This is a genomic window from Mesorhizobium bavaricum (genome assembly GCF_056781655.1).
Genome location: NZ_JBXAYV010000001.1, coordinates 57672 through 172459 on the forward strand (window position 1 = coordinate 57672; position 114788 = coordinate 172459).

The following is a 114788-nucleotide window of genomic DNA, read 5'->3' on the forward strand; positions in this document are numbered from 1 at the left end:
AAAGGAAACGGAGGAGGAACAAAACCCGCTCGCAGATCGGGCGGGCCGCTGACGCTGGCGCTCAACCGCGCCGCTCGCGATCCCGGCCGCGTCGTCCTGCGCAGGGCCCAAGAGCCCCGCTCGGCCAGCCGGGCAGGGATGCTCGGCCGCAATTGCACCGGCCCGTCCGCTCCGCGGGCCGGGGGATGTCTTCGGGAAGAAGACGAGGAAGGACACAGCGAACGAACGGCGGTGTCCGCAAACCCCTTGAAGGAGCATCTCCATGGAACTGAAGTTTGTCGATCCGCGTGCGCTGAAGGATAACCCTGACAAGGCGCGACGCTCGAAGTCCAGTCCGCAGGCCGACGCGCTGCTGCTGGCTACCATTCGCGCCGTCGGCATCGTGCAGCCGCCTGTCGTCGCGCTGGAGACGGAAGGCGGCAATGGCTACGTCATCGATGCCGGCCATCGCCGGGTGAAGCAGGCGATTGCGGCCGGTCTGGAAGAGATCGCCGTCCTGGTGATCGAGAGGGCCGAGGATGGTGGCGCAATGCGGTCGCTGGCCGACACGCTCGCACATGAGCAGCTCAGTCCCGTCGACCAATGGCGAGCGATTGAACGTTTGGTTGCACTGGGCTGGACCGAGGAAGCCATCGCCGTCGCGCTGGCGCTTCCCGTCCGCCAGATCAGGAAGCTGCGCCTGCTCGCCAACGTTCTGCCGGCTATGCTCGACCAGATGGCCAAGGGCGACATGCCCAACGAGCAGCAGCTGCGCACCATCGCGTCGGCTTCGCTTGATGAGCAGAAGGAGGTCTGGAAGAAGCACAAGCCGTCCAAGACCGATCCGCAGGTGTCGTGGTGGAGCGTGGCGCAGGGCTTGACGAAGCGCCGCATGTACGCGCGCGACGCCAGCTTCGGTGACGAACTCGCCCAGGCCTACGGCATTGCCTGGGTCGAGGACCTGTTTGCTCCGGCCGACCAGGACAGCCGCTATACGACGGATGTCGAGGCCTTCCTTGGCGCGCAGCAGGAGTGGATGGCAAACACTGTGCCCAAGCGTGGCGCGATCGTGGAAGCCGGTCAGTGGGGCGAGCCGAAGCTGCCGCCCAAGGCCGAGCGTGTGTACGGCAAGCCGTCCAAGTCCGATCACACTGCCATGTATCTCGACCGCGACGGCAAGGTGCAGTCGGTCGCGTACCGCATGCCGGTGGCCAAAAAGCCCAACGGCAAGAATGGCGCTGATGTCGAGGCCGATGGCGATGATATCGCCGTTCCGGCAAAGCCGCGTCCGGACGTGACGCGCAAAGGCACAGAGATGATCGGCGACCTGCGAACCGACGCGCTGCACGAGGCGCTGTCGCGCGCACCGATCGGGGACGACACGCTGATGGCGCTGCTCGTTCTCGCTTTCGCTGGCCAGAATGTGACGGTGGCATCTGGCGCCCGCGACGTCTCCTATTACGGGGCAGCAGGCCTCGGCGAACATGCCGCGCGCCTGTTCGACCAGGAGGGCAAGCTCGAGTTCGAAATCGACACGCTGCGCATTGCCGTGCGGTCCTTGCTGACAGACGTTTTGTCCTGCAGGGAGAATCGCTCGGACAGCGGCGTTGTCGCCCGTGTCGCTGGCGACGTCATCGCCGCCGACAACTTCCTGGCCAACATGGGGACGGAGGACTTCCTGTCATGCCTGTCGCGGCAGGCATTGGAAGCCGCCTGCGCGGATACATCCGTCCTGCCCCGTCAGAAGGTCAAGGACACCCGTGCGGCCCTGGTCGATCACTTCAAGGAAGGCCGCTTCGTCCACCCGTCGGCGCTGTTTGCGCCCACTCCGGAAAAACTGACCTCCTGGCTGAAGAAGAACGAGGCCAGGGAACAGCCCGACGATGACGGCACGCCGGAGGACCTCGATGAGCTCGGCGGCGATGATGCGATCGTCGATCCTACGCCTGACGTCGGCGAGGAACCCGCTACGCAGGACGAGGACCTCGCGGACGAACAGATCGAGCCTCACAAGGTGGCCGCCGAGTAGGCGGCTCCGCCCACCTTTCCCTCCGAACGATTATTCCGCCGCCGGCACATCACCGGCGGCGGTTCTGTTTCCACCATGAGCAACACGGAGACCATCATGTCGGCTCAATTGAACTATGACCTCGTTCCACTCGGTTCGATCGTGACTTATTCCGACGGAACGCCACGCCCGCCAGAGCGGCATCACAAGAAGCTCGCCGCCTGGGAGAACCGGAACAGCGGCGGCCGGCTGATCCGCAAGCAGGCCGAAGCCCGCGTCGGCAATACCACGCTGCCCGCCTCGATCACCCTGCACAAGGCTGACTATGGCAGTCAGGGAACCATTGTGCTGCGCGTGCACCAGACGTTTTCGGTGAACAGCGACCTGAAGTTTTCGATTAACGAGCGGCCCGCCATCGGCACGGTTCTCGTTCTCGACCGCGCCGGCGACGATGCGGAGCTTGTCCATCTTGCCGCCAATCGCATGGCTGCCGAGGAATGGCTTACTCGCCACGGCTATCCGAACGCCGTGTTGCAGCAAGTCACGGCCGACACCGTAGCTGTGGTTGCTGTAGAGGGGAGGACGGCGGCATGACTGCGCGAACTTCTGAAACCCATGACGTCGAAGCCCCCGGTTTCCCGGGAGTTTCTTTTGGCCGAAGCGCCGACGGGCTTTGCGTTGCCCTTGTCGGTGAGCACGCCTTCGCCATGGCTCCAGCCCGCGATGGCCGGCACTATCTCGTCACGGGCTGGCGTATCAGCCGGCCCATGGCCGAATGGACGCGCAGCGATTTCTACGGCCATGCCGGTGAGCTTGCCGACGAGGCGGCGTTTCGCGCGCATGTCGAGGACAAGGCCCTCCACCAGCAGCAGCGCGCAGCTCTCGGGCGTCGCGAGATCCATTCCCGTGCCCACACGCCATGGGGAACCTCGCAGGGAGCGACCGTCTATGCCGAGGGCGTCGTGGCTCACTCGACGGCAGGCCATGGCGGGTTCCATCTGTCGGCGGCGCGAAATCGCAAAGTCCATGACATGCTTCGTGCCTTTGGCGGCTGGTATGAAGAGGACTGCCATTGGGCGGCCGTCGCCCAAGCCTTCCCGCAGCTCTTCACGGACTTCGAGAAGGCTTGTGCGGCAAGGACCATCCGCGACTGGTACCCGGATGCCTGGGAGGCGATCCACGGGAGGGTGCTCGAACCCGGCCAATCCGCGAAAAAGGACGAGCGAGCATTTTTCGAGAAGCATGCCGATGACTGGGTCGTGGTGTCGGCGATACGTTGCGAGCACCAGGCCGGGTTCACCGAAATTATCGCGACCCCTGGCGGCAAGCGCGGACAGGGCACGGAGGAACGTCGCTTTCTCGTTGCGACCGACGAATATCATGTCGGCCGCTTTGGATTCGTAATCGATGTTGCACGCCACCGTGTCTATGGCGGGCCATCAAGCTTCATGGATTGGCAGCGGACGGACGCATAATGTCTGTCCCCGATCACCGCGCAGCTCTTTCGCATGGATCACCGTGACGTTTTTCACGGTCTGGCCGGCAGCCTTGACCTCGAGGTCCTTGGGCGAGGACGACGGAATCGCCGTCGGCCAGCATGGTGCCGGCGGCGTCGCGCACTTCGATGCTTCCGGCACAAGCTTTGATGGCAGCCATCTCCGAGGCTGGTGCCATTCCCCTGTCGTATCCATAGACGTGGTCGTCGTTGTGATCGGTCACCGCTGCCCTCGCCTCGGGATTGAATACGGTGCGCTGTTAGTCTCACGTGCCAGCAGGCCAAAGATCTGATCCGCAGCGGCGGACCGGCGCAGCTCATCTATACCAGCAGCCGGCGTTCAAACCGCGAACGCCCAGCGTCATTGGGCAGGCGGTGCGATGGCATGGCAGCGCGGGTCGACCGGGTGCTTATCCTTCCCGCATGCCGGTATCCGTGCCATCCCCTTGCCGGTCTTCCCGGCGGGTTTGCTGCGGTCTGAACCCGCGGCTGTCCGCTTCAAGGCCGCTATCGCGCCGCGGAGCGGCCGGAACCCGCCGATCTCGGCAAGTCTGGCCCGCGTCCCGCGCAAGGCCAGTGAAGAACTGGCCCCGCTTGTCCGCAAGCCAACCTCGCTCGCCTGGCAGGCTCCGGACCCTGAAGCGTCCAGCTTCCGCCGGTTCCTTTCGACCGCACCCGCAGGGAAAACCGGCAAGGGCCGGAACACCTGAAGGGCATCGCTAGAAAGGAAAGTTCAATGTCCAGTTCAACCCGCTCCACCAAGACCAAGGCCCGCGTCGTCCAGCTCCGCAAGGGCACAACCCTCGAAATGGTCCGGCTATGCTGCCCGGATGGCCACCAGGCCACCCTCATTTCCGAAAGCTTCGGCCTCTCCGTCCTCGACAGCGACGGCATTCGTGAATTCCATGAGCGCAGCCTGATCGAAAGCGCTGATACGCTGTCCGAGGGTCTTTCCGAAAAGGCCATGCAGATCCACCTGCAAAGGATCGTCGGCTCGCATGTCGGTTCGGCCTATGGAGCAGGCCAGTTCTACTCGAAGGCCGTCACCGAGGCGAAGGACGCCACTGCCAAGCTCGCCAATGACACGCGCGACGAAGACATTGACGGCCCGGTCGGATTCGACAGCAAGGCCCAGCGCAAGCGCGAATTCGCCGCCGAAATGGGCCTGCAGGCACATGCGTTGCGCATGGCGGCCGAGGGCGCCGTCGCCGCCTACGAGCACGTCGTTGGTGAAGCCTGGAAGCCTTACGAACGCTGGACCGAGAACCCCGGCCAGACCCTTAACCGGCAGGCAGCCGATCTCCAGATGGCGGCTCTTGGCTGACACTCTTCGGGGCGGAACTTCGGTTCCGCCCCATTCCATAGGCTGGCTCCCTACGGGGCGCCTGCCTGCCTGCGTGTGGCAATGTATTCGACCCCAGATCCTTGAAAGAGAAGGAAATTCCTTTGGTTTGGCCGCGCCGATCGCGGCCGTCACGAATGATGGTCCTGCTTGCGGTCCTCGGCCGCGAAACGGCTTCGCCGTCCTCCACTGCCGTTGCGGCCCGGCTGCGAGATTTCTCCTTCCTCCGATTGAATCCTCGACCGGGTTCGCGGACCTGCGGTCCTGCGCGGTCGGACCTCGTGACGGCCGCGATCGGCGCGGCCTCGAATGGAGGTTTGAAATGGACAAGAAGAGCAACCCGCCCCGCGTCGACATCTACGCGAAAATCACCGATCGCATCGTCGCGGACCTGGAAAAGGGTGTGCGCCCATGGGTGAGGCCGTGGAGCGTGGTCAATGCGAAGGGTCGCATCACGCGCCCGCTACGCCACAATGGCCTTCCGTATCAGGGCATCAATACCTTGCTTCTCTGGTCGGAGGCCGCTTCGAAAGGCTTCGTCTCTCCGACGTGGATAACCTTCAAGCAGAGCGTCGAACTGGGGGGTCATGTCCGCAAGGGGGAAACCGGCTCAACGGTGGTTTATGCCAGCCGCTTCACCAGGACCGAAACCGATGCTCATGGCGAAGAAGTCGAACGGGGCATTCCGTTCCTGAAAGCCTATACGGTATTCTGCGCCGACCAGATCGAGGGTCTGCCGGCCCACTACTACGCGGCGCCCGATCCTGTTACCGATCCTGGCGAGCGCATCGAGCATGCCGATCGCTTTTTCGACAATGCTGGAGCGGTCGTGCGGTATGGCGGAGACAAGGCCTATTATTCTCCCTCTTCCGATCATGTGCAGCTACCGTCCCCGGAATTTTTCCGGGACATGGCTTCGTTCGTCGCTACGCGCGCGCACGAAACCCTGCACTGGACGGCGGCTCCCCATCGACTGAACCGAGACCTCAGCCGTTACCACAAAGACCGCACGGACCGCGCGCGCGAAGAATTGCTCGTCGAGCTTGGCGCCGCCATGCTCTGCGCGGACCTCGATATCGTCCCCGAGCTCGAGCCGAGGCCCGATCATGCGGCCTACATTCAGGGGTGGGCCAGCTTGCTCGGCGGCGACAAGCGCGCGATCTTCCAGGCAGCCGCCCACGCGCAACGCGCGGTCAATTATCTCCACGAACTCCAGCCGCAGGCGAAAGAATTGGGGAAGGCGGCCTGACATTACGCGCTCCGCGTTGCAAGGGGAGGGCGCCGAGCCCTCCTCGATCCGCCTTCGCGTGCTCAGCCCCGGCGGGGGAGTGCATCGAGCGCGCTCGCCCTGATGGCGGCACATGGTGCTGAAGCCAACGCCACTTTGCAGGCTGGACGATCACGCACACCGACATGCATAGCAGGTTGAAGGCCCCGCCTTGCGGCTGGCCCTGTCCGAGCGGTAACCCGGGGGCCGGAGCCAATCAGCCGGCCCGTGCGGCGTCCAGTCGGAGAAGCGTATGTCCATGACCGTCAAGGGGCGGTTCGTGCTTGAAGCAGCAGATTGCTTGGCTGCTGGAGTTTGGCCTGTCGGCCCCGTCGTGGTTCAACCGATATGAGCAGGCTGGCGCGTTCTTTCCGGCTATGGGCCTTCGTTCTGCATGACGCTGACGTGGACGGCCGGGCTTGATGGCGCCCCACCGTGGCTGCGGTTGCGGTGATCATGCCGATAGGTTCCGCCTGTCGTCCGTGGCCGCGGTTTCATGGAGGGGCGCACCACCTGCGTCCTCGATGTGGCTGGTCTGACCGAAGGCCGTCTTCGCTTCGCTCCGCCTCGTTCTCAAGCCCGCAACAGCCGGTCGCGACTTTCTTCCCCTGCTGGCTTCGCCATCATTCCGCGCGAACAAGAAACTCGCGCCCTGGCTGCCCTTCACTGTCGTTCCGGCCCTAAGGACCACCCCATTGCGCACGCGCAACGGGGACCCCGGTGGGTGCAGGCCGATCGCCTCCGGTCTGTCGACCGCCATCGAGGTCGCGGTGGTCGCGGCCCGAGAAACTCAAGGAGACGACAAATGGCTACCATCGGCACTTTCACCTCAAACGGCAACTCCGGCTTTTCCGGAGCGATCAAGACCCTCAACCTCAACGTCAAGGCCAAGCTGATCCGCGTCGAGAACCCTTCCGACAAAGGCCCTCACTTCCGCGTCTACTCGGGTAGCGTCGATCTCGGAGCCGCCTGGCAGAAGGTCTCCAACGAGGGCCGCGACTACCTCTCGGTCAAGCTGGACGACCCGAGCTTCCCCGCTCCGATCTACGCCACCCTGATCGAGGTGGAAGGCGAGGAAGGCCTGCAGCTGATCTGGTCTCGCCCCAACCGGGACTGATCGCCTCGACGAGGGCTCCGCCGCAAGGCGGGGCCTTCGGCCGTTCCCAAACGAACGCCGGCAGACGGGCGGAGCAAGAAGCGTCGCCTTTCGGGCGTGACTCCGTCGGCATCGCAAAACCGTGGCGGGCCCCTATTGGAATCCGGTGTCCCCTCTGTTCCCACCTGAGCCTACGGCTTTTCGGCCCGCCGCAAGGGCCGGACGGCCTCACCAAAATGCTGACGCGTTTCGGCTCCTCCGTGCGCCTGCTGCGCCGGTCGCTGCACGAGCCTTGCCCACTCTCGTGCGCGCTCGCCATGGTGCCGCCCGGCTGAGCAAATCCAGAGCCGTGTCATGACAGATAGAGCGGCAATGTCCCTTCTACTTCACGACAGGTGAGCCGTTGAGCGGCTCCGATAAGATTCTGGACTTTGCCTATATTCAGGGCGCATTCTCCCCGCCGGGGAGAAGGGGCTTGGATAAATCCCGCTACGATGATCGGTCGAGCGCGTGGCACAAGCGCACTGGCGCAAGACGCTCGCTGGTACGACGCTGGGCCAACGTGCCGATGCGGCTGGTCTGGGTGACCGTAGCTGCGGCTTCCGCTTTGGTGTCTCAGTTTGTCATGCATACCAGCGGATTGCTGCCGGACATCAATCTGCAGAATTTAATCAGGCCGAGACCGGTGGCAATTGCTGGCGTCGCCTCTGTGATCGACGGCGACACGATCGAGATCCATGGCCAGCGCATTCGCTTCAATGGTATCGATGCACCGGAGTCAGCCGTGCGACGACGCCAACGGCTTCCAGTATCAATGTGGCGTCAAGTCTGCGGCGGCTCTCGAAGCCTTTCTCGCCGCCTCCCGACCGACCCAGTGCATGTTTGTGTCATGGGATCGCTACGGCCGCTATGTCGGCAATTGTAGCCGGGCCGATGGGGCCAGCGTCGCCGTCTGGATGGTCGAGAACGGGCAAGCTCTTGATTGGCCGAAATACAGCCAAGGTGCCTACGCCAGGCTACAGGAGAAGGCTAAGGCGGCAAAGGTTGGCATCTGGGCAGGAACGTTTGAAGCGCCTTGGGATTGGCGTGCCGAGCATCGCGCTGACAATGAACAGCCATCGGCGATCGCTCCCCTGCTCGCTGCGTCGCCCAGTGCCTGCAACATCAAGGGCAACATCAACGCTCACAGTGAGCACATCTATCACATGCCCGGCCAACAGTATTACGATCGCACCGTAATCACGACCAGCAAGGGAGAGCGGTGGTTCTGCAGCGAGGAAGAGGCGGTGGCCGCTGGTTGGCGGAAAGCAAAGCGTTAAGTCACAGGGGGCAGGTGTTGCCCTGTTTTTCACCTGCGCTGGCGCGAGCGGCGGGAGCGCTGACTGCAACATCGGCGACGGCCCCGAACTTGTCGATCTATGGCAGCGTCAAGATCGCTGACTTCCGGCTGGCGACATCTCGCCCGGCCGGTCGACGGCATGGTGGTCAAGGCGAAACCGCTACACGAGCAGGAGATCGAATGGCCGCGCATCAAGGTGGAACAGCCTCGCCCGAGACGTTGCAGAAGCGTCAAGGGCATGTCGGTCGGGGTGCGTGCGCGTATCCACTCCTTGAAGCGGACGGATAGAGCGGGCATCGAGCGGCTACAGCGCCGAAATCATCGTCGACGCCGTCGAATTCCTCGCTTGACCCAAGCCCGACAGCTCGTCCCAGCGGCTGCCCCGTCAACCAGACGAGATCGCTTCTGCGCGTCGGGTAGGCGGACCTCGGCTGATAGCCGCGCATCCGCTTGGCGCGCAGCAGCTCGAGGAAAAACCCGACGGCTTCGCCCTCGGTATCGAAGGAGTGCTGTACCGTGCGGCCGTTGGTTCCAATCCGACCCCAACGGCGGACCAGGCAGGTCTGCCCGAACAGGGTCTCCTCGATCGACAGCGCATAGAAGCGCGCCATGTTCCGATCCGCATCGCGGCGTTCGATATAGAGGCGATAGTGCTGCGCGATCATGGCGGACAGAATCGCGCAGCCGGACGCGCGCGTCCAATGATTGGTTTGAATCAGCGGACGCGGATCGATTCACGCGCGTGATGGATGGAACCGAACGTCAGTCGTGCAGCGGCATCTGGGATGGCCTTCCCCGGGGGGATGTAGCGAAGCCTCGTTGGGCCCCGAGTCATACGCGGTCGGTCGTGACGAAAATCGACGCTAATCAGCGCGTCTGGCTACTTTGGCTGCCGAACAAGGAATTCCGTTATCAGGTCCTGCACCACCTCCTGCATGGTTGTCCTATTGCGCGCGCAATGGACCTGCAGCTCGATCATCTGCGAGACCGGAATGCGTGTGTGCAGCCGGGCTGTCTCGCCGCCTGCCTTTGGCCTTTCGAGCTTCGCTTTCGCCGCTCTGGCAGACTGGGCTCTCGTCTGCTCCTCCAGGCTTTCCGTTTCGCTGATGCTGGATTCCACTATGGCAGCCATGTTGCGCGAGAACGGATCATCCGAACGTGGACGCGGTTTTAGGGCGGGCAGCGGCAGCTGGTTTGCGGTCCGATCGCTTTTCTCGTTCATGGCGTGGTGGCTCCGTTCAGTTTGCCGATGATCTCGGCAGTCAGGGCATTCGTCTGGTCGCGAGCGTCTTCGACGGCTTTGTTCACAGGCTGCACTTCGTAAAGCGTCCCGGCCGTTGCGATCGAGGCGAAGGTCGGCCGCTGCGACAGAAAGGTCTCAAGCACGCTGGCGTCGGCCTGCCGCAGCAGCTGGATGGCTGTGCGGAAGGCCATCGTGTTGTGCTCGATCCCCGAAACCATGTTGAGCATCACCGCGTAGGGAATTTCGCGGTGGCGTCCGCCAAGTGAGCGGATGTGCCGGATCAGACCGAGGCATTGCTTGACATCGAAGACATGCGCTTTCGTCGGAATCAACACGAAGTCGGCGTTGGCGACGGCCGGGCCGAGTGCGGCCACGGCCGTGCCCTGCACATCCACCAGCAGCAGGTCCTCGGCGTCGGATTGGGCCAGCCGATCGATCAGTTCGTCGGTCGAGCCGATGGGGATGACGTCGATGTTTGAAAGAGCGTAGCCGGCGCGGCGACTGTTTTTGCTCCACTCCACCGCGGACAGTTGCGGATCGGTGTCCAGCACCGTCACCCGATGACCGGCGGCGGCGAATTCGCCAGCGAGCAGGATGGTGGTCATGGTCTTGCCGACCCCGCCTTTAGGGGAGGCCACTGTGATTTGCACCGCGCGTTTTTCCGGCATCTTTTCTCCCAATATTCGCGTGTCACTTTGGCGCCAAATCGCCTCTGCGCTTTGGCGCCAAAGTGACTTTCTTGCATTATGCCTATGCGCCGATGCGACAAGGTGTGAAGGCACATAAGTGTCTATGTGATAATATGAATTTGCGCATCGGTGCAATGTTTCCAGAGGCATAGAAGGTGATGGATTACCGAGTCATTTAGTTATTATAATGTTGTTCAGTGAATTGACAAGATACGCAATTTGGGTCCAAATTGGCTGAGCAGGTCGTCGCTTCGCTTTGACCTGGACCGTCTTCGACGGGAGGCCCATCCGCCATGGTGAGGAATTTTGGACACTATCGCTGCCCAGAAAGACACTCGAAAGCGCTCCCGGATCGATCTCGGGCCGGAGGCGGGCGCGCTCCTGGACGAGGCCTGCAAGGTGTTCCAGCTTGACCGGGCGGAGACGTTGCGACGCATTATCCGGGCCAGTCTGAATGTCGGTCCCGCTCTGTCGGCTGAGAATTCACGCACTGTCGCGGCGTTGGCCTCGCAAGTCCGGATGGTCGGCCGAAACCTCAGCCAGCTTCTCCATGCCATTCATTCCGGCCACGCCGTCCCCATGGAGGCGGCGTTGCCGATATGGGAAGCACTGGATGAGAGGGTGAAAGCCGTCGACGCCGAATTGACGGCGATGACGATCGCCCACGGCCTGAAACTTCGGAAGGCGGCGCATCTGCTGGATGGTGAGCGCGCGTGAACCTCGACCAGTCGTCCATACAGGCCATAGAAGATCGGATTCGCGCGAGCGCAGCTTTTGAAGACGAGAACCGCAAGCGCCGGAAACGGGCCATGTTGTCCCTTGCTGGAAATGACGATGATTGGTTGCTCACGGTTCGCGGCCGGAAGGAGGAGGGCGGTTTCGGGGGAAGCCAGTCCCCGGAACCGGCGGTGCCGCGCTCGTCTCCCCGGGAGCTCGAGCCGCCGCGCGGTAAAGCCGGGCGACTAAACCTCCCCCTGCCAACGAATCGGCGGAAGCTCGCCGGCGGACTTGCGCCGAGGGCGGCTGCCGACAAGCTGGCGGCCGGGTATCAGCCGGCGGTTCTGAAGGTGATTTCCTACGGGCATGGCGTCGCAAGGGCAGCCGCCATCGGTCAGTATATCCAGAAGGAGGGCGTCGCGCTCGAAACGCATGATGCGCGCATCCTTGCAACGCAGGGGGCCGTTGCCGAGGAAATGAAACAGTGGGGCAAGGGCTTCGACAAGCGCCGGGAAAGCGAGGATGTGGCGACGTTCCGGCTTTCGCTGGCAGGGGAGGAGAGTGCCGAGCGCCTTTCATTGGCGGTTCAGGCTGGTTTTGCCGGCCACGGTTTCGCCTATCGCATCGACACATTGCAGGACGGATCGAGCGTCGCGCGTGTTGTCTCGACAATGGCCGGACACAGCGTCGTGGAGAGCGAGAACGGGGACAAGAAGGTGAAGCATCGCTTTCACCTTTCCGATCGACGCCAGCATGATCGCCAGTTCTCGGCACCAACCCGGGCCATGATCGCCTCGCGGATCTGCGAGGCGCTTGGTGTCAAGCGGGATGCCGTTTCGGTGAAGCCGATTGGGGAACCCAGCCACGGCAAAGCCGGTGTCGTGTTCCAGCTCTCGCGCCTTACCCATGACGGAGCCGCGATCGGCGCCGACGGCGCCACGATCGCGTCTGAGGAGGCGGTTCGGCAGACCGCGCAGTCCTGGGACAAGACGCTGAATTCCTACAAGCCTCGCGACACGATGCACATGATCCTGTCGGCCAAGGCGGGCGAGGACAGGGAAGCTCTGATAAGGGCCGCACGTGGGTTCCTGCATGAACAGTTCCCCAATCACAAATTCGCCTTTGGGATGCATGCCGATATGGCCGAGGAGGGCGGCCATATTCATGTCCATGCCATCGTCGCGGTGAAGGGTGAGGATGGTCAGCGATTGCGACCAGGTCCGGCCCAGCTTCGCGAATGGCGCGCTCTCTATGCCCAGCACGCACAAGCGCAGGGCATGAAAATCGTCGCGACCTCCGCGGCCTATCGAGCGTCATCACAAAGCTATGGTCCGCGCGACAAGGCGATCGTGGCCACGGCCGAAAAGCCGCGGCCAGGTAGGGAGGCGCGGGACCGCGCCTATGCCCGTGCAAACCCGCACGTCATCGAGAAAGCACGACAACGGATCGACTACGCGAGGGCCAACCCGATCAAGATACCGATTTCGGCGCGCCAGCTGCGGGCCACCCAGGCAAGCCTTCGGGACTGGCGCTCCGTCGCAGCTGCTCAGCCGGATAACACGATGGCGAGTCAATTAATTGATCGGATGACGCAAGCTGTCCGATCAGGTAGTGTTGTGGTCGCTATTCGAGATGGAAAGGGTGTTCGAATGGGTTCAGATGCCAGCGCGGACCAGATGCGGGAAAACCTGAAACAGATCAACGAGACCGTTAACAAGACAGCGGCCATGATGAACGGCCAGAACAAAGCGGAGTTCTTGCGGCGGGCAGCGCCCACCATGGAGCTATTGGCGATCCGGACGGATCTCAAATCACTGCAGGAACGCGGTGTGACGCACATTTCGCATGAAGAAGCGCATCAGATCGCCGGATCACGAAATGAAGCGCTTATCGCAAGAGCATGGGAGATGGAAGATGAACAGTATAGGATCAAAGATCCGTCGGAATGGACGGATGTTGATGTAGCGGCGTTCGCAAGATCCGTGCAACGCTCAGATGACGAATTCTATTCGAAAAGAAACGCGGAACAAGATGAGCCCTTTGCTGAACATGTTAAAGATTATGCTTGGGAAAAGGCGCGACAAGAATATGGTCCTGCTCAACATGAACCAGCGGCCGTGCAGCTCACAAATCGTGCACGTGAGATCGACGCTACGGAGCACCTAGAGGCACAGCGCGCGAACGAAATCCGCAATCGTGCCATCGAGCAACAACTTCGTGATGAACATGCCGGCTCAATCGATCCGACATCGCTTGAGCAGGTTGCACAAGACCGCGAAATGGTTCGAAATGCCGAAAGCATCGCGGCGAAGGAAGCTCGCGAGGCGCAGGCTGCAAGCGAGGCCGCTCGCGCATTGGCGCAGAATCCGTCCGAACGGCTCGATCCAAACACGGTCAAGGGCGAACGTCTCGAAGAGCTGCAGCGCCTGCAATCGAAAAGCATCAACACCTCACCCGTGGATGGCGAGGAACCGGATTCACATAAGCCGCAAAAGCAATAGTCACCTCGCCATGCAGCACCGCGTAGGCTCGTTGCTCCCTAAGCCGGGGCTCTGGCAGCGCTCCGTTCGGCCCACGCTCGCGTCCAAACGCGGATGTACTCCGAGGAAAGGCGAGGATTAGACACCTCGTGATTATGCAACCTCCTTCACCCGGATTTCTATATCCAAGTGAGCGGAGGCGGCGATGTTGACGAGCGCGTCAAGCGAGAACTTGGCGAGCTTACCGCGCAGCAGATCATTGATACGAGGGCGCGTCAGGCCGAGCCGCTTGGCGGCTTCCTCCTGGGGAATGCCCCAACGCTGGACTGCCTTACGGATTTCGTAGAGCAGCGCCGAGCGCGCTTTAAGGTTTGCTGCCTCCTGTTCGGTGTCCGCCAGGGCGTCCCAGACGTTCTCATAGATTTCTAGATTCATCGTTCTGTCTTCCATCGTTTTAGCCGTTGAGCCGCCAGATCGAGGTCTTTCTTGGATGTGGCCTGTGTCTTCTTCTGGAACGCATGAAGCACCAAAACGCGGTCCTCCAGGGTTGCCAGATACATGACGCGGAACGCTCCGGATGCCTCTCGGACTCTGATTTCCCTGACGCCGGCCCCCACGATCTGCATAGGCTTCCAATCGTCGGGATCGTCGCCGCGCTGGACAAGTTCGAGCTGCCAGCCGGCCTCTATCCGCGCATCGTCAGGAAACGCTCGAACATCCGCCCTACTGCTTCCAAGCCATTCAATCACCTTCATCGGGGTGCACTGTATCGGTTTTGATACAGGTTGGCTAGAGTGAAATCAATCGCATTTTACGGACGAGCAATCAGCTCACGTCCCCACCAAGAACCGGGAGGCGCTCGAACCGGTTCGATGCGCCCGCCATCGGATTAGGGACGTTTTGTCTGGTTCTCACACTCGACATAAGTACCGAACGCACAAATCGCTCATTTGAATTCAACTGAATTTCACGTCCTAGCGATCGCCGTGACGTCTAATTTGATCCTGCAGCGCCTCAAGAGCGGCTGACGGTACCCCGTCGACATCTCCGCTATCCACTGACGGTGACAGGGAACGAGCGCCGGCCTCCACTTCCTGATCGAGCGATGCGAGCAGCGCGGCGATCGACGTGGACTTGTTTCCCGGCCGGACTTGGAATTGCAAGATACTCGCCTTGCCTTCAGACGCACTCGGGTCAGACGCCTTTGATGCTGCCGGCGCCGATCGCCGGCCAAGGGTGGGAAGCGGCCTCGGCGCATCATCGGCTGTCTGAGCGGTCCGCTTCGGCTTCAACTCCGGAACTTCAGCGGCGACCTCGCTCTTTGCTTCAGCCTCACCGCCCGTTGGAAGGCCTGAGCTTGGCAGCGCCTGTGGTGCGTCCGCGCTGCCGCTCTTTACTTTCGGCTTTAACCCGACGGGACCAGCCCTTTCAGCCGCCGCACCATTCGCAGGCGGCACCGCCTCGGCATAGGCTGTATCGCCCGAAACCGGCGCTTCGACGGTGTCGGGTTCCCCCAACTCGAAAGGTGCCGCCGGCGCATTGCTAGCCGCCGCTTCGACCTCCGCCATGGAGCGCAGCGGAAGATCCTGCCATCGTGAGAGAGGCGGAACCTTCAAGCGCCGGTGCCGAAACCCCTTGTAGGTCGCCTTATAGGGAGCGTCCTTATAATGGGTGATCTTGCGCACCATGAAACCAGGTGCGCTCGGGACCAGAACTACGGCCTGCTTCGCCGGCATCTGTCGAAGCTCCGCCGCCGTCCGGAATGGCCTTTCCTGGTAACTTAAACTCTTGTCTCGACCTCCAAATATACCTTGACCGGCCCTGATGATCGGCGTGGGCACCTCGATCGTGGTCGGTCCCAGCATTACAGAGACATATTCCGAGGTCTCCACGTCGTTCATGCGGATGAAAAGCTTCACCTGGCACGCGGACACAGTGGTCTGCCGCGTCGCTTTACCATAGACCTCGTCGAGCTGGGCGAGGTCCTGCAGGACCAGGACCATGCGGAAGCCATAGCCCGCGTTGATCGCCAGCTTGGACACGATAGACTCCATTTTGCCGAGTTGGCGAAACTCGTCGATCATCACCAGGACCTGGTAGGGCTCGTCCGGGCCCGGCAAGGAGGCCATCAACACATCATGGATTTGCTGAACCAGGATTTTGATGATGGGCCGGAACACGTCGAGCTGCGCCACCGAGCAGCCGATGAAGAGGGCCGTCGGGTCCTTGCGAAGCTTCGAGATATCGAAATCGGTCGACGCCGTAGCGGCCGCAACGAGATCATTGGTCCAGGGGTTGAGAGCCGCCGTCAGGTTGAAGTAGGCCGAGTTTCGCGTTTCCTTTTCCAGCGCAATGAACTGGTTGAGCCCGTGCAGGACCCACGACGGCAGATATTTTTCCTCGTCATTACGGATATTCGTCAGCACCCTCAGAAAGTCCACGCCGGTCGAAAGAAGCATCGCGACGGCGCGCAAATGACGCTGCCCCTCATAACGCGGCGATGTCAGGACATAGCCGATCATGGCCGCAAGCAGCTGCCGGCCGGCGCGCGCCCAGATCTCGGAACTTCCTGTCGCCTCCGGGATGATGAAGGAGGAGACCACCGCGCAGTCCGTCGGCATGCGCGCATCGCGCCGGATGAAATCCAGCGGATTATAGCGATGCGAGTCCCGCTCGCCGGGGGAAAAGAAAAAGACCTTGTCGCCGAGAGCCTGCCGGTGCGCACCGAACGCCTCGAAGTTTTCCCGCTTAGGATCGAACCACACCGAGGATCCTCGCCACATATAACCGTTCGGTATGACAAAGCTGACGCCCTTGCCGGATCGGGTCGGCCCGACCACCAGGACGTGCGCGGGATCATCCGAGCGGATCGTCGCCCCACCCATCTTGCCGAGGATCAAGCCTTGCTTTGCCAGCAGGTTTTGCCTTTCGGCGTCCATGATCGTGCCGAACCGTGCATCGCCGTAGTGCTTTGGCTTGCGGTTGATCAGGCTTGCAAAGATCAGGCCGACGCCGATCGCCACGACAACCGCGACCGCGATCGCGCCCCGAATGATCGTCTCGCCCTGCGTGGGATGATAGGCTAGGCGCTGGCTGAAATGTTGCCAGGCAACGAACAGGCCGCTCAGGCTGCGTTGCGCGTTCTGGTACTTTAGAAGCCCCCAGCGCGAGGCGCCTTCGGAAGGGAGGGCGGGATTCCAACGCCATGTCGCCACCAGCTCGTAGGCCAGGCTCCAAAGGGCGAAGAAGGCGGCGAGGCCGATGAGGCCGAGGTAAAGCCTATAAGCCAATAAGCGAGACATTCTGGGGAACCTTTCTGGCGGCTCTCCATTCGGTCATGCGGTTGAACCAGATCGCCGAAGTTCCGCGCCAGCCGCCCCGACGCGTCTGTTGGATCACAATCGGCAGGACCGACCGCACGTAATCGATGATCTCCGCCTTGCTCAGCCCGAGCCCAGCCTGCATGACCATCAAGGCCAGCTGCTCGAACGCACCGGCCGGGCTGTCCGCATGGATCGTCGTGATCGATCCCGGATGACCCGTGTTGACGGCGCGCAAGAACGAATAGGCTTCCGCTCCCCGGATCTCGCCCAGGAAGATTCGATCCGGCCGCAAGCGCATGGCCGCCTGCAGCAGCGTTTCAACGGTCACGCGCGCCAGCCCCTGGTCGCCCTTTGACGCGACGAGGGGCAGATAATTGGGCTGGTGGGGTTTGACCTCGCGCGTATCCTCAATCGTGAGAATACGCTCATCCGAAGGCACCTCGTGCAAAATCGCGTTCAAAAATGTCGTTTTGCCCGACGATGTGCCTCCCGAAAGCAAGATCGAATAACGTTCGCGCACGGCCAAGCGGAGGAAATCCTCGATCTTGCCGGCGTCGAGATATTCGCAAAGGGCGCTGTCAGTCTCGCTCAAGTCGCCGGGATCCTGGACGGAGATCGTATCGAACGCCCCCCGCTTCCGATAATCCTCAAGGCGCATATCCTTCACCACCTGCTTGCGGATCGCGAAGGCGCCCCCTGTCGGGGTTGCCGGCGCAAGCACGCCTTGAAAACGTTCGCCGCCGGGGAGGGCGGCCGAAAGCAAGGGATTTTCCTCGCTGACCGACTGGGAGGATGATGCCGCTATACGTTCCATGAGGTATGTGATCGCGGCGCGGTCGAGCTCAGGCACGTCGAAGGGCTCCATATGGGCGGAGCCAACGATTTCGACCCATACAAGTCCAGGCCCGTTCGCACAGATTTCTACCACGCGCTCGTCATCGAGCCAGCGCCGCACGGGCCCCAGCGCCTTATTTAGAAAGACGGTTCTTTGCTGCCCGCTCACGTCGTATCTCCCTCAAAGCCTCGCGTACCGGGTCCGGATAGAACTCCGAAAAATCGAGGTCGCGGCGCACGAACACCATGATGCGCGACCCCTGATCGACGTGGATCGTGGGCGCGATATTGATCGAGTTGCGAAGCGCCTCTTCGGCAATGCGGTTGAGGCTTTGCGAAATCTGTTGCGCGCCGATCTGGCGGGCGCTCTGCATGTACTGGTTGGGTTGCGTCTGCGCTGTCACCGTCTGTCCGGTCTGCGGATCAGTATAGGTCTGATTGGTGTTCGACCCGTTCTGGTCATTGCCAAGGTTGGCGATGAACTGGGTCGCGCCGCCCACGACACTTAGAAGGATCGCCGAGCCGAACCGCTCGAAATAATGGTTGTCGACCTCGCCCGGCATGCCGCTGCGACCGAGCTCGTCGGTGCCGGTCGAACCGAGTTGCACCGACATGCCGTCCGATCGAAGCAGGCGTGTCCACACAATGAACACCCGCGTTTGGCCGGTTGCGAGGCCACTGCGATATTCACCGATAAGGCGGGAGCCACCGGGGATCAAAACCCTGCGACCGTCGAACGACCATACATCCTCCGACACGATAGCCCGAACCATACCGGCAAGATCGCTCTGGATCGCGGTCTCGAGCACGCCCTTGATCATCGTCCCCTGGGCGACCAGAGCGTCGGTGCGCGGGTTCATCGTGGCCTTCGATGTATCCGCTCCGCTCTGGCTCGCCCGTGCCAAAAAACGCCGATTGGGGTCCTCCTCGCCCTCGCCTGCGTTCCCGGCCGCCGCTGGATCCGTTCCATTGCCGCCCAGTGCTGATGCACTGCCAGGCGTATCGCCGCTATCGACGACGAGCTGCTTGGCGCGCAGGCGCTCCCATTTGCGGCGCTCCTCTTCTTCCTGCCTGCGCCGTTCTTCCTCAGCCAGACGCCGGGCCTCGGAATCGTCCTGAACCTGCTGTGGAGCCGCAGGCGGTTGCAATGCTGGCGGAGGGGGAGGGGGAGCCTCGATCGTGGACGGCGGCTGCGCTGGTGCCGCCGGCGGCTCCTCGGGAGCCGTCGAGATTTTCAGGGTGCCGTTATCAAGCTGGGGACGCGGCGTATCGAGCCCAGGTGCGGGAAACTGTGTGGTGTGAAACTCCTCGCCATCCGACGCCGTCAACAGCGGCTTGTCCGACGCACGCGTCGCCGCATAGATCATCCAGCCGGCGAAGACCACCGCACCCAGCGGCACGGCGATCTTGAACAATGTGCTTGCCCCGAATTTTGGCGCGGCGACCGCCGTGCCCTCCTCAGCGAGCATTCTGTACTCATTGGGAGATGGCATCGGGTCCCCTCACTTTCCGAACAGCCCCACCGCCGACACGCTGCGGCTCGTAAGGTTCAAGCCCGGTCGGTTCGTTTACATTGTTCAGTCTCAGATTGAAGACGCAGGTTGCTTCGTTGCCATTGCGCAGGGTCCATTGGTAATTGACCTTGTCGACGACGATGTACGCGCCCTCGCGGCGATAATTCACAAGGGTTTCATTGCGCTCGCTATCGACGACATAGATCGCCGGCACCTCTCTTGCCGGATCGAAGCGGAACCAGGTCTTCGCGCCGTCGTCGTAGATCACGAGGGGCTTATTTGCCGACGACCCCTTATAGGCATAGGACGAGTTGGCATTTTCCGCCCTGAAGCCTTGCCGGTTCGGCTGCGCTGCCCGGGCCCGGGCTTCGTCCATCAGCGCCGCGTCCGACGCCTCTTCGGGATAGCGGAACTTGATCGCATAGACTTGTTGCGCAACCGGCCGAAACTCGCCGTTGAGGAAGAACACGTAGCTGCGTTTGTTCGTCAGGACGTTGAGATTCCCGCCCGCATTCTTTTCGATCGGCTTCACAAACAGCACATTGCCCTTCTTGTTGGGCTCGATGCTCCAGGCCGGTACGTCGCCAGCGCCGAGGGTTTCGATTTTCTCGTCATCACCGAATTCGATCATGGTCGAGGCGCCATAGCTCGCCGGCACCGACACGACATCGTCCTTCTGATACCAGACGAAGCGAATGCGGCTGTCACGAGATCCCGCCCGAGGGGTCTGCTCGGCAAGGGCTGGCTGGACCGCGCAAACGGCGAGCCCGATTGCCGTCAGGATGCCGGCGACCTTCATTGCGGAGTCTCCGCGGTGGGTGCTGGCGCCGTCTCCTGATCGCGCCGATATTCGAGCACCTGAAAGCCGAGCGGATTTTGAAAGCGGATCTCGTTTTTGGCTGGCGCGCCGGTGTAGCGGAACCGGATCAACGACACCCAATGCCGCTGCACTGTGTTGGCCTGGCTCTTTTCCTCCGTCATGAACCGGACCAGGGCGGTCCTCTGGTTAGGAAATGTCACGGACTTCACGGTCACAGCCACGACGGTGTTTCGCCCGTAGAGCACGACGGGGTTGGTCACCTTGTTTGCCGGGCTGAAAAGCTCGACGAGCTCTCTCGAGGCATCGCCGGCGCTCAGCAATTGCGCGAGGTCGAAGTTGTCCTTCAGCGCCTTCGGATCGTAGGTCTCGCGAGCCTTCACATAACGGACGATATCGAACATCCCCATCGACTCGTCCTGCTGCAAAGGACCATCGGCCAGCGGCCGCTTCACCTCGACAAACCCGGTGGATTTGTCGACCACCACCATGTAGGGCTCATAGGTCTTGAGCGGCAGCGCCAGGATCAGTGCGCCCACGGCTGCCACGGCAATGACCGAGGCGACGCTTGCCACACACCATGCCAGAGATCGCGACCAGCGATTGCGCCGCGCGATATCTTTTTCCCAGATTGCCGCATCCACGTAGTACGGCAATGGAGACTTCGGTTTCCTTCGCCGGTCCCCCAGCGCTTTCCGTCACATCGCTCATTGGTGCCCCAAAACTATGCGGGATCCGTCAGCTTTCGCGAAAGCCGCGCATATTCCGCTGAATTCTCGTATCTTCTTTGTGCGAGGCTCACGCGCGCCCGCTCGCGACCCGCCAAACGTTCCTGCCGCGTGCTCCAGCCCATGCGTCCCATCAGCGTCCGCTGACCGGCTTGGCCCAGCGCTCCGAAAGCCCCGCCGTAAAACCGCCCAAACGAAGGCGTTCCAATACCAATTCCGCCTGCGAGTGAGGCGGCAACGTTGGTGATTTGCGACAGCAGCAGCACGCCGACGAGGCAGATCAGGATCAGCGGCGCGGCTTCGGTCAAGGTCGTTGTCGCGGCGCCGTTCGACCGGTTGACCGCGTCGAAATAGGTCTGGGTGATCGAGATGAAGAAGGCGCAGAAGGCGTAGACCAGAATCTGCACACACATGTACTGCACGATGGCGGTTATCCAGCCAGCGAAGAACCGGGTCGTGTAGCCGAACAGCATGAGAATGATGAACACTGGGGCGAGCGCCAGCAAAAGCCAAAGAAAGATCTTCGACAGGATGATGAGGAAGATCGCATAACCGATGAGCAGCGCGCCCACGACGAGGATGATTGCCGCCAGCACGTAGCCGCCGAAGTTCAACACCCCTAGGCTCTTGATAAAGGCAGCGGTGGAGTTGGCGAGCGAATCCCAGATATTTTGCAGGGCGGTCTGCACGGAGTTGACGGAGTTCAGCCCGGCCGATGTCCCGGTCACATTGGCCGACACGCTCGTGAGAAGGCTGTTCCCGATCGCGGAAGGTGTCTCATTCGCGAACGAATAGGCATATGTTTGAAAGTCCCCCCAACTCGTCGCCAGAGCGTAGATGACGAAGGCGCGGAACAGGCGCCAGACCATCTCTTTTCCCGATCCGGTCGAGGTTCCCTGCCAGACGCTGATGGCCCAAAATATCACGTACAGCGTCAGCATCAGGCCGGCGACACCCACCTGTCCGCCGCCGGTCAAGGCGGACGCGAGGTTTTGGTAGGCTTGCGATACGTAGTTATTGCCGAACCGGTCGACCTGTTGGAGAAGCGTCGTGATATTGAAGTTCATTTTTTCGCTATCCCACCTGGAAATAGAGATGGATCGCTATTGAGTGCCTTCATCGGACCGCACTCAAATGGCTTCGCCGCTTCTGTTTTTGGTTCGGGCGCCGCGAACCCCAGGGGCTGCATCGGTCCCTCGTCGCGCGAGCATGGAGCCTTGAGCGGCTTGTGGCCGCACCCGGAGGTCGCGACGGCGCCAATGATGGCGGCCGCTGATAGAAGCAAGCGCACCGTCATTGGCCGGATTTGTATTCGAGCCCCCGCGACGCCTGGGTGATCAGGTTCATACGATCGATGTTTTCCTGGTTGGCAGCCGCCGTTGCGGTGTTCACCGCGCCGATCAGCTCGTTCACGGTCAGACCGGTTTGCACCATGATCTGGCTGTTCTGATCGATCGAGCCCTTGATGTCCTGCGCCGTGCCGATCCGCTGAGCGCCCGACTGAAAAGCGTTGGAACGCGTCTTCACCCCGTTTTGCGAGGAGTCGACCAGTCCGGTGACCGTGGCCGCGACGTTCACCAGGGCGCTGTAGTTCTTATCCATCTGCGTCGTCTGGCCATTGATCAGACCCGAAATGGTTTTCACCAGCTGTAGGCCGTTGATCAGGTTCGAAACGATCCCCTGCGATCCGTTGCCGAGGCCGGCGAACGACAACGAGCCACCCGAGATCACGCTACCAAGCGAGGGCGCGTCCCCCATGGAGAAGCCGCCATTGCCCAAGGCCATTTGCGCCAGCTCGCCGGCCTGGCTCGACCGGTCGCCCGTGACGGCCTGGAGCGTCTTTTGCGTATAGTTCATGATGTTGCGGTCGGTGCTGAGGATCTCGCTCGTGGCCGATGCAATCTGCCGAGCCTGCTCCAGATTGGCCTCGTCGATCGTAGGCACCTGCGCAAAGGCGATCCCGCCAAAGCCAAGCAAGAGTGCCGCTGTTAACGCAATTCCACGCATAGCCCTGTCTCCTATTGAGCCTGATATTGCTTGACAGCCGACATCAGTTCGTCAGTCGTCATGGTGACGGGGGCGCTGTTCGCGTCCCTTTGGATTTGCGAAAGCATGGGCGATACGTTTTCAACCGTGTCGGTCGTGCGCGGCGCCGGGCATGCGCTGTCCGTCGACGAGCAGCATGGGTTGCCGGCTTTGCCGATGCCACTCGACCCCCCGGGGCAGCTCGTCGCGCCACTGGAGCCAGGCGGCGGGGACGCGGGAGTGGGCACCACCAGGCCGGAGGATCCGCGGCTCGTCAGTGTGGCAGTGCCGATGTTGCGCACGTTGAAAGCTTGGGCGAAGAACCCGGTTGCCTGGATCACCTCGTTGAAAGTCAGCCCGCCTTGGGCGCGGATTGCGCTGTTGCGGTCGAAGGCTTCCATGACCGTTTTGTCGGTCCCGATATCCTGCCCCATGGTCTCGAAAACCCGCCTATTGGGGACCACGGTCGACATGCTGCCGTTCATGCCGCCGAGAACCTGACCGGTGCTGTCGAGCAGGCTTCTTTCACCGGCATTGCCGCCGACAGCGCCCGACTCCGACACGGTTGAGGCGAACGCCGAAGAGCCCTTGATGTCGGGATTGGCCTGTTCCAAGGACGCCCTGCCACTCGCCGGATCGACCGAAGCCTTCGGGCTCTTCACGTTCTGCGCCTTTTTGGGCGTCGTCACCGAGCAATTGACGCCCTGCGTGGCGGACTTCGTGTCCTCCTGGATGAGCTTGATCTGAACCGTGTCGGCCTTGTCCTCGCTCCGCTGCGACAGAATAGGGCTGTCAGAAACCGGCACGGCCGCCATGGCCGTCGATAACTCGAAAATTGTGACAAGGGCGGCCGTCGCGCCCATGATGGTCTTCATTCCGGGTCCCTCCCAAGAAAGATTGGCAACCAGACCTGCGGATCGTCGCCGACGCGCGCGCGCAGCGCGTCGAGCTCCTGAACCGTCTCAATTCGACCGGAGAGGATCTTGATCGCGTCAGGCATCGCGCCGAGATTGAGGCGCGCGATGACGCTGTCCTGGTCATGCTTGATCAGGAATTTGCGGGCTTCGGGCGGGGTTTCGCGAATCCATTTGATCTCGCGCTCCGACAGCCCGAACGCCCTGTGCGATTCTTCATCGGCCTTCGGGTTGGGGAAAAAGATATTGGTCGGCGTCTGTTCGATCAGCGTGTTGGCGATCGACGACTTCACGATATCCGCCGCAGACTGCGTGCCGAAACCAATGATGCCATTCAACTTTCGAATGGTTTTCAGCTTGTCCTTGATGAAGTAGCTGAAAATATCATTGTCCAGGAGCTTCCAGCCTTCATCGAGGAAGATCATGACCGGTTGCCCGTCAAGCAGCTCCTCGATGCGATGGAAGATATAGAGCAAGGCCGCCGTGCTGGTCGTTGCGTCGCTCAACACGCTCGTCATGTCGAAGCCAAAAATGGACGACATCGAAAACGAATCTTCGGCGTTGTTGAACAACCAACCGCGCTGATCGGGTCTCATCCATGGCTGAAGGCGCGAATAGAGATCGTCATCGCCGGCGCGCATCGCACCACGCAACAGCTCGGCGAACTCTTCCATGGTTCGACCTTCGGGCGGTGCGCTTGCCACCTGGGCGATCGCGTTGCGAATGACTTGCTCCTCGCGCGTCGAGTGGGCGTGTCCGTCGGCGCGACGCAGCATGAAACTGAAAAGCTGGAAGAGAAATTCCCGGTTGTGCGGCGTATCGGGCAGGCGCAACGGATTGAAGCCGGAAGGCTCGCCGGCCTTGAGAACCTCATAGCGGCCGCCAAGCGACCGCACGAAGATATCCAGGCCGCGGTCCTTGTCGATCATGACCAACTTGGGGCGCGGCGTGATGCGCTGCGCCTGTGCCGCGAGAAAGCCGAGCAGCACCGTCTTGCCGGAGCCCGAGGGACCGTTCAGGGTAAAGTTGCCGAGATCTCGAACATGGAAGTTGAAGAAGTAGGCCGTTTGCGACGTCGTCTCGAGCACGCTTATCGGCGTTCCCCAATGCACCCCACCAGCCCGGCCGCTCGGATAGTTATGGAAGGCCGAGAAGCCCGCCATGTTCTTCGATGAGATCATCGACTTGCGCGCCACATAGGCGAAATTGCCGGGCAGGGTGGCCCAGAACGCTGGTTCACAATTGAGGTCCTCGCGAACCCACAGGGCGGACACCTCCGTCAGCGCGGTGCCGACGTCGGTCACGCAGCGCGCCACGTCGTCCATGGTTTTCCCAAGGCACAGCACCGTGAGATGATGCAAACCATAGAGCGCTTCCGAAGATAAAAGCTCATCGCGCGCTTCGCCGAGTTGATCGGCGACGATCGAGCCGGCCTCATCCGACATGTCGATCTTGCGCCCGACCCGCTCCATCTGGGTCAGCGCCTGGGGCTTATCGATGATGGCGAAGGATTGCGTCACGATGAATTCGTGCGGCACCCTCAGCATTGGGTTGAGCATCCCCGGTCCCGTAATGGAAGGGTACTCGCCTACCGAAATGATGGCGCCGTATCGCGTTTCGCCAGGAAACGCCCCGCGAATTTCCAGCGCATTCGGGCCGAAGAATAGCCGCTTGGTCGCCAGCGCCTCCGCAAGCTTCATGCGCGGCAGTGCCATCGGCCGCGGAAACCCGCCATTGACAAGCTGCACCAGGAATTCCAGCGGCTCGGAATGCCAAACGTCATTGCGCTTGACGACGCTCAGAACCCGCGCGCCATACGCCTGCAGGCTCTCTCGGACGGCTTTCAACACATCCGTGAGTTCGATCAGCGACCGCTCCTCGCTCGAAGAGCGACCGTCCGCCGCCCTGCGTCCCAAAAGCTTGCGGATCACAAGATCCGCTGTCCCGACGGTTCCCTGCAGTTCGCGCCGCACGATCGTCAGGTAGATGTCGTTCACAAACATGCGCTGGGTGCGCAGGGTCGCCGTATAGCGCTGATCCAGCTCTTGGCAGAACTTATTCTCGAAGCTTGACTCGATCGCCGGCTTCACCTCGCGGCGCAGGATATGCGAGTAGATCGCATAGCGGGAATTCGCCAACCCCCGAATGAGATCGTTGCGACCGAGCAGGCGCGAATTGATCTCGGCGATATCGATCGTCTCGAAGCATAGCCCGCTCATGTGAACGAAGGACATCAACATGCCGTCCTGCGTCTTGATCACCTCGTCGGACACATGCCGCGAGTAGGGTATATGGGCCGAAACCGGGTTCTCCCGACGAGATACGGCCCCGAAACTCAGTTCATCGCGAAGAGCCCGTGCGATCGCCACGTCACACCCGGTAACTTTGCGCGGCCCAGAAGCTGGCGCTCCGGGGCGGCATCTTTCGTGAACGGATGAAGATGATCTCGATGAACATGGGATCGCGCATGATCGCGATCCTGGCAACCGCATAGAGCGGCACGCAGATACAAAGCATGATTAGATTATGGGTTGCGAGGAACACGACAGCGGTCAACACGCCGATGAACCCCGCTAGCTCGTAGGGGATGCCGAGCACCGTCGGCGCTCGGGTCAAGCCCTTGACGAGAGGAGTGATCAACAATCTGGGCTCGCCAGGATCGATCCGGCCGTCTGCCATGCCGATCACCTGCCGACCGCGGATTGAAAGAATTCGACGATCTGAGCCGAGCCGAAGACCAGCACGATACCCAAGACCCAGCTTCCAGCCACAAACCATGACAGGCGTGCCGCCCAGGCCATGAAGCCCATGAAAATGCAGAACAGAACCGCCAAAGCCGTCGCGATCGGCCCGGTCAGGGTCTGCACCAACGTCTGCAGCGTGCTTTGCACCGGTTGGAGATTTCCGCCTCCGGCCAGCGCCTGCGTTGCCAAGAGCATGAGCGGCATCGCCACACCAGCGCTGCGTGTCGCAATCATCTTCCACATGGTCATCAAAGCTTCTCCTCAGTCAAAGTTTTGCACCATCCCGCCCTGCCAGACCGGCGCCGTCGCTTCGCGAGACGTCGTGGTGCCGCCATTGCGGGAGTTGGGGCGGGATGTCGGATCATTTTGTTGATCCGTCGCGCCGGCCGCAGCCGGTTGAGCGCCGGCCAGGTCAAGGGGCACCGCCCCTGCGGGCATCACTGCCTCAGACCCGACCGATGGCCATTGGTAGAAATCGTTGATGACGTTGGCGACGTAGCCAACCGTCTCGGAGTAGGGCGGCACGCCCTTGTATTTGAAAACCGCGACCTCGCCGGCATTGTAGGCGGCGAGCATGTATATCGGGTTCGGAAACCTGCGATGCAGATCCCGCAGAAAGCCGATCCCACCTTTTACATTATCCGCGGGATCGCAGATATCGACCCCGTAGCTTGCTGCCGTGGACGGCAGAAGTTGCATCAGGCCATAGGCACCTTTGGGCGATAGCGCACCGGAATTGAAGCGGCTTTCGGCCCGGGCAACCGCGAGGACGAGCGGTGGGGCAAAGCCTTGCTGGCGCGCAACCGTTTCGACGATACGCTGTCCCTCTTCCTTCGACAGGGCAGCGACGCCGGGGCAGGGGTTGTCAGCCTTGGTCGATGTCACTGTAGCGGCCGCGCTGTCAGCGCTTCCCGCCGCACCGATCCGCTGCACGTCATAGCTCTCAACCTCAAAGGCCGGCATCACCCGGCCCTTTGCGTCGACAGCCGCGATGACGATGCGACCGGTACGTGCGGTGACGTTGCCCTGGAACTTCCCGGAAGCTTCCTGCGCAGACGCTGCTTGGCACGTCACCAGGATCGCACCCACGGCCAGTACTGTTTTGCGGGATCGAATCATTAAAATAATCCTGCGCCGTTGCCGATTCTGAAATGCTGAATTAATACAATGAATCGATGAACCGCAATCGCGAAAATGAGGTTGGCGCAATGAAAATGAGCAGGGTTCTTTCCGTTGTGGCGTTTTTGCCGACCTTGTCGGCTCTGTCGGTGGCGCCGGCCCATGCTGATGATTTTGGCTGCAAGGTTTTGCTGTGCATCCTCAACCCGCAGGGTTGGGCGAGCGTCGGGGAATGTGTGCCTCCGGTCGAGCGGGCTTTCCGTATGGTCGCGCATGGGGAGCCCTGGCCTCAGTGCCCCGAGGCCGGCAGTTCCGGTCGTATCGGATATGAGAAATTCAAACCCTGCCCGGACGGCACGATCGCCGTCTCGCCCGAGACGGAATCGGGCGGAAGCGACAACAGCTCTCGCTCACAAACTGTCTACAAGCCCGACAGCAACGGCGCTTTCTGCGCGCCGCGGAATGCAACGAATGCCTCATGGGGCACTTACCCGAGAGGCTCGGGTTTTGATGCGCGTCCAACATCCGCCGTGACGCCGCGCGAGAAGAGGACGGAGCCAAACTATCTCGATCTCACGACCACAGACGGCAAACAGCGCTTCTGGTTCGATCTGAGCAGGTATCAATGATGAAGCGTGGCTTCTCGGCCGTTGGCCTTCTCGCGGCCGTCCTCGCCAATGTTCCGGCACGGGCCGAGGACAAACCCAATCCCTGGTTTCAAATCCCCGCCACAGCATCTTTCAGCACCGGCGACACCTGGACCTATGCCGGCGAGACCCACCGTCTCTACGGCGTTCAAGCCTGCCTGCGAGGCACTTATTTCACAAATGCGGCAGGGGGGCGTGTCGATTGCGGCGAGGCCAGCCTCGCCATGCTCGTCTCTCTTATCCGGGATCTCAAACCCCAGTGCTACACGGCCGCCTGGCAGGTCGCGACCAAAACGCGCTTCGTCGTCTGCCTTGCACAGCCTATCTCAGGATCCGCGGCCGGTTCTCGCATCGATCTCGGCACGGCGCTGATCTCAACAGGCTGGGCCTTTGCGGCCATCACTCCGAACGGCACTCCGGTTCACGCTCCCTATATTGTCGCGCAGGAGGTCGCTAAAAAGCAGCACCTTGGCCTGTGGCAGTTCGCCAACGTTCCCGATCCGAATGCCATCATCCTCCACAACATCCGCAACGCATCTAACGCGGCTGGTCAGTCTTCGAATCCACCTGCGAATCGATAATCGGTCCCCGGCGGGCTTGATCATGCCTGACATCCCGCTGAGGCCGCCGCCACATCACGAACGCCACGGCAAGCGCAATCGCCGAAATCAAGCCGAGAATAATACTCGCGATCAGCCCCGGCTCTCGCCAAAACGATAGACTGTCCCACTGATTTAGAAGCCGGGCGCCGGACAGCACCAAAATCAGGACTGTTGCGATCACGATGCCCGTTCCCGGATCCATCTCGAATTTTTTCAGCATGGCATTTTCCTTTTCGCCCCCCTGGTCACGGCCCTCGCACGGACTTTCGCTTTTCACGTGTTGGGTCGATATTCCAAGGCCGGTCTGCTGTCCGGCCCGGGAACCCGCTGCTGTTTGCCCGGCAGCGCCGGACGGGGACCGCTAGCGTCCCAGCACCAGGTCTCAAGCTCGCAGCTAGAAACCAGATGGTCGAATTCCGACCGTACGGCCTCCTTGGCATCATGCGGTACGACAAAAAGCGCCGTTCCCTGCTGGTCAACGTCGGTCAGAAGACCGAACGCCATCGGCACCGCTGGCAGGACGTTATAGCGCAACGTTTTCACAAACCGCCGATGCTCCCCGGTCAGGACCTCGATCAATTCCTTTTCGTCGTTGTGCTGAAACGGGATCCAATTCTGTGTCACGTTCATAAAGCCGATTTCGTCGATCGACAGGATGCCGGACGACTTCTGCGTGACCGTTGCGATGAGGATCAGGTGCGAATTTTCGTGCAGTCGCCACAGGTCGAATTCTGCTGCAAAGCGCTTCGGCACTGCCTTGAACATTTTCTCATCCATGAACAGCGGCGCGTCGGGCATATGCTTGATCGATAGCTTGCCGCCAAACCGGGCAGGATCGAGCGATTTCACAATGCCGATCACGATCTTCTTGTGCTCCGCCTTAGCTGCCGCCGCGAAAGCCCGCTCCCGATCCGCCGCCAGCCGATCCTTGTGCTCAGGGGAGTACATTGCCGGCATGAACAGCAGCTCGCGCAACTGGAACTTCTGGCTCGACTTCGCATCGGCCGCGCCCCAAAGAAATTTCCGGACCACTCCCCAATTTCTTTTTCCCACAAAGCCGGGTGCCATTAATGTCAGCTCCGCCTCTTCCCAGAGATAGTCGAGCAAGCCTCGCAGCGTGAGCTTCTTCGGATCGGCCTTCACTGTGTGGTGGGAAGTCCCCTCGCCGGATGGTCCCAGTCGCGCCTTGCCTTGTGTCAGTGCGAAGGCCAGCTTCAGCCGCGCCGCCTCCGATGCTGGATCCTCGACGATTGCTTGACCTAGGACCTCCGCCTTTCCCGACAGTGCGAGCGGCAGTTCATAGCGATCACAGTCTACCGCATGGTCCTTGCCGGTGTTCGGCATGCGCTTGATGATCAATTCCTCGCCGACGGCGGCCATGTACATCGGCACACCGGGATGCCGACACAAACACAAGACGCGAGCCTGCTGATCCCGCGCCTGACGCAAGAGCGTCTGAATTTCGGGGTGCTGAGGGCCAACCGTGCGACCCAGAATAGCAAAGTCACTCATAAGGTGCCATCCGACTTTAGATCGTTCGCCTTATGATTAAATCATTGAACCGATATTTCGTTCAACCCATTGGGTTCAGCGATGCTTCCCATGGATTGACAGTGGTTAACCCGGTAGGCGCGAATAGGCTGATGTTTCAGGTGGGCGACCATAGAACCGGAAGCAGCAGCTCTGGCGGCGATGTAGCCGTCAGCGGCGTGATCCGCCGGGATGGTGAGGCATGATGACAATACGATCCTCGACATAGACTGTTTCATCGATGGCGCGCATGAAGAGCACGCGGTCATGTCCTCGTGCCGGATGATCCGACGAAGCTACGCCACTATGGTGACCTCCTGCGGCCGGAACCGCGCGCTTGTGAGGTTCTGTACTGCGGCGCACGAATTTGTGCCGTTTTATATGTTTTTTGGAGGGGAGGTGTCGGTGGGACTGACGCAGCTGGCGGGCGCCAAAGGCTAACGCGTGACAGCAAGGATCGCAGGGGGACCGGATCGGTTGGTGGTGCCAAATTTGTGATCAAAGTTGATGGCAAGCTGGCTCGCCGAGAGGTCAGGTGTCTGCGTCGAGTGTTTCGCGCGCCAAAAGATCCAAGGGTAAGGTCTCGGGCGTCGGGTCGTCTTCCCACAGCTTCGCGAAATCCCGGTCGTCGGGCGGTCTGTGAATGAGGACCTGGCGCTCAGGGTTGGCTTCGCGAACGCGCTCGGCCGCGCTGAGGCCGGGCTTGTCCGGATCGGCGAAGACGACTATCCGCTGTACGCATTCGGGCAGCTGAAGAAATGGCAAACGTGGTGCTCCCAGTGAGCACCAGACGGGCAGGCCGTATCGCAGCATTACGGCATGGCCGGTCTCATAGCCTTCGGCAATACCAAGGACGGCGGCCGCTGGGGCGAGCCGCAAGGCAAAGCCCCGGCTCGGGCCGATGATGCGGCGCGGCTCGTCCAGCCCCGCCTTTTCTGGCCGTGTCGGGTGCAAGAGGGTGAGTTGCACCGAACAGATCGAACGGTCGGGGGCCTGCAGAGCAGCCACCAGCGCGGGAAAGCGGTTCTTTCCCAACCGATAATCCGGCAGATAGCGCAACGTTGGCAACGTCGCCGGCAGACGGCGAGAGGCAAGATAATCTTCGGCGTGCGTGCCGGCGAGCGCAGTCGCTCTCGACCAGAGCGCGAGCGCGTCCGCCGCCGTGGTTTTGGGCGCCGCCGGACGAACACGACGCAGAGGCTCGGCCGCGCGCTTCGACAAATCCAGGTCCGCAATGGCGGTCTCGATGTCGACGGGATCGCAGCCCGCAAAGCAGTAGAGCATAAGACGATAATCCCCGTCGCGAACAGAGAGGGAGGGATGGCGGTCGCCTTTCCCCTGCCCATGACTTGGTACTGGGCAACGGCACAAGTAGCTGCCGCGCGCCGGGAACCCTCCTAAAGCGCGATATACCTGTGCAGCGCTTGGCCACGACACCTTTGTCATGGATCTGATAATGCCGCCAAGTCGCCGCCGGATCAATAGAATGATTCAATAGCCCGATGAACATTGCCGGCGGAATAGCCGGGCGTTTCAAGGGCCAGGACTTTAGCCGTCGTGACGGCAGGATCACCTCGGGCAGGTAGCCCCAAGCCTGGATCGCTGAGAGCGCCATTCGCAAACACTCGAGATTAGCGATAAGGAGCCGTTGCATGAGGTAATTGCGAACCGCAGCATGGTGGTGTCTGCGCAGGAACGGCTTATGACTGCGCGCGGGCGCGCAACCCGAGCTTCAGACGATCGGCACATTTGTGGCGTTCCTGGCCGGCTCGGTGGGGGCCTTTTGGGAATTTGCGACGCGGTGTTGCGCAAGCCTCGAATCATTTGGGGCTGCCGTATCAGGAGATCGCAGACCTGACGGAACGGCAGGATCGTCTGTGTGCGTGATTGAGCAGATCCTGGCACGCAGAGCCTGTTAGAGTTTGAATCGGCCAAGGCGCTGATCGTTGACGCGGTACTGCCAGACCAGTTTCGAATCCTTGGGGTTGACGCCGGACGTTGACCAGGCGGAGCGCTCGACCTTTGCAGCGTCATGCAAAGGAAGATCGTCATCACAGCGCGGCGGTTGTAACGACGACCGAGGACGATAACGTACGAGACTGCGGGTTAGAAGTTCGATGACACAGACGGCAGCGAGGGACAGGATCAAGAAAGCAGTGGAAAAGTTGAGCATGCGAAGGCTGGCTTCCCGATCGGGCAGGGCGAAGAAAGCGAGCACGCCGCCGGCGAAAATTGCGAACGCGAACCTCACGAACATGACAGAGAGCCTCCTATTTCGATGCTGATCATTATAATATCACAGATTGATCGTCATTATAATGATCAATGGAGATAGGATGGCCCTCATGGATCAAGCGTTTTTCGACGGCTGAGGGCATGGTACCGTTTTTGGCAGGCTTCAGAGTATTGCCCGGCGCCGTTTCCATCTCGAACAGTGATGGCGATTGGGTCCGGGACCAAGCCTTGCGGCCTGAACCAGGTCATTCAAAGTGGTATCGGGCAGCGGTTGCCGCTCCGGATGAGGTGGCATCACGAGAAATGCATTTGGACGCAGGACATCCAAGCCGGATTCATTTAATTATTCATTTTTAACAGCGCAGCAGATCGTCACATGCTATCGTGCATCTGGAACGATTTGGCGGGTCAAAAGCTGTACGTCGTCACTTTGCCGGAGTATGGGGAGGATGCCGCGACACTTTAATAGGGCAATGCGTTATCAATAGGGCAATGCGTTATCGTTTCGGCTACACTCCCTGAGCACTAGACATTCTGCAAAAAATGGCCGTCATATTCCGACCGATAAGCAGGGGGGCAGCTGTGCCGATATTTAAAAACAAGACAGAAGACAGTGATGGTTGGCTTTCGATCCTGCTCGCGCTGCGACTTCGCCAAATCGAGAATGAGTACCCGGACTATGCGAGTTTTGCCGACGCTACGGGGCTGTCGCGCGGCACGCTCTACCAGTTGCGGACGGGGAAGGGGAACCCGACATTCGTCACCCTGGAGCGGCTGGCGCGGCACCTGAAGGTTCCGGTGTGGACGCTCATTGGTCGGACTGGTGACGACGACAGCGTGAAGCGGGACGTCGAGACGTTCGGCTTCAGCTTCACCGAGATTGCGCGGCATATTGAGGCCACGCGGGCTGTGAAGCGCTCGATGACGGAGTTCAGTGGTGTTCCTTCTTTGAAAGAGGCAGCTAGCCCCGCTGGGGCAACCTCCGAGAAGAAGCGACTGCCTCCGACCAAAAAGGGACGCAGGGCAAATCAGTAGATACAAGAAAAGTAGAAGCTGCTAAACAACCAGCGTAGAGTCATTTGCTACGATTGGCAGAAAATCTATTTCATATTTATTTGACTCGCACCAAGAAATCCGTCAGCGTCGATGCAATGGCATTATGTTGCTGAAGGGTTCACGATGCGAGCGAATATCTGGCAAGTCGCGGGGGACGATGCGCTTTATAAGGAAGCGGCCGCGTTCGTCGATCGCCACCCGAAACCATGGGTGGAAGAGGTTTCGGATTTTCTACGGCAGAAAGGCAAGCCCGAGACGATCACGTTGGTGATCGGACAGTTCATCGTGGCGGCTCTGTTCGAAGGACGACACGCGGATCTGCTGTACTGGTCGCTGGTTGCCGCCGAAGTGAACTGCGTTGGGATGGAGCAATGGCCTGATGACGTGCGCCAGGAGCTGGCAAGCCATCTGAAACGGGGATTTGGAAAGCTCTCGTCGCGAAATCTCTCCCATTGAAGGCCGCGGGCCGACGGCGTGGCCCTCAATAGGAAGGCGCGGTTACACCTGACCAGGGGCAACGTTGATGTCGCTGCCGGTGGGACCGGGAGCGGATGAAGCGAGTTTTGTGTCGCCGCCTGTATTGAAATCCCCCGGGCCCAGGCAAGCGGCTTTGTTATCTTCCTGGCAATTGGCATCGGCCATGGAGCGGGCGTTCTTCGCCATATCGCAGATCGTTGTCCCGTTGATGTCGGAGAATCCGCTACAGCGGCCCGACCGAACCATCTCTTGGCAATTGCCCGTCCCCAATTGAATGCAGGCGGCGATCAATGAGGCATCAACCTTCTGACCGTCGAAGGTACCCATTTGCATGAGCTGCTTGACGGGCGCGGAGTTATAGCCGTCGTTCGTAAGTTTGGCCCAGGTGTCGACTTGGAACTGGAGGGATTGGCAGCCAAACTCGGAACGCGACATGCCTGCGTAGTTTTTGATGTTGGTGTTGTTCAACTGGAAAATGCCGGTGCAGCAAGAGCCATTGTAGACGCCTTTGTTGCCGCCGGATTCGAAGCGGCCAAGGCCGCCGAGGCTGCACGACGTGTTTTTCAGCTCGTCGCGCAGGGATGAATTCCTCACGGCATCTGTGATGTCCTGTGCGGAGTAGTCGGTGCGTTCGCAATATTGTGCGCCGGCTGATGCCGCCGCCACCGAGTTGCAGACTAGAAAGCCGGCGGCAAGGACGCCGCTCAGTTTGGAATAGAGACGATACATAGGGATGTGCCTCACGGAAGCTTTAGGCTGGTTGTGCATCGAGACCACTCCTTGCCGCCGACGAACGAACGAAAACGAATCTCTTTGGCGTTCACTTTGACGTCGATTTCGGTTCGATCGTCCCGATTGGCCTGGGGTCGATCGTCATCGGACAGATCGACGTAGCAGGCTTGCGCGCGTGTAACGATTTTGCCGCTGTCTGCATCGATGATGCGCGCCTCGCAGAGGTCAGGCTCCAAGGAAGAGCCGGCGTTGTTTGCGCCAGTCTCGCATTTGCGGGTCGAGGCGATCGAGACGATCAAGGTGCGCGATCCGACCTTGATGGGCTTCGACAGGATATCGAGTGGCGGTATCTGCCCGGGCGGAATGCTTCTGTGCAGCTCGTCACGCCAATAGGCGGCATTCGAAGCGATGATATCGGACCATGCGCTCTCTATGGCTGGTTGCGCGCCTGCGGCCGTAAGCGACTGGTAGCCTAGAGGCTCCCATGCGTGTGCGGAGATGGATGAGATGGAGATAATCGCGAGAGCGCCAAGCGTGGACTTGGTTAACCTCCTGAGCTTCACACCGCCGTGGCCGCCGCCTTCAGCCGCGGTCAAGGCCGCGCATCGCGCGACGTCAGGGAAGCCTTGATCCGCTGGCGATTGCCGGTGGCACGCTGGTGTACTGAGTAAGGTTAGGTTTTCCATGTCGATCATGGTTGCGCTCCTTCCGAGTATCGAGGTTGCCGGAATCAAACCGGGCATCGCGGCTTCCCCTAGGGTTGGGGGATTGGGACCCGGAATTGGCATTCCGGGGCGATTTCACCTTGGAATACGATGCCGGCGCGAATGCTTTTGCCCTGAACATCGTATGCACCCATTGCACCATTCCGAGCGAGGTCGGGGCGGACGTAATTCGGTTGCGCGCCATATTCGATGAAACATCCGGATCCAGCGTCAGCGACCGTGGATCGGCCGTTCTGATAAATCGCCAAGCGCATGGGACACCGTTTCAGCGTGGCTTTGCCGACCGGATCGGTGCGAATGGGCGAGCAGCCGGTGAGCGTGTGCAGGACCGAGAGGACGACGGTTTTGGTTGGGCTGCGAACGACGATGTGACTCTCGGAAGCTGGCGCATTGGCGACCGCAAAGCGCATATCGCCTTTAGCCACATAGGCGTCGTTGTTTTTTTTCAGTCGGTCGGCCCATAGGGAGGCGTAGGGCACGGCTTCCGAATTCGGGAGCTCGAGATCGGCGTAGGCGACGGCGCGCCAGGCGTTCGGATCATGCGTGAGCGACTGAGCCGAAGCGTGGGGCGCCAATGTAAGGGCAGTCGCGACTGCGACAAATGTCAGACGTCCATGCATTCCTTGCCTCGCTTTTATGCCCTATGATTAAATCAATGTTGTAATGATTGTCGAGCATGATATTTGGATGGGACAAGAAGCCCGCCTCTCGGGGTTGGATGAATTGCGAGGCCTGGCGATCGGGCTGGTGGTGCTGTCGCATGTCGGGCCGGTCTTCGGAGAAGGCGGGCCGGTCGCTGCTCTGCTGTTTGCGCCGGCATGGAGCGTCGGGGTCGACCTGTTCTTTGTGATTTCCGGCCTGGTGGTGGAACGCTCATTGCGAAGCCTGCGCCTCGAGCGCGGAGCGCTCGAGGCGGCCTCCGCCTTCTATGTCAGGCGTGCCATGCGGATCGTGCCGCTGGCCTGGTGCGTTGGCGCCATTCTCTCGATCGGGTTGATCATCCCGGGAAGCCGCGTTGAGCCTGCAGACGCGAAGGCGGCATTCGCCTTCATCTCGAATGCGCATTGGGCGCCCTGTTTCGGGGGCGCCACAGGATGCGGTAACGCCTTTGCGTTTGGGCCATTCTGGTCGGTCGCCGCCGAGATGCAATTTTATCTGCTGGCTCCGCTCCTGGTGTTCTTGCTACCGCGGCGGGGGCTCGTCGCGCTGGCCGGGCTCGTTCTCGTGGCCGGGGCGTGCACGCCGCGGCCATGGGGCGGGACCCTCTGGGCGTTCCGAATCGATGCAATCGCGGTCGGGCTGGCGAGCGGCGCCATCATCGGGACGAGCGCATGGCCACGGCAAGCGGAACACCTTCGGGAGATCGGCAACATGGAAGCGGCGTTCTGGATGACGGTCGGGGCCTTTATGCTGGCGATCTTGCCGCCGGCCACACATGGCGTGGCGACTGCCGCACTGGCTCTGATGTGCGGATGGATCGTGACAAGGGCGACCTTGCGGAATCGTTCTGTGAACTGGCCAGCGCGCATTCTGCGCTACGTAGGACACATCTCCTATGCCCTCTATTTGATCCACGTGCCGGTGCTGGCGCTGTTCAACTGGTCCCTTGGCCAATTCTTGGGCGCTCCGACGACGGCAACCCTCTCGATCGCGATTGCGATCGGGCTGTCTCATGTGCTGACAGCGGCGATCGGAGATCCGCTCCGCCAGCTCGGCCGCCAATGGTCAAATCGAACAGTCGGGGAGGTGTCGCCGTGACGGAAAAAAATCGTCAGTGGTCGCTTGTTGGTGAAGATGTCGATCAAATTCCGCGAGGAGCGAGGGCGCTGGCGGAGCAGCTATTGACCGAGACCGACGGCGATGCCGTGGCAGCGCTCGTCGCGGCCTGCTGCGTCATTGGAGCCATGCGCTCGGCGGTATCGAGGGGTATGGTGCGCAATGGATCGCCGTCAGGGGTCGATATCGCGCAAGTGCTGGACGTTTTCGTACGAAGCGAGCCCCCAGCAGAAGAGCAGAACCTAACCGATAGGACCGTGAAGTAGCTAGGCTGGGCAGCCTGCCGCCCGATCCCCCGATATGCCGAATGCACGATACCCCGAGAGCGACCGTCAGCAACTCGGAGCACTGACACTGATTTCGCCCTGGAAAGGAATTGAACGAAAGCCTTGCGAAAATAATCGCTCGCCGGGATTGAACCTAAAAGAAAAAGTGCGGGAAGGGCGGCTTTTCGGCCGGAGGCCAGCGATGGGGCCTCCGTGGCGACGCCGGCGCCTTGCCGTGCTTTGGCCGTCGGCTTCTGTGCGCATCGGGCCAGCCGACACGCGCCAGTGTGACGGCCGCTGCTCAGTAGCGGTTGCCGAACCAGCCCTTGCTCTTGGGTGGCGAGGGTTCCTGATAAGCCCACGGGACGGACGTGTAGGACGGCCTCGGGTCTTGGACGCGCCAAGCTTTCTGCCAGTAGTAGAAATTCAGGGGTACTCGGGCGAGCACGCGACCATCGGCAGACAGGAGGTCGGAAGCACAGGCGACGACGGGGCCGTCGTAGTGTTGCACGCGGCCGGTATAGCCGTTGAGCGCTCCGGGCCGGCACGCAAATACACGAACGCCTGCGGCGATCGTGTCCGGGGCTTCCGCAGGGACGGAGATCGTCTTGATGCCTTCCTTGGTAACGAGCGTGCGCACAGGCACGGAACTCCAATGCGAGCGGCGCAAGGCGCCATTCGCCTGAGCTTCGGTCGGGTAGCCGGTTCGCTGGGTAATGACCGGTGGGAAGCGGCCCAAGTCGGGCGCATATTCTTGCCGGCTGCGACTGACCCGATCGGGCTTCCAATAGGAGTCCGTAACCGAAACGGGCCCGGCCGAATGTGAAGCATCCAGCACTCGCCCGGCGCAACCGGCGAGCAAGGCCGCCGATGCGACGAGGTGGAGGATGTGACGAAATGAACGCATATCGGGCTCGAGGGTCATGGGTTTGCAGGTGAGGATTTCCGATAGAGCGAGCCATGCCATGGTGACAACGCCATAAGGCCACGTCTGCTTTCCCCGCGTCGCGGTCTGGTCGCAGCCGTTGACGCCGCCGTAGGTGCACGAAGCAAAAGTTGATTACTGGTTCTCATGAATCACTCCTCTTCAGAGTCATTGAGTCAATAAACTATCTTGCAAATCGCTGTGCAAGTGTGTCTCTCACTCAGATGCAGCGAAGGAGGAGGGTGCTTGTATCCGCATCGGTGCCCGATGGGCCAGGTAAGTGCATCGGTGTCGAGTTGACGCTGGCGGTCTGACTTTCTGGATTTCGGCAAGGCTGGACCATGGGGCAATCGGTAGCCTGAATGCGCGCTATGCCGCAGCGGTCGCAGCGGCATCCGACTGGACGAACTTAGCGGCTTCGGGGGTAGCCTTGCCTGGTGTCGTTGCGAGCTTCTCGAAGCCGCTGTCCGAGCGCTAAATAGCGAGCCGTAATCGCATTCAGCTTTGTGAAGAACTGCTTGCTCTGCGCAGGGTTGCCCGGCACAGGTGGAGGGGACAAAGCGAAAAGAGCATCTCTATCAGCGTCTAATTGTTCCAGCTCCGAACAGAAACGGCAAACCTCGTGGTCGGTCGTTCCGGAACTCCGATGTGAGGTATGGCGCGAGGTACCCATATGCTTGGTCAGCCGATCCACATCGTTTGACGAAAGTCCGATCGTATCCAAGGCGTTTCCTCCACGCCGGGTTGTGGTAATGCAACCTGGAATAAAGTGGGTTGCAACCTAAGTATACTGGCGGTTTCGCCTGTCACTTTTGACAGGTCGCGAGACGCTGGGATCCAGCGAGGAGCAACTTGGTCAGATAGCCGTCCGAATGGCTTCGAGAGGCACGTTGATATCAAGGAGATAAGCTGGATATGGCGCAATTTGACTCAAATTTTCACGACATGACGGAAGGTATTAGAGCAGTTGCCTCTCTTGCGGACGCCGCGGACCGTCTGAACACAATTGTCGAAAGTTACGGCCTTGAGACGGCGGCCTTTCTTACCGTCAGGCCGGTTTACGAGGAACCGAGTAAGCCGTTCTATGTGACCACCTATTCGCCTGACTGGGTGAAACGCTACATCGAGAAGGATTTTTTCGACATCGATCCCGTGCTTCGCCATGGGCTGCGTGCTGTGACATTGGTTGATTGGAAGGAAATCGACCTATCGGAGAACGCCGTGCGCACGTTCTTTGGTGAAGCGAGGGAACATGGTGTCGGGAAGCATGGCATCACGTTCCCGATTAGGGGTGTCGACGGCGACCGCAGCATTCTGAGCGTGACGAGCAACGAGAACGCAGCGGCGTGGCAGGCGTTTCTCAAATCCGAGGTTCGCGACTTCCAGTATCTCGCCGGCGAATTTCACAATGCTATCGGTCGAATCCAAGGAAGGCCACGCCATCAGACGGTCTGCTCCGATAGAGAGATCGAATGCCTGAAATGGTACGCGAGGGGAGAGAAGGTCAAACGGACCGCAGAGATACTGTCGCTATCCCCTCGCACGGTGCAATTTCATCTCGATCTGGCACGGGCCAAGCTGGGTGCCAAAAGCTTGGCCCACGCGGTTGCGATCGCCGCCGAGCGCGGCCTTTTCTTTCAAAGACTTTTCTGATCGGTAGCCAGGGCCTTCGCGGGCGGCAGACACTTAGTGGGCGAGCTGCGGGGCAGGAAGACTTGTTTTCGGCCCGAAAGCGCGCACCATTCGATCGCCGGGGCGGCGTCGGTGCCGAGTAAGTCGCCCGCCGCCCTGGCAAACGCCTCCGGGGTACTGTGGGCCCAAAGGCCACCGTGTTCTTCAGATGCGGCGGGCGTGCTGCAGGGCATTGCGGCACCGGCTCTTGTGTTGCGCGCGGCGACACGCTGAACCGGCGTTGCCATCGATGGGCTTTTCATATCACACGATCTCCGCACTGGTACATCATCACCGACATGCAGACGTCCTCCCGGCGATTTCGCGGGTATGGCTCAGCGTGGTCGCTGCCTGGCATGAACGCGCCCGGCTGCAGTGCCTCGCCCATGCGCGTCAGATCGCTGAGCGCGGTACGCAGCTGAGGCCAGGGGAACTCGGTGCAGTCTTCGGCGCTTTCGCCCTCGCGCAGGACCGCATCCAGCTTGGCGGCCACGCCGGCGAGTGTCGTAGCAGGCGCTGCCATCAGGGACTCAACCAGCTCCTGCTCTTGGTCGGCGGCGGCAAGTTCCTCCCGCTTGGCGGCGGAATAGCCGATGCGCCGGTCCTCCGCATCCCAGCGCGCCTGGTGGGCTGCTAAATCCGCCTCCGCCCGAGCGCGCAGGTCCGGAAGGCCTGGATTGTCCCCCAATAGGTCTTCGATATCACCCGGCCAGGAGACGGTGACGGTGACATTCTCGTCGGGCAACTCGACTTCCGCTTTTGGGAAGCCGATGGCGTCGACCAGTCTACTCTCAAGATGCTGCTGCTTGCGGCAGAGCGCGACGGTGCGTGTGTATGCGGACTGCCATTCTTGCCACAGCGCCAGTGCTGGATCGAAGGCAGTGTTGCCGGAGAGCGCTCTGTCTGCGGACGCGCTTTGCTGAAATTGCACGGCCGCCGCGGCCGCTCCTGCACCAGTCAACAACATCCTGCGCGTGACGGTGGGACGAACTCGTGTATTGTCGGAATCACCCATGATCCGAGCTCCCTATAGCCTGGGTTCTGGTCAGGCTGGGCGATGTGAGTCACCACGTCGTCCGGCCGTTTTGCAGGTTGGCAGAGTACAGGTCGGGATGTGAGTCGGCAAGAAGAATCATCACACAGTGATGAAATTAGCGCGATCCAATGCAAGATGGCACGGGTAGCTCTTGGGTGGGGTGTGCGGGAACTGGCCGAAGTGGCGCAGGTCGCAACGCAAACGATCACTCGTCTCGAAAAAGGTGACCGCCTCAAGGCAAAAACAGTTGCGGCAATCCGCGCGGCGTTTGAGGCGGCAGGCATCGAGTTCATTGCGCAAAATGGCGGCGGCCCAGGGGTTCGGCTTGCGCAGCCCGATGTCGGCGCGCGACCATCGGCGCGCAATGGTTAACTTTGGTCACTGCGGAACCGCCAAGCGCGGTCATTAGACACCCCTTAAGATGGCTACGAAAGAAGTCGAACAGGATGTCCTTGCGCAGACAGCAGTTTAACCGCCTTGCGGTCGAAGGAGACGAATGTCTCCCCGCCCAGCCAGTCGCCGTCGAAGGCAATCACGCCGTCCGCAAAATCACCGCCGGCCTCAAGCACTGCAAGCCCTGCCTCGACAGCTGGCCGGTTGACGACGACATTCGCGGTGTTCGACAAGGCCCTGATTGCCGCCACTATATCGAAGCGTGCAGTTTGATATTGTCGGGCCAAGACCCATGCGAACTCGCACAAGGCCTGAAGGCTAACGGCGACGATGTCTGCCTTCGCAAGGAGATCGACGGCTGCTTCCGCTTGTCGTTCATCGTCGGCGACATAGGCGCGCAGCAGAACGTTGGTGTCGGCCGTGACTTTCATTCCTTGCTCGATCCAGCTGCAGTACCCGCTTCCGCAATCGCCTCGTTGATCTCTTCAATGCTCAACACGCGTCCATTCGTCTTGCCCTTGAGAAAACCGTAGAGCTCCCTGAATGATCCCTTCACCCGCGCCGCCTTCAATTCCGCCCGGCCGTCGGGGAGCAGATCAAGTTCGATCTTCTCGCCCGGCCTAATTCCCAGATGCTGCAGAACGTCCTTGCGGAAGGTCACCTGTCCCCGTGCCGTCACCGTCAATGTCGTCATCTTACAGCTCCAATTCATCGATACGATTAGATAATGCAAATTTGCATTATCATCAATAGCAGAGTCCCGCGTTGTCGAGCAGTTGCGCTCTGGCGGGTCAATAATCGGCGTCGGTCAGCCGTCCGCCAGTCATCCAATCGTTCCAACCGGTACGGCGATACCTGCCTTGCGGAAGCTGCCATGCTTCGCCGTGCCCAGGAGATAGCATAGGTGGCGGAGTTCGAAAGGGAGCACGCCTCGCCATGGGCGCACCTCAATTCGACCGGCTCGTGCAATGAGCACCGGCCGATGCTGACGCAGGACGAACGCATGCCGTTGAGGATGTTTTCAGCGAACTGCGGGGTAGAAAACCACGCTGCCGGACTCGGCCGATGAAAGTTTGCCTTACGACTGAAGCCAAGGCGGATTTGCGGCAGATCGGTGATTACATCGCGAAGCACAAACCGCCTCGCGCCTGGTCTTTCGGATTTCGTCGGATGAGGCGGGCGGACCGGGAAGCCTTGTCCTGTCTGGAGTATTGACGAACTTTATCCATACGGGCAATCCGTCAGCACCATGCCTGAGGCGGTGTTCCTGTGCCGGATCGCAACATCTATGGTCCGTCGCTCAACCTGATCCGGAAGGCGCCGCGTGGGTAGAATGCTGGCCGAACCAAGGGTCCTATTCGCAAACCACACGGTACCGCTTGCCGGGCTCGCTGATGTTCTTGCAGACAAGCGGCTTGCTCGGCTCGGAAGAGGAGAGCGGCGGGCTTGCGGCCGGCGATGCCCGTCTGTTGGATGTCTTGAGACTTGCCATACGGCGCGGTTCGAGCCGTTCCGGCTTCTGTGGCGCAACCGGAAACACGCTGGTTTCGATCTGTGGCTGCTGCAGGCGTGGCGGCTCTTTGTCAAAGAATCGCCTGGTATCAAGCGCTCTCGGAATAATCACCGTACCATCATCGCTGCGTGCGCAGCCGCTACCCAACAGTAAAGCCAGCCCCAGGAGAAAAGGCAGTATCCGTCCAAACATAAGCTTAACCCTTATCGGGCCTATATCCGGCTTGCGGGTCGCCGACAACCGGCGCAATGGACACGAAGAAAGGGCGGCTTTGCTTGCCGCCCTTTCGAAATTATCGAGATGCGTGGACCTTTAAAAGCCCATCCCACCCCCCATGCCGCCCATGCCGCCGCCGGGCATGCCACCAGGCATGCCGCCGCCAGCCGACTCCTTCTTCGGAGCCTCCGCGATCATGGCTTCGGTGGTGACGAGCAGGCCGGCGACCGAAGCCGCGTCCTGGAGAGCCGTGCGCACGACCTTGACCGGGTCGACGATGCCCATGGCGATCATGTCGCCATATTCGCCGGTCTGGGCGTTGTAGCCGAAGGTCGCACCCTTGTTCTCAAGGATCTTGCCAGCAACGATCGAAGCTTCAGCACCGGCGTTCGCGGCGATCTGACGGGCCGGAGCCTGCAGTGCACGACGAACGATGTTGATGCCAGCAGCCTGGTCGGCATTGGCGCCGGTGGCCTTGATGTTGGCCGAAGCGCGCAGCAGCGCAACGCCACCACCAGCCACGATGCCTTCTTCCACGGCCGCGCGGGTCGCGTTGAGGGCGTCGTCGACGCGGTCCTTCTTTTCCTTGACTTCCACTTCGGTCGCACCGCCGACGCGGATCACCGCAACGCCGCCCGCGAGCTTCGCGAGACGTTCCTGCAGCTTCTCCTTGTCGTAGTCCGAAGTGGTCTCTTCGATCTGCTGCTTGATCTGGGCAACGCGGCCCTGGATCTCTTCCTTCTTGCCGGCGCCGTCGACGATGGTGGTGTTCTCCTTGGAGATCGATACCTTCTTGGCGCGGCCGAGCATGTTGAGGCCGACGTTCTCGAGCTTGATGCCGAGGTCTTCCGAGATGACCTGGCCACCGGTCAGGATGGCGATGTCTTCCAGCATGGCCTTGCGGCGATCACCGAAGCCCGGCGCCTTGACGGCGGCGATCTTCAGGCCGCCACGCAGCTTGTTGACGACCAGCGTGGCCAGAGCCTCGCCTTCGACGTCTTCCGAGATGATGAGCAGCGGCTTGGAGGTCTGCACGACGGCTTCGAGAACCGGCAGCATGGCCTGGAGGTTGGAGAGCTTCTTCTCGTGGAGCAGGATGTAGACGTCCTCGAGCTCGGCAACCATCTTGTCGGCGTTGGTGACGAAGTAGGGCGAGAGGTAGCCGCGGTCGAACTGCATGCCTTCGACGACTTCCAGCTCGGTTTCGGCGGTCTTGGCTTCCTCAACCGTGATGACGCCTTCGTTGCCGACCTTCTGCATCGCTTCGGCGATCATCTTGCCGACCGACTCGTCGCCATTGCCGGCGATCGTGCCGACCTGGGCAACCTCTTCCGAGGTCTTGATCTTTTTGGCGTTCTTGATCAGCGTCGCGACGACGTCGGTCACGGCAAGATCGATGCCGCGCTTCAGGTCCATCGGGTTCATGCCGGCGGCAACGGCCTTGTGGCCTTCCTGGACGATCGACTGCGCCAGAACGGTCGCGGTCGTGGTGCCGTCGCCGGCGATGTCGTTGGTCTTCGAAGCGACTTCGCGGACCATCTGCGCGCCCATGTTCTCGAACTTGTCTTCAAGCTCGATTTCCTTGGCGACGGTGACGCCGTCCTTGGTGATGCGCGGGGCGCCGAACGACTTGTCGATGACGACGTTGCGGCCCTTGGGGCCGAGCGTTACCTTCACCGCGTCGGCGAGGATGTTGACGCCGCGCAGCATGCGCTCGCGGGCATCACGGGAGAATTTTACGTCTTTGGCAGCCATTTTTAGCTCCTGGGCATTTCGCCCGAAATTCAGATTGGATGGTACGGATGAAAGGCAGCGGCGTGTTAGCCGATGATGCCCATGATGTCGGCTTCCTTCATGATCAGAAGGTCTTCGCCATTGAGCTTGACTTCGGTGCCCGACCACTTGCCGAACAGGATACGGTCGCCAGCCTTGACGTCCAGGGGCACGAGCTTGCCAGCTTCGTCGCGGGCGCCCGAGCCGACGGCGATGATCTCGCCTTCCTGCGGCTTTTCCTTTGCCGTGTCGGGGATGATGATCCCGCCGGCGGTCTTGGATTCGGATTCGACCCGGCGAACGACCACGCGGTCATGAAGCGGGCGGAACTTCGACTTTGCCATTTTTTGGATTTTCCCTGGTGCGGAGATTGAGAGGTCGGTTGCCGGACCGTTGTTAGCACTCAGAGGTGTCGAGTGCTAACGCGGCTGTGAAATAGGCTACCGGCTCATCCTAGTCAAGAAGGAAGAGGGTCACGGGCGAAGAGCAAAAATCGCGCTGCCATGCGACCGCAAGAGGCCCTCGCTGTTCGTGACTGCCAGTACCGGGCTCTAACCGCAAGCAAGTCGTAACGGGCTTGCAAATATCGCAGAGCTTGGCCACAACGCGCTTTGCCAGATGACCTAGGGTGAGGGCGCAAGCAAGGAGTGGATATGGTTTTCCGACTGAAGGAGCTGCTCGGCAAGAGGTTTGATGAAGAAGTGCAATTCTTCAAAGCCTGGCAGAAGGACAAGAAGGGCGTAGGAGCCCTCATCCCCACTTCGATATATGCGGCGCACCGGATGGCAAGCGTCATCAACCCGCGGTCCGGAATGCCGATCCTAGAGCTTGGCGCGGGAACCGGCGTCATCACCAAGGCAATCCTGGAGAGGGGCATCAAACCGCATCAGTTGGTGTCGCAGCTCTTCCATCCCAATCAAAAGCGTCGAATGGGGCTGTCAGGTCCTCCTATGTCTTTCCGGCGACTGGCAAGGCACCCCCTCGTGCCGCCAATTTACAAGTTGATTGCGGCGATGGAAGCCCCGGGTTTTAATTGGCCGACCTGTCCGCAAGCCGACTCAAGCGCGGCGAGATTTGGGAAGTATGAGGATTGTCCGTCTGGCTGGCAAGCAGTTGGCAGCTCCGAATCCGATCGGCCGGGCTTAGGTCAAGAACGAAACATCTGCCGCATCGCGGCCGATAGGCTCTCATTACCCGTCGTTTTCAAAAACAAAGGACTCGGCGGGTATCATGGAGACGGATCACGTCCGGTCCAAATCGAAATCGACGGTAAGGTGGTTGCGGCAACAACCCAGACCGCGGGAAACGATCGAGGGCATTCCCTTGGTAATGGCCCCACCTACTTACACCATCCCTCGACCGATGCGCGGAAAGCCCTGGTTCATCGAGTATGATGACGCGAACGGCGTGCGCCAGAAAAGCTGGTTCACTCTCAACATCCCATGAGCCAGGCGATCACGCAGGACGAGGTGCTACGACGGTGACAATTTCAGGGAGGTTTGAAGTGTTCAAGGTGCTTCTCCTGTCCACTGTGATTTTGAACACAGGCGCAGTGTTGGCAGCGGCTGGTCAGAGCGACAAGCCGCGATCAAACGTGGACAATCCTATGTGGCCCGCTTCACTAAGATGGGACTGCAACACAGCTGCCAAAATCGTGTGCGAGCGTGATGGCGGTTGCTCAGTGGCTGGGGACCACACTGGATTTGTGCTGAACTACGGCAGCAACGAAGCTGAGTTTCCGGCCAGCAATGTCAGGATCAAACGCCACTATCAACAGACCGTGCAGGGGAGCCCTTTGCAGCAGGAAGTTAAAGTTGAACTGGCCGACAATCGCGTTCTTTGGCTGACGGCCGTGGATGCCAGCCGCACTTATTCGCAAGCGTGGGTCGGCGCATTGAGCGAGTTGAAGGGTGGCGCGGTACTCATGGGATCCGAGGGAGTCTATTGCATGCCGCACAAGTGAGTGCGCCGAGAGGGGAGGCGAGCGAAGGCCGATATGGTCCGACCCCGGCGTTTCAGAAAAGGTCGGGGGCTTCCCGTCCAATTTCATCAGACGATGAGGAGTTTTAGTAGCATCGATGTGTCGAACCGAGACGTCGAGTAAGCATGGCGCAATCCGTGGGTGTTGCGGAGCCCTGCCTTGAGTGGCAGGGCTATTCATCATCCAACAAAGTATCTGCGATGGAATGGCAAGGGGCGCTTGAGGCGGCTCGTTCATTCATCTCTGTCAATGCAACCCAAACTCGCGCAGCAATTCTTCGCGATAGCGCACGAAGCGGGTTTCGCTGCGCTCGCGCGGGCGTGGCAGGTCGATGTCGATCAGCCTTGCCGCGCCACCTTTCTCCTTGGGCAGGATCAGCACCCGGTCGGCCAGATAGATCGCCTCTTCCAGATCGTGGGTGACCATCACCATGGTGACGTTCTCCTCACTCCAGATGCGCGCCAGTTCTTCCTGCATGCCGATCTTGGTCATAGCGTCCAGCGCCCCCAGCGGCTCGTCGAGCAGAAGGATCTCTGGCTGGATGGTGAGCGCCCGGGCGATGCCGACGCGCTGCGCCATGCCGCCGGAAAGCTGGCTCGGAAAAGCATCGGCGAATTCGGCAAGGCCGACCAACGCGACGTAGAAACGGGCGCGTTCCTCGGCTTGGCTCTTGGGCACGCCGCGCACTTCGAGGCCGAAGGCGACGTTGCCGAGCACACTGAGCCACGGCAGCAGGCGCGGTTCCTGGAAGATCACGGCGCGCTCGGCGCCGACGCCATGCACCGGCTGGCCGTCGATCGCGACGGCGCCGCTGTCGGCAGCCTCCAGTCCCGCAAGAATACGCAGCAGCGTGGTCTTGCCGGAGCCGCTGGCGCCGACGATGACCAGGCATTCCCCCGAACGGATGTCGAGGTTGAGCGTCCGCAGCACGGCAAGCCGGCGCCCGCCGAGGCTGAAGGATTTGGAGAGGTCGCGGATCGAGACCTCTCCGCTGCGATTGGAACCGGTCATCTCATCTCTCAGCTATTTCAGGGCTCAGTTGATCTTAGTTTCGCCGAGCCGGTACAGGATGTCGACAGCTTTCAGCTTGCCCTTGGCCAGGCGGCCGTCGCGCTCCAGCACGGCGACCCAGAAATCGATGTCGCGGTCGGTCGCCTGCGCACCTTCGCGAAGTCCGAAACCGGTCCAGTATTTGGCGAGATCGCCGTTTTCGCCACGCTTGTTGAGGATATTGGCCAGCACCTTGCGGGCTTCGTCCGGGTTCTGACGCGACCAGTCCGACGCGCGCGCCGACTGTTGGACGAAGTTGCGCGCCGCATCCGGATTGGCGGCGATGAAGTCGCGCCTGAGCACGACGAAGCCGCCGGCGAGTTCGCCGAGCACCTGGGTATCGTCGAACACGCCGCGCACGCCGCCATTGGCGACCAGCGCGCCGGCAAACGTTGCCTGCCAGTAGCCGAGCCCGGCTATATCGACCTGGCGCGAGCGCAAGGTCTGCTCCAGCTGCGGCCCGGGCACGACAATGAGGTTGGCGGCAGTCGGCGGCAGGCCGACGCTGTGCAGGGCTTCGCGCACCGTATAGTCGAGATGGGCGCCGAGCGTGTTGACCGAGATGGTCTTGCCGGCGATGTCGGCGATCGATTTGATCGGGCTGTCTTCGAGCACGTAGAAGACGCTTTTGACGTCCTTATTGATGCCGTTGCTCGGATACGCCGCGACGAAGTCGTTGCCGCCCGAGATCGAGTTGATCACCGCCGCGGTGGCGGCCGAGCCGATGTCGACGCTGCCGGAGGACAGCGCAAACAGCGATTCCGGTCCGCCCGAGGCATAGCCGACATTCTCTAGTTCGACGCCGAGCCCCTTGAAGTAGCCGAGTTCGTCGGCCAGTTCATGCGGCGAGATGCTGCCCCGGCTGGCGAGATAGCGGAATTTGACGGGTGCGGTTTCGGCAAAGGCGAGGCGCGGCAGGCCGGCGGCGATGAGGCCGGCGGCAAGCGGTGCGCCGGCAAGCAGGGAACGGCGGGTGATTTTCATGGTCCGGTCTTTCCTGGGTTTTGGGGGAGGCCTAGGTTGAGTGTGGGCTGCTCAGTTGGCTGGATTGCTCCAGCGGCAGAGTCGCCGCTGCAGCGTGACCAGTACCTGGTTGGCGATCAGGCCGAGGCCGGCGAGGATGACGATTGCCGCAAACATCAGCGGGATCTGAAAATTGTACTGCGCGTTCATCACCTGGAAGCCGATGCCCTTGTTGGCGCCGATCATCTCGGACGCGATCAGGAGCAGCAGCGCCGTGGTGGCGCTCAGCCGCAGGCCGACGAAGATCGACGGCACGGCGCCCGGCAGCACGACGCGGCGAAACACGGTCAGCCGGCTCGCGCCGTAGACGCGCGCCATTTCGAGCAGCTTTGGATCCACTTCCTTGACGCCGCTGGTGGTGTTGAGCAGCAGCGGAAACAGCGTCGCCCAGAAGATGACGAAGATCTTCGAAGTTTCGCCGAGCCCCAGGAGCAGGATGAACACCGGATAGAGCGCCAGCGCCGACGTCTGCCGGAACACCTGCAGGATCGGATCGAGCGCGGTTTCGACCGGGCGCACCTGGCCCATGAACAGGCCGAGCGGGATGGCGACCGCTACGGCCGCCGCAAAGGCAATGCCGGCGCGTTGCAGGCTGATGGCGATGTCGCCGAGCAGGCTGCCGCCGGCAAGCCCCTTCCAGAGCGCAGCTATGATCATGTCGATCGGCGGCAGCACCGCCGCGTTGACCCATCCGACGCTGCTCGCCACCTGCCAGAGCGCCAGGAAGCCAACAAGCACGCCGTAGCGAGACAGAAACCGAACAGCCGTCCGGCCGCCGAGGTGCAAGAAGTCGGCGCCGAAACCAGTTTCGCCGCCACTGCGGCGAACCGCTATCTGCCGATCGATGTGCTGCAATGTCATCGTTTTACCCTTCAGCTACGAGGATCATTCGGCGGCAAGGACGGTCGACCGAGCGACGGTCCATGGATTTTCCGGCCGCCTGAGGCCGAGATTCTCGCGCAGTGTCCGGCCTTCGTAAGCCGTGCGGAACAGGCCGCGCCGCTGCAGTTCGGGAATGACCAGATCGACGAAATCGTCGAGCGCGCCGGGCAGCCAGGGCGGCAGGATGTTGAACCCGTCGGCCGCCTCGCTGGTAAACCATTCCTCCAGCTGATCGGCGACCTGCGTGGCGCTGCCGACAATGGTGTAGTGGCCGCGCGCCGTCGCCACCCATTGATAGAGCTGGCGGATGGTGAAGTTGTGCTCGTCGGCGATCTGCCGGATCAGCGCCTGGCGGCTCTTCATGCCTTCGGTTTCCTTGCTCGGCGGCAACGGGCCGTCGAGCGGATACCCCCTGATGTCGAGCGTCTGGCCGGCAAGTCCGTTGAGGAGCGCAACACCGTCCTCGGGCAGGATGAGGTCGTTGAGCTGCTTGTATTTGGCGCGGGCTTCTTCCTCGGTGCGACCGACGAAAGGGGCAACGCCCGGCATGATCAGCACCTGGTCGGGATCGCGGCCGGCTTCAGCCACGCGCGCCTTGATGTCGCGGTAGAATTCCTGCGCCGTCTCCAGCTTCTGATGGGCGGTGAAGATCACCTCGGCCGAGTGCGCGGCAAGCCCGCGTCCGTCTTCGGACTGCCCGGCTTGTACGACAACCGGATGTCCCTGCACCGGGCGCGGCACGTTGAGCGGGCCTTTGACGCTGAAATGCTCGCCCTTGTGGTCGATGTCGTGCAGTTTGTCCTTGTCGTAGAAGCGGCCCGACTGCTTGTCGCGGATGAAGGCGTCATCCTCCCAGCTGTCCCACAGCGCTTTGACCGTCTCGACATGCTCATGCGCCCTGGCATAGCGCTCGGCATGGTTGGGCTGGACGTCGCGGTTGAAATTGCGCGCCGTCTCGTCGCCGGCCGAGGTCACCACGTTCCAGCCGGCGCGGCCGTTCGACAACAGGTCGAGCGAGGCGAATTTGCGCGCCAGCGTGTAGGGCTCTTCATAGGTGGTGGACGCCGTGGCGATGAAGCCGAGATGCGTGGTCAGCGGCGCCAGCGCCGCAAACAGCGTCACCGGCTCGAAGCCGGCGATCTTGGCATTGCCGCCTTCGCGGGCGCCGAGGCCAACGGTCAGGTTGTCGGCGAGGAAATAGGCGTCGAACAGGCCGCGCTCGGCGGTCAGCGCCAGCTGCTTGTGGAACTCGAAATTGGTGGCGCCGTCGGCGGGCGCATCGGGATGGCGCCAGGCGGCGATATGCTGGCCGCCGCCGGGCAGGAAGGCGCCGAGCTTGATCTGTCTGGGCATTGTCAAATTCCCTCTTGTCGCATCAGTTGAAGACATGCCCCCTGGTGTTCAGGCGGCCTTCGCTGGCTTGGCGGCCTTCGTCCGCGAGACGCTGCGACGTCCGTCGACCGCGACTGGCACGTCGCCGTCGACCGTGGCGCGGTGGACAACACGGCGCTGATCGCCGTAGTCGTTGACGGCGTAATGCTGCGTGGCGCGGTTGTCCCAGATCGCCACATCTCCCCGCTGCCAACGCCAGCGAATGGTATTCTCCGGTGCGGTAACGTAGGATTGGAACAACTCGTAGACTCGGTGGAAGTCGCTTCTGGACAGGCCGACGAACCGCTGCACGAAGTTGCCGAGAAGGAGGGTGCGCTCACCGGTCTCGGGATGAACCCGCACAACCGGATGTTCCGTTTCGTAAATCGTTGAAGTAAACACCTCATCGAAGTGTTTTGCTTCCGCCTCTGTCGCCCGCGGTCGCACCGCCGCGTAGTCGTAGGCGTTGCTGTGGACCGCCCAAAGATCGTCGGCGAGGCGCTTGAGCGTTGGCGGCAAACTCTCATAGGCGGCGGCGGTATTCGACCAGATCGTGTCGCCACCGGCCGAAGGAATGACCACGCCGCGCAAGACTGAGAATTTTGGATAGGCGTCGACGAACGTGACGTCGGTGTGCCACTGATCGGCACGCCCGCCTCCGCGGCTTGAATCGAGTTCGAGGATTGAGGCCGTGCCGACGATTGACCCCTGGGTTGGATGCGGCACCAAATCGCCGAGCCGCTGGGCGAAACGCTCCTGCTCGGCATCGTCCAGGTGCTCCTGGCCGCGGAAGAACACGACCTTGTGGCGGAGCAGAAGCTTATTGATTGCCACCACAACCGTGTGGGGTAGATCCCCGGATAGACGAACGTTGCTGATCTCTGCGCCGACGTGTGCCGTAAGGGGAGCAACATCGCCTTCCGGAATGGTTGCGTCAATGAAAGCAGGCTTAGTCATGGCTAATCTCCTGGCGAATGAGCTTTTGGTTGCGGCTGACGATTCCTCGAAGATTCAGACAGGGCTGGAGGAGGCGCGTCAGCCCAGATTTGCGCTAGAAACTCGGCTCGAGAAGCGCCACTGGCCGCGGGTGATAGCAATGTCCGCCCGAGGCGCGTCGGAATCCGAAACCAACTCGTCTCGAGTTCGCGATGCCAGATAGGGCGCGAATTGCCCGATCGCACGATCGAGCCGATCGGCCAATGTAGGCGAGACGGAGGTTTGGTCGACGAAGTCGCGTTCTGAAGCGTAGATCCCTGTCGCCAGCGTTCGCGCCTCGAAGAACCCGAAGAGCGGCCGCAGCTGATGCTCGACGATCAACGCGTATCGGTCTCCGCCGCCGGTCGCGGCGAGCAGTACCGGCTTGCCTATGAAAGCGGTGGGCTCCAGCAAATCGATCAAATGCTTGAAGAGGCCAGCGTAACTGCCTTTGTAGACCGGGCTTGCGACGACCAGTGCTTCGGCTTGCAGGAGATGGTCAATAAGTCTCCTTGCCTTCGTGTCCAGATCGGAGAGGCGTTGCGCGGCGCCCAGCGAAGGCAGGAACTGGCCAATATCGATGACCTCGAAGCTCCTATGATATTGTTGCGCCATTCGCCTCACGATCTCTTGGACCAAAGCGCGGGTGCGGGAGGGAGAACTGAAGCTGCCGGAAAATCCGACGATTGCAGGTCTGGTCATTCGGTCCTGTCCCTCTCGGTGAATGCGGGCCGCAGTCGCGACATGGGGACAGAATAGTTATTTCTACAAAATCTATAGAGAAAGGGAATTGCGTATTTGCGTCTACTTGTGAAATTCCTTTCCCCCGCTTGGCGTTTCGAAGCTCGCCTTTCGATGAACGACGTAATTGTGATGTGTAGCGCCTCGCGCGGCGCGGAACGGGTTCTTGCGACCACGACAGACTGGGCGCTTCTAGGGACAAGCTGCACGACGTCGACCAAAGCCGGCCCGCAATTAAGCGTCAAGGGCCGCCTCAACGTGCCGCGTTCCGTGCAGGGGCGTCCGGGGGTAGTCCAGACTGGGCAGTCCGAAGATGGACGCAGGCTTGCCGCGCACTCGGGGCGCAGGAGTTCTACGCGATATCGAGGCGCGAGTGGCGGCTGTCGGCCGCGATGTCGATTAGGCCGCACTTATTCGGAAGCGTGGGTCGGCGCACTGAGCGAGTCGAAAGGTGGCGCGGTACTTATGAAATCCTGGGGAGAGTCTATCGCATGCCGCACAAGTGAGTGCGTCGAGAGGGAGGCGAGCGAAGGCCGATATGGCCTGGCTAGGGACCCTGGCCCCAGACAGAAGAAGTCAGAGTCTCCCGACCATGTTTTGAATCAGACGGTGAGGTGGTGTTAATTAACGTCGATCTGTCAAACTGAGGCTTAGAGTAAGACTTACTTTCGTAGTACTGATCGAATGTCTCTCGATTGCTATTCATAAGACTTTCAGCAAGCGTAATGCATACTTGGAAATATTAAAATATATTAGCTTTTACTGATAAAAGTCGCATAACATATATTATGGAACTTAGAGGCAGGTCCAAATCTGTTGCAGTTTGGCGTCTGTCTGGTCGACGCATTCGCTGCCTTTTTTCCGGAAGGAAACTGCTTGCACAATGCCATTGATAACGTTGAATTAGGTGTTTGTGGGCCGCGAAGCGGAGCTCCTCAATAGAGGAGCGTAGCGGCCCGTAAACACTGCTTGGTTGGGGAAATTTGCAACGTCCGTGTGTCTTTCGTCGCAGTTTTAAGTTACCTTCGAGGCATGCCGTGTTTGAAGCTCCGCAATCCATCGCTGCCTCCATCGTTGGCTGCCTGGGTCCTGACAGACCAGCACGCCGGCCGCGCTATTGGCCGACGATCTGGGTGGAAATGGCTCACGCTCGCGCTTCCAGTCGAACCCAGCAGGTGCATCTTGGCGCTCTCAACCGCCTCTATGCGTCGGCTGGGGCGCAGCCTGGTCGCAGCGTCGCGTGCTTCCGCAATCTCTGGAGAATCATTTGGAGTCGCCGATATTTTCCTGATCGTATATCCTAGCAGCGCGACCGGCGAAGTTCGGCCAAGCGATCGGCCAAATCGACCTACCGATCGCAAATTTGTACATGCTATCAATGCGCTAAGCATAGCGAATATCGGCCATCATCGGCATCGGCATTGGCGTCGTCGATCAACCGTCTCGGTGAAGCTGAGGTAGCGCTAAACATCGGCCAAATGATCGGCCAGTTATGGGCGCTCAGTTAAAATTTCTGTTGACATATACGTACTTAGCGCGATCTAACATCGGCCAATCATGGAAGAGACCGTACAGCGCATCGAGCCGGCGCGCCTGGAAGACGTTGCGGAGCCTATCTCCGACGCGCTGGCTGAGCTGTCAGCAAGCTCGGCGGTTCTCGGCGCCAAGCTGCATCCGCGCACGGCCGCGAACCTGGCGGATCTCGTGCGCATCATGAACACCTATTACAGCAACCTGATCGAGGGCCACAACACGCGCCCCCGCGACATCGAACGCGCCCTCGCCGGCGAATTCGACAAAGACCAGGAACGACGCAACCTGCAGGTGGAAGCCGCGGCCCATGTTCGACTGCAGGGGGAAATCGATCGCCTGGCCGCAGAGGGTCAGCTCCCAGAACCGGCTTCGCTTGATTTTTTGCGCTGGCTGCATGCGGAATTCTACCGTGACGCCGATGAGGCGATGTTGCGCATTCGCGGCGCAGACAGAGAATTCTTGATGGTTCCGGGTCGGTGGCGATCACAGCCCGAACATGATGTCACTGTCGGCCGCCACCAGCCGCCGTCAAGCGATCGCGTCGAAGCGTTCATGGAGCATTTCGCTAGCCGGTACCGCTTCCAACGTACGGGCAAAGCGGCTAGGATATTGGCGATTCCGGCCGCGCATCATCGGTTCAATTACATTCATCCCTTCCCAGACGGCAATGGACGCGTCAGCCGCTTGATGAGTCACGCCATGGCCCATGAGGCAGGAATCGCCGCGCACGGGCTGTGGTCGATTTCCCGAGGCCTGGCGCGGGGTCTGGAAAGCCGCGGCGACTATAAACGCATGATGGATCACGCCGACATGCCACGCCAAGGCGATCGCGACGGCCGCGGTAATCTTTCTATGCGGGCGCTGGCGGATTTTACCTTATGGTTTCTACGCGTATGCATCGATCAGGTCAGTTTCATGTCCAGCCTGTTCGATTTGAACCAACTTGCCCGGCGTCTGCAGCGGTTCGTTCAACGCTACGACCTGAAGCCAGAAGCTTTCCGGCTGCTCGAGGAGGCGCTTCTGCGCGGCGAGTTCGATCGCGGTGAGGCCTCACGTATCGCTGGCTTGCCGGAACGTACGGCCCGCCGCGTGTTTACCGAGGTGCTCGAGCTTGGCCTGCTTGCGTCCGATACCCCGAAAGGACCGGTATCGCTACGCTTCCCGGTTGACACGTTGGACGAACTGTTTCCTAAGCTATTTCCGGAAACTTAGCGTTGCATAACTGCGCCTATAGTGTTGCCGATGCCCTTGTCACTCCAGCGAGTCCAGCCGCGGCTCGGGCGCTCGGTGAGTTCGTGGTCCGCAAGCTTAAACCTCCGTTCGATTGGGCGCAGGATGGATAGATATTGGGAACCGAAACAATCCGCAGAAATATTTTGGTACCTATGTTGGTTAGCGCTGCCGCTGCGCAAATCACAACTATTTGGAAACAAAGCGAAATCTTCTCGGATCGGATTCCGCCTCTGAGTGCCGCCGAGGGCAACAAGCGCGCCTGACGCAACGCCGCCAGATCAGCCGAGCCGGTGCAGAAGCAGGCGACGGCCAACTGGCGGATGACGATCTCGAAATGCGCGACAACCGCCTCGGTGGACACCGTCGCCGCGCGCGGCACGCCGGCCGCCTGCCCGGCGATGTCCGCGCCCAGGCGGATGGCCTTGGCCACATCGACGCCGTCGCGGATTCCGCCCGACGCGATCAGCTTCACAGTTGGCAGTGCCCGACGTAACCGTCTGCACGCGGCTTGAATCAGCGTTCCGGCCACTCGTTCCGGTCAATGAGGATACGCTCGGCCGCTCCGTCGAGATCCTCGTATTGACCAGACCTCAAGGCCCACAGGAAGCCAGACAGTCCAAGCCCGCCCGCCAACAGAGCAACAGGTATGAGATAAACCAGGATTGTCATGAGGGTTGCGCCAATGTGCCAGTGTGGGGGCGCCTGTCTGGCGGAGCAGTTCTCCTTGGCTCGTCTGGCACAAAACTTTGCAGCCTCGATGCATTACCAATGACAAGCAGTGATGAGGCCGACATCGCGATCGCGGCGATCAACGGCGTGACATGCCCCAGAATGGCGATCGGCACGGCAACAGCGTTGTAGATGATCGCGATGGCTATGTTCTGGCGGATCAGCCGCCCTGCCTTCCGCGAGACGTCCAGCGCAAGGGGTACTGCCGAAAGGCTTTCACGCAGGAACACGAAATCGGCGGCGTTGCGGCCGATATCGGCGGCGGTGGCTGGAGCGATCGAGACGTGCGCCGCGCCCAGCGCTGGCGTGTCGTTGAGCCCGTCGCCCACCATCAGGACCTTGTGGCCGGCCTTGGTCAGCACTTCGATCCGCTCAGCCTTATCGGACGGCAGCAGCGCCGAAACAAAACGGTCGATGCCCAATATTCTTGCGACATCGCCACAAGCGTCCGGGGTATCGCCCGACAGCATTTCGACCGACACGCCGGCATCCTTCAATTGTCCGACCGCCGCCTTGGCGTCGGCGCGCGTAGCGTCCTCGAACGTGAAGGAGGCGACGATCCTCCCATTCTTCGAAAGCACCGTCCCGCCATAGCCGCCATACTTGCCTTCGCCACCGGTCCGGGCTTTCCATCCGGCCCAGCCGCGACGGCCAAGACGCCAGGTGCTGTCCGCGGTCGTGGCTTCGATGCCGAGACCCGGGTGCTCGCTGACGGCTTCCAGCTTCGGCTGGCCGGCAAAACCCGCGAATGCGGCGATGGCCTTCGAGAACGGGTGACGGGAGTGCGCCGCCATGTCGGCTGCGATCGCCAGCATCACCGGATCGATGGTCGACGCGTTGACCAGCCTGGGCTGTCCGAGCGTCAGTGTGCCGGTCTTGTCGAACACCGCCGTATCAATCGCGGCCAGGCGTTCCATGGCCGAACCGTCCTTGACCATGATGCCGTTTTCGAACAGGCGCCGCGCCGCCACCACCTGCACGATCGGCACGGCGAGGCCGAGCGCGCACGGGCATGTGATGATGAGAACGGCGATCGCGATCGTCACTGCCCGGTGCCAGTCGCCGGTCACCGCCATCCAGCCAAGGAACGTCACGAAGGCGGTGAGATGGACCACCGGCGCATAGAGCGCCGAGACACGGTCGGCGATCCGCCGATAGTGCGCACGACCACCTTCGGCGGCTTCCATCAGCCGGACCATTTCCGCCAGGAAGGAGTCCTTTGCCGCAGCGGTCGCTTCGATGGTCAGGGGGCCGGTAAGGTTGAGCGTGCCGGCCTGAACCTGTTGCCCGGACGTCACGGTTTTTGGTGTGCTCTCGCCAGAAACCAGCGAGCAGTCGAGATCCGACGCGCCCCGAATGATCCGGCCGTCGACAGGGACCCTTTCGCCTGCGGCGACCAGAAGGTGCATGCCCGGTTCGATCTCGCCAACCGGCAGGTAGTCGCGCGCGCCATCGCCGCGCAGCACCATGGCGCCACGTGCGGCCAACTGGGACAGGCCTTTCACGGCGGTCCGTGCCCGTTCGCGCATGACGTGATCCAGGGTGCGGCCGATCAACAGGAAAAACAGCAACGAAACCGAGGCGTCGAAATAGGCGTGATCGCCATGATTGATCGTCTCGTAGAGGCTCATGGCATAAGCGAGCGACACCCCAACCGCGATCGGCACGTCCATGTTCATGCGGCCGTGGCGCAGTGCATTCCAGGCCGAGCGGAAGAAGATGCCGCCGGCAAAGGTGAGCGCCGGGATGGCGATCAATGCAGAGACCCAGTGAAACAGGTCGCGGGTAGCACCTTCGGCGCCGGACCAGACCGAGACCGAAAGCAGCATGATGTTGCCGGCGGCGAAGCCGGCGACCGCGACCGCGCGGATCAGCTCGGCAAGCGTCTTGTCTTTTTCATCGATCTCGGCGGCGAACAGATGCGCCTCGTAGCCCAGTCGTCTCAGCGCAGCGACGAAGGGCGGCACCTCGTCGCCTCGCCACCGGATCGCGACGCGCTTGGTCGACAAGTTGACACGCGCGTCTTCGACATTGTCGAGCTTTGCCAGCGCCGTCTCGATCGCCTGGATGCAGGCTGCGCAATGAACCGTCGGTACTGAAAGGTCGGTCTGGCGAAGACCATCGCCAACCAAGCGGCTCGCCAACCTGATCTCCTGGCCAGATGGCAGGACCGATGTGGTACCGGTCAGATCCATTGCCTGTTCCGCGCCGGGTGCACAGCAGCTCATTGCAGCACTCCTTGCGAAATCATGATCCTGCGGACGTCGCGATAGGGTTGCGCCAGGCCGGCATCGGCGTCGACTTCGACGATCCAGACGCCGTCCTTCGGCATGTGCCGCGCCGCGAATTCCTCGCCGAAGGCGAGGGCGAGCGTAACGGACTTGTCCTCTTTCTCGTATGCGGGATGGCGAAACAGCACCTTGACGCCATGCAAGGGGACCGGCTTGCCGGTGGTATCGCTCAAGCTGTAGCGGACCTCACCCCGAGCGATCGTCAGTTTGCCGGTCCAGCCGAGTGCCGCCTGCGCGCGCCCTTCCTCGGCCTTTCGGTTGAATTGCTGGCTGGCCACATAGGTGTTCTCGACGACAAGGCCGGTCCAGGTCGTGCTGGCGAGTGTCGCCATCGTGAGATTGACCGCGATGATCACGCCGAAAAAGCCGAGAATGGTGAGCAGCATGTGCCTGCCGGTGAACTCACGCGTCTTTTGCGTATTGGTGCTCATCTGGCGATCTCCGGGGCGTTGAAGGTGGCGGTGTATTCGTCCGATTCGAAGCTCGCTCTGTCCTCGACGCGGAACTTGAAGGTTTGTGCAGCGTGCCGAACCTCATCCGCTGGCTGGCGCACGAAGACCTTCAGCATGTTCAGCCGGTCGGGTTCGACCGCGATGGCGAAGAAGCGAGCTGCCGGCAGATCACTGCCGACGACGCTCATTTCGGCTCCCTGCAAGCCCTGCATCGTGACGACGATCGTCCTTGGCTCGGGGATCATGTTAAGCAGCTTGACGGTGTAACCGTTGCGGATCGAGGCGTCGGACAGGGTCACGAATTGCGGATTGCGGTCGTGCAGGACGTTGATCTCGAGTCGGTCGCGCGTCAGCAGCGAATAGATCAAGGCAAGCCCGACCGCCGTCCACGCGCCCATGTAGAAGGAGGTCCTCGGCCGGAAGATCTTGCGAATATGGAAATGCGCCAACCTGACGGAGAATGTGCTGTCGGCCGTTCTGACGAGTGAAGGGTTCACGGGACCGGAGCCGCCTGCGGTCGCCACCGCCATGTTGGCGTTGTAGTCGGACAGCGTCGCATAGGAGATCAGCCCGCGCTCCTTGCCGAGCTTGTTCATGACGCCGTCGCAGGCATCAAGGCACAGCGCGCAAGTGATGCATTCGAGTTGCTGGCCGTCGCGAATGTCGATCCCCATCGGGCAGACTGCGACACAGGCATTGCAGTCCACGCAGTCACCGACCGGCTGCCCCGCAGCCTGGACCTTCTTGGCGTGCCGCGAACGAGGTTCGCCACGCCAGTCATTGTAGGTCACAGTGAGCGAATTCTCGTCGAGCATGGCAGCCTGGATGCGCGGCCACGGGCACATGTAGGTGCAGACTTGCTCGCGCATCAGCCCGCCGAACGTGTAGGTGGTCGCCGTCAGCACCGCGATGGTGACGTAGGCGACCGCAGCGGCGGTGCCGTTGAATACGTCGCCGATCAGCGTCGGCGCATCGGCGAAATAGAGGATCCAGGCGCCGCCGGTAGCTGCCGCTATGACCAGCCAGATGGCGTGTTTCGACACACGCAGCACCAGTTTGCGCGCGGTCCAGCGGCCGGCGTCGAGCTTCATGCGAGCGTTGCGATCGCCTTCGATCGCCCGCTCGACAACTAGGAAAAGATCCACCCATACCGTCTGCGGGCAGGTATAGCCGCACCAGGCGCGGCCGACGGTGGACGTGATCAGGAAGAGGCAGATGCCGGCCATCATCAGAAGGCCGGCGACATAGTAGAATTCCTGCGGCCATATCTCGATGAAGAAGACGTAGAAACGGCGGTTGGCAAGATCGATCAGCACTGCCTGATCAGGAGCAAACGGACCTCGATCCCAGCGCAACCAGGGCATCAGATAATAGATGCCCAGCGTGATCGCCATCACCAGCCATTTGAAGCGGCGAAAGCTGCCCGAGGCGCGTTTAGGGAAGATTTTCTTGCGCGGAGCATAGAGCGGCTGTCGTGTCTTGGCGGAGTTGACCGCTTTTGCCTCGAGCCGCTCCATCTGCGTTTTATCCAGCACGTGCATCTCCACTCGCGCGCGGCCTATGACATCGTTGTGCGACGGACTTGTCTGCTTCGACAGACGTCCGGTCTGCAGTGAGCCCGCTTCGCCGTGTGGGCCGCGCCGCCTTGCTGCAGGTCAATCGCCGCATGCCGGAATGGTGTCGGGGCCCGACTCGTGCCGGGCCCCGTCGCTTGGCGGGGAGGGCCGAGAATAGGCTTCCGTTCCTATTCTCCGCCGCCAAGCGAATGGACATAAACCGCAAGTTCCTTAACCTTGGTCTCGCCGAGACGCCCGATCCAGGCCGGCATGACACCGTGCTTCGGCGCGCGGACTTGGACGGCGATGGCTGTCTCGCCGGGTGCGTAGAGCCAGATCGCATCGGTCAGATTGGGCGCGCCGAGCTCCTTGTTGCCTTTCGCATTATCGCCATGACAGGCGACGCAGTTTTCCGCGAATACCTTGGCGCCGGGCTCGATAAGACTTGCATCCTGGACCTTGCCCGAGAGGCTGGCGACATAGGCGCCGACCTGTGCGATCTGTTCGGGCGTGATGATGTCACCGAAGGGGGGCATTTCCGACTGCCGAGTATCCGGGTCGGATGCGAAACGGATGCCGTGCGCGATCGTTTGCTGGATCTGCTCGGTCGTGCCGCCCCACAGCCAGTCATCGTCGTTCAGGTTTGGAAAGCCCTTCGACCCTTGGGCGCCCGAGCCGTGGCATTGCACGCAATTGACCTTGAAGGTAGCTCCGCCGGCCGCTACCGCGAATTCACGCAGCGCGTCGTCGGCCGCAATCTCGGATACGGTCTTCTGCTGGATGGCCGCGACATATTTGCCCTTGGCGGCTTCGGCAGCCGCCAGCTCAATCTTGACAGCGTTGCGGCTGGAATAGCCAAGCACACCCTTGGTCGCGGAAGACAGCATCGGCCAAGCCGGATACGCAATTGTATAAGCCACCGCCCAAGCGACGGTGATGTAGAAGGTTATCACCCACCATTGGGGCAATGGGTTGTTGAGCTCCCTTATCCCGTCCCATTCATGACCGGTCGTTGAGATGCCCGAGACTTCATCGATATGCTCGCTGCTCATGATCAGTCGTCCTTGAGTGGAATCTGGGCGGCTTGATCGGCCTGTGTTTTGCCGCCGGGACGCAAGGCAAAGGCAATGCAGCCGACGAAGAAGAGCGCCATGGCAACCAGACCCCAGCTGTCCGCGAATTCCCGCATCAAATTATAGCTCATTGGGTCCCCCTCAGCGGTAGCCGGCTGCATCGTCATAGGTCTTGAAATCGACCAGTGTTCCCAGCATTTGCAGATAGGCGACGAGGGCATCCATCTCGGTCACCTGCTGCGGATTGCCGTCCAGATCACCGACTTTGGCTTTCGGATAGCGTTTCTCGACGCCGGAGGCATCGGCATTCGGGTCGGCCTGGGCCATCAGATCGGCATTGGCGTGCGCGATCATGTCATCGGAGTACGGGACGCCAACACGCGCGTTCGCAACCAGATGCGTCGAGAAGTCCTTCACCTCGATCGGAGCGTCCTTCAGGAAGGCATAGCGAGGCATGATAGATTCCGGCACCACCGAACGTGGATCCATAAGGTGCTGAACGTGCCATTCGTTGGAATAGCGGTTGCCGACTCGTGCAAGGTCAGGGCCGGTGCGCTTCGAGCCCCACTGGAAGGGGTGGTCGTACATGGACTCGGCGGCCAGGCTGTAGTGGCCGTAGCGCTCGACCTCGTCCCGGAAAGGCCTGATCATCTGGCTGTGGCAGAGGTAGCAGCCCTCGCGCACATAGATGTTGCGTCCGGCGAGTTCCAGTGGCGAGTAGGGCCGCATGCCTTCGACTTTCTCGATCGTGTTGTCGAGATAGAAAAGCGGCGCAATCTCGACGATGCCGCCGACGGTCACGACAAGAAGAGAGCCAACGAGAAGAAGCGTGGCGTTCTTCTCGATGATCGCGTGTTTGTCCATCAAGCCCATTGTCTGGCTCCTATTCGGCAGGCCGGAGGGCGGGCTCGGAACCTGGCATTGGTTGCTCTTCGCGCTGGTGGCCAAGAATGGTCATGGTCACGTTCCAGGCCATGAGCAGGGCGCCGGTGAGGTACATCGCACCGCCGATGGCGCGCATGACGTAGAAGGGATGCATGGCGGCGACGGTTTCGGCGAAGGAGTAGACGAGGAAACCCTGCTCGTCGTATTCGCGCCACATCAAGCCCTGCATGATGCCGGAAACCCACATCACCGCGGCGTAGACGACGATTCCGAGCGTCGCCAGCCAGAAGTGCCAGGTGACGAGCCGCAGCGAATAGAGACGTTCACGGTTCCACAGTTTCGGCACCATGTAGTAGATTGCGCCGAACGAGATCATGCCAACCCAGCCGAGCGCGCCGGAATGGACATGGCCGATGGTCCAGTCCGTGTAGTGCGACAGCGAATTGACCGTCTTGATCGACATAATCGGACCTTCGAAGGTCGACATGCCGTAGAAGGCGACTGCCATCACCATCATGCGGATGATCGGATCGGTGCGCAGCTTGTCCCAGGCGCCAGACAGCGTCATCAGGCCATTGATCATACCGCCCCATGACGGCATCCACAGCATGATCGAGAACGCCATGCCGAGCGTCTGCGCCCAGTCGGGTAAGGCGGTGTAATGCAAGTGATGCGGGCCGGCCCAGATGTAGAGAAAGATGATCGCCCAGAAGTGGACGATCGACAGGCGGTAGGAATAGACCGGCCGGTTCGCCTGCTTGGGCACGAAATAATACATCATGCCGAGGAACCCGGCGGTGAGGAAGAAACCGACGGCGTTGTGGCCATACCACCATTGCGTCAAGGCGTCCTGGACGCCGGAGAAGGCGGAGTAGCTCTTCGAGCCGAGGAAGGAAGCCGGCATCGACAGGTTGTTGACCACATGCAGCATCGCGATGGTCACGATGAAGGACAGGTAGAACCAGTTGGCGACGTAGATATGCGGTTCCTTGCGCTTCAGGATCGTGCCGAGGAACAGGATGAGATAGGCGACCCAGACGATGGTCAGCCAGAGATCCACATACCATTCGGGTTCGGCGTATTCGCGGGCTTCGGTGATGCCGAGCAGGTAGCCGGTCGCGGCCATGACGATGAACAGCTGGTAACCCCAGAACACAAACCAGGCCAGTTTGCCGCCAAACAGCCGGGCGCGGCACGTGCGCTGCACGACATAGAGAGACGTGCAAAGCAAAGCGTTGCCGCCGAAGGCGAAGACGACGCCGGATGTGTGCAGCGGCCGCAGCCGGCCGAAATTGAACCAGGGTTGGATGTTGAGGTGAGGGTATGCCAGCTGCAGGGCAATGATCACACCGACGAGCATGCCGACGACGCCCCAGAATACCGTTGCAATGGCTCCGTAGCGGATCGGGCCATCCATGTAGACGGAGGTGTCGATCGGAGCCGCCGGCTTGAAATCTGTGTTGCGCAGCAGGATCGCGGTAAAGCCAGCCACGGCGAAGAACAAAACCCCCATATGCTGGCGAAAAGGTCCTTCTACGCCGAAGCCGGCAGCCACCAGGGCCGCAAAAGCAAACAGGCTTAGAACGACGATCTCCGTGCCGAATTTCATGACATGTCCCCGACCAGGATTCCAATGCGCGGACGCCAAATCCGCGGTGCATTAATTCCGTAGTTGCCGCCTGCTCGCCCTGATCCATGTCAGAGCCGCACGATTTTGCTTCGGGCAGCATCGAGTTCGGTGCAATCAGAAGGTGGCGATTTGAACAAGGAAACGCAGCACGGGCCAACCCGCTCATGGACAAGTGCGGCTTTCTCGCGCCAGGCCGGCACAGAGGCGATTCCGGGCGAGGTCATGAAGCTTGCCCATCGGGAAAAGCTGGAGCTCTGCTTCTCGCTGGAAAGCATTGCCGATGCACTGCCGAACGTCGACCGCCTCAAATGTCTTGGAACGGCCAAGCAGATCGTTCCGCTGCTCCGTGACATTCATGGGTTTGAGGAGAGGGTGATTTTCCCTGCGTATGAGGCGCACTTGACTCCGGCCGAGGCCAAACTTGCCTCTACCAGCCGGTTGCGCATCGAGCACCTTGAGGATCAATGCTTCGCTGGCGAGGTGGCCGAAACGCTCCTAGCGATCGGTCATGGTGATCCGATAGAGAGCGCGGAAGCTGTCGGATTCATGCTACGCGGCTTCTTCGAAGGCTTGCGGCGACACATCGCTTTCGAACGCGAGCATGTCCTGCCGCGGATCGTAATAAGCGACGAAGGCCCCGACGCTTAGGTCTCATTCAAAGGCCGGTTGCCGCGCGCCTCGGCCGCCGCAGCGCTGCTCCAGCCGGCTCATGCTGTCGACCGTTACATGGCGTTTGTTCTCGATCCGGATCACGCCGTCAGCCCGCAATCGCGTAAGCTGGCGGCTCACGGTCTCGTTCGTCAGTCCAAGGAAATCAGAGATGTCGGCACGTGTCAGCGGCAGATCGAAGCATGCCGACCCAGCCGCCGGGTCGATACTGGAATCCATATTCCGGGCGATCATGAGGAGAAAGCTCGCAACCTTCTCCGGTGCGGTCTTGCGCCCGAGAGTCACCATCCATTCAAGTGCCTCGTCGAGTTCGTCCAGCGTCTGCTTGAGCAGGCGATGCTCGAGTCCCGGTGATTCCTTCATTATCCGTTCAACGGCCGCCTTCGGAAACGAGCACAGCGAGACGGAGGTTGCCGCTTCCACATTGATCGTGCTTTTCACCTTGAAGGGCCGTCCCAGAAAATCCGGTGCGAACCGAAGACCGACAATCTGCTGGCGGCCGTCCGAAAGGCACTTCGTCAGCTTCACAACGCCTGAAAGCAAGTTTGAATAGCTGTCGACGGCCTCGGCGTCGGCGATCAGTTCGACCCCCGGCTCGAGCTTGTGCCGCGACGAAGTTTTGGCGAGCCCAACCAAATGGTTTGGATCGAGCGCACCGCAGACGCCGCGATGTCGTGCTGCGCAAGACAGGCAAAGAACGGGAATGCCGGAACTGTGAATGTCTTGCCGTACTGTCATTACGCTCGCGCTACCGATCCCAAGTTTCGGCAGGATAGCAAGCGATGGCAGAGAAATCCTTGCGGCAGTTTGTCCGTGCTGGAGGCTGACCGAAATCAGGGCTTTGGCTCTTCGACGCGTCCAGACTTCCGGCGAGGCAAAAACGGCGGACCACCAAATGAGACCGGAATTAGCTGCCAGGCTTGGCGAGAACGTCCCGCGTTATACCAGTTACCCGACCGCGCCGCATTTCCATCCTGGCGTCGACGCTGATGTCTATCGAAGCTGGTTGAAGGCGCTCGAAAGCGGTGACGAGGTCTCGCTCTACCTGCACATCCCTTTTTGCGACCGGCTGTGCTGGTTCTGTGCGTGCCATACAAAGCAGATCCGCCGCTACGAGCCGGTGGCTTCGTATCTCCGCTCGCTTCACGCGGAGATCGCGACTGTCGCCGGTCTTGTCGGCGGCAAGGCCCATGTCCGCGCCGTGCATTTCGGCGGCGGCTCGCCGACCATGCTGAAGCCCGAGGATATGATAGCCTTGGGAACTGTCCTGCGGGATAGCTTCGATTTTCTTGCCGATGCGAAGATCAGCGTCGAAATCGAACCCAACGACATGGACGAAGCCCGCCTTGATACACTTGCCGAGATCGGCATGGCGCGGGCGAGCCTCGGGGTTCAGGATTTCGATCCGAAGGTGCAGAAGGCGATCAACCGCGAGCAGAGCTTTTTGCAGACCAAGGCGGTTGTCGACGGCATTCGCTCTCGCGGCGTAGGGTCCGTGAACCTCGATTTGCTTTACGGCCTGCCGCATCAGACCAGGGAGAGCGTCTGTTCCACCGTGGCGCAGGCGCTGACTCTGGAGCCGGACCGGATGGCGCTGTTCGGCTACGCGCATGTGCCCTGGTTCAAGAAGCATCAGACTATGATCGACGAGGCATGGTTGCCGGGTCCGGCCGAACGGTTCGCTCAGTGGCAAATTGCCGCCCGTCTGATCATGGGCGCCGGATACGAGGCGATTGGAATAGACCATTTCGCCAGGCCGGATGATGCGCTTGCAGTCTCGGCTCGCGCGGGAACAATCCGCCGCAATTTCCAGGGCTACACCGAGGATCGCTGCGAAACACTGATCGGGCTCGGGCCGTCATCGATCAGCCGGTTTCGACAGGGCTATTCGCAGAACATGCCGTCGACAGCCGAATATGGACGCATGGTCGAGGGGGGACATCTGGCCACGGTCCGCGGCATCGCGTTTTCCGAAGATGACCGTGTTCGCGGCTGGATCATCGAGCGCTTGATGTGCGATTTCGGCTTTTCAGCAGCCGAACTGGTGGAACGCTTCGGGAAAGCCGGACAAAAGCTTCTTTTCCAAGCAAGCTCCATCGCCATTGGCGACCCTGCTCGACCGCTTGAACTCCAAGGTGACAGTTACGTCGTATCGGCGGAAAGTCGTCCCTTTGTAAGGAGCATTGCAGCGAAGTTCGACAAATATTTCGAAAGTGGAACGGCCAGGCACTCAGTGGCAGTCTGAGTGCCACAGACGAACCTCACCGTCTTCAGTCGATCGCGAACCTCCTCAAAATCGCCGAAACCAGCAGCTAACAATTCGATAGTGCATATGGCGCCACTTTACGATGCTGTGAGAGCGCCAAGCTTTCCAATGTCATGTCGACATCGCGCCTGACGTGACTGAGGTCGCGGGAAAGACGGTCCAGCCTCATGCCATAGCGCCGATCGAGTTCATTCTCGCCACGCCGCTCGATGAAAGCTTCTACGGCCTTCGCGACGACCGCGGATTTTGTGGTCGAGGGATCGCGGCTGAGGTTGTCCAGCTTCTCGCTCAATTCCGGTTCGAGCAGAAACTGGTGACGAATGCGGTGGGGCTTCATGCGCTTGTTCCAACTGGCCGGCGCTGGCGGGCCGGCGGCGGAACAAGCATTATCGAGATGCCCAAAATTGCTTACGGCCGTTATCTAAGTGAGATACGCCGGAGCTGCGGAAAGCGTTCAGAAGCCGGGGACGATATCCTTATCACCGCCCCTTCCCTCGTTGATGCCATAGGCACCTGCGACGGTGGAGATCCGGTCCATGACGCGCTTGTCCGCCATCGCCTCGCTATCATCGTCTGCGGGTCTGGACAGATCGTCCTGGTCCGGTTCCTGAGTGACGGCGGTATGTTCTTCGGGTAGGCCAGGATGGCGCTGCTGCTGAACACCTCCCTCGTCCGCAAGCGCGGCGCCAGCGCTTTCATCGTCGGACGCAAGACGACGGTCGACGCCGCGTACTTGCCCAGTCCAATCGTCCGGCCGCGACATCGGGCAGTCCGCGTAAGGTCCGTCGCGCAACACCGGCGAAGGCAGCACCCGCTCGGTGAAATTGTGATCCTCATAGTATCGCAGCTTTTTGGCCCGGATGGGGGGCAATCCCGAAACCAGCACCAGTTCGTCCGCGGGCGGCAATTGCATCACCTCGCCCGGTGTCAGCAGCGGGCGGGCGGTTTCCTGGCGGCTCATCATGACATGCGAGAGCCAAGGTGCCAGCCGGTGGCCCGCATAGTTGCGCATGGATCTGAGTTCCGTGGCCGTGCCAAGCGCGTCCGAGATTCGCTTGGCCGTGCGCTCATCATTGGAGGAAAAGGCAATTCGCAAATGGCAGTTGTCCAGAATGGCGTTGTTGTCGCCATACGCTTTGGAGATCTGGTTCAACGATTGCGCGATCAAGTAGGCACGAATTCCGTAACCGGCCATAAACGCGAGCGCGGTCTCAAAGAAGTCGAGGCGACCGAGCGCCGGAAACTCGTCCAGCATCATGAGCAGTTGATGCTTGCGGCTCTTCTTTGGGTCACCCTCGAGGCGCTCCGTCAGCCGCCTGCGGATCTGGTTCAGGATCAGTCGCACCAAGGGCTTGGTGCGCGAGATGTCCGATGGCGGCACGACCAGATAGAGCGACATCGGCCACTCCGCATCCATCAGATCGGCAATGCGCCAGTCGCAGTCCGATGTTACCGCGGCCACGGTCGGATCACGGTAGAGGCCGAGAAAAGACATGGCGGTCGAGAGGACGCCTGAACGTTCGTTCTCCGATTTGTTCAACACCTCTCGTGCCGCCGAGGCCACGACGGGATGGACCTCAGGCTTATTGGCCGCACCGAGATGGTTGGTGGTCATCATTCGCCGCAAAGTCGCGGCAAACGAGCGTTGCGGGTCCGACAGAAAGGTGGCGACGCGGGCAAGAGTCTTTTCCTCTTCGGCGTAGAGCACGTGCAAGATAGCGCCGACCAGGAGTGAATGACTGGTCTTCTCCCAATGATTCCGCCGCCCCAGCGCGCCTTCCGGATCGACTAGAATGTCGGCGATGTTTTGGACATCGCGAATCTCGTCCGAACCTTTGCGTACCTCCAGCAGCGGGTTGTAGCGGCCGATCGCGGATCAGTCGGATTGAACAAAAGGCAATGCGAGAACCTCGACCGCCAGCCGGAGCTCAGCTGCCAGTTCTCGCCTTTGAAGTCGTGAATGACGGCCGAGCCGGACCAGGAGAGAAGGGTTGGGACAACCAGCCCGACGCCCTTGCCGGAACGTGTCGGCGCAAAGGCCATGACGTGCTCAGGCCCGTCATGACGCAGATACCGATCCTTCAGTTTGCCGAGGAAGACGCCTTCCGGCTGAAACAGCCCTGCTTTCTCGATCTCCCGCGTCGCCGCCCATCGAGAGGAGCCATAGGTGGTGACCAAGCCGCGCTGGCGCGCGCGCCAGAGGGAACCAGCGATCGCAGCGGCACAGCCCATGAATCCACTGGTGCCCGCAAGCATGCCCGCCTTGTCGAATACCTCGGGCGCATAGGCATCGAATTGGGACCACCATTCCAACAGTTTCCACGGCTCGTAGATCGGCCAGCCAGCCGCGACAAACCATGGCGCGCCGAGTTGTTCCTGAAAGGCTGGCATATGAGCGCACCATTGCGTGGCAGCCCACACGCCGAGGAGAACGATGGCGAACACAATGGCGATCTGCCCAATCAAAAGCTTCGTGGGCGTCACTGGCTTGCTCCGCTGTTCTGGAGAGATGCATCGAGCATCCCCCGGGACGGCCGGAACAGGAATGCGCCCTATGTACGACTTGGTGCGATGAGAGGCTGTTTGGCGCGCCGTTGCTCTCCTTCGAGGTTATCAATATTCGCGCATTCCCGAGGACTGCTATGTCGGAGGGGACTCATATCGTTCGTGCCTATCGTGAGCACGTGGTCGGGGAGCTGGCGGTGGCATGCGGGCAAGCCGCTGAGGAAATTCGTAACATCGAGTCCGGTCTGAGGTACAACAAGCCTATCGAGATCGGGTCGCGAGGTAGCCCTGCCCGCCATGGGAATTCCTCAGGCGAGTACCGACATATTGGGCGCTGCCTTATAAGTGGAAGGCGCCTTCCCGTTGCCTCAATCGCAGATAAGTTACCTTCCGGCCTTCGCGCTGGGTTTCCCAGCTGGACTGCGTTTCAGTCTCAATTCGCTGTGCTTCTTGTGAGCCAGACACCATTTCTCGGACGGTGAATTGACGACATTCATTGTCCGACAAGCTCTCGCCGGCGATCTGTTGGGCAGAGGCGGCTATCACCCCGGCCGTGGCACATCCGCGCGCTGCAGAACCTCGATGAGCCGCCGGCTCAAACGCCCAGGCGGATGCAAAGATCCATAGATGCGTTCCGCCAGCGCTAGTTGCCAAGCATATGACCGGCAGTTCGCAACGCGCCTAGGAAGAGGCCGGCATGGTGAGTGACATCGATTTTGGCCTGCATTGACACCGGCATGCTGGTCCAATTCTCCAACGGTGCAATGAAGCGGGAGAAGGTACCGTTGACGACGCAGTAGCGGCTAATAAGGCCTTGTCTGTCCAACGCCAGCACACCAATCTGCCCGCCTCGATATCGGATGGCTGCGAGCCGTTGGACCTCGGCGTCATCATCGATCCGCACATCGAAAAGCAGGTTTCCGCGGCTCCTCGCGGCTATCTCCGCCGCTTTGTCATTGAAGCTCAAGCAGAGTGAGCGGACGCTTTCCACTGCCATCTGGAAAACCAACAAATCCAGTTCATTCACGGCCATGTGGGCAGTTGAGCCAATAAATGGATGATTGCAATGTCGCACACGGCTTGTTCACAGGTGTCGGCGACTGATCGTTCGTGGCTTTCTGTCCGCTGCCGGCGATGGAATATTTGAAGGACGGCGGGTCCCGTATTTCCTGTCGCGTTGGCAACCGCGGCGGCCACCTGCCGGGCGGCAGCGGCAGAGATAATGTCATAGACAGGTGGAAGCGTGGGCTTTCTGCCCTTCAATAGTTCCCTGACCCTACAGATTTGCACGCGCGGCCGCAGCTTGCCGCCCGCCTCAACGGATTCGGCTTCTCTGGCAGCACGTTCCATTGCTGCGCTCGCCTTGTTGAGCGTCACCAGAACGCCAAGCTTCGTGGCTGGCAAGATCGCCAACTCGCTCAAGCTCACGACCTCTATTCGATGGACGGGCACGGCCGTGCATCGCCGCGGCAGGGGACAACATCGTCGTGACCGACCCTCAAGCCCTATATCATGTCGGCGGGATCGTTCACCAGGAACGGCGAGATCGCCGTGGAGGGCAAGGCCTTCCACATCGTGGCCGTCGGCGGGAGCGGCAAGATCCACGATCAAGCAGCTGAGACAGATCACGCATATAGCCACGATCCCGCGGTCCAGCCGATCTACATTTGAGGACGACCAGATCAAGCAGCGCGCCCTGTCGAATTTGGATCCGGGATTGGCAGTTGGTCTATCCCTTCCTGACGATGGAACGCTCGATCCAGTCATGGCTTATAAGGCGGAGAGCGGCGACCAGAGCGCAGATCAGTACGCGCCTACTACGAGATCGGCTATCGCACCAATTCGAGCGGATCACGATCGATGGCGACACCGTGGCTTTCTTCGAGGGCGGGAAGCCGCTTGAGGCCCGCTACGCCGGCGACGGCTGTGAAATCCTGACCTCGAAGAAAGGAAACCGCATGGGCGTCAAATTTCGCTTCGGCGTCGCCTTGGCCTCCTCACACTTGGTTGGCTGACTCAGCGGGCAACCCGGTCGAGAAAAGCGTCGAATGCGGCAGCGACAACGCGCATCGCAAAGCGATGCTGCCGCCGTACGCGGACAAAACCCTTTTCGATGTCCACAATCCCGTCCTTGGCAAGCATCGCCAAGCGTTCAGCTGAATCGAGAAAATGGATCGGATCAGATCCGTGGGCGGCACAGATTGCCGGCACATCGGCCTCAAGATCGCACATTAGTCGCTCGATGATTGCGGCTCGCGCGCGGTCTTCGTCGGTGAGACGGTAGCCCTTTGACGTCGCCAGACGGCCAGCTGCGATGTGCCGGCAGTAGGAATCCCGTATAACCTCGTTCTGGACGTAGCCCTCGCCGACACGCCCGATAGCCGACGCGCCGAAACCGATCAGGGTTTTGCAGGTGTCGGCCGAGTAGCCCAGCGAGTTGCGCCGCAGGCGACCGGTTTTCTGTGCCAGCGCGAGATCGTCGTCCGGCAAGGCGAAATGGTCGAGCCCGATCTCTCGGTAGCCGGCGGCAATCAGCGTCACGGCAATGGCCGCATCCTGTTCGGCGCGGGCAGCGCTGCCCGGAAGCGATGCCTCCTCGATGAGGCGCTGATTCTTAATAAAGGACGGAATGTGCGAGTAGCCGAACACCGCAAGCCGGTTGGGGCGCATGGCGACCGCCGCCCTCGTGGTCTCGACGCAAGACTGCACCGTTTGATGCGGGAGACCAAAGATGAGGTCGAAGTTGATGCTTGTCACTCCATGCCGACGCAGCATTTCGACGGCAGCCGCCGTCTGCGCCTCACTCTGGACCCGGTTGATCGCTTTTTGAACAATGGGATCGAAGCTCTGCACGCCGAGGCTCGCGCGGTTCACGCCGGCTGCTTGCAAGGCTTCGGCCATATCGGCCGTGAACGTGCGTGGATCGATCTCGACGGCGATCGTAGCTGTTTCCGCAAGCGCAAAGTGGCGGCGCAGGAATTCCGTCAGGGCGAGGAACTCAACTGGCCCCATGAGAGTTGGCGTTCCGCCGCCGAAATGCACATCGCTCACGGGCAGCGCCTGCGGCGCGTGCTCCGAGACCAAACGTATCTCGTCACGCAGCGCCGCCAGATAATTAACGATCGGCGCATCATGGCGGGTGATGGTGGTGGGGAAGCCGCAATACCAGCACTTTGATCGGCAGAACGGAACGTGCAAGTAGAGTGACGCCGGATCGTTAGCCGGTAGGTTCCTGAGCCATTCCTCATAAGCGTCGGCGCCGACCGCCCCAGAGAACTCCGCGACAGTCGGATAGATGGTGTACCAAGGCAGGCGGGCTTCGCGATGTTTTGTGGTCTGCAACAGTTACCGTCCCATGTTGTTGCCTTCCATCCTTACCACTGCGCTCTCCTGTGTCTTTGCGCTATATCAGTCCGGTCCGCTTTGGGCCCGATTATTTCGCAGCGATAGCCCCATTCAGCCTTGGCTGGACAGCGATGGTATGAGCACGCGCTGGTCAGCGACAAGCGCCATGGGTTTCCCGTCGAGACTTTCCCGCACACCGTTTGGTGCTACTATCCTATCCTATCCCCTCCCTTCAGCGTCCGATGGAACGCAGCATGCCCCGTCCGACCAGTCGATTCGGCGTTGGGACCAGACTTTTGCTCGCCGGCTGGTGCGTAAGACGGCGTCACGTAGCGATACCTGGCATCTCGATGAGTTCGTCGTATTAATTGCCGGCACGAGGCTTTGGCTGTGGCGCACCGTCTGTCAGAGCGGGAATTGTGCTCGAGGAGACCGTCCAGCTCCGCCCCTGCCAAGGCTGCAAGCCTGATGAACCAATTTAGAAAGTAGCGCTACGCCAGGCGCATGATCACCGACAAATCGCGCTCCTGTGGCCCGGCAAAGCGCCGGAGTGAAGCGCAACTCAAGCATCGCTCGCAACTGACAATCGAGCGAATTCGCATGTGCTTCCGTAAAAACAAAAATGGCCCATGCACGGCTTCCGATTCAGAGAGGGGCTTACAACGGCTCGTCTCGACCTTCCCGCCTTTCGGAACCACTTTGTCCGGACTAGCTGGAAAGCTGGTGCACCTCGCCACCGCCGAGGTGTGGCCCTTCGCCCTAACGAGGACGCTTACGCCTAGGCATGTCGGCATCAGTGGGGCATCTCGGCTGACGTACCGAGCGGTGCACTCGCATGATGTCAACAATGTCGAGGCTCAAAACAAACAAAAGCTATCGCCATTGAACGATACTGTCGCGAAGCGAACAGACGAACCATGTCCGAAACATTTGCTTTTCGTGCTCAGCTTGACCCTCAGAGCAAAAAAGGAAACGCAAACCAAGGTCCGACGGCAAACTTGAGTGTCAATCGTAGCTTGGTCGTGAGGTTGGCACGTCGCTTGCGGGGTGATTTTCGAAGCCGGTACGCCCGCAGCTATCGGAGATAATCATGGCGATCGACCCAGAAGTGTTTGATTCCTCCCCGGGCATTTCAAGCAGGTGATATGAGAACAACATCTTATCGCGTGGAAGTATGATTCAGATTCATCGCCTCTGTTGTTGAATCATTATTATGACCCGTGCGTCATACTGCGATGGGCGCAGCGCGATGTGCATCGTTTTCGATTGTGGGGACAGGAAGGGGCTGGCTCGTTCGTTGACGTCCCCTTCTTTAATATTTGAACGGAGATCAAGAATGAACATCAGGAGCCTCCTGCTCGGCTCAGCTGCGGCCCTGATCGCCGTTTCCTATGCCCGAGCCGCCGACGCCATCGTCCTGGCCGAGCCTGAGCCCGTTGAATACGTCAAGATCTGCGACGTTTACGGCGCTGGTTACTACTACATCCCCGGCACCGAGACCTGCCTGCGCATCGGCGGCTATGTCCGTTACGACATCGGCCTCGGCGATGTCGTGTCGTATGACCAAGCTAGAACCACGGATGTGAAGACTGGCGAGGCCCAGGGCATATGGCAAAACCACACGCGCTTCACATTCAAAACTTGGACCGGGCAAGAGACCGAACTCGGTACATTGCAGACCTACATCGAGACCCGCATGAACTACGGCAAGCACACCGCCTATTCCGGTTCGGACAGTCCTCGATACTATGCCTTCAGCCAAGGCATCACGTTGACTTTCGCCTGGGTTCAGCTTGGTGGCCTCCGAGTTGGCAAGGACTGGTCCGCCTTCGACATGTTTATTGGCTACGCGGGCGACGTGCTCAATCAGATGCTTATCCCGTACGGCGCCTTCGATACTAATGTGGTTCAGTACTACTTTGACGCCGGTAACGGCTTTTCGGCTGTGGTTTCACTCGAAGAAGGCTCGGGCCTGGTCGGCACCATCGACAGCTACGTTCCGCACCTAGTCGGCGGAGTGAAATACACACAACACTGGGGCGCGATCACCGGCGTTGTCGCTTATGATAGCAACTACGAATCGGTCGCGGGCAAGGTCCGCATCGACGTCGATGTTACCGACCAACTCTCGCTATTCGGAATGTTCGGCTACGGCTCCAGCGGCAAGCTCAACGATGACGTCACTAACGCAATCGACGCTCATGGTCGCGGGTTCTACAAAAGTTGGGGCGGTAACTGGGCTTTCTGGGCCGGCGCCACTTACAAGCTCAATGAGACAACTTCGTTGAATCTTCAGCTCTCGGGTGATCAGCTCAGGAACTATGGTGTCGCTGCAAACGTCGCCTATACGTTTCTTGCAGATTTCACAATTACAGCCGAACTCGACTATGACCGCTACGGCGACTTCGCCGTCGGCAAGGTCGACCCTTCCATTAGCTGGGCTAATGCCAACAAAAAGAGCAGTGTCGGCGGCATCCTCCGTTTCGAACGTTCATTCTAACGGGAGGAAGAGCTTCATCTCGGTGGCCTCAGGCGGCGAATGACGATTATGCGGGGGACCTGCCACGCCTGCGGCAGATAAGCGCTGACACGTTTGCAATCGGATACAGCTGCGATTAGGGCGCGGCCGATGCCCCGCTTGCCGGGATGTGACAGCTGGCAAAGCGTTGCGGCAGGTTTGCTGGCGGTCCCGGCACTTGCGCTGACGCGTGCGGCGCAGTCCGGCGACACGGTGGAGGCCGCCGGCAGATGGGTGGGCGCGTGATCGCCGAAGCAATCGCCGAACTCTGCTAGTATCCCAGCTTCGATAACGACTGAATCGGCGGCGACTCAATGCAACCTTGGCTTCCGGAGACCGCGCTGACCGCCGCCGGCCTGACCGCGCTCGCCGCGCAGGATGCTTCGGACAAGCAAATCACCTGCGTCAAGGCGCCCTTCAAGTCGCTGATCGACCATGTCTTTATCTCGCCCAATCTCGTGCCGTGCGGCCACGATTTCATGATCCTCGCGCTCGACCGAACCATCGAGCGGTTCCTGGAAGTGTCCGATCATCGCCCGGTCCTCTTGCGACTGGCCGGGCCTATCGGTGAGCGTTAGATCCAGAACGAGGTTACACGGGATTCCTACAGCCCGCACATCGCAGCTGGCCGCCTGGCAAAGTCAAAGGGCAACCGTCTCACCGACGAAGACCGCGGCGAGCCGCAATCATCGAGCGAGGACGAAATAGGGACAGCGAAGGGTTTTATCCGCATGCGGCAGGAGGATCGCTTTGTGGTTAGCGCTATTGCTGCGTATTCGATGCTTTTCTCGACCGGGTTTGCCAGTAGGCACAGCCAAGCAGCGTGAGGGGAGGCCAAAGGGATAACCAATCGTCGCTAAACGGCATGCTCCAGCAAATAACGGCAAGGCGGTAGCGGCGCGCTTGAGCCCCGGTTGAAGTGCTTGGAGTTTTTTCCGAATGGGCGAGCGTTGCGACTAATGAAGGCGTCACATCATTCGACGGTGACTGATTTTGCCAGGTTGCGTGGCTGGTCGAGATCTGTGCCCATGAAGAGCGCCGTGTGGTACGCAAGAAGCTGTATCGGCAGCGAGAAGATCATCGGCGCGATAATCTCGTCGGTGGCCGGCAGCACGATCGTGTGCATCGTATCGAGTTTCGATGCGGCTGCCCCTTTTCCATCGGTGATGAGGATAATGCGCCCTCCGCGGGCGGCCACTTCCTGCATGTTGGAGAGGGTCTTGTCGAAAAAGCGATCATGTGGCGCGATGACGATCACTGGCATGTTCTCGTCTATCAATGCGATAGGACCGTGCTTCAATTCACCCGCCGCATAGCCTTCGGCGTGGATGTAGGAAATCTCCTTGAGCTTCAGCGCACCCTCCATCGCCAGCGGGAAATTTGTGCCACGGCCGAGATAAAGGACATGATGACACTTTGACAGTTCGCGCGACAGAAGCTCAATCTCCGGCTGGATGCTGTCCAGTACCTGCCTCATGAGGCGCGGCATTTCGGCGAGGCTCTCGACGAGCGCCTGCACCTCATCTTCGGTCACGGTTCCGCGGGCCTTGGCTGCGTGGATGGCGAGTGCGGCAAGAGCGGCTAGCTGGCAGGTGAAGGCCTTGGTGGAGGCGACGCCGATCTCTGGGCCGGCAAGGATCGGGAAGACCACATCGGCCTCCCGAGCGATGGTCGATTCGCGCGCATTGACGACAGCGCCAATTTTCAGCCCAAGCTGCTTGCAGTACCTCAGCGATGCCAGCGTATCGGCGGTTTCGCCCGACTGTGAAATGAACAGAGCCGCAGACTGCGGCGACAACGGAATCTCGCGATAGCGGAATTCGGATGCAACATCTATTTCGACCGGCAGGCGCGCATAGCGCTCGAACCAGTATTTTCCGATCAGCCCGGCGAGATATGCGGTGCCGCAGGCAGAGATCGCCAAGCTCGGGATCTTGGCGAAGTCGATGCCAAAAACCGCATCGGCACCATTTTCGATGAAATTGATATAATGACCGAGCGCATCGGCGATGACCTCGGGCTGCTCGAGGATTTCCTTCTCCATGAAGTGGCGATGGTTGCCCTTGTTGGCCAGAGTGGCCACGGCCAGGGAGGTCTGGCGCGGACGCGCGACGGGGTGGCCGTCGTAATCAAAGATATCAGCGCCCGTCCTGCCGACAACGGCCCAGTCACCGTCGATGAGATAGGTGATTTCATTCGTGAATGGAGCAAGCGCGATCGCGTCGGAGCCCAGGAACATCTCGCCGTCGCCGTGACCGATCGCCAGCGGTGGTCCATTGCGCGCCGCAATGATGGTCGACGGATCATCCTCAAAGAGGATGGCAAGCGCGTAGGCACCCCTGACGCTTTTCAGCATGGCATGCACCGCCTCACCACGCCTCATGCCCTCCCGGCGGTGCCTTGCCAAGAGATGCGCAAGGACCTCAGTGTCGGTGTCGGTCTGGAACTCGGCTCCCGTCGCCGCCAATTCGTCCTTCAGTTCGGCGAAATTCTCGATGATGCCGTTATGGACGACGGCCACACCATCCGTGAAGTGCGGGTGTGCATTGCGTTCCGTCGGTGGCCCATGGGTTGCCCAGCGGGTGTGGGCGATGCCGATGGTACCACCCAGCGGCTCTTCCTTGAGTCTCCTCTCGAGATTGACGAGCTTGCCCTCCGCGCGCCGGCGGTGCAAGGTGCCCTCGGTGATCGTCGCAATGCCGGCCGAATCATAGCCGCGGTATTCCAGACGCTTCAATGCGTCGACCAGGCGTTCCGACACCGGCCGTTGCCCAACGATGCCAACAATTCCGCACATGTTCTTCTCCGAATTCTTCCCGGCAGCCTTAGCCGACGCAGACGAGGGACGCCGCCCGGCATGCGCTCAGTTAGAGTCTTCTAATGGAATCCAGTCAGTTCGGTAAAATTGATTGTTGGGATAGCCATCATCCACGCCATGGATGAACTAAACCTCAGTCCAATGCGGGTGATGTGAACCGGAGCGTACGCTTCCGCCTTCAACGGGCTGCGCATATCATGGCCGGCGCCCTCACCTGCGTTAATAGCATGCAAGCCGGCCGGAGGAGACGGGGAATACTTGGGCCGAGTGCGAATGGGTAGCCCCAGCGCACTCTTTGATCTCGCCGTTCAATTGTGCGGACGCTGCTTCATGCATCATTCCTCGGTTTGCTTCTCCAGGCCGGACGCAATGACTCCTTTCGGCGACGAGAAGCAAACCCTCTTCCGATCCCTGGGTCCACGCACCACGTCTTGGCTATCCGCATGGGCCGGGCGGCAGGCCGAGAATCGGTTGCCACAGTACCGGCCCATTCAGACGTCCCCTCCAGCGGATGCGCAACAGGCTGGCGTGAGAGATCTCGAGAAACCCGGCCACCGCCTCCGTTTTGCCGACGGGCTGCGGCTTTCCGATGCGCGACAATGGCCACGTTGCGAGGCGAAGGATCCGTTCCATACGCGTATCGGTCACCGTCACGATCCGGGTGAGATTGTTGGCCAAGCCGAATTCGATCATGCCGGCGAAGAGCTCGTAGGTTGCTTGGGCAAGGCCGCCTGCCGCCTTGGGCGTTGATGGGGGCAAATCGAGCGCGAAACGGCTGCTTTCCCATATGTCGGGACTCGCTGGCGCCACAGCCTCACCCAGCAGCGCCGGGAATGTGTCGCGCAACATGGTCGGCCCAGTGGTTGGCAAGAGGCGCACGCAGCCACGAATTCGCCAATCGGATCCCTTGAGCAGCAGATAGACAGGCTTCAAGTCGTCAAAGGTGTCTGTTTCCATTTCGCCTCCGGTCTGAACTTCCCAATCGAGCCTCTCCTTGAAAACCCGATATCTGAGCCCGTGCATCTCTTTGAGCTCGCCTGCGAATTCGCTGTAGAGGCCAGGTGTGATCAGCTGAATCATTCGTCGCCTCCGTGCGGGTTGTGTTCCCGCCATCGAAGGGCAAAGCGCACAGCGATGCAGCCTGTAGACGTTTACAGCTATCCTCGCGGAAGGATCCGGATCTCGCCTGACCGGAGGCAGCCAGCCTGGCAACCGCATGGATCGTCCGAACGCGAGCTTGCTTGGCATTTTCCAGATGGAAGGTCCCCTTGGCCTTTGAGACCTGCTTTCCAAGGCGTATTCGCGAGTTTTATCCATGCCTTTATGGTCTTGGAGAGCGTGGCGGGCAGGCTACACAGTGGGTGGCCGAGAGGTCGGGAATCAGTTGGAATGGAGGAATTCGTCTCGCCAAAGAGGGATCCTTTGCAATGCACTGCCTGCCCGACACTCCCGCTTCAACGTTACGCGCCACATACCGCCGAGTAACAGCCGGACCGGCGACGCCGGCTGTGCTGGTTGTTGGCCTGATCAGCGGCAGCACGGTGAATCTGAGCCACGTCGCCAGCCATTTCCACGGACCGGCGAGCGTAGCCTCCAACGATCGCCGGCGGCGACGCTTCTTCCAGTTTACCAGTTCGACGAGGACTGGCTGGCGTGTACGCTGGTGGCGCGGCTCAACCTACGCCCGCCCTTGCGGCTGTGCCTTGACTGCACCAATTGGAAGCAAGGACATAAGGTTCGCATCAAGGAGCGAGGCAATATGCATCGTCGTAACCTGATTAGAGGATTCATCGCGCTGGGCGTGTGCCCGATCTGCGCCCAGACCGCGCGTGCGGCCAGCGCCCATTGGGGATATGGCGGCTCGGTCGGGCCGGAGCATTGGGCCGATCTGGACACGAGAAATTTCGCCTGTTCGGCGGGCAGGCAGCAGTCACCCATCGACATCGCCGGCACGGTAAAGGCGGATATACCGCGCATCGACATCAGTTGGCTCAAGGGCGGCGGCAGGATGGTGAACAACGGCCACACCATTCAAATCAACATGCCGGAAGGCAGCACCTTGACCCGCGGGGATCGCGTCTACCAACTGGCACAGTTGCATTTCCACGCGCCGAGCGAGCATCACGTGGCGGGCATGAGCTTCCCGATGGAAGCGCATTTTGTCCATAAAGACACAAAGAGCGATACTCTGGGTGTGCTGAGCGCCCTTCTTACGCCTGGCGCGACAAATATCAGCTTTGCCGGTCTCGCCAAGGTCTTTCCGGCCCGGCCCGGCGAGGAGATGGCAGTTGACGAGTTCGATCCCAACGGGCTTTTGCCGGCCTCGCTCGGCTACTGGACCTATGAGGGATCATTAACGACTCCGCCCTGCACCGAAAACGTGGAGTGGATGGTTGCAATGGAACCGGTCGAGGTCGACACCGCAGACATCAAGCGGTTTACGACGCTTTACGCATCTAACGCGCGGTCGATCCGTCCCTCCAATCGGCGCTTCATCCTAGGCCTCAGCTAAGGTCATCGCGCGCGTCAAGCAAAACCGCGGTAACAATCGGGGGGTTTCGAACAGTACGACGCCACCATGGTGGCGCTGGCATCACGATAATGCCCTAGGGTTCACAACAGCATGACCGGATCATGGGGAACTTGTGGGCCGCTTGCTTGCGGAGAACTGGGTGGCTGCTTGATCAGGGATTGATAAATTCGACGCGTCGCTCCCGTGCTGCGAGAACCCTCCTTATACTGGACCAATTAAAATCTCCAAAAGTGGCAGTTTAGTTTGGACCAGTGAACTGCAATATTGGCTTGCAGTCAGGGAAGCGATCGTGACTGGTCGCGCCGGTCATGGATTGCTTGCGCTCGAACTGATGGAGTTGCCTGGATGTTTGAGGGTCCCATCATCGACGGTCGAATTAAGAATATTGCATCGGGATTTAGAGCCGTGAGCGTCTACGTCGATGCCACTTCAGCTGGAGAAGGACGTTTCGATCCCCGATTGCTTGGTGAAGCCTGCGATTTCGCGTTGGCGGATGGCCCGGCTTGGGCAGAAGCTCATCTGGCGAGTTGGTCCGACGCCTACGTCGTCTTTGGCGCGAAGCCTAACCGTACGCCGTGCTCAGCCCAGGCCCTCAGAAAGCGGGTTCTGAAAGACGGCACTCTTTCGACGATCAACCCGATCGTCGATCTCTACAACGCCATCAGCCTGAAATACGCAGTCCCGGTGGGTGGAGAGAATTTTGACGCCTATGTCGGAAGACCCCACCTGACGATCGCTGACGGGAGTGAGACGTTCGACACCATGATGAATGGAGAGGCGGTCAACGATCCTCCCTTGCCCGGTGAGGTCATCTGGCGCGACGACATTGGCGTCACCTGCCGACGCTGGAACTGGCGACAGGGCACTCGAACCCGCCTGAAGACCCTAACAGGCCGGATGTGGTTCGTACTGGAGGCGTTGGAGACCATGCCGGACGATGCATTGGCAGAGGCGACGGATGCCATGGTCGGAGGGCTGAATGCCTTGATGCCTGGCTGCAAAATCGCGAGCCAAGAAATTGCCATCGCCGGATGAGGTTTCCGGTCGAGCGAGTGGATCCATGGCCGCCCGGGGCATCCGGCGCGATCGATCCGATCGAGACTATCAAGGGCTGAGAGAATGAATGTCGATCTCCATCAGTTGCTCATCGTCTTTGCTGCATATGTCATTGCCGCGGGGAGCCCCGGCCCGAGCAACATGCGCATTATGGGGGTTGCGATGGCGCGCGGCAGAGGTGCTGCGCTCATGCTTGCCTCCGGCGTCGTCAGCGGCTCGATCTTTTGGGGTTTTATGGCCTCCACCGGCATCTCCGCCCTGTTGGCCAGGTACGCCCAGGCACTGCTCGTTCTGCAGGTTTTCGGGGGGCTTTACCTGCTATTCCTCGCCTTCAGGGCGGGACGGTCGGCGCTTACGTCGAACGAGAAGCTGGCGGTGCGCGCATCGACCGACCAAGTCGCTCTTTCGCGGGGTGAGCTCTATAGGAAGGGCCTCTTGATGCATTTGGCGAACCCAAAATCCGTGCTGGCATGGATCGCGCTCGTCACGCTGGGGATCGGTCCGAATTCATCGTGGCAAAGCATCGCGGCGATATTGGGTGGCTGCGCCATCCTAAGTGTCACGATATTCTGCGGCTACGCCATTGTCTTCTCCACACCGCCTATGGTGGCTCTATATCGCCGCTGCCGCCGCTGGATCGAAAGTCTGTTGGCGATGTTCTTCGCGTTCGCCGGGCTGCGTATGCTGCTTTCCCGTATGTAGTTTCGAAAGGAATGGATGATGACTTTGTTTCGCGGCCTGTCGGCGTTCCCCCTTACGCCAACCGATGCGGAAGGGCATGTCGACACCGAGGGTCTGGCTCGTTTTCTCGAGCGTATTCAACGCGCCGGAGCGGACTCCATCGGCCTTCTGGGGAGCACGGGCGGTTATGCTTACCTCACCAGGGAAGAACGCAAGCGTGCCGTTCAGGCTGCCGTGGAATGCATCGGCGGCAAAACGCCTCTTGTCGTGGGTGTGGGTGCATTGCGTACCGATGAAGCTCAGGCTCTGGCGCGCGATGCCAAATCCGCTGGCGCTGACGGCCTGCTCCTGGCACCGATGTCCTACGTTCCCCTGAACGAGGACGAAGTCTTCCAGCACTTCGTCGCGGTGGCCGAGGCGGGGGAATTGCCTTTGTGCATATATAACAATCCAAGCACCACGCGCTTCACATTCAGCGACGCATTGATCGCCCGGCTGTCAGAGGTGTCCAACGTCGTCGCGGTGAAAATGCCTCTGGCGGCGAATGACGATTACGCGGGGGAACTGGCACGTTTGCGGTCGATGACGCCTGACACGTTCACAATCGGATACAGCGGCGATTGGGGCGCGGCGGATGCCCTGCTTGCCGGATGTGACACCTGGTACAGCGTTGCGGCAGGTCTGCTGGCGGTCCCGGCGCTTGCGCTGACGCGTGCAGCGCAGTCCGGCGACGCGGAGGAGTCCACTCGGTTGAACCGCGCTTTCGGGCCGCTCTGGACCTTGTTCAAACACTACGGCAGCTTCCGCGTTATGTTCGTCATCGCCGACTACCTCGGTCTGGCGCACGTCCAGCCACCGCGCCCTATTTTGCCGTTGCCGGAAGACGCCGGAGATGAAATTAGGCAGGCATTGGAGAAGCTCGAATAGCCGAGCACAGGGCATGCCCAGTGCCACTGCTAGTTAGGCACCCGGCGCGCGGGCGTTCCGCGCACCGTTCGAGATGGAAGTTGGGCGGCGCAGAATTGGATCGGGTTGGTCGCGCTTTGGCTTTGCGGTCTCTTCTGTGGTGAAATGGTCGCAACGTTATCGTGCTCCGGTAGCGCCGGGAAGATGGGCGGCCATCGCAAACGCGTTCGCATCGAACTTTCATCCGCGACCAAACGACCGGAAGTAGAATTTCGAGCTGATCGTAGGCCGCTCGCTGCCTGAAGCCTGAAGAGGGTGCTCCGCGCTACATCGGTTTCGTCTATGGCTATGATCGCGAGCCGCAACGGCGCATTCTCGACCATCTCAAGAAGCAGCCCGTCCAAGCCAATCAGGATATCACCTTCATCACCGACTGTGGGGAAGAATCGCCGACTGGTTCCATATCACCGTGCGCATCAGGGTCCTTCGGCAGTTCGTGCAAGGGCTCGAAAACCAGGATGAGCAGACCGGACAGGACCTGCTCGAAACTCTGCGCAGGATCAAATGGCATCTCTGGCATGTTGACGTCTATCGGGCCCGTCACGAAATCGCCGACCTGCAATTCGACGCGGAAGGTCTCGAAACAGGCTAGCCGAACATGCGCAAGTTCCTGACCGCCATCGGCGAGTTCACCAGGCCTACATCGCCTCCAACAGTGCCAGCCTGATTATTACGGCGAGCGTTAGCGGTCCGGAGATCGCATCTCTTCGGCCCTCGTCAAGGCCACCGTCAACGCCGTTCCAAGCGGTTCGCCAACAAGCGGCAGATGCAGTGGAGCAGGATCGGCGCACATCTTCTGCTGCAAACCCGCACGCAGATCCTCGATGACCGTCCCGACGCGCTTGGCGTGCAGCCCCTCACCTCGCCCGCGCCCCGCGGTGGTTCTTGCCAAGAGACGCTCGCTCGCATCTAACGAAAACCGCCGCTGCATTTAGCTGCATCCATTGTTCGGATGCGTGCGATCCAAACAATCAATTTGTTCAATCAGCTTCTTGAAAGCTAACCCTTGTTTGGTGGAACATGGGCTCTGGTCGTCGACGCTGGCTTAATGCAGGGGCTGCACGCAGGAGATACAATGCACAGAGATCGCAAGCGGGTTAGCGGCATAATGGCTGGCCGACCGGTGTCATCCCCAGGCTGCTGCAGCGTGCGGCTTGTCTGTCCCTCCATGATCTCTCGGAAGACAGTTCCGAATACTGCGACCGGTTGCCCGCCTTGTGTGTCGCCTCGATCTCATAACCGATGGTGAGCTGCTCAATGGGCTATCCTTCACCGGATAAGAGATGAAGTGCGAACGCTCCTCGGGGATCATGCCGATCGTACGTACGTCCTGCTTACTCTGGTCAGGCATAGAGCGCAATTTGTTGGCCCAGCTATGAAACTCTTGCCGGAAGTTAGCTCTGCCGCGTGCGTGATGGCTTGAGCGGACTGACGCAACGAAGGCTCACGAGTATTCGGTTCCTGCCGTCATTATGACGAGACTCAACGGTACCTTCAACATCGGCGTGGTTCGACTCGCCGCGCGAAAACAGGCAAATCTCGATTGAATCCGTCACGCGGTGTCAGCCTGGCATTGGTGCCTTCCCTTCTCAACAACTATCAAATCAGCATTCACGGATAGCCCAGTTTCTCACGTGCCGTAACGCCGTGCCTTCAGTTTCCACGTTCGCGTCGAGCTCGCGAGTGGCCAGAGTTCGGAACAGAACGGTCGAAGTCTAATCGCCGCGAAATTCAACGGAGGGTCAGCGGGGCCACGGGGGCAAAGTGCGACGGTGTCTAAGCCGTCTTTATGAGGGGAGAGGTACACATGGTTTTCCTGTTCCAGCAGCATCCGGCCGCACACCGAAGCAATGAGGAGCTAGAATTTAGATCAGACTTTCGCAAGGCGCGCACCGCGCATCAAACGCCGTTTCGTTGTGAAAAAAGGCTCAGTACCGACAACGTTTTTGTAATCGCCCTGGCGGCCTCGTTTGCGCTCTTGTTCGGGATACAGAGGCAGGACCCACAGGTCGACGAGGCGGTCCTAAGTGAACTGCGAACGATTCAGATCAACTACGCATTGCTCCAGCGCGATGTCGCCCGCGCTCGAACCGACATGGTATTGGACTTCCGCCCCGTTGATTCTACCCTCCAAGCATTGCAAAGGAACGTTACAAACTTGCAACGCCTTGCCGAGATTTCGCCCGATGAGAGCTCCGGAGCGCACTCCATGTTGCTTGCACAGCTCAAAAAGTCCGTCGAGAACACAGAGGCTGCCATCTCGGCAGCGGCTGCGCAAAATGAGCTTCTGCAAAGCTCTCTCGTACGGTTTGCTCGCTCGGTTAATCGCCTTGAGGGGGCGCCGTCCAACAGGCTTGAACTCTCCAATTTGATCCTTCAGTTTTCGGCCAGACCGGGATTCAGCCTCGCATCACAGATCGATCAGTCTCTCAGCCGACTTCCTCCGAGCCAGGACCAAGCCACCCACGATGTTGTCCGCAACGGCCGCGCTATCCTGTCCGCGTTGTCGAGAGTGGACCGCGCAGCCGATCGGATCGCATCCTTTAACACGTTCGCCAAGGCCGCCGAACTGGAGCGCGAATATCTGAAAGACTACAGCTTGGCCAGCGCGCAAGCGCAGCGCACACGACTTTTCTTTGGCTCGGTGTCCATATGCCTCTGCTTGTTTGCGATCATTCGGGCCTTCAGGCTGCATGTGCGGACGAACCGGTTGGAAAGGCGGCTGGAGCTTGAAGAGGCAATGCGTGAGATCGAAGCTCGCTTCAACCAAAGTAAAGCAAAGAACGCGTCGCCGCGCTTTTCAACCGAAGCAGCGCTTAGACTTGTTCAACGCGCTTTCGACGCGGATCAATGCGCGCTTGCTCAGGTGGATCCGAGTCTCAGCAGGCATACCGAGTGCTTTGTGACGAACACGTGCATGCGTGTCTGGAACGTCGCGCTTCTTGATGAAGTCGTTTCACTTGTCCGCGCCGGACGGCCAGTGTTTCGCGTCGTTCCGGCGGCGGAAATGGTTCGCACCGCCCTAGACACTTCCGGTGTTTGTCAAATTGTTGCTTGCAGGGCCTCCGATCAGCAGGCTGTGGTTTGCATCCTTGTTTTTGAACGAGATCGCTCACTCCCCTCAGCAGGCGACCTGTGGGTTCTTGCCAGTGCCATTGGGCGTTTGAGCAACCATCTTGAAATGCAACGTGTAAATGCCGAACGCGACCTTCTGGTGAGTCGATGGGAGCAGGTGGAAAGGCTGAGGACCGTCGGCACGATCGCAAGCGGCGCCACACATGAGTTCAACAATATTTTAGGCGCAATAATCGGATATTCAGAAATTGCCCAAGGTCTGGTGCGTCGCCCCTCCAGAATATGGAACCACATCGACCAAATCATCTTAGCTGGACACCGCGCCAAGCTGATCGTTGACCAGATCTTGTCACTCAGCCGAAACCGCAAGCGCGTTGCATTGCCTTTCAACGTCTCCGAAATTGTCATGGATCTTGCGCCATTGCTGCGGGTTACAGTTCGTGCGGGTGTTCAGTTGAACTTCAAGATCAACGAGTGGCAAACGGTGGTCGAGGGCAGCCCAACCGAGATGCAGCAGATCCTCATGAATCTGTGCAAGAACGCGTCGGAGGCTGTCTTGAACGAGGGCCGCGTCGAGGTTAGCGTTTCTCGCGCCCAGGTGTGCCAAACCAAGCCGCTGGCTCAGGGCACCTTGAGACCTGGAGATTACGTTCTCCTCTCCATCAGCGACGATGGCCCAGGAATCGCAAATTCGATACTTCCGCATGTCTTTGAGCCCTTTTTTACCACGCGCTCTCTCGTCGGCGGGACCGGGCTGGGTCTTGCTGCGGTTGACAGGCACGTGAGCGCGCTCGCAGGATGCCTAGACGTCACCTCGGTTGTTGGCCGAGGTACGCGCTTTGATATCTACTTGCCAGCCTCCGAGGAGGAGCCAGTCAGCGCTGACGTCACTTTCGGCCCATACAACGGATCACCGGCCAACGGCGGAATCATTGCAGTCGTGGAGCCCGATCCAGCAGAGTTGGAGATTCACAAGGACAATATCGCCGCGCTGGGTTATGAGCCGATCGGCTTCGCGACCTTCGAAAGTCTTTGCGGCTGGATCGAGAGCGGGAAGGCAGCTGACCTGCTGATTTTGGCGAAGACGCCTTTCCTCGAGCGAGGACGGGCAGAGTCCGTATGCCCGGCCATCATGACGGTGCCTTTCATAGTCATCGGTGACATCGACCCCATTCCGGTCACATCTGACAATCAGGCCTTCGTCCTTCGGCTAGCGAGACCGGTCTCGTCCAGGACAATAGAGCATGCGATACGTATAATGATGATGGCGTGATGCCGCCGATCGCTCATTCTATGCAAGTAATGTGAGAAGGCCTGGCAAAAGACATCGAAGCAGAACAAAACGACGCGTCGCATCACAATGGACTTATCGATCCCGAGACGTTGTTCTAGCCTTAGTGCTTGTTAAGGAGGTCGGCTACTGTCTCTCCCCGTCGCCGGGCATCGGCGGCGAGCCATACCTCTCCCACCTCGTACAGGTCACCTTGGGTGTGGAACGGCACAATGACGTCAACGGCAGCCGACAGCATGTCAAGAAGCGTTCGATCTTCCACAGCGGCTCCTTGCGGGCTGCTCTTGACGAGGGAAAAGAGCTTTTTGAAGCCCTGGACCGGATCAGCCCCATGGATCGTTGATATTGATCCCGCATGGCCGGAGACGACTTCGCTAAGGTAGGCCCATGCAGCATCATCGCGCATCTCGCCGAGCAATATTCGATCAGGGCGCATGCGCAAGCTCGCTTGCAGCAGTTGCTCGGCTGTCACCGCACCTACGCCGGCTCGGTCCTTCGGATAGAGTAACCGGACATGGTTCTCGTGCGGGATTACAAGCTCCAGCGTGTCCTCGATACTTATCAGTCTCTCTTGCGGGGGTATAGCGTTGATCAAAGTCTTGCTCATTGTCGTTTTGCCGCTTCCAGTAGGTCCGCAAAGCAGCATCGTGAGCCGTCCCGAAACACACGCTTGCAAAAACTTCTCCAAGTCACCATCGTCGTATTGCTGAAGAATAGTTTCGTCCTGCCGCTCTTGGCGCTGTTTTCGTGACCGCCATTGATTCCAACGTGAGTATTCGTAGCGAGAAGAAACTTCCTTCAGTTCGGTCACACGACTTGAAGGACGCCGTATCGTCAGGCTTACTGTTCCTGAGGGAACAGCGGGCGGCAAACAGATCTGCAGCCGCTCTCCGTTCGGCAGCTCAGTCGCACAGAGGGGGCTTTGCGGTCCGACATCTTGCTTGCGCAGCGCTCCAGCGAGAATCGCGATGTCCTCCAGATCGTTATAACCTAGCGGTAGCGGATGTTTCGTGAAGACGCCGGCTTGTCGCACAAACGCTTCCCCAGGCCGGTTGATAGCGACCTCTTCGGTCCTCGGCTCCTCAAGCCATTTCAGAACGGGGTCGAGAAGCAAACGCAATTGAGGGTCAGCCTCCGATCGCATTGTTGTCTCTCCGGCGTTGGCGATGTTGGGGGGCTGGCGCCACGACGGTTGCCGTGAGACCGTATACATCCGAGAAATCGAGGTCGCGAGCCACAAAGATGGATACAGCATCTCCCTGGTTTTTCTTCAGGGTTGGCGGGATGTTGACCGTCGCTCTCAGTGTCGTCTCGACGGCTTGTCCGCCATTGCTCTGGAAGCTGTTGATGCCGCTTCCTCCGCCAGAGCTCGCCGCGTATTGACCGGCCGCCTGGAACGCGCCTTGAAGGACGCTCATCAGCATTGCTCCGCCAAAGCGTTCCCGGAAGTGATTATCCACCGTGCCAGGCACTCCGGAGCGGCCGAGCTCGTCAGCGCCCGGCGATGCTATCGAAACGAGGGCATGGTCAGGTGTTTCGATGCGCGTCCACAGCACGAAGACACGCGCATCCCCCTGTTCGAGACCATGCTGGATCTCGCCAATCACGGTCGTCCCACGATCCAAGAGCACGACATTGTTGGTGGCGCCGCGGACGTCTTTAGGTAAGACGCACTTCACATAACCGGGTAAATTTGTGTCGACTGCCGTTTGCAAAAGGCAAGGAATGATCGTTCCCTGAGTAATCACGAGATCAGGGTGCGGCAAAAGTGTGGCCCGGCTCGGCTCCTGTATGTCTGGCTTCAATCGGCCCGACAGATCGCCACCGATCGAAATCTCATCCGCGGTCGCGGGAGCATCCTTGTGGTCGTCTTCGCTCCGCTGAGCCACGTCGGGCTTTTGACTGCTGCTGCTGTAGGCGAAAATTGGTGACTCCTCGGGCGGCGGTTCAGCTGCCGCGGGTTGCGGCGTGGATGGCGCAGGATCTGCCGCCTGCGCCGCCTTTGCAGGTGCTGGAGGTTCGGGAGCAAGCTCAATAGGCACGGGGCGGAACGGCTCGGCGTTCGGGGAAATTGGCGGGTTTGGCTGAGATGGTTCGTCTTGTGTGCTGGGACGACTTCCGAGCCAGATGAGCGACAGAGATGAGATGAGAACAAGACCGGCGACGGCCAATTTCTGTGATCCCGAAACATGCCGGCGGGCCGGCTCCGAGACCAACGATCCGGATGCATTTACATCGTGTCCCGACTGTGGGCCGGTTTCATTCATCGGCCCGAGCCTTTCAAAACGCGCCACACGTCGGGTCTCACTGTACCGGTGCCCGGCGCTCGTCCAACAGGATCATATGCCCTGTTGAAAATCGACAATACCGTATTGCCATCTCTCAGACGCCATTCCCGGGCGACTGCGGATACTTCAACATAGTCGCCTTTGACTGTGAAGTTGGCAGCGGCTTCCTTGCCGTCGGGATTGATAATGTAGAGGGAGGGTATACGGGAATTGCTTGCGAAGCCAAATACGGTGGTAAAGCCATTGTCGAAAACCTGCAGCGGCGCTAGCGATCGATCGCCCTTTGCGACGTAGTGAAAATTGCTTTCGTCGGAACTGGCAGTTGTACCGGGCCGATTCAACAAATCCTGAACCCTCTGTTCCTGCAGCACCTTTGCCCGGGCCTGACCAAGAATCGAGCGCTTTTCTGCTGCCTGTCTCAAAGCAGCGGCCTCATCACCGGGATAGGTGAACTGCACACTGTAGTATAAGTCAGGTTGCTGCTCATCTAGTTTTGGCATCGCTCTCGTTGAAATGCTGAAGACATATCTGCGGGTACCGGACTCACTGTCGGCCAGAACGACGACCGGCTGCGGCGGCAGGATCCGGCTGGCCTTAAAGAACAGGTAGTTGGCGCGTGGGAGCGCAGCCAAGTCTTTGCTATTGGAAACGGCCACGGCTGCGACGGTCTCGTTGGCCGCGAATGTGACGACCAGCGTTGCCCCCACCGCGGTCGACAGGCGCACCACTTCGTCGGGACGGTAAGCCAAGTAGCGCATCCGCGCATCATGCTTGCCGGCAAGCGGGGTGTCTTCCGCGGAAGCCTCCAGCGTTAAGAGTAGTGAACAGGCCAGTGCGAGAAACGCTCTTTTTGTCATGGCTGCACGTCACCCAGGTTCGACACGCTATCTTCCGAGGTTTGATAGGAAGTGACGAGTAGACCTCCCGGATTGGTGAGCCTTGATTGGGCAGGCAGATCTGTCAGGCGCTCGTAGCGGATGGTTGCTGTCCAGGTGGTCACCAACGGCATCTGCCCATCGATGGAAAGGGTGCGTTTGTATCGGATCTGTTGAACGTCCGGACTGATGTCGTTTGAGGAAATATGCCCGATTTCGAGCTTGCCGAGCTTGCCGACTGTGACTTGCGGCGAGGTGGGATTCGGATAATTGAAGAAATCTTGATATTGCTGCCGCACAGCCGGTGCGCTGAAACTGGATACGAGGTCATAGCCGTATTGGGCGGAATCGGCTGTGTAGCTCTCGCGCAGGCGTACATATTCCCACAGCGAAGCATTTATGACGGCTCGCTCTTGGGTTGCCGGCAGTCGAGAGACTGACACTTCGCTGTCAACTGTTCCATCCGGGCGTACCCAGAGGAACACAGGTACGAGCTTGGCCAACGGGACCATGGCAGCGATGGTAAATGCCTGCGCAACATTTCCTAGGACCGCCGCTGCCGCAAAGGCTATGAGGGCCTTTGACAGGCGCCGCGCAGACTTCGCTCGTGAAGTTTGAAACGCTTCCACCTTCTTATAGTGGGCGGCTAGCGTTTCTCTCTCCACCAGAAGGGCATGTTCAGGAAATTTCACTTGGGCTCTTTCGCACATTCGACTTGAAGATCTTCAGGGGAGGTTTCCCATTGTCCCACGTTCAGTTGGAATGGCGAACCCGTGCAGGTCGCAAGCTTATCGGTTGTCTTGCAGGCCGCCAAAGCCAGTATTGACAAAAGTAGATAGTATTTCATGTTGAGGGTACCGCGCTTGTCGATTGATTAACCACCTGCCGTTTTGGCAATGCGGCGATTGAGGCTGCTAAGAGATTGGTTCGCACCTGCCCAAGAACCGCCGGCTATGCTGCTGGCGATCGTCGGAAGCGCGACGATCAAAGCGTCACCAGCTAGGAAAAGCATATCGAGCTCGTAAAGCCCGATGATCTTGGCTGCTGTCGTACCCTTGTATTTGATCACCGCAAGCATGACTCCCAGCGCGACTGATTCTGCCGCGATAACTATCGTTGCAACGATGTTGAGGAGGACAAGCAGCAGCCCGTATGAGAGCAGTTGGCCGATCCATCTGGTAGCCATGTCTCGAGTGTGATCAAAAAGATAGCCTACAAGAACGAGGGGGCCGATCGCCAGGAGCACCTTCGTCAGAATTCCAACGGCATCATAGATCTCGAACGCTGTCCAGAGCGAGCCGTACAAAATCCATTGCGCTCCCTGGAAGGCAAGTATGTCCTGCTGATTCATTGGCCCAATTTCGGAAGCAATCCGCTGAAAGGCACTCTGACTTGACGCGAACATTACGTCGAGCTTCTGGGGGATACCGATGAAGGGCAAGGTGCTTCCGCTGATCTGGTGGGCAAGCTTTGGAATCGTGTCGTCGAAGACCGATTCAATGTACAGCTGATAGTTGGCCTGCCCTAAGATGAGGGCGACGACAATCGATACCGTGACTACGCGCGAGATACCTCCGCGCGCGTCGACTTGACCGCGCATGACCAGAAAGCCTTGGATTATGATCCAGAGCGTGACGCACGCAACCAGAGGCGCACTGACCGCCTCTTGGACGTTTCCAATCACTTTGTGCAGCCCCACCGTAAAGGCCCCATGAAAGATCGCGTGTATGGCCGTGAATGGCGCAGGAATTCTGAAAACCATTGCGTGAACCTTATTTGCCCCTGATCAGCGCAGATGAGCCAGATGAACTAAGCGTCGCTACTCAAACATTCTGGCGGTGTCCTGGCGTTCGCGACGCTGCATCGCGGCCTCCTCTGCGGCGTGAAGGCTCGCTTGTGCAGTGGCCATCGTCAGCAGACTCGTGGCCTGGACATTTTGGATAATCGCATCATGAATCTGCTTGAGGACCAGACCGTTGGTGACGGTGGCCTGCACAATATTTCCCGAGCGGGAAAGCTGACCAAGCGTGTTGTCGTTGGCCTTAAGGCGCTTGTCCATTACGCCCAGAGTGTCGGACGCAAGAGCTGCGGCATTGATGGCACCAGCGATTTGTCCCTGTAACAGTTTCGCTTCTGAATCCGTGCCGTCGACTTTCCGGTTTGGGTTGTCCGCAATTGCACGCGCTTTAATCGAAGTTGGCGCCTGACCCTCAAACATCTGCCTCTCAAGCTGATAGCCCGACGGGTAGTGATTTCCTTGGTTCAGTGAACTTAGCAGCCCCGTGACACCGAATGACGACTTTAGTATCTCCACCATTTCCATCGTGGAAGCGAGCGTCTGGGCTGACTTTATCAGGATCTGCGCAGTGGAAACCGCTGTTAAGCCCGCTTGTGTTACTACCGCCGGGTCGATGACGACAAATTGCGACCGGGCCTGTCCGCTAAACAGAAAGGAAGCGGCAAGCGTCGTTGCTGCAAGCGTGGGAAATCTCATGAATATTCCTCCGTTAGTCTTGAATTTCGTTGTAACGAGCCATGAACTTGTCGAGCCACGCACTTGGGGCATCTCCGTGCTGGTCACGAAGCTGGTCGACGAAGCGCACGGTGTTGGCCCGTCCCGAGAGTACGGCTACATACTCGCGCATCTGGCCAAGATCGAATTCGCAAACAACACTCCCGCTCTCGCGCTTGAGCAAAAACTTGCGGCTGCCAATTGCCATTCCCTGGCGGATTGCTTCGAACTCCTGCGTGGTGCACTTCAAGCCATCGACATACGCGGCCCGGTCGGCCGTCGGTGATGGGTAGAAGATCTTGGTCATGCATTGTGCAACGAGACTGGCTCCGAGGGGCGATTCAAGCACGTGTTCAGGCTGCTGCGTTGCGAGTATCAACATGCCGTTGTTCTTGCGCACGGTGAGCAGGAACTTGTCGATAACAGCCGAGAACTGCGGGTTGAGCAGATAGAACCGAAATTCGTCGCAGCTCATGACGAACCGACGGCCATCGACAACAGCGCCCACGCGGTGCAGAAGATATGCGGCGGCCGGCGCACAGACCTCCTCAAATTCCAGGAGCTGCGTCATGTCGAAGCCGGTAATGGAGGCATCCAGCCTGACTTCGTCCTCATCGCCGTCAAAGGCCCATCCAAGCGCATTCCCTCTACACCACCGCTGCAGCCGTGCTCCCGCGCCCTCCGAGGGGCTGTGCAGCAGGAATTCGCGCAGGCCCGCAAGTGAGCGCATGGCGGGTTCGAACGAAAGTTGACGAAGAATGCCACGTTCCAGTCGACGGCTTTCTTCCGGCGAGATCGGACCACGGCCGTCACTCTCGATGAGGGCCATCAGCCATTCGCGCAGAAAATCCAACGAGGCGGAGGTGTTGTCCAGTCCGCGCAGAGGGGCCAAGCCGCTCGGAGCGCCTCTGCGCAACGCAAGGTATGTCCCTCCCGTGGCTCGCACCAGCAGTTCACCACCCCGGTCTTTATCGAAAAAAACGATGGCGCCATTGCGATCGACCACGCTTTGCTCAAGCATCGCGAGGATAAAGGTCATCAGCGTCGTCTTGCCTTTGCCGACGGGTCCGAATATCGCCGTCATGCCGACGTCATTCTCATGGGGGATGTAGTCGAAAGACGTTCCACCGTTTGTGCGAAAGCGCGCAACAGCTTTGCCCCAGTGGCCGGAGCTGGAACCGCTGGGGAAGTTCTCAAATGAGACAAGCCCGGCAAAATTGTACGAGGTGATCGCCCCGGGGCGCGTGCGCCACCTGTTGTTCCCCGGGAGTTGGGACCAGTACGCGGCCTCCATGCCGATACCCTCTTGGACGATAACGGCGCCTGTGTCGGCCAGCCTTGCGCGCGCATTTGCTGCGCGATCGGCAAGGCTATTGAGGCTGTCGCCATAGACGCACAGGCTCAGATGATGCGAACCCATGACGAACTCGTTGCTTGCCAGTGCGTCCTCTGCCTCGGCAAGTTCATTGATCTGGGTGAGAGCCTTGTCGCCGGCGCTCGTCATCTGGCTGGATTTAAGGCTAAGCTTCGCATGAGCTTGTGGCCGAGTGAGGAAGGAAAAGCTCTGGCTCAGGACAAGCGGGAAGTTGGCGGACAGTAAGGGATTTAGCATGCCTGGCCGCGTCGTCGCCGGATATTCACGGAACGAAAACAATGATCCCACGGAGCTATCCCCGGGTCTTCGAATCTCAAGCGCCCGCTTCCCGCAGATGACCCGATCAGTGTAGATCGAGGCGCCAAGCGAGCCGGTAACCATCGGAACCGGAAGAAACCGGCAAGTCATTATCAGCCGAAGCGCCTCACCAATTTCCGTGAAGAGCACGTTGCCTTTCTCGCGAATACCCAACCGGCGCAGACCGTAACCGCCGAGTGAGCCAGCAATGATCTGCCAGAGGTCCTCCAGGCTTCGCAGTTGTGTGGCCAGATCGTTGTCATTCCGTCTGGGGGATTTGGCAATGCGCCAGCCGATCTTACCGATTGCGGTGCGGGGGGACACGACGATAGTGAGGAAGTGATCGTTGCGAAAGAGCTTGCCCGACAGCACATGTCGCTCATAGGCCTCGCTCAGACTGCCAGCAAATGCACTTTGAAACTGGCGCGATGCCGGCTCCGGCACATCGTTGTTGCGCACAAGATGAGCGTATAGCGTGACATTGTCATCCGCGATGTTGCGCAAGAGAGTGTTGAACGCGCGGCAGCGCGAATTGCGCATCTCTGCGTCTTCCAAATCAAAGGGCAGGCCGTTCACGTGTGCCATGGCCATGATCGATCCGTCTTCCAGCAGGACAACCTGATCGCTGAGATGACCGACATACGGAAGATAGATCTCGCCAGATCTCTCGGTCCGGCCACTGGCGCCAAACATTACACCATTCCTCTTCCGCGTTTCGGCACTCTGATCGGATTGACGCTGACGCTCGCGCCACCCCAGACCGGCCCGTCCACGCTTCTGCCGGCCGTCTGCAAATAGAGGAGCGCGACGCTTGCGGCGTTATAGTCACGCTCAACCACCAGCCGTGCCCCGAACCAGAGTGGCACGAGCACGATTTCATAAAGTGGGTTTTGAAGGACAATGATGACGAGACCAGCCAACATCATCAGCAATCCGGCCAGCGTCAGCGGCACCCCCAGAAACAGTGCGGGACGTGTCGCCGCCACATAGAGGGTGCTCACTTCCAACCGGTCGCTCATCAGCCACCGCCTATGAGCGCCTTGCCCAGGAAGCTTGCGCCGAACATGATGACGATCCCTCCAACGACACCCGCAACCAAGCCAAGTGAAGCACGACCGAACATCCAAGAGATGCCGATGGCCACGAGTCCGAGCACGGCCAGTGATTGTCCGAAGGGGCCAAGTATGAAGGTGCAGATATTCTGGACCATCTTGGCGGGATCCGTCCCTCCGGTCACCTGAGCCGAGGCTGGCCCGATGGAGAAGACCGTCCACGCGGCGCCTGCAGCAGCGGCCGGTACATATTCAGCCGTCGTGCGCAGCATGGAAAAAGGCGAAGGAACACGCGTTTTAAGCGCACGAAGTATTTTGAATGGCTTCATCATTGTATCTCCATGGTTCAATCGAATACGAGTTTGTTCGGGTTCGAGGGTTCCCGCTCTTCCGCAGCCTGGCTGCCTGTCGGACCGGAGGGATCGGCCCCGGAGCGGTTTGACTCATACGAGCCCCAGATGTCCCAAGAATTTTGGTTGGGCTGCTTTCCATTGGCCTGTTGGCTCTGTTGGAGCAGAGGCGGCACGGCTTTCCGACCGGATGCCTCAAGGTGTGGCGCATCTGGGGCGGTCGGCTCCAGCGTTCGCTCGAGATGACTCGTGATGTCCTTTGCGGCCGACTCGACCTTGCGTACATAACCGTTGGTGAAGCCACGCGTGACGTCGCCCGTGTTGTAGGCCGAGATGGCACGGCGAAGCGCCAGTTGCTGCGCCGGAGCAGTCGTGCCGCCGGCATACCGGCTTTCAAGCAAGTGGGCGGCGGCCGATAGCGAGGCGCAGGGCTCGAAAGCCTTTTCCGGCGTGAGATTGAGGAAGGAAAAGTTCTTGCTGTTTATCTGCATCAATCCGACATCGACGGAATGTTGTGCTTCGAGGCGGTTCTTGATGCCCCGCGTCGCTTCCAGGTGGTCTGTCCAGCGAAGCTGCTCACCTGTGGTGTTGTCATGAGCCACCAGCGTTTCAAAGCCACTTTCAATTTTGGCAATCGCGGCGAGCGTGGACGGCGCAACCCAGGGAGCGCATTTGCGCGACAGGCGGTGGAATTCACGGGGCGAAAGTGGCGCGGGCTCGGCTGGGAATGACATGGATGTCAACAGGGCGATGGCCAGCGGCCAAGCTGCAATAAACATTCCTATCCCCTACCTTTCCAAGCGTCCGGACCGGTTCTGGCCCTGTCCGGCACGCGCTTATCGGGCAGGTTTGTTACTGCGTGATGTTCAAGTTCAGCTTTTCGGTTTCAACTGAAGCAAAGAGCTTGTTCATATCCGGGTGCATGGGCACCTTGCGCATGCGCGGGTTGCGCGGGCGCGATCAGCCGGCACATCTCGACCATCGTGGTGGATCATTCCTGCGCGGGATTGCCCGCCCCGGCCGTCCGTTGCTCCTAAAGCGTCAACCGCGACTTAGCATGGGCGGTGATGGAATCTTGTGTCAGCGCCTGGCCGAAGGACAAAATGGGGAGCTTGGCGGCTTCGTCTCAGGCTGCGGAAGCTGGGGTCGATCGAACGCGAGAACCGACTAGGGCGCCGAGCTGCCCAATGTTGCGGCATGCTGCCGTTGTTGCAAGAGACGGCCATGCGCCCTGCATACTCAGGCATTGGTTGAAACCGCGAGTTCGTCCGCGAAGCTCGTCGGAGGCGCAAATACGCGGGGACGAGGGTCAACTGGGAAGACGTGGCGGCGCAGCCGGCCTGGTGCGAGACCTGGTTCAGCTGTTCGGCCGCGCCGCGAACTGGTGGTCACGCACAATCCCATCGGCAGAAACCGCAGGCGGATTGACGCAGTCCGACAGCGCTCTCGACAAGTACAGTGACAGGCTCAAAAGGAAAGTATTGCACCAACTGAGAAATGTTAGCTCGCAAGGTAACCGTAACCGTAATCGGACCTGCCGATCGCCGGGAACAGGATTGGCGCCGCCGGCCACTGCCCAATGACCTGCCTTGGGCAGGAGACATAGCGTTGGCACAAGGCCACTATAGCGAATCACGGTCGTTCTTCGGCCAACCGCCTTTGCGATCAATCAAACGCCGCGCTGCTCCACCGCGTCCGAGCCGCACGCACGAGCGGGAGGATTTCGAGGTGATCCAGGTCCGCAAGTGCCAGAAACGCGAAGAAGATGCAAGGACATGGCAAGCGATCGGGCGTCCGTGCCGTCGTAATCAAGTGGTGTTGGCAGGCCTGCACCAACGGCGGAGCTCGCGAATAAGCGAAGGACCACACGGCAGGGTCATACCGGCGCTTGGAGATGTGTGGTGGCCACCGGCTGCCTGGATGCGGTCAATTCGCTGTGGATGAAAAGACCAGGCCGAGCAACGGCCTCACATTGGCCGCACGCACCGGCGAGTGGTAGCAAGGGGCAGCTGTTCTGCGTGGTGCCCCAAGGGTTGCTCGGCAACAGCTTTAGACAAGGGGATTCAAGATTGAAGGTGAGCCGTTGAAACATGTTCTTGTCATTGACGATGATGCCGCAATGCGACGCCTCATCTCCCAGTATCTCATGATGCATGCCTTGAAGGTGACCGCAGTCAACGATAGCAAGCAGTTTAACTACGTTCTATCGCATGAGCCAGTCGATCTCGTGGTTGTTGACCTCAACCTAGGCCGGGAGGATGGGCTTGCCATCGTCCGCAACCTGGCGACAAAATCGGATTTACCCATCATAGTGATCAGCGGCGACCGGCTTGATGAGGCGGAAAAAGTCGTTGCGCTGGAGCTCGGCGCAACCGATTTCATCCCCAAGCCTTTCGGGCTGCGCGAGTTCTTGGCCCGCATTCGAGTAGGGCTACGCCAGCGCATTTCCAGTCCGCGAACGAAAGATCATCGCTCATTTCGGTTCGGAGCCTGGAAGCTCAGCGTCAAGCAGCGGCGACTGATCTGTGCGGAGCGTGGCGAAGTCAAGCTTACCGCATGTGAGTTCAACCTGCTGATCGCGTTCCTGGAGAACCCCCGCAATGTCCTATCCAGAGAACGGCTTTTGCTCGCGAGCCGTGTGCGTGGAGAAGAGGTCTACGATCGAAGTATCGATGTCCTAATCTTGCGCTTGCGCCGAAAGCTGGAGGCTGATGCGGCCAATCCAAGGCTAGTCAAGACATGCCGTGGTGCAGGGTATTTCTTCAACGCTGACGTAGACGTTAGCTACGGAGGCACCTTGGCCGCCTGACAGGAGCTATTCTGGAGATTGGCTGACGAGGCTGATGAAGCGTGGCGGTGTTTTCTGGCGGCCTTTAGCTCGGCGCCTGGATGTCGGACCCAAGGCAGCATCTCGTCGATCTGGCTGGGATGGCTGTTGACGATCCTGGTGGTGAGGACGTCGGCGAGATAACCGAGTGACTCGACACCATTGAGCCTGCAGCTTTATGCCGACCGTCGAACTATGCCGAGTGAGCAAGTTTTTACCAATGCTTTCCGTAACGTAGCGGTAGCAGGATCGGCATAGCCTAGGCTCTCTCCGTCGCAATTGATGCGAAGGAGAGGACACATGAACGCAAGTGATTATCTGCAACGCAGCACACTTTATCGAAAGCTGATCCACGGGTCGTATGGCGAGTTCGCCCGCATTTACGCGGCCAGATTGTCGAACGAAGGCTTTGGTCGACAATGCACCTGGCGATCGCTGAGCCTGTTTCGCGAGCTGATGGATTGGCATGTTGGCAACGGGCACGATCCTCACGATTTAAGCGAAGTTCACGTTGACCGGTTTCTTGAGCACCGTTCCAAACACTGGAGCCTCGACTCGGGGGACCGATCGGCGCTCCGACGCTTGCTTTCTTCATTACGGCAAGAAGGTTTGATACCAGCCGTGCCTCCGATTGAGCGCACGGAGCACGAGCAGATTGTTGATGTGTTCGCGGCTTATCTCACAAATGAGAGAGGGCTCGCCGCCTCGACGGTGGAAAGCCATAAGCTGCTCTCACACCGATTTCTGCAGGAGGTCTGCCCGGCTGGCGCAGAGGGGTTTGCAGCGCTTACCCCGGAGATCGTCATCGGTTATGTCGAGCGACATGCTCTCGCTGGCTCCGCCGACAGCGGCAAGGCGATGTGCGGGGTGGTGCGCGCCCTCCTGCGTTACTTGCATCTGAAGGGCTTCATTTCGGTGGCCTTGGCCGATTGCGTGCCGTCCATCCGCCGCTGGCGGCTCGCGGGCCTGCCAACCTTCCTGCCGCCACAGAAGGTCCAGCAGGTTCTTGATGCCTGCGATCGGACCACGGCAATGGGGCATCGGGACTATGCAGTTCTGATGATCCTGGCCAAGCTCGGCTTGCGCGCCAGCGAGGTTGCGGCCGTCAGCCTTGATGACATCGACTGGCGGTCAGGCAAGATCCTTGTCCATGGCAAGGGGCGGCGACAAGCGACGATGCCGCTACGCCACGACGTCGGCACAGCTATCGTCGCTTACATCCGGCATGGGCGACCAGCTTCACCGTGCCGCCGCCTGTTTGTGCGAACGCTTGCTCCGCAGGTCGGCTTTGCCTCCGGCTGCGCCATCACGATGATTGCGAAGCAGGCACTCGAGCGGGCAGGTATTCACGGCTATGCGCACCACGGCGCCCACCTCTTCCGCCATAGCCTTGCGACCGACCTGCTGCGGTCGGGGGCCAGCTTTGCCGAGATCGGCCAATTGCTTCGCCACCGGAGCATCGACAGCACAAGGATCTATGCCAAGCTCGACATCGAGAAGCTGCGCGAACTGAGCCTGCCGTGGCCGGGAGGTGCCGAATGAGCCGGCTTCGAACAGCGCTCGAGCGCTATGTAGGCATGCGCCAGGGGTTGGGATACAAGTACCACGGGCCCGCCCGACGGTTATCGGATTTCGTCACCTTCATGGAGGCTCGCGGCGCCGAGACCATCACCACGGCGCTGGCAATGAAGTGGGTGACGTTGATCGGCCGACAACCGAGTTGGTCCATCCGCCTGACCGATGTGCGCTGCTTCGCTCAGCACCTCGCTCATTTCGACCCCCTGACGGAAGTGCCACCTCAAGACGCTGTGTCGCAGGCGCGGCGGGCAAAGCCCTACATCTATACCGATGCTGAGATCACGGCGCTTCTGGCGGCGGCACTGTCGCTGCCGCCGGCCAACGCCCTGCGTCGCTGGACATATCATTGCCTGTTCGGATTGATAGCGGTGGCCGGGCTACGCCATTCCGAAGCGCTCGACCTGCGCCGGGACGACGTCGATCTCGACCAAGGTATCCTCACCATTTGGGAGACGAAGTTCGGCAAGTCGCGGCTGGTTCCGCTCCATGCCACGACGGTCGCCGTGCTGTCGGACTATGCCGCGCGACGCGACGCGCATCTCGTCGCGCCTCGTAGCCCCTATTTCTTTGTCGCCGAGCAGGGCGGCAGATTGCTGCACCAATACGTGCACCGGGTGTTCTGGCAGCTGTCGCGACAGATCGGTCTGCGGCAGCGGGGGCAGCGCAATGGTCCGCGGATTCACGATCTTCGTCACCGTTTCGCCGTCCAGACCCTGATCAACTGGTATCGTGCGGGCGAAGAAGTCGAGCGGGAACTGCCGGTCCTCTCGACCTTTCTCGGCCACGCCAATGTTCGCGACACCTACTGGTATCTATCCGCCGCGCCGGAGCTAATGACCCATGCCGCGCGACTGCTGGATAAGCGGTGGGAGGCTCGCTCATGAGTGCCCCGAACGATCTGGCCGTGCTGATCGAGCGGTGGTTCACCGATCGGCTCATGCGACATCGAGGCGTAAGCTCCAACACCATCGCCTCCTATCGCGACACCTTCCGGCTCCTGTTTGCATTTGCGCAGACACGCCTTGGCAGGTCTCCGTCGCAGTTGATGCTGCGGGATTTGGACGCGCCTTTCATCGGCGCATTCCTGGAGGACCTCGAGACACAGCGATCCGCCTCAGTGAGGACCCGTAATCTCCGCCTCACGGCCATTCGGTCTTTCTTCAGATATGCGTCATTCGAGGAGCCGGCCCATAGCGCCCAGATTCAACGCGTGCTCGCGATCCCGAGCAAGCGATGCGACAAGCGACAGCTTCAGTTTCTCACCAGGCCCGAGATTGAAGCGATCCTGGCCTGTCCGGATCGCAGCACATGGCTGGGACGGCGTGATCACACTCTGCTCTTGCTGGCCGCGCAAACGGGGTTGCGGGTCTCGGAGATCATCGATCTCGACCGTGACTCGGTGATGCTGGGGCACGGTGCCCACGTGCGATGCGTTGGCAAGGGCCGCAAGGAGCGAAGTACGCCGCTCACCAAAGTTGCACGGCAAGCCCTTCGGGGCTGGCTCAACGAGCCCAGGAAGCGGAGCGCAACGGCTCTCTTTCCGAACACGCACGGCGGCAAGCTCAGCGCCGACGCCGTGCAGGCGCTGCTGAACAAATATGTCGCCAAAGCGCGCGAACACTGCGTCCCCCTTCGCTCGAAGCGGGTGTCGCCCCATGTCTTGCGCCACAGCGCTGCGATGGAATTGCTGCAGGCGGGCGTCGATTGTTCGGTCATCGCCCTGTGGCTGGGCCATGAGACGATGGAAACAACGCTGACCTATCTTCACGCACATCTTGAACTGAAGGAATCCGCACTTGCCAAGCTGAAGCCATATGAACGCGCAAAGGCCGAACGATTTCGACCAAACGACCGGCTTCTTGCGTTCCTGAACGCCCTTTGAGCATGAGAACTATGCCGAGTGTGAACGACCGGTTCTTGGTCGAAATGGCAGGCAAAGCGCGTCATATCGCCATGATCGGAAGAGGCGCTCGGCATAGTTCGGCGGTCGGCATAAACCTGCTTATGCCGCGCGCGGCATAATGCGGTTTCGATCAGCGACGCAATGACTGCCCAGTGTTCGGCACCGCCGTTCGAGCCGGCGAAGAGCGCGTACTTGCGGACAGATTGAGCGCTCGACGGTGTTGTTGTCGATCTCGGTGCGACCGTCGTCAACGAAGCGCGAGAGGCCTTCGCAGCGTGAGAGCGTGTAGCGGATTGCCCCGGCGACCTTGGTCTTCTGACCGATCAGGCCGAGCTTTCACGCAGCCAAGGTTCAAGATGGCGACAATAGCGCGGCTATTGTCCCGACGCGTCGCACGGCGTTCATCGGCCGATCGGCCGCGGATATCGTCCTCGATCTTATTGAGGTGGGCGATCGTCTCAGCGCCTCGCTGGCGATCGGCGAGTTCCAGGCCTACATCGCCTTCCAACAGTGCCAGTCCGATCAATTACGGCGAGAGCTACCGGTCCGGAGATCGCATCAGCCTCTCCGTCGCCAAAAGAGCTGTTCTGCTTAGCCGTCGAGCTCAACGCCCAGCGTCGGAGCGCTCTCTGCTCCTGAAGGAAGCCATGAGGTCCGCTCGGGCTTGATCGGAGGCTTGGCCGACGGACGTTGTGTTTGCGTCGCTCGGCTGCCGCCCGATGGCGAGGCTTTGCGAATTGTCAGTCCTTTGCCTTTTCGCTGGTCTCAACGGCGCTGTGTAACGTTCAGTGTTGATGATGACGCCCCCGCTGTTCACGCGGTTGCTCCTGTGCAGTGTACTCGTCAGCTTGTCCTCGGCCTCGCGCGTCTGGCCCAAGTGCCGTTCCAACGGCGCTGGCGCGACCTGTCTGGCTTGCTGCTCTTGCAAGGCGGCGTGTTGCACCTGCGACCCGGCTGCTGCCAAAGCTTCGGCGGGGCTTGCGGCAAGCTCGTGCGGCAAGCGCCCCTCTCTCAGTCGGTTTTGCAGCGCCTGCCGATCGGCGACGAGGTAGTTGAGGTGCAGCGGCAGCTGCTGGTCTGGCCGCTCTTCGTTCGCCAATCGACGAACCAGCTCGCGCGTGCCGTCCACCACGAAGACGCCGCAGTCAACAGCGTTTTTCTGCTGCGCCATGTCGGGTGTTACCAGGGTCGCGTCCAGTCTTGTAGCGAGCTTTCGTGCAGGCGCGTCGTTGTATCGCTGTTCATTTTGCTGGATGGAGTCGTAGTGATAGGCGACCGCTCTTTCCGGATCGCGGCGATCTACGAGGAGCAGCGACCAATGGGTGCCGCGGTCAATACCCACCCCATCGTTCACTGGCACGAACAGGAAGTCGGATGGGCCGGCGTTTCGATCATAAATCGACTGCAATGTGCCTCGCGCGTCTTGCTGCTCCATGTGGCGCAGCAGATGGGAGACCGACGGATCGACCAGCCGCGTCCGGGCGGCGAGCGCTGGATCGGCCTGCTGCAGCTGCTGCTCGAGGAATTCGTAATCCCTCTGGATATGTTCGTCGCCCAGCAGTTCGGTGGCCCCGAGCACCGCCCCCCGGGGGAGATTGGACAAGCCTGACGGAAGGGCTTCGATGTGTGCATCGGAGGAGGTGGTCAGATCGACCAACGGAACCCCGAGATGGGTGTCTGAGAGCCTGGCGGTCGCTGGCAAGGCGGGTCCCGGAGCCCTTGCCGGTACTGCTGCCGCTCCAGCTTCCCTTATCGCTCCGCGATGGAGGAGCCAAACGTCATTGCCCTCCTCTGGCCTCCGGGCGGTGTAGCCGTGGCCTTTAATCTCGTAGTTCCATTCCGGCTTGTCCGCGTCCGGCAAGAGGCCATAATGGTACAAGGAAGAGAGCATCGCCTCTGGGACGCGTTGAGTCCCATGGGAGAAGCCTTTGGGCACGGCGAATGAGACGTTTATGGAGTTCTCGATGGCAGCGGGGGGTGCCTCAGACCTTGCAAAGGGCGCGGCCTCCGCATGCAGGCTTCCAATGTGTTCGGACCCTGGGCCTTGAACGGGTACCCCTGCCAATGGCAATTCACCCAACTGCTGCATGGGGGGCTGCATCGGCACGCGGCCGCCTTCGCTCGGCGGCTGCTGAATGACGATGCTTTGCGGATTATCAGTCCCCTGCCTCTCCGCCGGCCGCAACGGCGCCGTCGAATGTTCATTGTTGATGATGAACCGCTCGGGTGGCAGGAGGTTGCCCTGGTCAAGCGCATCCGGCCAGGGCCGGTGTTGGCTGACAGCTAACGCTGGCGGGGCGGCGGCCTCAACTCCGGCGTGCCCAGAGCCGGCTGCTGCCAAAGCGTCCGCCACGATCCTGTCTGACGCAGGCTTCGCATCGCGAACCCGTTCAAGCGCCAAGCGGAGATAATCGTTGCCTGGAAACAACACCTCGGCGAATTCGATCCGCGAATCATGATCCAGCCCAGAGATCGTCTGGCCCCGCCTCTCAAGCGCCTCAGAAAATCTGCGAAGACTACGACCATAGGCAACACGGGTGCTTGGGGCCAAGCTGCTGTCACTGGTCACTTGTTCCAAGACATGCGCATCTGCCTTTGAAGGCACCGTCACTCGCCACCGGCCAGTCGCTGAATAGCCCGGCTCATGATACGCACGCAGGACGTTCAACGCCGGCCTTATATCCTTTATGTCAGTGTCTTTCGGAAAGAAGGTATCGAGGTGATCGACCAGGGATTGGTGATTTTTTAGATCAGTCGCTTGGCCACGAGCGCCGAGATCATTCGCCAATCGGCGAAGCGCATTCGAGTATATTCGCAGCGTCGGCGCGCTATGGTGTTGCTGAGCCTCAGCATGGGCGATCGCCTTATCAATCACGTCCCGGTGTTCGTCGGACAAGTGGGGATAGCGGTTAGCCGGGGCACCAACAGTCACTGAATAGCCCGGCTCATGATAGACACGCAGGACGTTCAACGCCCTCTTCATATCATCGTTTTTCGGAAAGAAAGCATCGAGGTGATCGACCAGGGATTGGTGATTTTTTAGATCAGTCGCTTGGCCACGAGCGCCGAGATCATTTGCCAATCGGCGAAGTGCATACCTGTATTTTAGGACCGTGCTCTCGCTATATTTTTGCTGAGCCGCAGCGTGGGCGATCGCCTTATCGATAAGGTCCCGGTGTTCGTCGGACAAATGGGGATAGCCGGTGGCACGGGCGCCACTCGCGACAGGTTCGGCTCGGCGCGGCTCGGCCACGTGCTGCTCAAAACCCGCTTGCCGCGATTGGCCAGCATCTGGCAAGAGGCCAGGGCGGTCCAAGGAAGAGAGCATCGCGTCTGGGACGCGTTGGGTCCCATGGGAGAAGCCTTGGGGGACGGCGAACGAAACGTTTATGGAGTCCTCGATCGCAGCCGGGGGCGCCTCGGACCTTGCTGAGGGCGCGGCCCCCGCATGCAGCCTTCCGATGTGTTCGGACCTTGTCCCTTGAACCGGTACCCCTTGCAATGGCAATTCACCCAATTGCTGCATGGGGGGCTGCATCGGCATGCGGCCGCCTGAATTGCCGATTTCGCTCGGCTGCTGCTGAATGGCGACGGCTGGCGGCCTATCCACGGCCCTCTGCCTCTTCGCTGGCCGGAACAGCGCTGTGGAATGTTCGTTGTTGAGGATGCCCCCCTGGGGTGGCAGGTGGTTGCGATGGTCAAGCGCATCCGGCGAGGGCCGGATCTGCTGTTGGCTGGCAGCCAAGACTGGCGGAGCGGGGGCCTGAACTCCGGCGTGCCCAGATGTTGCGAAAGCGTCCGACACGCTTCTATTGGGGTCCTCCGGTCCAGCACGCATCCCTGGGTTGTTGAGCGAAGGCGAGGTGGCTTGATCACCCTGCCGCTGCTCAAGCACTTCGCGGAGCCCCTGTTCCAGTCGCAGAAGCTCCTCTGCATTGGTTGGCGGCTGGTGAGCTCGATCATCGACCAGCGGCCGGAGCGCCTCGGGAACCTGCGCGCTGAAAGAAGACGAGGTGGCTTGATCATCCTGCCGCTGCTGAAGCACTTCGCGGAACTCTTGTTCCAGTCGCAGAAGCTCCTCTGGATTGGTTGGCGGCTTGTGAGCTCGATTATCGAACAGCGGCCGCAAGGCCTCGGGAACCTCCGCATTGTGAACCCGCTGCAGCGCCAAGCGGAGTTTCTTGTTGCCTGGAAACAACGCCTCGGCGAGTTCGGTCCGCGACTTGTGATCCAGCCCAGAGATCGTCTGGCCCCGACTCTCAAGCTCCTCAGAAAATCTGCGAAGAAGTCGACCATAGACGACACGGGTGCTTAAGGCCAACTCGCTGTCACTGCTTAATTTTTCCAAGATACGCGCATCTGGCTTTGAAGGCACCGCCGCTGGCCACCAGCCAGTCGCTGCGTAGCCCGGATCATGATACGCACGTAGGACGTTCAACGCCGTTTTAATGCTCTGGTCATTCGGAAAGAAAGTATCGAGGTGATCGACCAGGGATTGGTGATTTTTTAGATCAGTCGCTTGGCCACGAGCGCCGAGATCATTCGCCAATCGGCGAAGCGCATTCGAGTATATTCGCAGCGTGTCCGCGCTCTGGTTTTGCTGAGCCGCAGCGCGGTCAATCGCCTTATCAATAACATCCCGGTGTTCGGCGGACAGATGGGGATAGCTGGCAGCAGGGCCGCCAGCAGTCGCTGAATAGCCCGGCTCATGATAGGCACGCAGGGCCTTCAACGCGCTCTTCATATCAACGTCTTTCGGAAAGAAAGCACCGACGTGATCGACCAGGGATTTGTGATTTCTTAGATCGGTCGCTTGGCCACGAGCGCTGAGATCATTCGCCAACCGGCGAAGTGCAAACGTGTATTTTCGGGCCGTGGTCTCGTTATATTTTTCCTGGGAGTGGGCGATCGCTCTATCAATAAGGTCCCGGTGTTCGCCGGACAGATGGTGATAGCGGGAAGCACGGGCGCCACTCGCAACGGGGTCGGCTCGGCGCGGCTCGGCCACGTGCTGCTCAAAGACCGCTTGCCGCGCTTGGCCAGCATCCGGCAAGGGGCCAGGGCGGTCCAAGGAAGAGAGCATCGCGTCTGGGACGCGTTGAGTCCCATGGGAGAAGCCTTGGGGGACGGCGATAGAAACGTTTATGAAGTCCTCGATCGCAGCCGGGGGCGCCTCGGACCTTGCTGAGGGCGCGGCTCCCGCATGCAGCCTTCCGATGTGTTCGGACCCTGTCCCTTGAACCGGTACCCCTTGCAATGGCAATTCACCCAATTGCCGCATGGGGGGCTGCATCGGCATGCGGCCGCCTGAATTGCCGATTTCGCTCGGCTGCTGCTGAATGGCGACGGCTTGCGGCCTATCCACGGCCCTCTGCCTCTTCGCCGGCGGGAACAGCGCTGTGGAATGTTCGTTGTTGATGATGCCCCCCTGGGGTGGCAGGTGGTTGCCTTGGTCAAGCGCATCCGGCGAGGGCCGGATCTGCTGTTGGCTGGCAGCCAAGACTGGCGGAGCGGGGGCCTGAACTCCGGCGTGCCCAGATGTTGCGAAAGCGTCCGACACGCCTCTGTTGGGGTCCTCCGGTCCAGCATGCATCCCTGGGTTGCTGAGCGAAGACGAGGCGGCTTGATCATCCTGCCGCTGCTGAAGCACTTCGCGGAACCCCTGTTCCAGTCGCAGAAGCTCCTCTGCATTGGTTGGCGGCTGGTGAGCTCGATCATCGAACAGCGGCCGGAGCGCCTCGGGAACCTCAGCGCTGAAAGAAGATGAGGCGGCTTGCTCATCCTGCCATTGCTGAAGCACTTCGCGGAACCCCTGGTCCAGTCGCTGAAGCTCCTCTGGATTGGTTGGCGACTCGTCAGCTTGATCGAACAGCCTCCGGGCCTCGGCAAGGTGCTGCTCAACGCCCACTTGCCTGGCCTGGACCGCTTGATCCTCTTCCAGGCCGGCGTCCTGCACCTGCGGCAAAGCTGTTACACGGGATGGATTTTTTCGCTGGTCCACATTAGCCTCGCATCAAACTGTATCGTCAAAGTCTTGCGCCAATCCACGCAGCGGCTCATCGAGTCGAGATTCTGCGGAGAATCCCTCCTCTGCTTCCGTCAAGGGTGCCGGCTCCGGGAGGGCGCCTGTCTGGCTTTCAAAGATGCGTTTCAGAATGCGGTCCGAAAAATATCGCACCTTCCTCAGTTGCAATGGCGGCAGACCTTTGATGAGAACAATCTCGTACTCGTCATTGAGCAGCCGAACCTGTTCGGGACGCAGCAGCGGCGCACCTTGAAACGAATTCTGAATGTTCCGGTCGAACGCTCGCGACTGGCTGTAGGAAATCGATTTGGCTTCAAACGTGTATTCACCGATGGCTTTGGAAATGTAGTTCGGAGTCTCGTCATCGGCCGTGGCCATGAACACTTGCAGTCCGGTATTGCTGAGAAAATTCTGCTTACCAGCCTCTCCATAAGCCCCCGTTAGTGCCGAAAGGCTTTGGATGATGAGCATGAAACGCCCCTTGTAGCCCGCGATAGTCGTAATTGCGGTCTCGATCGCCTCCAGCTTCCCCAAGTGCTTGAATTCATCGAGCAGAAAGAGAACCTCGTGCTTTTCGTCCTGGCGGGGCAGCGACCGCTGTAGAATTGAAACGATTTGCTGAAAAAATAAGCGTATCAAAGGCGCGACCACCTCAAGGTCGTTCGGACCAACGCAAAGATAGATGCACGTTCTGCGACGGCGAAGATCATAGACCGAAAAGTCCGAGCGACTTGTAGCTGCCTTGACAGCCGGATCCGCCCACAAGTTGAGCCCACCATCGCCGAGCACGGACGTGTAGGAGGTTAGGATTTTCGTGTCGTTCCCCGCCATGTCGTCGAAGATGCGTTGTGCCTCTTTGTTCCGGGTCTCCATGGCGAGCTGCGCGAAGAGCTTGAACTTCTCCCCCGGCTGAGCGAACAGATCATAGACGGCGCCGATTGTTGGCGTGCCCCGCTCGATGCAGGCAAGGATCCCCGCGACAAAGATATCTCGCGCGCCGGCGACGAAACCTTCCGCCCCCTCCCCCTTGGCCGTAATCAGGTTCGCGGCCAAGCGGCGGGCTTCGGTGAATTGCTGCTGTGGATGCAGTGCTATGAGATCCAACAGTGGATTGTAGCAGTTTGTGCGCCGCTCTGAATCCAGTGGCGCGAATTTGAACACTTCGTGGCCTGCGGCTTTACGCGCCCTCGATGTGAGCTCAAAGAGCTCCCCCTTGACGTCCAGAGCTATCACAGAGCCTTTAAATGTAAGTAGCGTTGGAATGACTATGCCGACACCCTTGCCAGCGCGGGTCGGCGCAACAATGAGGCTGTGAGGCTGCTCGCCATTGGTCAGGTAATAGCCAGGCCAGAAAGGACCACTCGTCTTCCCGAAGACCGGCCCTGTCACGCCACGGTATCGTCGCAGATATCCCGTGCGTCGCATTTCATCCACTCGAGCCCAACGAGCCGTCCCGTGATGTTCGAGCTTGCGGCGCAATACGACCTGCTGAATCAGCAAGACAACCGCGGACGTCGAGAGCACGATAGCCGCGCCCTGATAGAAAACGGGGGTTGCGAAACCCAAATAGAAGGGCGTCTCAAACCAAAAGGCACGGACATCAAACGCCATCAGAGCCTCGCCGCTACCCCCGTGGCGGAAGGTTGCGTACAGACTTGCCGCACAGAACCCCAAGGCGAGTGAGCACGCGATGCTAATGGCTATGTTGGGGGACGTCGTTTTTGTAGAAGACATTGTTCCGTGGCCGAATTAGCGGTGCTGATGCTGCGCTTGCTTCAGACACCGAACCGAGGTCGCGCGATGCCGACGCTCGACAGATCGATGCCGCAGCGGGTAGTGCGATGCTTGCATCGCGCCCCCCGGCAGACGTGGATTTTGAAAGTTTCACGAAGCAGGTACGTCGACGGCCAGCGAATTGGAAACAGCAAGGCCGTGAACGGAATTCATGAGAGGAAGCGTTACTGCCATGGCCGAGACCTCAACGGCCGGTGCGATCTCTGCTTCTCCTAGCCTCCATTAGATCCTCTCGGGCGTGATTGTAGGAGTGGCTTATGTCCCGGCCGACTTGACCACCCCGCTGCAGCTGTTCGTGGGAGGTTTGCGGGCCAACTGTATCACGGACTGCAGCCCCAATACCTGCTATGTGGGCGTCCAGATCCGCACTGCGTTCCTCTGCTGCATGCCGCGGAGGAGGCATCTGCGGCAAGATGTCTTGCATGCCGGGAATTGAGTGAGCTTGGGCCTGTTGATTTGGATCTAACTGGTGATACATCGCGTACATAGCATTGGATGCTGTCGACCTGACGTGGCCATCCGGATCGGTAGCCAATTCAGCGGCCTGATCAAAAATGCGTGCTTTATTTTCAGCGTTAAACTTGCTGAAGTTTTGCGCAGCGTAAAGCGCTCCGATAGCTTGCGAAGGCGGGTCCATGTTGCCAATGCGATTAACAATACTATTTTGTGTCTCTGGCCGAAGGTAATGAGACACATTACTGACTGCTCTGAATTGCTCCAATGCTACTTCATCCGGGGTGTGTCCCAACCCGGCAGTCAATTTATCCCCCAGATCGACGGCTGATCGTCCAAGCTGATTGGTCCGCGTTTCAAACTTCGCGAGGTCAGTTTCTGGCTCGGTTCGAGTGCCCCGAACGGCTATGCGCTCTCGCCTCCCGAGTTCTTTGAAGGTCCCAAGATTTCGCGCTGTATCGCGCGGGTTAGCGCTTACCAGCCGCTCTGCAACATCGGTCAATGGTCCGTATGGAAGGTCACGGAGGGTACTGCGATTCCCCACGTCTTGGGATGAACTTGCAGCTGCGCGTGCCCGTTTGTTATCGCGATCCATTGCTCGGCCTCCAAAGTCGTTAAGTTACCCAATCAGGGTACCACCGACGCTTGACCTGCTAAACCGATATGAGGTTACAGTTGTAGTCTGGCAGAAACTTCTCCCAACTCTGGGATACGCCGAGAGCCGTAACCGGGGCAGATTTCCGGGCGGAAGGGTTTGCGGCGAGAGCGTTCGTGATTCACCGTTTGCGTGACGCATCAGGATCGTCTCGTATAAGAGAGTCCGTCGCGATACGCCCCGCGAATGACGATGGTACCTTCGGCTTGACTTATCCTTCGCGCTCTGCGGGTCCGACGAGAAAATCAGCCTACCTTGCTGAGACTACCTGCGGAGGACTTGCCGCTACGGCGGTCCTGCTCGATCTCGTACTTGATCTTCTGCCCATCAACTAGGTTTGAAAGTCCAGCCCGTTCTACAGCTGAAATATGGACGAAAACGTCCTGACCGTGTCATCGGGCTGGATGAAGCCAAAACCTTTGGTGCTGTTGAACCACTTCACTGTTCCGGTCGCCATATCTGTGTATTCCTCTGTGGCCATGCGAACCAGACGGGCCGTGAAGCCGATCCTGTTCATATTTCGTAGAGTTAAACCCAGCAAAAACGAAAATTACAAGCCCACCTCGGGGTTGCGGCGCGAAAAGCCATTGCTCTGTTTGGGAACGCACCGAACAGGTGCCGGTGAGCTTGAGCGCAACGCGCTGCAAGACGCTCGAGTGCCGAGGAATCTCTCCGACAAGGATACGTCTGAGCCGCCCAGTATGCCGGCTCGGCAACCACCCGAATGGATCGAAGCCGATCTGCAAAACGGATGGCGAGAGCGTTGGCTCGTTTCCAACCCATCCTGTCTCACCAGCGCGGACGCCTGGACGGATGTCAACGCCGGAAAAAGAACCGCATCGATTGGTCCCGCTTGCGGCCAGCTCCAGTCGGCCGCTCGATCGCAAGCGTGGTTCGAGGAGGAAGCTCTCCCAGGTGCAATGCGAGGAGACGCTGGTCCAACTCCTTGTCGGCTGCCGTAAGGCGGTGGTTCAGGCGAAGGTAGTCCATCCAGGTCGGGGTGCGGAAGGTTTCTGTCCAACGCGAAGGCTGCTGGAGGTCGCGCTGGAGATTCCAGTGTCGCGCACCAACGCCGCTTTGTACTCGCCGCCGTTCCCGCATCTGCTCCAGGAACGCTTCGACATTTGCTTCGGGTATTGAATATTCGATCTTGGCGACGATCGGCCCGCTTCGGGGCTTCAAATCCAGGGCAACCTGAGGCGTTTCGAAGCCAAGAGGAGCCTGATCGGAATCTTTCCATTGACGGATGGGCAGCAGGAAGCCGGTGCCAGCGACCAGCAGCAGCGCGCCACCTGAAAGCTCCAGAGCCGAGCTCAGCGAATAGCTCTCGGCCACCGTACCCCACAGCCAGCTGCCAGCCGCGATGCCGCCGGATGAAAGGGCGTAATAGATCGAGAGCGTGCGACCAACGACCCACCTTGGACTCGCCAACTGGACGCTTACGTCCAGCCCGGTCCAGGTCACGACCCAGCCCGCGCCGCCGAGCGCCAGCGCGATAGCCGCCACCGCCACCGAGGGGGTGAAAGCAAGCGATAGACAACAAGCCGCACAGGCGATGCACGACAGTGTCGTCAAACGTTCCTGTGACAGCCTCCGTCTCAGAATGTTGTTGCAGATGCCGGCGAACAAGGCGCCGGTCCCGAAGCCGGCCATCAGGATGCCGTAAACGACTGGCCCTCCCCCCAGCTGATCGCGGGCGACGAGAGGCAAGAGCGCTAGTATGGAGATGCTCGTCAGCCCAAAGAGGGCACCGCGGGCAATTGCTGCCTTGATTTCGGATGACAGGGCAGTGAAGCGCGCTCCGTCATGGATCGCCGTGGTCAATGGTTCACTCGGCAGCGGTGACGGGCGAACATGCCATTTGCAGCGCCCTATGGTCCACAGCAGCATCAGATATGTAAGCGTCGCTACTGCGAAAGCGGTCAAAGGGCCAAAGGAAGCAACGACGACGCCACCGAGAGCGGGACCGATGCTTCGGACGGCGTTATATCCGACCGAGATAAGCGTGACGGCGGCCGGAACATCGCGCTTTCGCAGGATATCGCCAACCGACGCGTGCCAGGCGGGGTCGGTGAAAGCGGCGCCTACTCCGGCCAAACAGCTGAATGCAAGAACCATCCATGGATTGAAAATTCCGAGACCTGCAAGAACAGTCAGCATCGTCGAGGACAATGCTATCACGCACCAGCCAGCGAACATGAGATTGCGGCGGCTGTAATTGTCGGCTAGGGCGCCGGCGATAATTGACAGGAGGAATGTGGGCAAGGTTGTCGAAGCCTGCACCAAGGCGACCATCACATCCGATGTCGAAATGGTCGCCATCAGCCAACTGATGGCAACCATTTGAATCAGCCACCCTAGACTGGATACCTGTGTGGCAATCCAGATCGGACGGAAAGTTGAATTCTCGAGCGGCGCAAACGTTGCCGA

Annotated in this window: 102 protein-coding genes and 7 pseudogenes (1 of these 109 only partly in view); 38 read left to right on the forward strand and 71 right to left on the reverse strand. The window is 60.1% G+C overall.

Features of this window, described 5'->3' with window-relative positions; translation table 11 throughout:
- Positions 1-262 precede the first annotated feature (262 nt).
- From AC1RZR_RS33050 to AC1RZR_RS33085, 8 genes are all read left to right on the forward strand, one after another.
- Entirely contained in the window at positions 263-2008 is a 1746-nt protein-coding gene (locus AC1RZR_RS33050) for a ParB N-terminal domain-containing protein (protein ID WP_481829410.1), read from the forward strand.
- Positions 2009-2104: 96 nt separating this feature from the next.
- A complete protein-coding gene (locus AC1RZR_RS33055; protein ID WP_481829411.1) occupies positions 2105-2581 on the forward strand; it encodes a UCP036055 family protein in 477 nt (158 codons plus the stop codon).
- Positions 2578-3462, forward strand: a complete 885-nt coding sequence (locus AC1RZR_RS33060; RefSeq protein ID WP_481829412.1) for a DUF7007 domain-containing protein — start codon at positions 2578-2580, stop codon at positions 3460-3462. The genes AC1RZR_RS33055 and AC1RZR_RS33060 overlap by 4 nt, the downstream gene beginning before the upstream one ends.
- Positions 3463-3862: 400 nt before the next feature.
- Positions 3863-4192 carry a hypothetical protein gene (locus AC1RZR_RS33065; RefSeq protein ID WP_481829413.1) on the forward strand — a complete coding sequence of 110 codons (330 nt, stop codon included), beginning with the start codon at positions 3863-3865 and terminating at the stop codon, positions 4190-4192.
- A gap of 26 nt (positions 4193-4218) precedes the next feature.
- Positions 4219-4806, forward strand: coding sequence for a hypothetical protein (locus tag AC1RZR_RS33070; protein WP_481829414.1), 588 nt, complete (start codon positions 4219-4221; stop codon positions 4804-4806).
- A 340-nt stretch (positions 4807-5146) separates the two neighbouring features.
- On the forward strand, positions 5147-6073 hold the full coding sequence (locus AC1RZR_RS33075; RefSeq protein WP_481829415.1) for an ArdC family protein: 927 nt from the start codon (positions 5147-5149) through the stop codon (positions 6071-6073).
- Between the two features lie 823 nt (positions 6074-6896).
- Positions 6897-7208 (forward strand): DUF736 domain-containing protein, encoded by a 312-nt coding sequence (locus tag AC1RZR_RS33080; RefSeq protein ID WP_027054589.1) that lies wholly within the window; start codon positions 6897-6899, stop codon positions 7206-7208.
- Between the two features lie 716 nt (positions 7209-7924).
- A complete protein-coding gene (locus AC1RZR_RS33085) occupies positions 7925-8506 on the forward strand; it encodes a thermonuclease family protein (RefSeq protein WP_481829416.1) in 582 nt (193 codons plus the stop codon).
- Between the two features lie 250 nt (positions 8507-8756).
- Here AC1RZR_RS33085 and AC1RZR_RS33090 read toward each other — a convergent pair whose 3' ends face one another.
- From AC1RZR_RS33090 to AC1RZR_RS33100, 3 genes are all read right to left on the reverse strand, one after another.
- Positions 8757-9191: a WGR domain-containing protein gene (locus AC1RZR_RS33090; protein WP_481829417.1), complete on the reverse strand. Its 435-nt coding sequence runs from the start codon at positions 9189-9191 to the stop codon at positions 8757-8759.
- 215 nt (positions 9192-9406) lie between these two features.
- On the reverse strand, positions 9407-9748 hold the full coding sequence (locus AC1RZR_RS33095) for a hypothetical protein (RefSeq protein WP_481829418.1): 342 nt from the start codon (positions 9746-9748) through the stop codon (positions 9407-9409).
- On the reverse strand, positions 9745-10437 hold the full coding sequence (locus AC1RZR_RS33100; protein WP_481829419.1) for a nucleotide-binding protein: 693 nt from the start codon (positions 10435-10437) through the stop codon (positions 9745-9747). The genes AC1RZR_RS33095 and AC1RZR_RS33100 overlap by 4 nt, the downstream gene beginning before the upstream one ends.
- Positions 10438-10857: 420 nt before the next feature.
- On the opposite strand from AC1RZR_RS33100, the gene AC1RZR_RS33105 reads away from it, so the two are divergent.
- A complete protein-coding gene (locus AC1RZR_RS33105) occupies positions 10858-11175 on the forward strand; it encodes a hypothetical protein (RefSeq protein ID WP_481829420.1) in 318 nt (105 codons plus the stop codon).
- Positions 11172-13676: a relaxase/mobilization nuclease domain-containing protein gene (locus tag AC1RZR_RS33110; RefSeq protein ID WP_481829421.1), complete on the forward strand. Its 2505-nt coding sequence runs from the start codon at positions 11172-11174 to the stop codon at positions 13674-13676. Before AC1RZR_RS33105 ends, AC1RZR_RS33110 begins: the two co-directional genes overlap by 4 nt.
- A gap of 132 nt (positions 13677-13808) precedes the next feature.
- Here AC1RZR_RS33110 and AC1RZR_RS33115 read toward each other — a convergent pair whose 3' ends face one another.
- The 14 genes from AC1RZR_RS33115 to AC1RZR_RS33180 all read right to left on the reverse strand — a co-directional run bounded on the left by AC1RZR_RS33115 (position 13809) and on the right by AC1RZR_RS33180 (position 27763).
- Positions 13809-14090: a helix-turn-helix domain-containing protein gene (locus AC1RZR_RS33115; protein WP_481829422.1), complete on the reverse strand. Its 282-nt coding sequence runs from the start codon at positions 14088-14090 to the stop codon at positions 13809-13811.
- Positions 14087-14410 carry a type II toxin-antitoxin system RelE/ParE family toxin gene (locus AC1RZR_RS33120; RefSeq protein WP_136621818.1) on the reverse strand — a complete coding sequence of 108 codons (324 nt, stop codon included), beginning with the start codon at positions 14408-14410 and terminating at the stop codon, positions 14087-14089. Before AC1RZR_RS33120 ends, AC1RZR_RS33115 begins: the two co-directional genes overlap by 4 nt.
- A 219-nt stretch (positions 14411-14629) precedes the next feature.
- On the reverse strand, positions 14630-16957 hold the full coding sequence (locus AC1RZR_RS33125; protein WP_481829423.1) for a type IV secretory system conjugative DNA transfer family protein: 2328 nt from the start codon (positions 16955-16957) through the stop codon (positions 14630-14632).
- Positions 16935-17981 carry a P-type DNA transfer ATPase VirB11 gene (gene virB11 / locus AC1RZR_RS33130; RefSeq protein ID WP_136621820.1) on the reverse strand — a complete coding sequence of 349 codons (1047 nt, stop codon included), beginning with the start codon at positions 17979-17981 and terminating at the stop codon, positions 16935-16937. Before virB11 (AC1RZR_RS33130) ends, AC1RZR_RS33125 begins: the two co-directional genes overlap by 23 nt.
- A complete protein-coding gene (gene virB10 / locus AC1RZR_RS33135; RefSeq protein WP_246094107.1) occupies positions 17947-19281 on the reverse strand; it encodes a type IV secretion system protein VirB10 in 1335 nt (444 codons plus the stop codon). Before virB10 (AC1RZR_RS33135) ends, virB11 (AC1RZR_RS33130) begins: the two co-directional genes overlap by 35 nt.
- Before the next feature lie 7 nt (positions 19282-19288).
- Positions 19289-20125: a P-type conjugative transfer protein VirB9 gene (virB9, locus tag AC1RZR_RS33140; RefSeq protein ID WP_481829618.1), complete on the reverse strand. Its 837-nt coding sequence runs from the start codon at positions 20123-20125 to the stop codon at positions 19289-19291.
- Positions 20122-20799 carry a VirB8 family type IV secretion system protein gene (locus tag AC1RZR_RS33145; RefSeq protein ID WP_481829424.1) on the reverse strand — a complete coding sequence of 226 codons (678 nt, stop codon included), beginning with the start codon at positions 20797-20799 and terminating at the stop codon, positions 20122-20124. Before AC1RZR_RS33145 ends, virB9 begins: the two co-directional genes overlap by 4 nt.
- 68 nt (positions 20800-20867) lie before the next feature.
- Positions 20868-21938: a TrbL/VirB6 family protein gene (locus tag AC1RZR_RS33150; protein ID WP_136621824.1), complete on the reverse strand. Its 1071-nt coding sequence runs from the start codon at positions 21936-21938 to the stop codon at positions 20868-20870.
- A 226-nt stretch (positions 21939-22164) separates the two neighbouring features.
- On the reverse strand, positions 22165-22848 hold the full coding sequence (locus AC1RZR_RS33155) for a type IV secretion system protein (protein ID WP_246094106.1): 684 nt from the start codon (positions 22846-22848) through the stop codon (positions 22165-22167).
- 41 nt (positions 22849-22889) lie between these two features.
- Positions 22890-23771 (reverse strand): hypothetical protein, encoded by an 882-nt coding sequence (locus tag AC1RZR_RS33160; protein ID WP_136621826.1) that lies wholly within the window; start codon positions 23769-23771, stop codon positions 22890-22892.
- On the reverse strand, positions 23768-26179 hold the full coding sequence (locus AC1RZR_RS33165; protein WP_481829425.1) for a VirB4 family type IV secretion/conjugal transfer ATPase: 2412 nt from the start codon (positions 26177-26179) through the stop codon (positions 23768-23770). Before AC1RZR_RS33165 ends, AC1RZR_RS33160 begins: the two co-directional genes overlap by 4 nt.
- Before the next feature lies 1 nt (position 26180).
- Positions 26181-26489: a VirB3 family type IV secretion system protein gene (locus AC1RZR_RS33170; RefSeq protein WP_481829426.1), complete on the reverse strand. Its 309-nt coding sequence runs from the start codon at positions 26487-26489 to the stop codon at positions 26181-26183.
- Positions 26490-26494: 5 nt separating this feature from the next.
- A complete protein-coding gene (locus AC1RZR_RS33175) occupies positions 26495-26803 on the reverse strand; it encodes a TrbC/VirB2 family type IV secretion system protein (protein WP_136621829.1) in 309 nt (102 codons plus the stop codon).
- A 12-nt stretch (positions 26804-26815) separates the two neighbouring features.
- Positions 26816-27763 carry a lytic transglycosylase domain-containing protein gene (locus tag AC1RZR_RS33180; RefSeq protein ID WP_481829427.1) on the reverse strand — a complete coding sequence of 316 codons (948 nt, stop codon included), beginning with the start codon at positions 27761-27763 and terminating at the stop codon, positions 26816-26818.
- On the opposite strand from AC1RZR_RS33180, the gene AC1RZR_RS33185 reads away from it, so the two are divergent.
- Together AC1RZR_RS33185 and AC1RZR_RS33190 are read left to right on the forward strand one after the other, a co-directional pair.
- Complete coding sequence (locus AC1RZR_RS33185; RefSeq protein ID WP_481829428.1) at positions 27763-28302, forward strand: hypothetical protein; 540 nt, start codon at positions 27763-27765, stop codon at positions 28300-28302. The genes AC1RZR_RS33180 and AC1RZR_RS33185 overlap by 1 nt on opposite strands.
- Positions 28302-28901: a thermonuclease family protein gene (locus AC1RZR_RS33190; protein ID WP_136621847.1), complete on the forward strand. Its 600-nt coding sequence runs from the start codon at positions 28302-28304 to the stop codon at positions 28899-28901. Before AC1RZR_RS33185 ends, AC1RZR_RS33190 begins: the two co-directional genes overlap by 1 nt.
- Here AC1RZR_RS33190 and AC1RZR_RS33195 read toward each other — a convergent pair.
- The 4 genes from AC1RZR_RS33195 to AC1RZR_RS33210 all read right to left on the reverse strand — a co-directional run bounded on the left by AC1RZR_RS33195 (position 28858) and on the right by AC1RZR_RS33210 (position 32709).
- A complete protein-coding gene (locus AC1RZR_RS33195; RefSeq protein ID WP_481829429.1) occupies positions 28858-29142 on the reverse strand; it encodes a hypothetical protein in 285 nt (94 codons plus the stop codon). The genes AC1RZR_RS33190 and AC1RZR_RS33195 overlap by 44 nt on opposite strands.
- Positions 29143-29195: 53 nt before the next feature.
- Positions 29196-30434, reverse strand: coding sequence for a DUF1173 family protein (locus AC1RZR_RS33200; RefSeq protein WP_481829430.1), 1239 nt, complete (start codon positions 30432-30434; stop codon positions 29196-29198).
- 549 nt (positions 30435-30983) lie between these two features.
- Complete coding sequence (locus tag AC1RZR_RS33205; protein ID WP_168992156.1) at positions 30984-31736, reverse strand: DUF7146 domain-containing protein; 753 nt, start codon at positions 31734-31736, stop codon at positions 30984-30986.
- A gap of 631 nt (positions 31737-32367) precedes the next feature.
- Entirely contained in the window at positions 32368-32709 is a 342-nt protein-coding gene (locus AC1RZR_RS33210; protein ID WP_136621835.1) for a hypothetical protein, read from the reverse strand.
- Between the two features lie 560 nt (positions 32710-33269).
- Here AC1RZR_RS33210 and AC1RZR_RS33215 point away from each other — a divergent pair.
- Positions 33270-33722 (forward strand): helix-turn-helix domain-containing protein, encoded by a 453-nt coding sequence (locus AC1RZR_RS33215; RefSeq protein WP_481829431.1) that lies wholly within the window; start codon positions 33270-33272, stop codon positions 33720-33722.
- Between the two features lie 111 nt (positions 33723-33833).
- Positions 33834-34199 carry a hypothetical protein gene (locus AC1RZR_RS33220; protein WP_136621837.1) on the forward strand — a complete coding sequence of 122 codons (366 nt, stop codon included), beginning with the start codon at positions 33834-33836 and terminating at the stop codon, positions 34197-34199.
- Positions 34200-34241: 42 nt separating this feature from the next.
- On the opposite strand, the gene AC1RZR_RS33225 is transcribed toward AC1RZR_RS33220, so the two are convergent.
- From AC1RZR_RS33225 to AC1RZR_RS33235, 3 genes are read right to left on the reverse strand one after another with little or no spacing between them, the layout of a single operon-like run.
- Positions 34242-34949, reverse strand: a complete 708-nt coding sequence (locus AC1RZR_RS33225) for a hypothetical protein (protein WP_481829432.1) — start codon at positions 34947-34949, stop codon at positions 34242-34244.
- Positions 34950-34960: 11 nt separating this feature from the next.
- Positions 34961-35647 (reverse strand): hypothetical protein, encoded by a 687-nt coding sequence (locus AC1RZR_RS33230; RefSeq protein WP_246094105.1) that lies wholly within the window; start codon positions 35645-35647, stop codon positions 34961-34963.
- Positions 35648-35706: 59 nt separating this feature from the next.
- On the reverse strand, positions 35707-36297 hold the full coding sequence (locus AC1RZR_RS33235) for a hypothetical protein (protein WP_481829433.1): 591 nt from the start codon (positions 36295-36297) through the stop codon (positions 35707-35709).
- 67 nt (positions 36298-36364) lie between these two features.
- On the opposite strand from AC1RZR_RS33235, the gene AC1RZR_RS33240 reads away from it, so the two are divergent.
- A complete protein-coding gene (locus tag AC1RZR_RS33240; protein ID WP_481829434.1) occupies positions 36365-37435 on the forward strand; it encodes an acyltransferase family protein in 1071 nt (356 codons plus the stop codon).
- Positions 37432-37719, forward strand: a complete 288-nt coding sequence (locus AC1RZR_RS33245; RefSeq protein ID WP_136621841.1) for a hypothetical protein — start codon at positions 37432-37434, stop codon at positions 37717-37719. Before AC1RZR_RS33240 ends, AC1RZR_RS33245 begins: the two co-directional genes overlap by 4 nt.
- A gap of 301 nt (positions 37720-38020) precedes the next feature.
- Here AC1RZR_RS33245 and AC1RZR_RS33250 read toward each other — a convergent pair whose 3' ends face one another.
- Positions 38021-38686, reverse strand: a complete 666-nt coding sequence (locus AC1RZR_RS33250) for a hypothetical protein (protein ID WP_481829435.1) — start codon at positions 38684-38686, stop codon at positions 38021-38023.
- An 873-nt stretch (positions 38687-39559) separates the two neighbouring features.
- On the opposite strand from AC1RZR_RS33250, the gene AC1RZR_RS33255 reads away from it, so the two are divergent.
- Positions 39560-40297, forward strand: a complete 738-nt coding sequence (locus tag AC1RZR_RS33255; protein ID WP_136621842.1) for a helix-turn-helix transcriptional regulator — start codon at positions 39560-39562, stop codon at positions 40295-40297.
- Positions 40298-40574: 277 nt separating this feature from the next.
- Here the strand turns inward: AC1RZR_RS33255 and AC1RZR_RS33260 are convergent, their stop codons facing one another.
- Positions 40575-41330, reverse strand: coding sequence for a hypothetical protein (locus tag AC1RZR_RS33260; RefSeq protein ID WP_136621843.1), 756 nt, complete (start codon positions 41328-41330; stop codon positions 40575-40577).
- A gap of 135 nt (positions 41331-41465) precedes the next feature.
- Here AC1RZR_RS33260 and AC1RZR_RS33265 point away from each other — a divergent pair, with 135 nt between their 5' ends.
- Entirely contained in the window at positions 41466-41723 is a 258-nt protein-coding gene (locus AC1RZR_RS33265; protein ID WP_481829619.1) for a helix-turn-helix domain-containing protein, read from the forward strand.
- Between the two features lie 53 nt (positions 41724-41776).
- On the opposite strand, the gene AC1RZR_RS33270 is transcribed toward AC1RZR_RS33265, so the two are convergent.
- From AC1RZR_RS33270 to groES, 4 genes are all read right to left on the reverse strand, one after another.
- Positions 41777-42175, reverse strand: coding sequence for a type II toxin-antitoxin system VapC family toxin (locus AC1RZR_RS33270; RefSeq protein WP_481829436.1), 399 nt, complete (start codon positions 42173-42175; stop codon positions 41777-41779).
- Positions 42172-42438 carry an AbrB/MazE/SpoVT family DNA-binding domain-containing protein gene (locus tag AC1RZR_RS33275; RefSeq protein ID WP_136621845.1) on the reverse strand — a complete coding sequence of 89 codons (267 nt, stop codon included), beginning with the start codon at positions 42436-42438 and terminating at the stop codon, positions 42172-42174. The genes AC1RZR_RS33270 and AC1RZR_RS33275 overlap by 4 nt, the downstream gene beginning before the upstream one ends.
- Positions 42439-43569: 1131 nt before the next feature.
- Entirely contained in the window at positions 43570-45228 is a 1659-nt protein-coding gene (gene groL / locus AC1RZR_RS33280) for a chaperonin GroEL (protein ID WP_481829437.1), read from the reverse strand.
- 65 nt (positions 45229-45293) lie between these two features.
- Positions 45294-45590 (reverse strand): co-chaperone GroES, encoded by a 297-nt coding sequence (gene groES, locus AC1RZR_RS33285; protein WP_006333965.1) that lies wholly within the window; start codon positions 45588-45590, stop codon positions 45294-45296.
- A gap of 309 nt (positions 45591-45899) precedes the next feature.
- On the opposite strand from groES, the gene AC1RZR_RS33290 reads away from it, so the two are divergent.
- Together AC1RZR_RS33290 and AC1RZR_RS33295 are read left to right on the forward strand one after the other, a co-directional pair.
- Positions 45900-46640: a hypothetical protein gene (locus AC1RZR_RS33290; RefSeq protein ID WP_481829438.1), complete on the forward strand. Its 741-nt coding sequence runs from the start codon at positions 45900-45902 to the stop codon at positions 46638-46640.
- Positions 46641-46750: 110 nt separating this feature from the next.
- Positions 46751-47209 carry a hypothetical protein gene (locus AC1RZR_RS33295; RefSeq protein ID WP_481829439.1) on the forward strand — a complete coding sequence of 153 codons (459 nt, stop codon included), beginning with the start codon at positions 46751-46753 and terminating at the stop codon, positions 47207-47209.
- A 264-nt stretch (positions 47210-47473) separates the two neighbouring features.
- Here AC1RZR_RS33295 and AC1RZR_RS33300 read toward each other — a convergent pair whose 3' ends face one another.
- The 6 genes from AC1RZR_RS33300 to msuE all read right to left on the reverse strand — a co-directional run bounded on the left by AC1RZR_RS33300 (position 47474) and on the right by msuE (position 53230).
- Positions 47474-48238 carry an ABC transporter ATP-binding protein gene (locus tag AC1RZR_RS33300; RefSeq protein WP_136622700.1) on the reverse strand — a complete coding sequence of 255 codons (765 nt, stop codon included), beginning with the start codon at positions 48236-48238 and terminating at the stop codon, positions 47474-47476.
- A gap of 24 nt (positions 48239-48262) precedes the next feature.
- A complete protein-coding gene (locus AC1RZR_RS33305) occupies positions 48263-49261 on the reverse strand; it encodes an ABC transporter substrate-binding protein (RefSeq protein ID WP_481829440.1) in 999 nt (332 codons plus the stop codon).
- 51 nt (positions 49262-49312) lie between these two features.
- The gene (locus AC1RZR_RS33310) at positions 49313-50161 is read right to left on the reverse strand and encodes an ABC transporter permease (protein WP_481829441.1); all 849 of its coding nucleotides are present in this window, start codon (positions 50159-50161) and stop codon (positions 49313-49315) included.
- 24 nt (positions 50162-50185) lie between these two features.
- Complete coding sequence (locus AC1RZR_RS33315) at positions 50186-51535, reverse strand: LLM class flavin-dependent oxidoreductase (RefSeq protein WP_481829442.1); 1350 nt, start codon at positions 51533-51535, stop codon at positions 50186-50188.
- A gap of 48 nt (positions 51536-51583) precedes the next feature.
- Positions 51584-52510 carry a TauD/TfdA dioxygenase family protein gene (locus AC1RZR_RS33320; RefSeq protein ID WP_136622696.1) on the reverse strand — a complete coding sequence of 309 codons (927 nt, stop codon included), beginning with the start codon at positions 52508-52510 and terminating at the stop codon, positions 51584-51586.
- A gap of 78 nt (positions 52511-52588) precedes the next feature.
- Complete coding sequence (msuE, locus tag AC1RZR_RS33325) at positions 52589-53230, reverse strand: FMN reductase (RefSeq protein ID WP_481829443.1); 642 nt, start codon at positions 53228-53230, stop codon at positions 52589-52591.
- A gap of 1596 nt (positions 53231-54826) precedes the next feature.
- Between msuE and AC1RZR_RS33330 the strand changes: the two genes are divergently transcribed.
- Positions 54827-56014 (forward strand): Fic family protein, encoded by a 1188-nt coding sequence (locus AC1RZR_RS33330; protein WP_006329252.1) that lies wholly within the window; start codon positions 54827-54829, stop codon positions 56012-56014.
- A gap of 244 nt (positions 56015-56258) precedes the next feature.
- Here the strand turns inward: AC1RZR_RS33330 and AC1RZR_RS33335 are convergent.
- The 9 genes and pseudogenes from AC1RZR_RS33335 to ccoN all read right to left on the reverse strand — a co-directional run.
- A pseudogene (locus AC1RZR_RS33335) lies at positions 56259-56528 on the reverse strand (alpha-hydroxy-acid oxidizing protein); the annotation flags it as partial.
- A gap of 20 nt (positions 56529-56548) precedes the next feature.
- Positions 56549-56704, reverse strand: a complete 156-nt coding sequence (gene ccoS / locus AC1RZR_RS33340; protein WP_481829444.1) for a cbb3-type cytochrome oxidase assembly protein CcoS — start codon at positions 56702-56704, stop codon at positions 56549-56551.
- The gene (locus tag AC1RZR_RS33345; RefSeq protein WP_481829445.1) at positions 56701-58992 is read right to left on the reverse strand and encodes a cation-translocating P-type ATPase; all 2292 of its coding nucleotides are present in this window, start codon (positions 58990-58992) and stop codon (positions 56701-56703) included. Before AC1RZR_RS33345 ends, ccoS begins: the two co-directional genes overlap by 4 nt.
- A complete protein-coding gene (locus tag AC1RZR_RS33350; RefSeq protein ID WP_481829446.1) occupies positions 58989-59486 on the reverse strand; it encodes a FixH family protein in 498 nt (165 codons plus the stop codon). Before AC1RZR_RS33350 ends, AC1RZR_RS33345 begins: the two co-directional genes overlap by 4 nt.
- Entirely contained in the window at positions 59483-61048 is a 1566-nt protein-coding gene (gene ccoG / locus AC1RZR_RS33355; protein WP_481829447.1) for a cytochrome c oxidase accessory protein CcoG, read from the reverse strand. Before ccoG ends, AC1RZR_RS33350 begins: the two co-directional genes overlap by 4 nt.
- A 203-nt stretch (positions 61049-61251) precedes the next feature.
- Positions 61252-62115: a cytochrome-c oxidase, cbb3-type subunit III gene (ccoP, locus tag AC1RZR_RS33360; RefSeq protein WP_136622690.1), complete on the reverse strand. Its 864-nt coding sequence runs from the start codon at positions 62113-62115 to the stop codon at positions 61252-61254.
- A 2-nt stretch (positions 62116-62117) separates the two neighbouring features.
- Entirely contained in the window at positions 62118-62267 is a 150-nt protein-coding gene (locus tag AC1RZR_RS33365; RefSeq protein WP_136622689.1) for a cbb3-type cytochrome c oxidase subunit 3, read from the reverse strand.
- A 10-nt stretch (positions 62268-62277) separates the two neighbouring features.
- The gene (ccoO, locus tag AC1RZR_RS33370) at positions 62278-63009 is read right to left on the reverse strand and encodes a cytochrome-c oxidase, cbb3-type subunit II (protein ID WP_006329238.1); all 732 of its coding nucleotides are present in this window, start codon (positions 63007-63009) and stop codon (positions 62278-62280) included.
- A 10-nt stretch (positions 63010-63019) separates the two neighbouring features.
- Positions 63020-64630, reverse strand: coding sequence for a cytochrome-c oxidase, cbb3-type subunit I (gene ccoN / locus AC1RZR_RS33375; protein ID WP_481829448.1), 1611 nt, complete (start codon positions 64628-64630; stop codon positions 63020-63022).
- 129 nt (positions 64631-64759) lie between these two features.
- Between ccoN and AC1RZR_RS33380 the strand changes: the two genes are divergently transcribed.
- Entirely contained in the window at positions 64760-65299 is a 540-nt protein-coding gene (locus AC1RZR_RS33380) for a hemerythrin domain-containing protein (protein WP_481829449.1), read from the forward strand.
- A gap of 3 nt (positions 65300-65302) precedes the next feature.
- Here AC1RZR_RS33380 and AC1RZR_RS33385 read toward each other — a convergent pair whose 3' ends face one another.
- Positions 65303-66058: a Crp/Fnr family transcriptional regulator gene (locus AC1RZR_RS33385; RefSeq protein ID WP_136622685.1), complete on the reverse strand. Its 756-nt coding sequence runs from the start codon at positions 66056-66058 to the stop codon at positions 65303-65305.
- Positions 66059-66215: 157 nt separating this feature from the next.
- Between AC1RZR_RS33385 and hemN (AC1RZR_RS33390) the strand changes: the two genes are divergently transcribed.
- Positions 66216-67565, forward strand: a complete 1350-nt coding sequence (gene hemN, locus AC1RZR_RS33390) for an oxygen-independent coproporphyrinogen III oxidase (RefSeq protein WP_136622684.1) — start codon at positions 66216-66218, stop codon at positions 67563-67565.
- A gap of 67 nt (positions 67566-67632) precedes the next feature.
- On the opposite strand, the gene AC1RZR_RS33395 is transcribed toward hemN (AC1RZR_RS33390), so the two are convergent.
- From AC1RZR_RS33395 to AC1RZR_RS33410, 4 genes and pseudogenes are all read right to left on the reverse strand, one after another.
- A complete protein-coding gene (locus AC1RZR_RS33395; RefSeq protein ID WP_246093974.1) occupies positions 67633-67923 on the reverse strand; it encodes a hypothetical protein in 291 nt (96 codons plus the stop codon).
- A gap of 117 nt (positions 67924-68040) precedes the next feature.
- Positions 68041-70070 (reverse strand): annotated as a pseudogene (locus AC1RZR_RS33400) (conjugal transfer protein TraG).
- A 664-nt stretch (positions 70071-70734) separates the two neighbouring features.
- Positions 70735-71124, reverse strand: a complete 390-nt coding sequence (locus AC1RZR_RS33405) for a hypothetical protein (protein ID WP_136622663.1) — start codon at positions 71122-71124, stop codon at positions 70735-70737.
- Positions 71115-71513 (reverse strand): hypothetical protein, encoded by a 399-nt coding sequence (locus AC1RZR_RS33410; RefSeq protein WP_136625439.1) that lies wholly within the window; start codon positions 71511-71513, stop codon positions 71115-71117. The genes AC1RZR_RS33405 and AC1RZR_RS33410 overlap by 10 nt, the downstream gene beginning before the upstream one ends.
- Positions 71514-71603: 90 nt before the next feature.
- Between AC1RZR_RS33410 and AC1RZR_RS33415 the strand changes: the two genes are divergently transcribed.
- Positions 71604-71762 (forward strand): hypothetical protein, encoded by a 159-nt coding sequence (locus AC1RZR_RS33415; RefSeq protein WP_481829450.1) that lies wholly within the window; start codon positions 71604-71606, stop codon positions 71760-71762.
- Between the two features lie 53 nt (positions 71763-71815).
- Positions 71816-72106, forward strand: a complete 291-nt coding sequence (locus AC1RZR_RS33420) for a ZinT/AdcA family metal-binding protein (RefSeq protein ID WP_481829451.1) — start codon at positions 71816-71818, stop codon at positions 72104-72106.
- Position 72107: 1 nt separating this feature from the next.
- Here AC1RZR_RS33420 and hemN (AC1RZR_RS33425) read toward each other — a convergent pair whose 3' ends face one another.
- Positions 72108-73433 (reverse strand): oxygen-independent coproporphyrinogen III oxidase, encoded by a 1326-nt coding sequence (gene hemN, locus AC1RZR_RS33425; RefSeq protein WP_481829452.1) that lies wholly within the window; start codon positions 73431-73433, stop codon positions 72108-72110.
- A gap of 1339 nt (positions 73434-74772) precedes the next feature.
- Between hemN (AC1RZR_RS33425) and AC1RZR_RS33430 the strand changes: the two genes are divergently transcribed.
- Both AC1RZR_RS33430 and AC1RZR_RS33435 read left to right on the forward strand, forming a co-directional pair.
- On the forward strand, positions 74773-75936 hold the full coding sequence (locus tag AC1RZR_RS33430; RefSeq protein ID WP_481829453.1) for a porin: 1164 nt from the start codon (positions 74773-74775) through the stop codon (positions 75934-75936).
- Positions 75937-76268: 332 nt separating this feature from the next.
- Positions 76269-76532 (forward strand): hypothetical protein, encoded by a 264-nt coding sequence (locus AC1RZR_RS33435; protein WP_006329192.1) that lies wholly within the window; start codon positions 76269-76271, stop codon positions 76530-76532.
- Positions 76533-76927: 395 nt separating this feature from the next.
- Here the strand turns inward: AC1RZR_RS33435 and glmS are convergent, their stop codons facing one another.
- Entirely contained in the window at positions 76928-78751 is a 1824-nt protein-coding gene (gene glmS, locus AC1RZR_RS33440; protein ID WP_481829454.1) for a glutamine--fructose-6-phosphate transaminase (isomerizing), read from the reverse strand.
- Positions 78752-79207: 456 nt separating this feature from the next.
- Positions 79208-79852 (reverse strand): acyl-homoserine-lactone synthase, encoded by a 645-nt coding sequence (locus AC1RZR_RS33445; protein ID WP_481829455.1) that lies wholly within the window; start codon positions 79850-79852, stop codon positions 79208-79210.
- Positions 79853-80531: 679 nt separating this feature from the next.
- Between AC1RZR_RS33445 and AC1RZR_RS33450 the strand changes: the two genes are divergently transcribed.
- From AC1RZR_RS33450 to AC1RZR_RS33480, 7 genes and pseudogenes are all read left to right on the forward strand, one after another.
- On the forward strand, positions 80532-81284 hold the full coding sequence (locus AC1RZR_RS33450) for a carbonic anhydrase (RefSeq protein ID WP_481829456.1): 753 nt from the start codon (positions 80532-80534) through the stop codon (positions 81282-81284).
- A 366-nt stretch (positions 81285-81650) separates the two neighbouring features.
- The gene (locus tag AC1RZR_RS33455) at positions 81651-82340 is read left to right on the forward strand and encodes a B3/B4 domain-containing protein (protein WP_481829457.1); all 690 of its coding nucleotides are present in this window, start codon (positions 81651-81653) and stop codon (positions 82338-82340) included.
- Positions 82341-82424: 84 nt separating this feature from the next.
- Positions 82425-83063, forward strand: coding sequence for a LysE family translocator (locus AC1RZR_RS33460; protein ID WP_010914002.1), 639 nt, complete (start codon positions 82425-82427; stop codon positions 83061-83063).
- An 18-nt stretch (positions 83064-83081) separates the two neighbouring features.
- Positions 83082-83969: a dihydrodipicolinate synthase family protein gene (locus AC1RZR_RS33465; protein WP_481829458.1), complete on the forward strand. Its 888-nt coding sequence runs from the start codon at positions 83082-83084 to the stop codon at positions 83967-83969.
- Between the two features lie 112 nt (positions 83970-84081).
- Positions 84082-84176 (forward strand): annotated as a pseudogene (locus AC1RZR_RS33470) (IS630 family transposase); the annotation flags it as partial.
- A gap of 40 nt (positions 84177-84216) precedes the next feature.
- Positions 84217-84834, forward strand: a pseudogene (locus tag AC1RZR_RS33475) (ISKra4 family transposase); the annotation flags it as partial.
- 981 nt (positions 84835-85815) lie between these two features.
- Positions 85816-88356: a two-component system VirA-like sensor kinase gene (locus AC1RZR_RS33480; protein WP_481829459.1), complete on the forward strand. Its 2541-nt coding sequence runs from the start codon at positions 85816-85818 to the stop codon at positions 88354-88356.
- Positions 88357-88477: 121 nt separating this feature from the next.
- Here AC1RZR_RS33480 and virB11 (AC1RZR_RS33485) read toward each other — a convergent pair whose 3' ends face one another.
- The 11 genes from virB11 (AC1RZR_RS33485) to AC1RZR_RS33535 are packed head-to-tail and all read right to left on the reverse strand — an operon-like array spanning position 88478 to position 97902.
- Positions 88478-89518, reverse strand: coding sequence for a P-type DNA transfer ATPase VirB11 (gene virB11 / locus AC1RZR_RS33485; protein ID WP_027033436.1), 1041 nt, complete (start codon positions 89516-89518; stop codon positions 88478-88480).
- Positions 89502-90641, reverse strand: coding sequence for a type IV secretion system protein VirB10 (virB10, locus tag AC1RZR_RS33490; RefSeq protein ID WP_027056318.1), 1140 nt, complete (start codon positions 90639-90641; stop codon positions 89502-89504). Before virB10 (AC1RZR_RS33490) ends, virB11 (AC1RZR_RS33485) begins: the two co-directional genes overlap by 17 nt.
- Positions 90638-91519, reverse strand: a complete 882-nt coding sequence (locus AC1RZR_RS33495) for a TrbG/VirB9 family P-type conjugative transfer protein (protein WP_006329153.1) — start codon at positions 91517-91519, stop codon at positions 90638-90640. Before AC1RZR_RS33495 ends, virB10 (AC1RZR_RS33490) begins: the two co-directional genes overlap by 4 nt.
- Positions 91516-92229: a type IV secretion system protein VirB8 gene (locus AC1RZR_RS33500; RefSeq protein WP_481829460.1), complete on the reverse strand. Its 714-nt coding sequence runs from the start codon at positions 92227-92229 to the stop codon at positions 91516-91518. Before AC1RZR_RS33500 ends, AC1RZR_RS33495 begins: the two co-directional genes overlap by 4 nt.
- Positions 92226-92384, reverse strand: coding sequence for a type IV secretion system lipoprotein VirB7 (locus tag AC1RZR_RS33505; protein WP_080680416.1), 159 nt, complete (start codon positions 92382-92384; stop codon positions 92226-92228). The genes AC1RZR_RS33500 and AC1RZR_RS33505 overlap by 4 nt, the downstream gene beginning before the upstream one ends.
- Before the next feature lie 27 nt (positions 92385-92411).
- Entirely contained in the window at positions 92412-93299 is an 888-nt protein-coding gene (locus tag AC1RZR_RS33510; RefSeq protein ID WP_481829461.1) for a type IV secretion system protein, read from the reverse strand.
- A gap of 57 nt (positions 93300-93356) precedes the next feature.
- Positions 93357-94031 carry a TrbJ/VirB5 family protein gene (locus AC1RZR_RS33515; protein ID WP_027033431.1) on the reverse strand — a complete coding sequence of 225 codons (675 nt, stop codon included), beginning with the start codon at positions 94029-94031 and terminating at the stop codon, positions 93357-93359.
- 13 nt (positions 94032-94044) lie between these two features.
- Positions 94045-96414 (reverse strand): type IV secretion/conjugal transfer ATPase VirB4, encoded by a 2370-nt coding sequence (gene virB4, locus AC1RZR_RS33520; protein WP_027033430.1) that lies wholly within the window; start codon positions 96412-96414, stop codon positions 94045-94047.
- Positions 96414-96740 carry a type IV secretion system protein VirB3 gene (locus AC1RZR_RS33525; RefSeq protein WP_006329140.1) on the reverse strand — a complete coding sequence of 109 codons (327 nt, stop codon included), beginning with the start codon at positions 96738-96740 and terminating at the stop codon, positions 96414-96416. The genes virB4 and AC1RZR_RS33525 overlap by 1 nt, the downstream gene beginning before the upstream one ends.
- Positions 96740-97105: a pilin major subunit VirB2 gene (gene virB2, locus AC1RZR_RS33530; protein ID WP_032925931.1), complete on the reverse strand. Its 366-nt coding sequence runs from the start codon at positions 97103-97105 to the stop codon at positions 96740-96742. The genes AC1RZR_RS33525 and virB2 overlap by 1 nt, the downstream gene beginning before the upstream one ends.
- A 14-nt stretch (positions 97106-97119) precedes the next feature.
- Positions 97120-97902: a type IV secretion system lytic transglycosylase VirB1 gene (locus AC1RZR_RS33535; RefSeq protein ID WP_027033429.1), complete on the reverse strand. Its 783-nt coding sequence runs from the start codon at positions 97900-97902 to the stop codon at positions 97120-97122.
- A 1304-nt stretch (positions 97903-99206) separates the two neighbouring features.
- Here AC1RZR_RS33535 and virG point away from each other — a divergent pair.
- Positions 99207-99932 (forward strand): two-component system response regulator VirG, encoded by a 726-nt coding sequence (virG, locus tag AC1RZR_RS33540; protein WP_027033428.1) that lies wholly within the window; start codon positions 99207-99209, stop codon positions 99930-99932.
- An 89-nt stretch (positions 99933-100021) separates the two neighbouring features.
- On the opposite strand, the pseudogene AC1RZR_RS33545 reads toward virG, so the two are convergent.
- A pseudogene (locus tag AC1RZR_RS33545) lies at positions 100022-100126 on the reverse strand (transposase domain-containing protein); the annotation flags it as partial.
- Positions 100127-100250: 124 nt separating this feature from the next.
- Between AC1RZR_RS33545 and AC1RZR_RS33550 the strand changes: the two are divergent.
- The 3 genes from AC1RZR_RS33550 to AC1RZR_RS33560 are packed head-to-tail and all read left to right on the forward strand — an operon-like array spanning position 100251 to position 103410.
- A complete protein-coding gene (locus AC1RZR_RS33550; RefSeq protein WP_481829242.1) occupies positions 100251-101492 on the forward strand; it encodes a site-specific integrase in 1242 nt (413 codons plus the stop codon).
- Positions 101489-102412, forward strand: a complete 924-nt coding sequence (locus tag AC1RZR_RS33555) for a tyrosine-type recombinase/integrase (RefSeq protein WP_481829241.1) — start codon at positions 101489-101491, stop codon at positions 102410-102412. Before AC1RZR_RS33550 ends, AC1RZR_RS33555 begins: the two co-directional genes overlap by 4 nt.
- Positions 102409-103410, forward strand: a complete 1002-nt coding sequence (locus tag AC1RZR_RS33560) for a tyrosine-type recombinase/integrase (RefSeq protein ID WP_481829240.1) — start codon at positions 102409-102411, stop codon at positions 103408-103410. The genes AC1RZR_RS33555 and AC1RZR_RS33560 overlap by 4 nt, the downstream gene beginning before the upstream one ends.
- 110 nt (positions 103411-103520) lie before the next feature.
- On the opposite strand, the pseudogene AC1RZR_RS33565 reads toward AC1RZR_RS33560, so the two are convergent.
- The 6 genes and pseudogenes from AC1RZR_RS33565 to AC1RZR_RS33590 form a co-directional block, all read right to left on the reverse strand.
- A pseudogene (locus AC1RZR_RS33565) lies at positions 103521-103914 on the reverse strand (IS66 family transposase); the annotation flags it as partial.
- Positions 103915-104035: 121 nt separating this feature from the next.
- Complete coding sequence (locus AC1RZR_RS33570) at positions 104036-109432, reverse strand: Ulp1 family isopeptidase (RefSeq protein WP_481829462.1); 5397 nt, start codon at positions 109430-109432, stop codon at positions 104036-104038.
- Positions 109433-109444: 12 nt separating this feature from the next.
- Positions 109445-111190, reverse strand: a complete 1746-nt coding sequence (gene virD4 / locus AC1RZR_RS33575; RefSeq protein ID WP_481829463.1) for a type IV secretion system ATPase VirD4 — start codon at positions 111188-111190, stop codon at positions 109445-109447.
- Positions 111191-111434: 244 nt separating this feature from the next.
- A complete protein-coding gene (locus tag AC1RZR_RS33580) occupies positions 111435-112298 on the reverse strand; it encodes a hypothetical protein (protein ID WP_027033425.1) in 864 nt (287 codons plus the stop codon).
- A 305-nt stretch (positions 112299-112603) separates the two neighbouring features.
- Positions 112604-112815 (reverse strand): annotated as a pseudogene (locus AC1RZR_RS33585) (cold-shock protein).
- Between the two features lie 359 nt (positions 112816-113174).
- Positions 113175-114788, reverse strand: the 3' portion of a protein-coding gene (locus AC1RZR_RS33590; protein ID WP_481829464.1) for an MFS transporter. Its footprint extends 39 nt past the window's final position; the window shows 1614 of its 1653 coding nt (coding positions 40-1653); its start codon lies off the right edge, out of view; it ends in the stop codon at positions 113175-113177.

Bases quoted from the DNA above. Each gene is read 5' to 3' on its own strand.
- AC1RZR_RS33050 (WP_481829410.1), top strand. From the start codon at position 263: ATGGAACTGAAGTTTGTCGATCCGCGTGCGCTGAAGGATAACCCTGAC.
- AC1RZR_RS33055 (WP_481829411.1), top strand. From the start codon at position 2,105: ATGTCGGCTCAATTGAACTATGACCTCGTTCCACTCGGTTCGATCGTG.
- AC1RZR_RS33060 (WP_481829412.1), top strand. From the start codon at position 2,578: ATGACTGCGCGAACTTCTGAAACCCATGACGTCGAAGCCCCCGGTTTC.
- AC1RZR_RS33065 (WP_481829413.1), top strand. From the start codon at position 3,863: ATGGCATGGCAGCGCGGGTCGACCGGGTGCTTATCCTTCCCGCATGCC.
- AC1RZR_RS33070 (WP_481829414.1), top strand. From the start codon at position 4,219: ATGTCCAGTTCAACCCGCTCCACCAAGACCAAGGCCCGCGTCGTCCAG.
- AC1RZR_RS33075 (WP_481829415.1), top strand. From the start codon at position 5,147: ATGGACAAGAAGAGCAACCCGCCCCGCGTCGACATCTACGCGAAAATC.
- AC1RZR_RS33080 (WP_027054589.1), top strand. From the start codon at position 6,897: ATGGCTACCATCGGCACTTTCACCTCAAACGGCAACTCCGGCTTTTCC.
- AC1RZR_RS33085 (WP_481829416.1), top strand. From the start codon at position 7,925: ATGGCCAGCGCATTCGCTTCAATGGTATCGATGCACCGGAGTCAGCCG.
- AC1RZR_RS33090 (WP_481829417.1), bottom strand. From the start codon at position 9,191: ATGATCGCGCAGCACTATCGCCTCTATATCGAACGCCGCGATGCGGAT.
- AC1RZR_RS33095 (WP_481829418.1), bottom strand. From the start codon at position 9,748: ATGAACGAGAAAAGCGATCGGACCGCAAACCAGCTGCCGCTGCCCGCC.
- AC1RZR_RS33100 (WP_481829419.1), bottom strand. From the start codon at position 10,437: ATGCCGGAAAAACGCGCGGTGCAAATCACAGTGGCCTCCCCTAAAGGC.
- AC1RZR_RS33115 (WP_481829422.1), bottom strand. From the start codon at position 14,090: ATGAATCTAGAAATCTATGAGAACGTCTGGGACGCCCTGGCGGACACC.
- AC1RZR_RS33120 (WP_136621818.1), bottom strand. From the start codon at position 14,410: ATGAAGGTGATTGAATGGCTTGGAAGCAGTAGGGCGGATGTTCGAGCG.
- AC1RZR_RS33125 (WP_481829423.1), bottom strand. From the start codon at position 16,957: ATGTCTCGCTTATTGGCTTATAGGCTTTACCTCGGCCTCATCGGCCTC.
- virB10 (WP_246094107.1), bottom strand. From the start codon at position 19,281: ATGCTCGCTGAGGAGGGCACGGCGGTCGCCGCGCCAAAATTCGGGGCA.
- virB9 (WP_481829618.1), bottom strand. From the start codon at position 20,125: ATGAAGGTCGCCGGCATCCTGACGGCAATCGGGCTCGCCGTTTGCGCG.
- AC1RZR_RS33150 (WP_136621824.1), bottom strand. From the start codon at position 21,938: ATGAACTTCAATATCACGACGCTTCTCCAACAGGTCGACCGGTTCGGC.
- AC1RZR_RS33160 (WP_136621826.1), bottom strand. From the start codon at position 23,771: ATGAAGACCATCATGGGCGCGACGGCCGCCCTTGTCACAATTTTCGAG.
- AC1RZR_RS33170 (WP_481829426.1), bottom strand. From the start codon at position 26,489: ATGGCAGACGGCCGGATCGATCCTGGCGAGCCCAGATTGTTGATCACT.
- AC1RZR_RS33175 (WP_136621829.1), bottom strand. From the start codon at position 26,803: ATGACCATGTGGAAGATGATTGCGACACGCAGCGCTGGTGTGGCGATG.
- AC1RZR_RS33185 (WP_481829428.1), top strand. From the start codon at position 27,763: ATGAAAATGAGCAGGGTTCTTTCCGTTGTGGCGTTTTTGCCGACCTTG.
- AC1RZR_RS33190 (WP_136621847.1), top strand. From the start codon at position 28,302: ATGAAGCGTGGCTTCTCGGCCGTTGGCCTTCTCGCGGCCGTCCTCGCC.
- AC1RZR_RS33195 (WP_481829429.1), bottom strand. From the start codon at position 29,142: ATGCTGAAAAAATTCGAGATGGATCCGGGAACGGGCATCGTGATCGCA.
- AC1RZR_RS33200 (WP_481829430.1), bottom strand. From the start codon at position 30,434: ATGAGTGACTTTGCTATTCTGGGTCGCACGGTTGGCCCTCAGCACCCC.
- AC1RZR_RS33205 (WP_168992156.1), bottom strand. From the start codon at position 31,736: ATGCTCTACTGCTTTGCGGGCTGCGATCCCGTCGACATCGAGACCGCC.
- AC1RZR_RS33210 (WP_136621835.1), bottom strand. From the start codon at position 32,709: ATGTTCGTGAGGTTCGCGTTCGCAATTTTCGCCGGCGGCGTGCTCGCT.
- AC1RZR_RS33220 (WP_136621837.1), top strand. From the start codon at position 33,834: ATGCAATGGCATTATGTTGCTGAAGGGTTCACGATGCGAGCGAATATC.
- AC1RZR_RS33225 (WP_481829432.1), bottom strand. From the start codon at position 34,949: ATGTATCGTCTCTATTCCAAACTGAGCGGCGTCCTTGCCGCCGGCTTT.
- AC1RZR_RS33230 (WP_246094105.1), bottom strand. From the start codon at position 35,647: ATGATCGACATGGAAAACCTAACCTTACTCAGTACACCAGCGTGCCAC.
- AC1RZR_RS33235 (WP_481829433.1), bottom strand. From the start codon at position 36,297: ATGCATGGACGTCTGACATTTGTCGCAGTCGCGACTGCCCTTACATTG.
- AC1RZR_RS33240 (WP_481829434.1), top strand. From the start codon at position 36,365: ATGGGACAAGAAGCCCGCCTCTCGGGGTTGGATGAATTGCGAGGCCTG.
- AC1RZR_RS33250 (WP_481829435.1), bottom strand. From the start codon at position 38,686: ATGGCATGGCTCGCTCTATCGGAAATCCTCACCTGCAAACCCATGACC.
- AC1RZR_RS33255 (WP_136621842.1), top strand. From the start codon at position 39,560: ATGGCGCAATTTGACTCAAATTTTCACGACATGACGGAAGGTATTAGA.
- AC1RZR_RS33260 (WP_136621843.1), bottom strand. From the start codon at position 41,330: ATGGGTGATTCCGACAATACACGAGTTCGTCCCACCGTCACGCGCAGG.
- AC1RZR_RS33270 (WP_481829436.1), bottom strand. From the start codon at position 42,175: ATGAAAGTCACGGCCGACACCAACGTTCTGCTGCGCGCCTATGTCGCC.
- AC1RZR_RS33275 (WP_136621845.1), bottom strand. From the start codon at position 42,438: ATGACGACATTGACGGTGACGGCACGGGGACAGGTGACCTTCCGCAAG.
- groL (WP_481829437.1), bottom strand. From the start codon at position 45,228: ATGGCTGCCAAAGACGTAAAATTCTCCCGTGATGCCCGCGAGCGCATG.
- groES (WP_006333965.1), bottom strand. From the start codon at position 45,590: ATGGCAAAGTCGAAGTTCCGCCCGCTTCATGACCGCGTGGTCGTTCGC.
- AC1RZR_RS33290 (WP_481829438.1), top strand. From the start codon at position 45,900: ATGGTTTTCCGACTGAAGGAGCTGCTCGGCAAGAGGTTTGATGAAGAA.
- AC1RZR_RS33300 (WP_136622700.1), bottom strand. From the start codon at position 48,238: ATGACCGGTTCCAATCGCAGCGGAGAGGTCTCGATCCGCGACCTCTCC.
- AC1RZR_RS33305 (WP_481829440.1), bottom strand. From the start codon at position 49,261: ATGAAAATCACCCGCCGTTCCCTGCTTGCCGGCGCACCGCTTGCCGCC.
- AC1RZR_RS33310 (WP_481829441.1), bottom strand. From the start codon at position 50,161: ATGACATTGCAGCACATCGATCGGCAGATAGCGGTTCGCCGCAGTGGC.
- AC1RZR_RS33315 (WP_481829442.1), bottom strand. From the start codon at position 51,535: ATGCCCAGACAGATCAAGCTCGGCGCCTTCCTGCCCGGCGGCGGCCAG.
- AC1RZR_RS33320 (WP_136622696.1), bottom strand. From the start codon at position 52,510: ATGACTAAGCCTGCTTTCATTGACGCAACCATTCCGGAAGGCGATGTT.
- msuE (WP_481829443.1), bottom strand. From the start codon at position 53,230: ATGACCAGACCTGCAATCGTCGGATTTTCCGGCAGCTTCAGTTCTCCC.
- AC1RZR_RS33330 (WP_006329252.1), top strand. From the start codon at position 54,827: ATGGAAGAGACCGTACAGCGCATCGAGCCGGCGCGCCTGGAAGACGTT.
- ccoS (WP_481829444.1), bottom strand. From the start codon at position 56,704: ATGACAATCCTGGTTTATCTCATACCTGTTGCTCTGTTGGCGGGCGGG.
- AC1RZR_RS33345 (WP_481829445.1), bottom strand. From the start codon at position 58,992: ATGAGCTGCTGTGCACCCGGCGCGGAACAGGCAATGGATCTGACCGGT.
- AC1RZR_RS33350 (WP_481829446.1), bottom strand. From the start codon at position 59,486: ATGAGCACCAATACGCAAAAGACGCGTGAGTTCACCGGCAGGCACATG.
- ccoG (WP_481829447.1), bottom strand. From the start codon at position 61,048: ATGCACGTGCTGGATAAAACGCAGATGGAGCGGCTCGAGGCAAAAGCG.
- ccoP (WP_136622690.1), bottom strand. From the start codon at position 62,115: ATGAGCAGCGAGCATATCGATGAAGTCTCGGGCATCTCAACGACCGGT.
- AC1RZR_RS33365 (WP_136622689.1), bottom strand. From the start codon at position 62,267: ATGAGCTATAATTTGATGCGGGAATTCGCGGACAGCTGGGGTCTGGTT.
- ccoO (WP_006329238.1), bottom strand. From the start codon at position 63,009: ATGGGCTTGATGGACAAACACGCGATCATCGAGAAGAACGCCACGCTT.
- ccoN (WP_481829448.1), bottom strand. From the start codon at position 64,630: ATGAAATTCGGCACGGAGATCGTCGTTCTAAGCCTGTTTGCTTTTGCG.
- AC1RZR_RS33385 (WP_136622685.1), bottom strand. From the start codon at position 66,058: ATGACAGTACGGCAAGACATTCACAGTTCCGGCATTCCCGTTCTTTGC.
- hemN (WP_136622684.1), top strand. From the start codon at position 66,216: ATGAGACCGGAATTAGCTGCCAGGCTTGGCGAGAACGTCCCGCGTTAT.
- AC1RZR_RS33395 (WP_246093974.1), bottom strand. From the start codon at position 67,923: ATGAAGCCCCACCGCATTCGTCACCAGTTTCTGCTCGAACCGGAATTG.
- AC1RZR_RS33405 (WP_136622663.1), bottom strand. From the start codon at position 71,124: ATGGCCGTGAATGAACTGGATTTGTTGGTTTTCCAGATGGCAGTGGAA.
- AC1RZR_RS33415 (WP_481829450.1), top strand. From the start codon at position 71,604: ATGTCGGCGGGATCGTTCACCAGGAACGGCGAGATCGCCGTGGAGGGC.
- AC1RZR_RS33430 (WP_481829453.1), top strand. From the start codon at position 74,773: ATGAACATCAGGAGCCTCCTGCTCGGCTCAGCTGCGGCCCTGATCGCC.
- AC1RZR_RS33435 (WP_006329192.1), top strand. From the start codon at position 76,269: ATGCAACCTTGGCTTCCGGAGACCGCGCTGACCGCCGCCGGCCTGACC.
- glmS (WP_481829454.1), bottom strand. From the start codon at position 78,751: ATGTGCGGAATTGTTGGCATCGTTGGGCAACGGCCGGTGTCGGAACGC.
- AC1RZR_RS33445 (WP_481829455.1), bottom strand. From the start codon at position 79,852: ATGATTCAGCTGATCACACCTGGCCTCTACAGCGAATTCGCAGGCGAG.
- AC1RZR_RS33450 (WP_481829456.1), top strand. From the start codon at position 80,532: ATGCATCGTCGTAACCTGATTAGAGGATTCATCGCGCTGGGCGTGTGC.
- AC1RZR_RS33455 (WP_481829457.1), top strand. From the start codon at position 81,651: ATGTTTGAGGGTCCCATCATCGACGGTCGAATTAAGAATATTGCATCG.
- AC1RZR_RS33460 (WP_010914002.1), top strand. From the start codon at position 82,425: ATGAATGTCGATCTCCATCAGTTGCTCATCGTCTTTGCTGCATATGTC.
- AC1RZR_RS33465 (WP_481829458.1), top strand. From the start codon at position 83,082: ATGACTTTGTTTCGCGGCCTGTCGGCGTTCCCCCTTACGCCAACCGAT.
- AC1RZR_RS33480 (WP_481829459.1), top strand. From the start codon at position 85,816: ATGGTTTTCCTGTTCCAGCAGCATCCGGCCGCACACCGAAGCAATGAG.
- virB11 (WP_027033436.1), bottom strand. From the start codon at position 89,518: ATGCGATCGGAGGCTGACCCTCAATTGCGTTTGCTTCTCGACCCCGTT.
- virB10 (WP_027056318.1), bottom strand. From the start codon at position 90,641: ATGAATGAAACCGGCCCACAGTCGGGACACGATGTAAATGCATCCGGA.
- AC1RZR_RS33495 (WP_006329153.1), bottom strand. From the start codon at position 91,519: ATGACAAAAAGAGCGTTTCTCGCACTGGCCTGTTCACTACTCTTAACG.
- AC1RZR_RS33505 (WP_080680416.1), bottom strand. From the start codon at position 92,384: ATGAAATACTATCTACTTTTGTCAATACTGGCTTTGGCGGCCTGCAAG.
- AC1RZR_RS33510 (WP_481829461.1), bottom strand. From the start codon at position 93,299: ATGGTTTTCAGAATTCCTGCGCCATTCACGGCCATACACGCGATCTTT.
- AC1RZR_RS33515 (WP_027033431.1), bottom strand. From the start codon at position 94,031: ATGAGATTTCCCACGCTTGCAGCAACGACGCTTGCCGCTTCCTTTCTG.
- virB4 (WP_027033430.1), bottom strand. From the start codon at position 96,414: ATGTTTGGCGCCAGTGGCCGGACCGAGAGATCTGGCGAGATCTATCTT.
- AC1RZR_RS33525 (WP_006329140.1), bottom strand. From the start codon at position 96,740: ATGAGCGACCGGTTGGAAGTGAGCACCCTCTATGTGGCGGCGACACGT.
- virB2 (WP_032925931.1), bottom strand. From the start codon at position 97,105: ATGATGAAGCCATTCAAAATACTTCGTGCGCTTAAAACGCGTGTTCCT.
- AC1RZR_RS33535 (WP_027033429.1), bottom strand. From the start codon at position 97,902: ATGTTTATTGCAGCTTGGCCGCTGGCCATCGCCCTGTTGACATCCATG.
- AC1RZR_RS33550 (WP_481829242.1), top strand. From the start codon at position 100,251: ATGAACGCAAGTGATTATCTGCAACGCAGCACACTTTATCGAAAGCTG.
- AC1RZR_RS33555 (WP_481829241.1), top strand. From the start codon at position 101,489: ATGAGCCGGCTTCGAACAGCGCTCGAGCGCTATGTAGGCATGCGCCAG.
- AC1RZR_RS33560 (WP_481829240.1), top strand. From the start codon at position 102,409: ATGAGTGCCCCGAACGATCTGGCCGTGCTGATCGAGCGGTGGTTCACC.
- virD4 (WP_481829463.1), bottom strand. From the start codon at position 111,190: ATGTCTTCTACAAAAACGACGTCCCCCAACATAGCCATTAGCATCGCG.
- AC1RZR_RS33580 (WP_027033425.1), bottom strand. From the start codon at position 112,298: ATGGATCGCGATAACAAACGGGCACGCGCAGCTGCAAGTTCATCCCAA.